This window comes from Alteromonas sp. ISO5, assembly GCF_058105165.1.
On sequence record NZ_CM176572.1, the window covers coordinates 115343 to 230685 of the forward strand.

Here is a 115343-nt window from a genome sequence, read left to right on the forward strand (position 1 = left end):
CCACCGACGTTGCCGCCCGCGGCATTGATGTGCCTAATGTCAGCCATGTGATTAATTTTGACATGCCTCGCAAAGCCGATGTTTACGTACACCGAATAGGTCGTACCGGACGCGCAGGAGCCAAAGGCACCGCCATTTCGTTAATCGAAGCTCATGATTTTGAGATGGTCGGCCGGGTTTCGCGCTATATGGATGAGCCGTTTAAAGCCCGTTATGTTGAAGGCTTGCGGCCTAAACACAAAGCGCCGGAAAATAAAGCTAAGAAGAAGAAATCCAAACCGTCCAAATCCAGCAAGAAAAAGAGATAACGATTATGTCACTGCCTGCCAAAGTAGTTCTGGCCACCGGTAACGCCGGAAAAGTAAAAGAATTCGCCAGCTTATTCGCGCCGCTGAATATTGAAGTACTACCACAAAGTGAGTTTAACGTAAGCAGTGTGCCTGAAACCGGTACCACTTTCGTTGAGAATGCCATTATTAAAGCCCGTCATGCAGCGCAGGAAACCGGCTTACCCGCTATCGCGGATGACTCGGGGCTGGTAGTAAACGCCTTGCAGGGCGCGCCGGGCATATATTCGGCCCGCTATGCCGGCGAGGATGCCTCCGACAGTGAGAACATTGACCGATTACTGAAAGAGTTAGGTGAGAGTAACTCAAACCGGGCTGCTCACTTTCAATGTGTACTAGTGATGATGCGCCACGCTGGCGATCCTGTTCCTTTTATTAGTGAAGGCCAGTGGCACGGCAGTATCACCCGCCATCCTCATGGGGAAGGCGGTTTTGGCTACGATCCGGTGTTTTACGTGGAAGAGTTTAAATGCACTGCGGCAGAACTTGAAAAATCCCAAAAAAACGCCGTCAGTCATCGCGGCCAGGCCATGCAACAACTGCTGGCACGTATTAAAGGCCTGTAATGCATCATCCTCCTTTGGGTTTATACATCCACATCCCGTGGTGTGTGCAAAAATGCCCCTACTGTGATTTTAATTCCCATGCCTTGAAAAGCGGCTTACCGGAGCAGGAATATATTGCCCATTTACTGGCCGATTTAGAGCAGGATGCTCGTTTCACTGGTGAGCGACCAGTGGAAACCATTTTCATCGGGGGCGGTACGCCAAGTCTGTTTAGCCCCGACAGCATAGGCCGTCTGCTGACAGAGGCGAAAAAACGCGTCCCCTTCGCAAAAGACATCGAGATAACTCTGGAAGCGAACCCTGGAACCATTGAAGTAGCTCGGTTTGCAGGTTATGTCGCAGCGGGGGTAAACCGTTTTTCTATTGGCATTCAAAGCTTTCAGGCCCGCCATTTAACCGCGCTGGGGCGCATTCATGACCCGGCGCAGGCTTTGTTTGCTATTGCACAAGCCGAACAAAGTGGCGTTAAAAGCTTTAACGTTGATTTAATGCATGGCTTGCCAGATCAAACACTGCAGAATGCACTCGACGATCTGGCCCAGGCAATCACCCAACAGCCCAAGCATTTATCCTGGTATCAGCTCACCATTGAACCCAACACCCCTTTTTACTCCAGACCACCAGAATTACCTGACGATGATATCCTGTGGGATATACAGGCTGACGGTCATAAATTGCTGGTAGCTTCTGGCTATGAGCAATATGAAATCTCCGGCTACAGTAAACCCGGCTATCAATGCCGGCATAACCTCAATTACTGGCGATTTGGAGACTATATTGGCATTGGATGTGGTGCCCATGGCAAACTCACTGACATTGACAACCGCACTGTTACGCGCACGGTTAAAGTAAAGCACCCTCGTGGCTATATGACGCTTAACCGACCTTATCTGGATCATCAAGACCAGGTAACCGAGGATGATCTGGCCTTTGAGTTTTTTATGAATCGCTTTCGGCTGGTGGAGCCCTGTCCCAAAGCCGATTTTGAGGCACTTACCGGTACATCTCTCTCCACAGAGCAGCGTCAAGCGCTAGAGCGAGCCGTTGACAGTGGTTTGCTCATTAATGCAGCGCAGCACTGGCAGGTAACGCCACTTGGCAGGCGCTACCTCAACACATTATTAAGCGCCTTTGTGTAATCAGGCCGCCACAAAACAGCCTTAATGCGTTAAAAAAATAGCCGAATCGAAAATTTACTCTACTATTATTAATAAAAATATCCAATTCCGTTGCTGAACAGGGACGCCAGCAAAATCAGCCTGTAGCCGGAGTAAGTATGTCCATTCAGCGTAAATTCCTTATCGCTATCACAGCGGTAATTGCAGCTTTTGCAGTGGTTATCGCGATTATTACTTCTTTTTCAGCCTCATCTGAAGCTGAGCAGAAAATTAATCAACAAAAAGACCAATTGTCGGCCCGCCTGACAAATATTCTGACCGTCACAGACTCACTGATGCACGAGCGCGTAGTCAGCAGCATGAAGCTATTAAAGGAACGCGGAGGCGAAATTGGTATTCCCTCCCAGGGTGGCCAGGTAATGGTTAAGCAAACTGCGGCAACCCAGCTTTTTATTGGCGACGAAGCTCAAGCCAATAATTTCGCGTTGGTTGACGATCTTACCAGCGTAATGGGTGGCACGGCTACGCTATTTAGTAAAACCGGCGATGACTTTATCCGGGTCAGCACTAATGTCATCAAAGACGGTGAGCGGGCTATTGGTACCAAGCTGGCCCCGCAGGGTAAGGCAATGGCGCAAATCAAACAACGCAACGCCTATTATGGCGCCGTCGATATCCTTGGCAGTCCTTACCTCACCGCATATGAGCCCATGTTTAACGCGGCCCAGCAAGTTATCGGCATTTGGTATGTGGGCTATTCTGCCGACCTCAAAGTTCTCGAGGAAGCTATTAATAAAAGTAAATTGCTTGAAGAAGGATTTGTCGCGCTCAAGGATAGCAAGGGCAACCTGCGCATGCATTCATCCCACGTCAATGAAGCGACGGTGAATAACGCATTGACTAACGCCGATGACAACTGGGATATCAGCATTGTCCCCTTCGATAAATGGGGTTATGAAGTTATTCTGGCGGCGTCCAGTGACGAAAAGTCATCTCTGGTTGCCGGAGCAGTATTTTCGGTGTTACTGAAAATCATTGTTGGTAGCGTCGCCATTTTGGCGACGATATTCTTTTTAATCAATTATTTGGTGGGTAAGCCTCTGGACAAATTTATCGGCGTTGTGAACGACCTGGCGTCTGGTGAGGGCGACTTAACGTTCCGCTTTAATGCCAACTCCAGCGACGAATTCGGCCAGATGGCCAAAGGATTTAATAAACTGCTATCACAATTGCAATCCACACTGAAAAACGTGAATCAGGCCACTGACACCATGCTTTCCCAGTCCCGGCAACTTAATGACACTGCGGCGAAGTCCAGCTCGACGGTAACAGAACTAACCAGTGAAACCAGTGCCATCGGCGATGCACTATCATCGTTGCAGGAAAATGCTACGGCCGTATCAACTAACATTACTCATTCCAATGAAGCCGCCGGCGCTGCCGACAGAGACACTCGTGACAGCGTCAGTGTGCTATCCGCAACCATTAGAGACATTGAGGCCCAGGCACAGAATATCGACACCTCGGTTCAGGTTATCAATGAACTGGCTGCTGCCAGTGAACAAATCAGTGGTGTGATGGATGTTATCCGTAATATCGCCGAGCAAACAAATTTACTGGCACTCAATGCGGCGATTGAGGCCGCCCGTGCAGGAGAGCAAGGCCGCGGATTCGCCGTGGTCGCAGACGAAGTCCGCTCACTGGCCAGTCGCACCCAGTCATCTACAGAAGAAATTCGCGTGATGATTGAGCGCTTACAACAGGGAAGCCGTGAGGCGGCAGATAAAATGCAGCAGAACAAGGACAATGCGTTTGCTACCGTACAAGTAACACAAAACGCTGGCGAGTCGCTGGAGAAATCGCTCCATGCCGTGGCAACCATTACCACATTAAATCAGGAAGCGGCGTCCATGGCATCCCGTCAGGCCAGCATTACTGAAGATGTCGCCAAACGTTTAGGCAGTATTCAGAATGTTGGCAATCAGAATAGCGATTATGCCCGCCAGGTCGCGCAGAACTGCTCACAGTTGGTCGACGAAATCAGCAGTATGCAGCAACAGCTCAAGCGCTACCGGTTTTAATCTGCCGTTTTCGCCTGTTGCGCTATCAATGCATCGATAATTTCCCGGTTTGCCGCCGGGAAGTCATCATAGCTAAGCTTATCCAGAGCCTGCCATTTTCCGGGTTGTCCCTCAGCTCCGGTTGGCTCGCCGTGAAAAGCGGTTACTGTGAATACATGTAAACGCACACACTTGTCACCGTAATCGTGCTCAATCAGTAGCAGAGGCTGACAATGGGTGATGTGGATGGCCACTTCTTCCGCTAGCTCCCGGCTTAATGCGGTTTCTGGTGATTCGCCGTCTTCCACTTTGCCGCCGGGAAATTCCCATTTACCGCCCTGATGTTTATCACTGGCGCGTAAACATACATAGGTTTGGTTATCGCGCAGAATAACCCCAACGGCTACATCGATGTATTTCATGATTGGTTACCTGTTTTGCTCATAAAAAAGGCCGGTAACCTGTTCATCACAGATAACCAGCCTTTTCAATCTCGGTGCTAACGGCTTACTTTAACTTACCGTGACACTGTTTGTATTTTTTGCCAGAGCCACAAGGACATGGGTCATTACGCCCGACTTTAGGCCCCTGACGCATAGCCGCCTGTGGACCACTCACGTCTTCCGAGGGCTCTCCATCGGCTTCTGCATGCTGGAAATTCTTCGGCACGTCATCAGCCTGACGGCGTTGCTCTTCCACTTTTTCAACGTCAGATTCAGCTCGCACCTGGACCCGGCTTAAAATCGTAATGACTTCGAGTTTCAGGCCTTCCAGCATAGCAGAGAATAACTCAAACGCTTCACGCTTGTATTCCTGCTTAGGATTCTTCTGCGCGTAACCACGCAAGTGGATCCCCTGACGTAAATGGTCCATCGCGGCCAAGTGTTCTTTCCAGTTACTGTCGAGGTTTTGCAGCATCACCGCTTTTTCAAACTGACGCAGTACCTGTTCGCCCACCATCTCTTCTTTGGCTTTGTAAGCGGCATTCAATTCATTAAGAATTTTCTCACGCAGTTTTTCTTCATACAGTTTGTCGTCCGCATCCAGCCATTGCTGGATTGGCGCTTCCAGCGCGAAATCGGCTTTCAGGCGCTGTTCAAGTCCGTTAACGTCCCACATCTCCTCGAGCGACTGCGGCGGGATATATTCATCCACAACACCACTGATAACGTCTTCACGAATCGCCTGCACGGTTTCACTGATGTCTGACTCATCAAGCAGTTCATTACGCTGTTCGTAAATCACCTTACGCTGATCGTTGGCAACATCATCGTATTCCAGCAACTGCTTACGAATATCAAAGTTGCGGCCTTCAACCTTACGCTGGGCATTTTCAATTGCTCGGGTAACCCATGGGTGTTCAATCGCCTCGCCTTTCTCCATGCCCAGACGTTTCATCATACTGGCCATTTTCTCTGAAGCGAAAATACGCATCAGGGCATCATCCAGTGACAGATAAAAACGCGATGAACCAGGATCACCCTGACGACCTGCACGACCGCGCAACTGGTTATCGATACGACGGGACTCATGACGTTCGGTACCGATAATATGTAAACCACCGGCAGCCAGTACGGTCTCGTGGTCTTTTTCCCACTGTTCTTTAATCTTCTGGATTTGCGCTTCGGTTGGGTTTTCCAACTTGTCGACTTCCGCCTGCCAGTTACCACCTAAAACAATATCTGTCCCCCGACCGGCCATGTTAGTAGCGATGGTTACGGCGCCGGGACGACCAGCCTGAGCCACAATATCGGCTTCCTGGGCGTGGAACTTCGCATTCAGTACTTTATGCGGGATCTTTTCTTTCTTAAGAATACGTGACAGCAACTCAGAGTTTTCAATAGAGACCGTACCAACCAGCGTAGGCTGACCACGCTTCACACAGCGGCGAATATCTTCTACGATGGCATCGTATTTTTCCTGGGCAGTCAAATAAATCAAATCCGCCTTGTCATCACGCACCATGTCGCGGTTAGTGGGGATAACCACCGTTTCGAGGTTGTAAATATGATTAAATTCGAAGGCTTCGGTATCGGCCGTCCCTGTCATACCCGACAGTTTTTCGTATAAACGGAAATAGTTCTGGAAAGTGATCGACGCCAATGTCTGGTTTTCATTTTGAATCTTCACGCCTTCTTTGGCTTCAACCGCCTGGTGTAAACCTTCAGACCAACGTCTGCCTTCCATTGTACGGCCGGTATGCTCATCAACAATAACAATGTTATCGTCCTTAACGATGTAGTCGACATCTTTGGTAAACAGCTTATGGGCACGCAATGCGGCATTAACGTGATGCAGCAAAGAGATATTACCCGCATCAAATAGCGACTCTTCTTCGTTAAGCAGACCTTCACGTTTCATGATCTCTTCAACGTGGATTTGGCCATGCTCCGTCAGGTGGATTTGCTTGGCTTTTTCATCAATGGTGAAGTCACCATCGCCATGCTTGCCTTCTTCGTCTTCTTTATCCTGTCTGGCCAGCTCAGGAATAATCTGATTGATGCGTAAGTACAACTCCGAACTGTCTTCGGCGGCACCGGAGATAATGAGCGGCGTACGGGCTTCATCAATCAGGATGGAGTCCACTTCATCGATTACCGCATAATACAGTTCACGCTGTACCCGATCCTGGGGACTGAACGCCATGTTATCGCGCAGGTAATCGAAGCCGAATTCATTGTTGGTGCCATAGGTAATATCGGCCTGATAAGCTTCTCGTTTCTGTTCCGGTGCTAGTCCTGGCACGTTACAGCCCACGGTTAAGCCCAGATACTCAAATAAACTACGGCTCCAGTTGGCATCACGTTTGGCCAGGTAATCGTTCACGGTAATGACATGTACACCACGGCCGGTCAGCGCATTTAAGTAAGTGGGTAAGGTAGAGGTCAGGGTTTTACCTTCACCGGTACGCATTTCAGCAATTTTCCCAGAGTGAAGCACCTGTCCACCGAGCATCTGTACGTCGAAGTGGCGCATGCCATACACACGTTTACTCGCTTCGCGAACGGTTGCAAATGCTTCGATAAGAATATCATCGAGACTCGCACCCTCTTTCAGGCGTTGTTGAAACTCCGCCGTCTTCTGCTCCAGCGCAGCATCATCAAGGGCTTCGTATTCTGCTTCCAGCGCATTAATGGCATTGACGTGCTTTTGTAATTTTTTTAATAGTCGATCATTACGACTGCCAAATACTTTCCTGAGCATGCTTGCAAACATTGTGTTGGTATTTCCACTTCTGTGATTTATTAAAAACAAATTCATCTGCCCGGCAGATTAATCTGTCGCGTTACAATAGATTGATTGGCGTGTAATAGAGGCTTACGCTACTTTTTGTAAACGTAAGGAAGTGGATCGACTTTTTGACCTGCTTTAATGACTTCGTAATGTACATGAGCGCCGGTAGAACGTCCGGTACTCCCCATTAACGCGATAACCTGGCCTTTTGTCACCAAATCACCCTTGTTCACCAGCAGAGTCTGGTTGTGACCATAGCGTGTTACTAATCCATCGCCGTGTTCAATTTCCACGAGATGACCGTAACCATACCGATCGCCTGACCAGGTCACTATGCCTGCTGCAGTGGCAACAACATCGTCACCTACTTCACCGGCAAAGTCTAATCCGTTGTGCATGGCCGGTTGTCCGGTAAACGGATCCGTTCGCATGCCATAGTAGGATGATAACCATCCTGTCTCTATCGGGCGTCCCGACAAACTAATCTGTTCATCTATATGGTGCCCGGTAACCAATCTTTCAAGTGCGGCCAGTTGTTGCTGCTTATGCTTCAACTGACTGTTTAAATCTTCTATCGGCGATAATAGCCGCTGTTCTTCGTCTTCTAACTGACTGCTTATGGTGGCTGATGCCAGGCCGAAATCGCCTACCGACTGCTCATCCACGCCGATCGCTTTAGCCAACACCTGCGTTTTCGCATCGATTTTATCCAACGAATTTTGCATTGCCATCAGTTGTGCCGCCAATGCCTTAACCTGCTCGTTGGTCGCGGCAGCAAGCGAATCTACCTGCTGCTGTTCGGCTTCAAGAATATTCTGGGCAACTTTAACGCGGGCAAGGTTTTCAAAGGAAGAGTCAGTAGAACGGCTGGATACAAGCACAAACAGTGACGATAACACTGTAAGGCTCACGATCGAGCGCACACTGATGCTGCGCCTGATGCGTTTATGCTTACCAATAAATGTCACTGTTAGTTTCATTATACGTCTTTTTTGTCGTTGTACGATGAGCCAGCGGTACAACACCAGCCAGCTGAATTCTTATGGTTCGCTATTCTAGCGACATTCGCCCCTATTAAACAACAAAAAAGCCGCCACGAGGGCGGCTTTTTCAGCATAAAGTATTAGACTAGGGCAGGTTGCGCATAGCGAATGGGCGCTTCGTCCTGTGACTCGTAAGTGATGTATTCCCAACAATCACGCTGGGCAAGTACGGCGTTCAACAACTTATTGTTGAGACCGTGGCCGGTTTTATACGCGGCTAACTCACCGATAATGCTGTGACCACCTAAATACAGGTCGCCGATAGCGTCGAGGATTTTATGCTTCAGAAATTCATCATCATAACGCAGACCCTCCGGGTTCAGTACCCGGTAATCATCCAGCGCAACGGCATTTTCCATACTGCCGCCTAACGCCAGATTGTTTGCATTCATGTATTCCAGGTCACGCATAAAACCGAAGGTGCGGGCACGACTCACTTCATTAACATAGGAGCATGAATCAAAGTCCATTACCATGTGCTGACGAGTCTGACTAATAACCGGGTGCTCAAAGTCAATTTGGAAATCAACCCGGAAACCATCATACGGACGTAGTTCTGCCCATTTGTCACCGTCTTCTACGCGTACTGGCTTAGTAATGCGAATAAACCGCTTCGGCGCGTTTAATTCTTCAATGCCAGCTGATTGTAGCAGAAACACAAACGGGCTCGCGCTGCCATCCATAATCGGCAATTCATTGCTGTTAACTTCAACAATGATGTTATCAATACCCAGTCCGGCTAATGCTGACGCTAAGTGTTCAACAGTATGAATGCTCACACCGTCGTCATTATTCAGACAGGTACACAACATGGTATTCCCTACCGCGTTAGCGCGGGAGTGAATGTCCACATGCGGTTCAAGGTCAATACGCCGAAACACGATTCCCGTGTTCGCAGGCGCAGGCCGGAGAGTCATCGTGACCTTGTCCCCTTTGTGCAAACCTATGCCAGTTTCCTGGACTGCATGTTTAATTGTACGTTGTCTAATCATGGCTTTAAAAAACACCTAACATAAAGCGGCCAAACATTATAGTTAGCCTTCACTCACTTGTCAAAAGAATAGGTCATTTTATGAACAACCCAGACCTTTTGACCAAGTACCCTGTAAATTTTTGTTTACCCTTCTAGTCCGCCTGCTTACGCAGAAAAGCCGGAATATCCAGGTACTCAAGGTCATTACCAGGTTGCGCATTTTCATCTGCTTTAAGCGCCTGGTTACCTTCAGTGCCACCTACCGCACGGGATTCACCGCTGGACTGGAACTCACGAGCTGATGCACTAAGACGCGAACCTTCAGAGCTCACCAGCGAGATATCAGGCTTACGTTCGGCACCAATCCCGGTTGCCACCACGGTGACCCGTAATTCATCGGTCATTTCCATGTCGATTACGGTACCTACTACTACAGTAGCGTTCTCGGATGCAAAAGCTTTAACCGCATTACCCACTGTTTCGAACTCGTCGATAGCGAAATCAGGGCCGGCAGTGATATTCACCAGAATACCGCGCGCTCCGGATAGATCGATATCTTCCAGTAACGGGCTGGCAATCGCTGCTTCAGCCGCTTCTTCAGCGCGATCCGGACCAGAGGCTGCACCGCTGCCCATCATGGCTTTACCCATTTCAGACATTACAGTACGCACGTCGGCAAAATCCACGTTGATCAGACCTGGGCGGGTAATCAGTTCAGCAATGCCCTGCACAGCACCACGCAATACATCATTTGCGGCACTAAACGCTTGTAACAGCGGCGTACCCGGGCCCATGACTTTCAGCAGTTTCTCATTAGGAATGGTGATCAGCGAGTCAACATTGCGCGCCAGTTCATCAGTACCCTGGTTAGCAAAATCAGTCCGCTTCTTCCCTTCAAATGGAAACGGCTTAGTGACTACAGCAACCGTCAGGATGCCCATCTCGCGGGCAATTTTGGCCACTTCCGGCGCTGCACCGGTACCGGTACCACCACCCATACCTGCGGTGATAAATACCATATCTGCGCCATCCAGCGCCTGGCGGATGGTTTCACGATCTTCCTGGGCGGCTTCACGACCCTTATTCGGATCGGCACCTGCCCCCAGACCTTTGGTCACATTTGAGCCAATCTGCAAAGTTACATCTGCTGATGAGCTACGTAACACCTGTGCATCGGTGTTTACTGCAATAAATTCTACGCCTTCAATGCTTTGAGACACCATGTGCTCAACCGCATTGCCACCGCCGCCACCGACACCGATGACTTTGATTACGGCTTCTTCACCGTGGCTATCCATTAATTCAAACATACTTACTCTCCGGTTTTGTACGTCTTTATAACACTTGAGTTTACCTGCATAGCGAGCATTCCATGACTCCAGCGAGTAAACCTAAGCGCCCCCTAAAATTTAAAATTCACCTTTAAACCAGCTTTGCACGCGTTTAAACAAACCATCTGCCACACGTTGCTTGCTCGTTTTTTTATTATCTGCTTGCATTTTTCCATAGTGGAGTAAGCCCACCGCCGTTGCGAAGCTGGCATCGTCAGTATATTCAGACAACCCCACCATATTCAGCGGACTCCCCACCCGCACCGGCATTTGGAAAATTTCTTCAGCGATTTCGACAGCACCTTCCATCTTCGCGGTACCGCCGGTTAACACCAGGCCCGCGGCGATCTGCTCTTCAAAACCACTGCTTTTAATTTCTTTATGTATCAGTTCAAACAACTCCTGATACCGAGGTTCTATGACCTCTGCAAGAGTATGACGAGACATAACCCGGGCCGGACGCCCGCCAACGCTGGGCACCTCGATACTCTCTTCCATGCTAACCATGTCTTTTAGCGCGCAGGCATAGTTAACTTTTATCTCTTCAGCATTGCTGATTGGCGTTCTGAAGATTTTTGCAATATCACTGGTAATCTGATTACCGGCTAATGGTACTACCGCAGTGTAACGTATTGCACCATCGGTATAGATAACAATATCCATTGTGCCCGCGCCAATATCGACGACGCAAACACCCAGCTCACGTTCATCATCGGTAAGCACGGCGTAACTTGACGCCAGTGCCGAGAAAATAATCTGATCAGCCTGCAGCTCACAGCGCTCAATACATTTCACCAAATTTTTCGCCATATCGTCTGCACAGGTTATAATATGAGCTTCGGCTTCCATTCTTACGCCAGACATACCAATCGGGTTTTTAATCCCTTCCTGCACATCAATAGTGAATTCCTGTGGCAACACATGTAACAACCGACGCTCGGCCGCGATAGGCACTGAGCGCGCCGCATGGACCACGTTATCCACATCTTCCTGGGTCACTTCCTGATTATTAATCGGCACCATGCCACTCTCGTTCTGGCATTTCACATGCCGTCCGGAAATCGACATAAACACAGAAGAGACCTGACAGTCCGCCATCAGTTCCATTTCGTTGACCGCACTTTGAACCGACTTTACGACCAGGTTCAAATCGTTCACGCCACCCTTGTCCATACCTCGGGCGGGATGGGTTCCGACACCTACGATACTGATTTGCTCATCGTCGAGTAATTCGCCAAGGACCGCTTTCACACGGCTGGTGCCGATATCCAGTCCTACAATCAAATTACGTTCTGCCGGTTTAGACATATGTCGCTTATCTCTTATTAACTTTTAGTCTGATTAGTATCAGTTTCATTTTGCCAGCCAACGGCCAGCCCTGTGTCGTAGCGTAAATCAACGTAACTGACACCCTTAGGTTGTTCGCTCAGTAACGGATAAACATCCACAAATCGTTGTAAGCGGTCAATAAATTCCTGTCTGCCAAGATTTATCTCAATCCCGTTTACTAACTGTACCTGCCATGCAAAACGTTCTGATAATGACAACTCTTCAATCTCCAGTTGCCGACTCCGCAATAACTTTTGCATGGCATTAAAGCCTTCTAACGCCGTTTTCTCACTGCCACCGGGACCAAACAATCGCGGTAAACCCAAATTTTTGCCCTCGGCATTAAAACTCTCACCGTAAGGGTTAAGCATTAAATCTTCGTTCCATCTGGCAACCGGTGTTTGCTCCACCAGGTAAACCTTAAGCCGGTTCGGCCACTGTTTTCGCACCGATGCCCGGTAAACCCATGCCTGGTCCTCCAGCAACTGATGGATGTCATTAACATCCAATGCAAAAAAGCTGCCAGGTTGAGACTGACGAATCAGTCGTTCCAGCCTCAGTACGTCCAGTTGTTCAAACTGACCGGAAAAATCAATCACCTGTACCGGTGCCTGTTGCTCGTCCTGCATCCAGTTGTAAGTATGAATACCGCCAATTATCAACATCACAACCAACACCGCTAAAAAAGCAATGCCGCCCCAGGGCGCCTGGCGTTGTTCTGCTGACATTCTCGAATTACTCCATACTGGTTGCCAGGATAGCCAGTACCAAATCAGTAAAGCTAATCCCGGCGGCAGCCGCCGCCTTTGGCACCAGACTCTTCTCTGTCATGCCAGGCACAGTGTTGGCCTCAAGCAAATAAAACTCACCAGATTGTCTGTCCTGCATCACATCCACCCGCCCCCAGCCAGTGGCCGAAAGCGCTTCAAATGCTGATGCACACAGCGTTGCCAAGTGTTGCTCGTCTTCATCAGACAAACCACTCGGGCAAAAATATTCAGTAGTATTATCCTGATACTTGGCCGAATAATCGTAAAATATATGCGGGGTTGACATGCGGATCGAAGGTAAAGCCTGACCTTGCACAACGGCAACGGTATATTCAGGTCCTTCAATATACTGCTCCAACAAGACTGTATTATCGTATTTGAATGCGTCTTGTGTGGCAGTCGCGAGTTGTTTAGCGCTAGTCACTTTGGCCATCCCGATGCTCGAACCTTCCCGAGCCGGTTTAACCATGACTTTCCCCCCTAACCTATTCATTATAGCGCCGCATGATCCAGCTTCAAAGCGACTTTTCACAGCAATTTCATATTTCGCTGTAGGAATATTGAGACACTGCCAGATTTGTTTGCTGTGGATCTTGTCCATGGCCAATGCAGAGCCCAGCACACTGCTACCGGTATAGGGTATTTTTAGCTGTTGTAACGCACCTTGCATACTGCCATCCTCGCCCCCGCGACCGTGCAGCATAATCAGTACCCTGTTAATCTTTTCATCAATTAATTCAGTCAGTTGCCTTTCAGCTGTATCAAAACCAATGGCATCAACACCCGCGGCTTTCAAGGCTTTCAGTACCGCCTCACCGGAGCGCAGTGACACTTCACGTTCAGCGGAGTCGCCGCCGTACATTACAGCCACCCGTCCAAAGGCGTCCGGCGTATAAGTTTTTAAGACCATTATTGCCCCTCCTGCTGCATAGCTTGCGGGTTTAGCTGCATGGCCGCCAGCTTCCTGGCTAACTGGCCTACGTTGCCGGCTCCCTGAGTCATCACTATATCGCCGTCCTGTAACTGATTTGCCAGAATCGACGGTAATTCCCGGTGCTCACTGACATAAACCGGTTCTAACTGACCGCGGGCGCGAATTGATCGCGCCAGCGAGCGGCTATCCGCACCGTCGATAGGTTGCTCGCTGGCCGCGTAAACATCCAGCAATAACAAACAATCCACCTGGGATAGCACTTCGACGAAGTCTTCATACAGGTCGCGGGTACGGGTATAACGATGCGGCTGGTAAACCATCACCAGCCGTTGCTCCGGCCAGTTGTTGCGGGCAGCTTCGATCGTTGCTGCAACTTCAGTAGGATGATGACCGTAGTCATCTACCAGGGTCACATCACCGACACTGGTGTCAAACTTGCCGAGCACCTCAAAGCGGCGACCAATGCCACCGAAACCGGCCAGTGCTGAACGGACAGACTCATCGTCAATGCCCTCTTCTGAGGCGACGGTAATAGCGGCCAGCGCATTGAGCACATTATGCTTACCGGTTTGATTGAGTTTTACTGCCAGCGGCTTTCGGTCTGGCCGGTGCACGGTAAAATGTGCCGAGCCAAAACTGTAGCGAATATCCGTGGCATACACATCGTTGTCGTCTGCCAGGCCATAGGTAATAACGCTACGACCAATTTGTGGCAGTAATGACCGGACCACCTCGTCATCACCGCATACAACCGCCTGCCCGTAAAACGGTAAATTATGTAAAAATTCAATGTAGGTGTCGGTCATTTTACTGAAGTCACCGCCATAGGTTTCCATATGATCGGCCTCGATATTAGTGACCACACTCATCATCGGCTGCAAATGCAGGAAGGAGGCATCACTCTCGTCGGCCTCAGCAATCAGGTACCGGCTGCTGCCGAGTCGCGCGTTAGTGCCAGCACTATTTAACAAGCCACCAATAACAAAGGTGGGGTCGCGTTTCGCTTCGGCAAAGATGGTCGCAATCAGGCTGGTCGTCGTCGTTTTACCATGGGTGCCCGCGACCGCGATACCGTGCCGAAACCGCATTAACTCCGCCAGCATTTCGGCGCGGCGAATAATCGGAATACGTTGTTCCCTGGCATATTGTATTTCAGGGTTGGCCTCGTTAATGGCACTGGATACCACCACGACATTGGCATCCACCACATTTTCAGCGCGATGGCCTATGGCAATCTCTGCGCCCAGTGCGCTCAGGCGCTCTGTCATCGCACCGGCCTGAATATCAGAACCGGCAATATCATAGCCTTCATTCAACAGCACTTCGGCTATGCCGCCCATGCCGGCACCGCCGATACCGACAAAAAATATGCGTGTAATTTTTCGCATCTGTGGGCTTTGAAAAGGCGTTTCCAATACCATTTACCGCTATCTCTCTCTCATTAAAGCTTCACAGGCATCTGCCACCTGTTGAGCTGCATTATAAGGTGCAAACTGCTTTGCATTGGCCGCCATCCTGACACAGTCTTCAGGATTTTCCAGCCAGTGGCGCAGGATCACCGGTAATTCCTGACTAAGTGCCGATTGTGCGACCACTTTGGCGGCATTCTGGTCGGCCAGATAGCGCGCATTCAGCGTCTGATGGTCGTCCACCGCGTGTGGCAACGGCACAAAAATGGCGGGCTTACCAGCACCTGCGATCTCCGCTACGGTGAGTGCGCCGGCGCGGCACACGACAAAGTCTGCCCACTCATAGGCTGCTGCCATATCAGTAATAAATTCAGTTACCGTAACCGGTTTGTCACCATAAGCACTGCGCACTGTTTGTTCATTGCCTTTACCGCACTGATGGCGAATCTCCAGTTCCACAAAAGCCTGACAAATAACCGGTAATTGTTCGTTTAGCGGTCGCGCACCCAGGCTGCCACCCACAACCAGCATTCGCATAGGTTGTGATGTTTCACGCTTCGGTTGCACAGCAAGGATCGCATCACGCACCGGATTACCCACCGTCTGACATTTTCCCTGTGCACTGGCAAAATGTGGCGCAGCTGCAGCAAACCCGAGCATTATTTTGCTGGCAATACGCGCAAGTAACTTGTTGGTCATTCCGGGGACAGCGTTTTGCTCATGAATAATCACCGGGATCCCAAGACTTTTAGCCGCGATCCCACCGGGACCGCTGGCGTATCCGCCCATTCCGATAACCACATCCGGTTTTAACTGCCGCAGGAGTTTACGGGCATTAAACAATGATTTAATCAGCGCCAGCAGACCTGACAGTCGGGCAGTAATACCTTTCCCTCTCAATCCTTTCACCGGAATGAAATGAATGGGAAAACCATGCGCAGGAACCACCTCAGCTTCCATTCTTTCTGCCGTACCCAGCCAGTCTATATACCAGCCTCGTCGCACCAGTTCATTAGCCACTGCTATCCCCGGGAACACGTGTCCGCCGGTCCCGCCAGCCATTATCAGACACCGCTTATTCATCATCCGGCTCCCCGGCTAAATCCTGACTGGCATTTTCCAGTGGTTGTTGCGCCGCTTTCACTTTTGCTTTGCCTTCCCGCTTGCGCCCTTTATCAAGTGCCTGTACTCCAGCCACGCGCAGCTCAAAATCAATGCGCAACAGCACGGCAACCGTCACTGCCATAATGATTAAACTTGAACCACCGTAACTAACCAGTGGCAGTGTTAAGCCTTTAGTAGGCAGAATACCGGCACTGGCGCCGATGTTTACCGCGGTCTGGAAACTAAACCAGATACCAATGGCATAGGCGAGAAACCCTTCAAAGGCCCGTTCATTTGCCAATGCCTGATTGCCAATCTGTAAAGCGCGGATAACCAGCCAGAGCATTAACAGCAGCACCACCATTACTCCGGTGAAGCCCAGTTCTTCGGCCAGGATCGCCATCACGAAATCGGTGTGCGCTTCGGGCAGAAATTCGAGTTTCTGTAAACTGTTACCTAGTCCCTGTCCAAACCAGTTACCCCGCCCATAAGCCATTAATGACTGCGTAAGCTGATAACCACTGCCAAATGGGTCGGCCCAGGGATCCCAGAAAGAGGTCACTCGCGCCAATCGGTATTCAGAGTCCACGATCAGCGCCACCACCGCTAAGACGCCGGCAAACAGCAGAGCGAAAAATTGCCAGAGTTTGGCACCGGCTAAAAACAGCAACCCCATTGTAGTGGCCAGCATGACTACGACGGTGCCCAGGTCGGGCTGCGCCAGCAGCAATAAAGCCAGAATGAAAAATACCACCAGGGGCTTAATAAACCCTTTGAGGTTTTCGGTTACTTCGTCGTAACGCCGGACCATATAGCCCGCCAGGTAACAGAAGAAAAACAGTTTCGCCGGCTCCGCCGCCTGAACCGTGACAGGTCCGACTACCAGCCAGCGGGTGGAGCCGTTAACGTTACGGCCAATTAACAGTACAGCAATCAGCAGACCAATAGCCGCCAGCAACATATACGGGTTTGTTACACGCCAGAATTGCATGGGTAACTGCACCGTGATCATTGCGGCAATAATGGCCCCAATAAGGTAAATCCCGTGACGAATGGAAAAGTAAAACGGGTTATCATGAAGGCGGTCAGCAACCGGCATGGAAGCAGAGGTCACAATGACCAGACCAATCGCCATAAGCGCAAAGGATACCAACACGATGCCGCCGTCAAATGCCGGTGCAGTAGTGTTGGGTTTATCGTGTCTCGCGGCGAAAAGACCGGCTAACTGGGATGTCACTGCATTCATGCTGATAACTCCCGTACTGCCTGATGAAACACCTCAGCCCGGTGCTGATAGTTGTTAAACATATCCAGGCTGGCACAAGCCGGTGACAGCAGTACCGTGTCGCCCGGCTTTGCCAGTGCGAACGCCTGTCTAACGGCCTGTTCAAGACTTTCAACATAATAACCATGCGCGGCAATCCGGCTCAGTACATGGCCGTCCTTACCCAGCGCAATCACCACATCTACATGCTCGCTGAGCGAATTGGCTAATTCGGTTAAATCTGCGCCTTTTGCGTCTCCACCGGCGATAAGGATCAGATTGCCATCCAGACTGTCGGCTAGTCCTCGCAGGGCCGCTTCGGTGGCGCCAATGTTGGTGGCTTTTGAATCGTCAATAAAACTGACGCCCGCGACTTCAGCAACCTTTGAACACCGATGCGCGGCGTTTTTAAAGGACTTAACCGCCTGCGCCGCGGCCGCCATATCCTCGGTGAAGACACTGACCAGCGCCAGTGCTGACTGAATATTCAGTGCATTATGCAATCCCACCAGTGCGGTATCGGCGAGCGCCAGCAAAGGTTTGCCGTTGTAGGTAATTATTTGCTGCGCGGCCTCCCAGCCGAAGTCCTCCACAGCCACGCTTAGTCCGGTAGCCACTTTCGACGCCACAGACGTGACTGGCATGGTATGACTGTCATCGCGATTAACCACAGCCACCTGGCAATGGTCAAAAATGCGCTGCTTGGCTTCGCTGTAAGCTGCCAGGGTGTGATGACGGTCGAGATGATCGGCAGAAATATTGAGTATAGTACCGGCGGCAAGGGGTAAACTGCGGGTAGTCTCCAGTTGGAAGCTGGATAGTTCCAGCACCGAAATATCCGCGGGTTGTTGCAGGGAGTCCAGGGCGGGCAAACCGACATTGCCAACCGCAACGGCATTAAAGCCCAGTTGCTGCAATATATGGGTGGTTAGCAGGGTCACCGTCGTTTTGCCATTGGAGCCGGTAATTCCGATCACCGGCTGTCTGACTGCCTGCGCAAATAATTCAATATCACCAATTACACTTACGCCAGCCTGTCTGGCCCGGGCAACTTCCGGTATATCCGTCGCTACGCCCGGGCTTAACACCAGATGCGTTACGCCATACCAGTAATCTCGTGGCAGTTCGCCACAGGTGATCTCTGCCGCGACCTGAGCAGCCAGTTCATCACTCACTGACAGGTCAGCGCGGGTATCCCACACTTTAAAAGCCACCGACTGATGTTGCAGATGGCGCGCACAGGAAAGTCCGGTCTGTCCCAGACCGGCAATCACATACTGTGGTAAGCGCTGTGTTTCAGTCATAATCTATCGTAGCTTCAACGTTGCCAAACCAATCAACACCAGAATCAGTGAGATGATCCAAAATCTTACAATCACCCGCGGCTCTGGCCAGCCTTTTAATTCATAATGGTGATGAATAGGTGCCATGCGGAAAATACGCTGGCCTCTGAGTTTATAAGAACCGACCTGCATGATGACCGAAACGGTTTCCATCACGAACACACCGCCCATAATAATCAACACGATTTCCTGACGTACCAGCACAGCCAGCACGCCCAGCGTGCCCCCCAGAGCCAGGGAACCTACGTCCCCCATAAACACCATGGCCGGGTAAGTGTTGAACCACAAAAATCCGAGTCCTGCGCCAACAATGGCAGTGCACACGATCACCAACTCACTGGTTAACGGGATATGTGGGATATTCAGGTAGCCGGAAAAATTCGCATTACCGGTGACATAAGCAAAAATCGCAAACGCACCAGCCACTAAAATGGTCGGTACAATGGCCAGACCATCCAGCCCATCGGTGAGGTTAACGGCATTGCTGGTGCCCACCAGCGCAAAATAAACAATGGCAATATAAAGAATCCCCAGCTGTGGCAGCACCTCTTTAAAAAAAGGTACCAACAATGCGGTTTCTTCCATGGTTTGCGCCGAGGAATACAGATAAAACGCCACACACAGAGCGAGTACCGATTGCCAAAAATACTTCCAGCGAGCAATCAGGCCTTTTGAGTCCTTGCGTACCACTTTGCGGTAATCATCGACAAACCCGATAATGCCAAAGGTGACCACTACAAATAAGGTCACCAGCACATAGGTGTTAGTTAAATCGGCCCATAACAGCACGCTGATAACAATAGCAGCGAGAATGAGTAATCCGCCCATGGTTGGCGTACCTGACTTGGATAAGTGTGACTCCGGACCATCGGTGCGCACCGTCTGGCCAATCTGCATTCGCTGCAACCAGCGGATCATCTTCGGACCAATAATGATGGCAATCAACAGTGCCGTCAGCGTGCTCAGGATTGCTCTGAGGGTGAGATACGAGAAGACGTTAAAGCCTGATTCAAATTGTGTCAGCCAGTCGGCGAGCCATATTAACATGCTATATTCTCCCGCCGACGACTAAGCTTTCCCAGCGGCGATTTCTCCAACGCCGCTATGATATTTTCCATCTTTGCACTGCGGGAGCCTTTTACCAGAATGGTTAAGTCTCTTTGCTCATGACCTAAATCTTGTTCCAGCGCCTCAATCAGAGCAGTTTGTTCGCTGAAGTGGTATCCATTATCGCCAAAGGCTGTTGAAGCACTCTGACTCAGCACTCCGTAGGTATACAGACAGTCGATGAATTTCTCTTTGGCATATTCTCCGACCTGTTCATGGTAGTAACGGGCTTTTTCGCCCAGTTCCGCCATGTCACCGAGTACCAGTACCCGACGGCCGGAGAAGCTAGCCAGGGTGTCGATAGCCGCTTTGACTGATCCCACGTTAGCGTTGTAGGTGTCGTCCAGAATGCGCACCTGTTCGGTTAGCGGCACCACTTTTAACCGCCCGCCAACAGCCTGCATGTCTTGCAAACCATACTTAACATCTTCCAGCGAAGCACCGACCGCCATGGTCAGCGCCGCAGCAACCAGTGCATTGCCGACATTGTGCATGCCGGGCACAGCCAGGCGAATATCAGTATTGCCCTGCACCGAGTGCATCTCAAATTCCGCGCAGCCATTCAAATCAATGGTGATGTCAGTCGCATAAAAGTCGGCCTGCGCATTATGATTATCCGGCGAGAAGGTTTGCACAGGCTGATACTTGAGTTTGCCTAACCAGAATTCAGCAAACTGACTATCCTGGTTAACAATAGCCAGGCCTTTTTCGCCCAGCCCCTTAAAAATTTCGCTTTTAGCCCGGGCCACCCCGAGCAAGCTGCCAAACCCTTCGAGATGGGCCGCTGCTGCATTCACGATGGTCGCCACATCCGGTTTCACCAGATCAGTGGTGTAGGCAATCTCACCGAGATGGTTAGCGCCCATTTCCACCACCGCGTACTCATGTTCCGGAGTCAGACGCAGTAAGGTGAGTGGCACACCGATTTCGTTGTTAAAATTGCCTGCAGTGGCCAATACGTTACCCCGACGCGATAATATCGCAGCGCACATTTCCTTGACGGTGGTTTTTCCGCTGCTGCCGGTAATACCAATGGTTTTTGGTTTTACTTCTGCTTTGACTGCCGCGCCAAGCTGACCCAGCGCTAGTTTGGTATCGTCAACGTAAATCACCGGCAATCCGGTCGTGACCGGCTGGCTGGCAATAACGGCCACTGCACCGGCTTTTTCGGCGGCCTCAACAAATTGGTGACCGTCGAAATTCTCGCCTTTAAGAGCCAGATATACTGCGCCCTGCGTCAGGGTTCGGGTATCAGTGCTCACGGCAGATACAGTGCAGTCTTCGCCAACAAGACGACCTTTTATTTGCGCTGCTATCCACATCAAAGACCTGGTAATCATTTGCTGCACTCCTGCTGCAAACGGGTAATGGCTTCCCGTTCGTTATAGTTTATTTTTTGTTCGCCAATTATTTGATAACTCTCGTGCCCTTTGCCCGCAGCCAGAATAAGGTCATTGCGACCGGCATTAGTCAGACAATAACGAATAGCCTGTTCACGGTCCGGGATATCCTGCACATTCTCAGGGTGATTAAGGCCGGCGCGAATATCGTCGGCAATCGCCGAAGGTGATTCTGAGCGACTGTTATCGGTAGTGATCACCAGTTCATCTGCACCTTGTTCGGCAGCTTGTGCCATTAACGGCCGTTTGCCTTTGTCACGGTCACCACCGCAGCCAAACACACACCAGAGCTTTCCATCGGTATGCAGACGCAGAGCTTTGAGTGCCTGACTCAACGCATCCGGGGTGTGGGCATAATCCACCACCACATTGGCATGGTCAGGAAACTCAAATACTTCCAGGCGACCGGCGACTGCCTGTACCTGCTCGATGGTTTTCACCACATTATCAAAACGCTCGCCCTGGCACAGTAAAGCCGCCGTTGCGCTCATCAGGTTGGCAATATTAAAGTGCCCCAGTAAATCGGTTTGTACCACGGTTGTCCCCCAGGATGTTGCGAGCCTGAACTGGCATCCATTGGGATGGTATTGCACATTTGTGGCAAAACAATAGCGACCTTCTGGCATAGTTCGGGCAGGTTCTGGCAACACCGCGGTCCAGACTTTCTGAATAGATTTATTCGCCTTATTCGCCCATGCCAGACTGGCTTCGTCGTTGTAATTGAGCACCACAGAATGCAATCCGGGCAAATCAAGCAGCCCCAGCTTTGCTTCAGCGTAAGCCCCCATGGTACCGTGATAATCAAGGTGATCCCGGGTCAGGTTAGTGAATACGGCAATGTCAGTATTCACTTGCTTAAGACGATTTTGCACCAACGCATGAGATGACGCTTCATAGGCCACCTGATGCACTTCCTGCTGCACAAACTCAGCCAATAAATACTGCATTGAAATTGCGTCAGGCGTGGTATTGCCGTTGGCCGGTGGCTTTAAATCGGCATCGTCGCGGTAAATCCCGCTGCCAAGGGTTCCGATTGACGCGGCACGGTGACCCAACAAATGTTTCATTTGGGTAATCAGTTGCACCACCGACGTTTTGCCGTTAGTCCCGGTAACTGCAATCGTCGCCAGTTTATTTGCCGGGTAGTCGTAAAATGCCGCAGCCAGTGAAGAAAGCAGGTCAGAAAGGCCCCACACCTTAACAATAACCGTATGTTCCCGCATCATTACCTGACCATGTTCGCCAGCTTCATCGGCTTCAGCCAAAATCGCGCGGGCCCCCAAACTGATAGCCTGGGGAATAAAATCTCGGCCATCACGACTATGTCCGTTTACGGCAACAAAAGCCAGCTTAGGCGTAACCTCGCGACTATCCAATGTCAGTCCATGGACCCGAATATCCGGTGCATTGATACCAAATTTAATGAGCAATGCATGCAAACTTTGCATAAAAGCATTAACCACCATTGGTCGACCTCTCTACTACCTGCGTGGCACTTACCTGACGATCATCCGGCGCAATGTTGAGAAGTTGCAATGCACCACCCATAATTTCAGAAAAGACCGGTGCCGCGGTATCACCGGCGTGATAGAGGTCGCCACCAGGTTCATTAATCAGCACGACTGTGACAAGTTGGGGATCGTTCAGTGGCGCAATGCCGGCAAAAATATTGACATATTCTTCACCATAACCACCCGCCACGGCTTTGCGACTGGTACCGGTTTTGCCCGCGACCCGATAGCCGGGGATACGAGCTTTAGTTCCTGAACCATCTTCCTGGGTAACCGTTTCCATCATGGCCATAATAGCTTTGGCATTCTGCTCACTGATCACTCGTTCTGTACTCGGCTTGTAGGCCTGATTATCGGTGTTTTTAACAATGTTGAGCGGGCGCTTGATCCCCCCCGACGCAATCGTTGAATACATTCTGGCTAACTGCGCGGTGGTTACCGAAATGCCGTAACCAAAGGATAAAGTGGCTAACTCAAATTCAGACCAGCGACTGCGTTCATGAAAAATGCCGCTACTCTCACCCGGCATATTAATACCGGTGTCTGACATCAGCCCCATATTGTAATAGGTGTCGAGCAAGAAAGGTTTTGGTACTGACAAGGCCAGTTTCGAGGTACCCATATTACTGGAATGCTGAATAATCTCGGCCAACGTAAGCTTACCGTAGTTACGGAAATCCTTAACCAGACTGCCGCCAAGGCGCATCCAGCCAGGGGAGGTATCCACAATATCTCCCACTTTTACTACGCCAAACTCCAATGCGCTAAGTACTGCCAGGGGTTTTAATGAACTGCCGGGTTCAAAGGCATCCGTAATCACCCGGTTACGCATTCGTCGGGGGGATATATCGCTGCGATCATTAGGGTTAAATGACGGCGCATTCACCATGGCCAGAATGTCACCACTGTGAACATCAATAACAATGGCTGATGCAGAACTGGCCTGGTAATACAACATGGCCTCTTTAATTTCCCGATAGGCCAGGGCCTGAATTCGCTGGTCAATAGTCAGCGTCAGGTTACCTGCTGCCTCGCCATCTTTGGTTTCAAGCACCTCCACCTGACGGCCCTTGGCATCACGGCGTATCTTGCGAGTGCCAGGCGAACCGGTCAGCCAGTCATCGTATAAACGCTCCAGCCCTTCGATGCCTTTGTCGTCAACGTTGGTAATCCCAATTAACTGCGCCGCAACCTCGCCTGTAGGATAGTAACGGCGTGACTCCTTGCGTAAATAAACACCGGGGATCTCCAGTTTCTCAACATAATCCGCCATCGCTGGCGAGACCTGTCGCTGTAAATACACAAAGCGGCGTTTCGGATTGTCTACTTTGCCCACCAGCTCATCAACGTCCTGCCCCAGCACCTCGGCAAGAGCCAGCCAGCGACGGGTTTGATTAAGACCATTTTGCTCATGAATAATTTTCGGATCGGCCCAGATAGCCCTGACCGGTACACTTACGGCCAATTCTACGCCATTGCGATCAGTGATAAGCCCCCGGTATGTCGGGGTATTGCGGGTTCTTAGCGTCCGACTGTCACCTTGTTCGATCAGTGCATCCGGGGCGATAACCTGAATAAAGGCTGTCCGTAGCGCCAGGATCAGAAACACCAGCACAATAATACCCACTACGAGTAAAAAGCGCCATTGCATGGGGCCTGGACGGGTATTGATTTTTGCCCCGCCAGCCCTGGTTTTGGTATTTTTTAACGTGATAGACGTCATTTGATCCGCACCACCACCTCGTCATCTACATCGGGGCGATGCATGTCGAGTTCCTTTTGGACCATAGCTTCGATTCGGTTGTGCTCGGTTAATGCACGCTGTTCCAGCACCAGATTACGCCATTCCACGTCGAGCTGATCTTTCTCGCGCATCAGCTCTTCCAGGGCAATATTTTGCTGGCGGTTGTGGTGTGTGCTAAGGATAACCGCCAGGGCGCTGACGATAACCGCTATAAACAACAAAACCCGCAACTTGTGGCGGGTCAATTCGGTAACCAGGATGAGGAGGAAATTAAAGTTGGTCGTCGAACCGGTCATCGTTTTTCCGCCACCCTGAGTACCGCGCTTCGGGATCGCACGTTATGTTTGAGTTCTTCGTCGCCGGGCTTAATGGCCCGGCCAATCAGGATGAGTACCTTATCGGCGTCTATTTCTGCCTGGGTTACCGGTAAGCCGGGCGGGAACGATTTGCCTTTACTTTGTTCCTTCATAAAGCGTTTAACCAGGCGATCTTCCAGCGAGTGAAAAGAGATGATAGCCATACGACCACCGGATCGTAAAACGCTGGTGGCGGCTTTAAGACCTACTCGGAGTTGTTCCAGCTCCGCATTGATATAAATTCGAATGCCCTGAAAAGTGCGGGTAGCCGGATGCTTGAACTTGTCTTTGACCGGTACGGCCTGGTCGATAATCGTGACTAACTCACTGGTTCGGGAAAGCGGCTGTTCTTTGCGATAATTAACAATGGCATGAGCGATACGTTTACCAAACTTTTCTTCACCGAACTCTTTGATGACCTGGGTAATATCCTGCTCGTCGGCACTGTTAAGCCACTCAGCAGCGCTCAGGCCCCGCGACGTATCCATGCGCATATCCAACGGACCGTCACGTAGAAAGCTGAAGCCACGCTCAGCATCATCTAACTGCGGCGAGGAAACGCCTAAATCCATCAATACGCCATCAATTTGCTGAGTCAGACCCATTTGTTCAATCACGTCAGCCATGTCGCCAAACGCCGAATGCACAATTTCGAAGCGACTGTCTTCGGCAAACCGAGCCGCTGCTTCAATAGCCTGAGGATCGCGGTCGAACGCAATCAGCCTGCCGTCTGGACCCAGTTGTTTCAGTATTTCTCCCGAATGCCCCCCCCGGCCAAAGGTCGCATCGATATAGATGCCGTCAGGCTTGATGGCCAGACCGTCCAAGCATTCCTGCAAGAGTACAGAAGTATGCGAAAACGCTACGGTCATAGTGAGAAGTCCTGTAAACGCTCAGTGAGCTCAAAGTTACCAGAACGCTCAACTTCCATATCTTCTTCGATACGTTTAGCCCAGATTTCTGAATTCCAGATTTCGAATTTATTTAATTGCCCAACCAGCAGAATTTCTTTGTCTAATTTGGCATGATTACGCAGGGGTACAGGAATGAGTACACGACCACTCTTATCCATTTCACAGTCGATGGCATAACCGAGTAACAGGCGAATCTTGCGTCTTTCCTGCTCGATGTTGCTGGAAAACTTACTCAGCTTGAGTTCGATTTCTTCCCATTCGGGAAGCGGGTAAAGCAGCAAACAGCTTTGTTGTGTGTCAATGGTGCAGATCAGTTGTCCGGCACAATCATCCAGAAGGGGCTGCCGATGCTTTGTCGGAATAGCCAGTCTCCCTTTAGAATCCAGATTGATTGCGTTAGCGCCGCGGAACATTCCCCTAGCCTTTTGTGTATTGATCTTATTATTCGTGTTTTATGAGATCTGATCTGCAAAACGTTGATTATATGATCCACTATTTGCCACTTTTACCCACTTTTGACAGTTTAGGTATCATTCCTCCCCACTGTCAAGCAAAAACGCGCCATACAGGATGAGTAACGAAATGGGGAAAAAAGCCGTATTTACGGGCTTTGCGTTGAAGTGGCTGATTAGAAAGAAGGAAAAAGGGGGAAAAGTGGGAAAACCTGCTCTTCTTAGAAGCAAAGCTAAGGTGAAGTGGGTAATTAATTCTAAAAAGATCTGAGATCCTCGTGATAAAAATATTTATCGTGGATGGTAATCCTGCATATTCAGCGTATTTTTGATCGCCGGGATCTTATCTTCACTGTGATGATTAACATACAGCAATGTGGTATTGCCTTCCCGTGCCAGTAAATCGAGCATGGCCAGCACCTTGGTGCGATTGATCTCATCCAGACCATTGCAAGGCTCATCAAGAATCAACAGGCTAGGATGTTTCACCATCGCCCGCACGATCAGCAATAAACGCTGATCGCCAAAAGATAATGACTGAAACGGCGATTTTGCTTCTTGCTCCAGGCCAACCGCAACCAGCCACTCCCGGCACAGTAACCGCTGCCGATCGGTGGGGGTTTTGTACAGGCCAATACTGTCGTAAAAGCCGGAACACACTACATCTGCAACCGAGCAGTTAACACGATACTGCAAGTGCAAACTGTTAGAAATAATGCCGAGGTGCTGTTTTATGTCCCAGATGCTCTCGCCACTACCGCGCTGATAGCCAAACACGTTTAAATCATTGCTATAACACAGTGGATTGTCACCGGTGATCAACGTCAGCAAACAGGTTTTGCCCGAGCCGTTGGGGCCAGATACCTGCCAGTGCTCACCCGGCTCGATAGTCCAGTTAAGATGTTCAAAGACTACGTTATCACCCCAGGCGACCCGGCCACTGTTAAGCCTGACCAGTGGCGCATCCGGGTCGCTTAACACCGGCGCATGGCAATCGCTGTCGCGTCCGGGCAGTGTTTCGACATTTTGTTGCATGTGCATAATTTGCCTGAGGGGCCGCAACGCGGTGTCATCAAGCGTGTCACCATCAATTTGCCAGGCGATGCGACCATTTTGTAAGAACAACAGGCGCCGCGCCCAGACAGGAATTTCACTTACCCGGTTCACCACCATAATCAGGGTACAGCGGGTGCGCAGCTTATCAAGGTATTGGGTGAACCTGCCCACCGTTTCAACATCTAGGCCATCAAACGGCTCATCCAGTACCAACCAGTCAGGCTCCCGCAGCAGCTCTCTGGTTAATAACACTTTACGCGTCTCACCGGTAGACAGGGCCAGAAAATCGCGCTCCAGCAGATGACAGATACCCAGTAGCCCGGCCAACTCTGTCATGGCTTCCGTGACGCCTTGCCCGGCAGTCTGATCCCGCAGGATAATCTCTTTTGCCGTGCTCGCTACCGGCACCACATCGAGAATATCAGCGTCGTCTTTACGGCGCTCAGCTTCTATAACAGCCTGCTGTTGCCCCACACTCACCCATCCGCAGCGGCCGCTTAATTGCCGCTCGCCACTAAGCTCTTTCCCCTCTCCGGCAAGCAATGCAGCCAGAACCGATTTACCGCTGCCATTCAAACCACTAATAATGGTGTGTTGCCGCTCTGCAATAGTCAGTGTCGGACCTTCAACGGTCAGAGTTGCCGATAATTTTACGCTGGGATTAACTAAAGTGAGTGACATGAAAAACGTTCCACAGGATGGTTCAGGTTTATTGGATATCAATAAAAAGGGTGGGCTCTCGCCCACCCTTTTTGTTTTCTTTGCCGTGCAGTAAATTACTGCTGTGGCGCCGCCTCAGCCTGCTCTGCTGGTGCGGGTTCCATTTGCATGGCTTTGATTGGACTTTCAGCATTGGTAGAAAGCTCAATCAGGCGGTTAAGCTGACCTAGAGACAGCATCATGGCGTACAGAGCACCCATGAAACCGGCTCTGTGCAGTTCTACCACTTGCTCGTCTGCCAGCTCGACCAGTTTCTTCTCATCGATGGTCAGGATACCACCAACGTTTCGGCCCTGGCCGTTGCTGTACTGAACGCGCAGTTGCATTGGGTTTAACAGGTCCAGCTCTACCACTTTAGAGACGAACTGCTGAGTGAGCATTTCGCTGTTGGCCAGGTCGCCAAGTAGTTGCTGACGGTTGTTCAGAAAATCTGATGGGTTACCATCTTCTTTGAACAACGGCTGACCTTCTTCTTTGATCAGGTCACTGTTTTCATCGATATAAACGCCCAGCTTGTCGCCATCAGGACGCACGTCGAACGGATAGCGTATGATGTTCATCGGGATATGCGGTGCATTCCACTTGCCGTCCTGTAAAAACAGGTTTTGGCCTGGTTCGATGCCCAGCATTGCCACTACGTGATGTTTGTTAGTTTTTGGATCCTGGATAAACACCAGTGGCATAGCGCCGGCTAATTGTGCAAATTCACGAATTGATGCCGCGGCCAGGTGGGTATTTTTCGCGTATGGAAAAGCAGGATCTACCGCTACTTTCAGATCTTTATGTTTATTTTTATCCAGCGGTACGAAGTTCATTGCCATAAGTACTATCTCGATTCAATTGTAATGTGTGGTCTGGTATCCGTATCAGACACCAACACCTGTTATTTTTTAGTTAATAAGGGTCTGACGACATTATTCAAGGGGGCGCATACCAACAAGTTGGTATTTTATTTACGATACCCGCTATGGCGCCGGTCTGATGGATGTATCCCCACAGGTAGTCCATCCTGTGCCGGTCACACTTCCCGCCACCTGTTGTGTCTCTGATGCCAGACAATCGCCGGGCAGTATGGCGTATTTCAACTTGCGCGTCCAGCCACCCAACAGTCAGTCCGATAAGAGGGTACCCCAACAAGATGAATAAAATATTAAAGCAAACAAACACCTTCCAGAATAAACCACCAGGTGAGTAAATTGAAAAATCATGGTAGGTTTATAAAAAAACACTTACTCACGTTAATACTTACAGGGATTTACATCATGAAGCACGCTTTCTTGCTGGGCACTGTTTCGGCACTCGCACTATTAACAGGCTGCCAGTCGACATCTGCACCCAGTCAGCCGCCCAAAGGCTTGTCTACAGCGCAGGACATTGCCCAACGTTATATTATTGTGGATGGTCACATTGATGTGCCGTACCGTGTTCACAACAAATGGGTAGATGTCACTAAAGCCACCGAAGGCGGTGACTTTGACTACCCACGTGCAGTGAGCGGTGGCCTGAACGCCCCTTTCATGTCGATATACGTGCCCGCCAGCCTCGATGACTCAGATGAATCTACGCAGCTTGCTCACATGCTCATCGACAACGTCGAGGCCATCACAGCCCGCGCCCCGGATAAGTTCGCCATTGCCATGAGTCCGCGGGACGTACGTGAGCAATTTGCCAAAGGATTAATTTCCCTGCCCATGGGGATGGAAAATGGCTCGCCAATCCAGGGAGACCTGAAAAACCTCGAAATTTTCCATCAGCGCGGCATTCGCTATATTACGCTGGCGCACTCAAGAGCTAACCATATCAGCGACTCATCCTACGACATACGCCGCAAGTGGAATGGTCTGAGCCCCTTCGGTAAAGAACTGGTAACCGAAATGAACAACATTGGCGTGATGGTGGATATTTCCCATGTCTCCGATGATGCCTTTTATCAGGCTATCGAAATCAGTAAAGCGCCGGTGATTGCCTCGCACTCTTCATTACGTACCTTTACGCCGGGCTTTGAACGTAATATGACCGACGACATGCTGGTAAAGCTGGGCGAAAATGGCGGTGTGGTAATGATTAACTTTGGCTCTGGCTTTGTGACCAAAGAAGCCCGTATGTGGAGTGATAACCGCACCAAACAACGCAATGCCTTAATCAAAGAGTTTGGCGCTGATAGCGAACAGGTAGCGAATTTTGCTGATAATTACAGCAAGGAAAATCCTTATCCCTACTCCACATTAGCCGACGTACTCGACCACATTGATCACGTAGTAGGCCTTATTGGCATTGACCATGTGGGCATTGGCTCTGACTACGATGGCGTTGGCGACTCGCTGCCAATTGGACTCAAGGACGTTTCGTCTTACCCGTCACTGGTGCAGGGACTACTTGACCGGGGTTACTCAGAAACCGACATTGCCAAATTGCTGGGCGAGAACCTGCTGCGGGTATGGACGGAAGTAGAAACCTACGCCGCCGCGCATTAGCCCGGCACATTACACTAATTCACCGGGCTAAATCAGCAGCAAATGGGTTTACCCGGTGAAAGCAAAATCAGTGTTTCCCTGTCTGTTATGAATATCGTATACTCACGTTAGTACAGTGACCGGATTATTCAGTGCAACGGCTATTTTGTTACTTTCTGCTAAGCATGCTGATTATTCTGCCGACATCAGGTCAGGCGGACAGTCTGCGTATGGCGGAAACACAGGTAGCGCATACCATGCAGACAGAAAACACAGACTGTATGATGCATCAATCTGGCAAAGACATGATTCATACTGCACACGCTGAACAGGCCGACGCCTCTTCAGTTGCGGATTGCTGCCAGAGCGAGCACGAGCATAATTGCGCTCAGCAAACTACCCCCTGCGCTAAGAATGGCTGCCAGTGCGAGCATGCCAGTTCCCACTTAGTCAGTTATTTGGCCGGCATGTCAGCCCCCCTTATGGTCAAAACCGCTGCAAGCCAAATTGTTGGTCAGCCTGTAGTGGCGTTTTCCGGATTCCCCACCTCGTTGTTTCGCCCTCCAATAAGCCTGAGTTAACCATACCTCTCATTAGTCCAGTGCCTGAGGCATTGTGACCGGGTGTCTGTACCCGCTTTTTAAAGGTTAACCATTGAGGCAAGTATGAAACTTCCTTCTTTATATGTCGTGTCAGCAGGTATTTTACTGAATTGCTGGCAGTTTTTAGCTACAGCACAGCACGTCCAACAGCCACAGTTACCACAGTTACTGTCGCAAGCGTTAAGTGAAGATTATGCCCTGGCCCGAAGCCGACAGAGCGAACACGCTCTGGCAACTCAGAGCAATGCGGTACAATCTATGCCCGACCCTCGGGTGTCAGTGGGTATGCTCAATGTCCCCACCGACGGATTCGCTCTTAACGAACAGGCCATGACCCAACTTAAGGTGGGGGTCAGCCAAATGTTACCCCGCGGAGACTCTATAGCCCTGCAACGCAGCGCGCTGGCAGCCAAAGCAGCTGAGCACCCGGCCAGACGAGCTTTGCGCAAAGCTGAAGTCACCCGGGCTATCACACTGGCGTGGATTGATATTATTCTTCTGCACAACAGTAAGACGCTGGTTAGCAAGCAGCTACAACTGCTGGATCAACTGACCACCGCCATTAAAAATAACTACGCCAGCTCTTCAGGTGCCAGTCAGTATGACGTGCTCGGTATGGAATTGCTGCATACTGCACTGGAAGACCGTCTGGAATCGTTGACCTCTGCGCAGCAAGCTGCCATTGCCGGTTTATCTAACTGGCTGACCCCAATGCAGCAGGCCACGTTAACCGACATCACTCCGAATCAGGCCGATCAACGTTGGTTAACCAGTCTTCTCGAACAATCACTTCTGCCTGGCGACACTTCGGCACTACTGGAACGTTTACAGCAACACCCGCGGGTTATCAGTCGCAATGCCTGGATTGATGTGCAGAAGATAAAACAGCAGCAGGTGGCAACCAGTTTCGAACCGCAGTGGGAGTTTAATGCCAGCTATGCGTATCGCCAGGAGGCATCGAACAACACTTCCCGGGCTGACTTTGTGTCGGTGGGAATGAGTGTTGATGTACCGCTATTCTCCCGCAAGGTGAAACAAGCCGCTCTGGCTGCTACCGTGGCCGAAACAGAAAGCCTGGAAACCGAAAAACGTCTGGTTATCCAGCAACAGTTCAGTGAGGTTAATCAGCTCTATGCCCGTTACCCCTCTCTGCATTCTCGCATTAACCGTTATGAACAAACGTTATTGCCGCTGCGTCAACAACATTACGAAGCTGCACTTAACGCTTACACCACCGCCAGTGGCAACTTTTCCGATGTGATGCAAAGCCACCTGGCGCTGATTGATGACCAGCTGAAATTACTAAACCTGCAAGGTGACATGGCTGCGCTGATGACCCGGCTCGACTATTTTCTTAACCCCACCTCACCGCTTTACGGAAGTTCACTATGAACCGTTTTATTGTGCCTGTTATTGCCCTGATAGTCGGGGTAGGTATTGGTTATACATTGTTAGCCGCCCCCCCCCCACATGGTGAGGGTAATGCCACCGCCGCTAATGAAAAGGAAGTTCTTTACTGGGTCGCACCAATGGACAGCAGTTACCGCCGGGATAAGCCGGGCAAATCGCCCATGGGCATGGATTTGGTGCCCGTCTATTCCGGAGAAGAAAGTACTCCACCGGGAACGGTGAGTATTTCACCGCAGATTGTTCAGAGCCTGGGAGTAACCACAGCCATAGCCCGAACCCGCTCGTTGTCAGAAGCCGTGGCGGCCTCCGGTGTTGTGGAAGTTGCCGAAGACAGGATTATCCACGTTCACCCCAGAGTGAGTGGCTGGGTGGAACAACTCACTGTCAACACTGACGGTCAGCCGGTGAAGCAAGGTGATACTTTATATACCCTTTACTCGCCAGAATTGGTCAATGCCCAGGAGGAATACCTGCTGGCCCGCAATCGTAATAATCAGTCACTGATCAACGCAGCCCGAGACAGGCTCACTGCCCTGCAATTGCCGGCTAAGGTTATTCAAAACCTGGATAGAACAGGACAAGTGCAACAACGAATCGCCTTTGAGGTTCCGCAGGACGGCTATGTCACTAACCTCAATATTCGCCCCGGTTTTTATGTCACGCCGGGCGTTACCATGCTGGCCATAGCCAGCCTTGAGGACGTCTGGATTACGACCAGCATTCCCCAGCGCTACGCCAATAGCCTCACTGAAAACCAGTTGCTAAGCGTAACGCTGGCAGCCTTGCCGGGAGAAACATTTACCGCCACTGTCGACTTTATCTACCCTGAGCTCGACAGCAAAACCCGCACCCTCAGAGTCCGACTGAGACTGGATAACCCTGACGGCCGCTTGAAACCCAATATGTATGCCACCGTATCATTCGATACAGCAGGGGAAGAAAGCCTGAGTATACCGCGCTCTGCGCTGATAAGAACGGCCGCCAACGATCGTGTGGTGCTGGCACTGGGCAACGGTGAATTCCGTTCAACGGCGGTGGCGCTTGGTCGCATCACTGCAGACTATGCCGAAATCACCACAGGCCTTAAAGAAGGGGATGAAGTGGTAATGAACGGCTTATTCCTGATTGATTCAGAAAGTGCCGTAGATGCCGACCTGTCGAGGATATCAGGCCAGGACGATAACGAGAGTAATGATACCCAGTGGGTAACGTTAACTATCGAGGCTATTGATAGCGAGGCGCGAACACTGACCGCCAGCCATGCTCCTGTGGAGGCCTGGGACTGGCCCGGGATGACTATGGATTTTGCCATCAGCAACGAAGTCAGCCTGGCTGACCTCAGTAGCGATATTCGCCTTGATGCCGAACTGAATCGTGATAGCGATGGCATGGTAGAAATTATTGCGATTGATACCAACAGCATTGCGTCGAGTGTTCCTTCAGCCACGGTTGATGGCACCATTAACAATATCAATGAACAACACCAAACCATGAATATCTCCCGTGCCGCCATTGAAAAGTGGGGACGCGGCCCTGCAACCATGGATTTTACCCTCAGCAGCCATATTGACCCGGCTGACTGGCAACCAGAGCAAGCTATCCGTTTTACTTTTGAAATTAGAGACGGCGAGTTTGTTATCACTCATATTGAACCCGCCATGGCCATGTCTCACGACATGGACCATGCCGGTCACTAGCAGGAACCAGTCATGATAGCAGTGATTATTAACTGGTCGCTTAACAATCGCGTCCTGGTATTGCTTGCGGCACTGATGCTCACGGCGGCAGGCATCTGGTCGATAAAACAAACCCCCGTAGACGCTATTCCGGATTTATCCGATGTCCAGGTGATTATTCAGACTAACTACCCTGGGCAAGCCCCCTCAGTGGTAGAGCAGCAGGTTACTTACCCGCTGACGTCAGCCATGCTGTCGGTACCGGGTGCGCATACTGTTCGTGGGTTTTCGTTTTTTGGCGACTCCTATGTGTACATTTTGTTTGATGATGACACCGACATGTACTGGGCCCGCTCCCGGGTGCTGGAATACCTTTCTCAGGTAGCCCCGACTCTGCCAGCGTCAGCGAAACCAAGGCTCGGCCCCGATGCCACCGGCGTGGGCTGGGTGTATATGTACGCGCTGAGCGATCCGAGTGGCCACCACGATATCGATGAACTCACCAGTTTGCAGGACTGGTATCTTAAATTTGCCCTGCAATCGGTACCTGGAGTGTCGGAAGTCGCCACCGTTGGTGGCATGAAAAAGCAATATCAAATTGTTGCCGACCCCAACAAACTGGACGCCTATAACCTGACGATGGGCCAATTAGAACAGGCGGTCAGTCAAAACAATCAGGAAGTGGGCGCGTCAGTTATTGAGATGGCCGAAGCGGAATACATGGTCACGGTCAGTGGCTATATTGAGACCCTACGAGATATTCACCAGATTACCCTGAGAGTCTCTGATTCAGGCACCCCCATCACCCTTGCTGATGTGGCCGACATCAGAGAAGGACCGGCTCCACGACGGGGCGTCGCTGAACTCAATGGCGAAGGCGAAACGGTAGGGGGAATTATTGTGATGCGCTATAACGAAAACGCGCAGCAAACCATCGATGGAGTTAAAACTAAACTACGCGAACTGCAGGCTGGCCTGCCTGAGGGGGTGACGATTACTACGGTCTATGATCGTTCTAATCTTATCGCCAGCGCCATTGATAATCTGTGGGATAAGCTACTGGAAGAACTCTTCATTGTGGCGCTTATCTGCGGGCTGTTTTTACTTCACTTGCGCAGCGCGTTGGTCGCTCTGGTGACACTGCCACTGGGCATACTCGGCGCTTTTTTACTAATGCACTGGCAGGGTATTAATGCCAATATTATGTCCCTGGGCGGCATTGCTATCGCCATCGGCGCGATGACCGACGGCGCGATAGTCATGATAGAGAATTTTCACAAGCATCTGGAAAAAGCCCCGCCCGACGCTGACCGCTGGGAGTTGGTCAGTAAAGCCGCAACCGAAGTCGGCCCTGCGCTGTTTTTCAGTTTGCTGATCATCACGGTAAGCTTTTTGCCGGTATTTATTCTCGAAGCCCAGGAAGGCCGGATGTTTGCGCCGCTGGCTTACACCAAGACCTTTGCCATGGCCGCGGCTGCGGGTCTGGCCATCACATTAATCCCGGTGCTTATGGGATATCTGATCCGCGGTAAGATTGCGGCGGAAGATCGTAACCCGGTTAACCGTATTGCTCAGGCGGCTTACAAACCTGCCCTGAGACTGGTGCTGCGCTTTCCTAAAATCACCTTACTGTTGGCCTTGCTGATCACACTCGCCGCTTACTACCCCCTGTCGAAACTGGGCAGTGAATTTATGCCACCTCTGGACGAGGGAGACCTGATGTATATGCCGACCACTTACGCCGGCGTATCCATTGCAGAGGCCCGGGAGATTCTGCAACAAACCGACAAACTAATCCGCACAGTACCTGAAGTAAAAACCGTGTTTGGTAAAGTGGGCCGGGCTGAAACCGCAACCGACCCGGCCCCGTTGACCATGATTGAAACCTTCATTCAGCTCAAACCCAAGTCACAGTGGCGTGAGGGGCTCACCAGTAGGGACTTACGTGATGAACTCAATAATACTGTTGCATATCCCGGACTGACCAACGCCTGGGTTATGCCCATTCAAACCCGTATCGATATGCTGGCCACCGGCATTAAAACGCCACTGGGGATTAAAATATCGGGTCCGGATGTAAAGCAAATTGAGGCCATTGGTGCCAACATCGAAAAACTACTTGGTGATCTGGATGGTACTGAGTCGGTGTATGCCGAGCGCGTCGCAGGTGCCCGTTATATTCATATTGATATCGACCGACTGGCGATTAGCCGTTATGGGTTGTCGGTGGCTCAGGTGCAGCAACTTATCAGTACAGCCGTTGGCGGTAAAACCATTACTTCAACAATCGAAGATATCGCCCGATACACGGTGAATCTGCGTTATCCTCAACACTACCGGGACAGCCCGGAAGCATTGGCGGACTTACCGTTCGTGGCCCCCGGCGGAGAAAGAATTACTCTGGGTGATATCACCGATATCCGCATTGCTGAGGGCCCTCCGGCCTTAAAAAGTGAAAACGCGCGGTTAACCGGTTATACCTTTATCGATGTTACTGGTATCGACATTGAAAGCTATGTTAATCAGGCAAAGCGCGAACTGGATGAAAAATTAAATCTCCCCGCCGGTTACACACTGCAATGGGCCGGACAGTATGAATACCTTGAACGGGCGATGCAGAAACTAACGTTTGTAGTGCCCATGACACTGGCAGTGATAGTGATCTTACTGTTTATGAGTTTTCGCCGTTTGAGCGATGTGGTACTGATACTCGGTACCCTGCCAATGGCCCTTATCGGTGGAGTATGGTTACTCTACGCACTCGACTACCATCTTTCTGTGGCGGTTGGCGTTGGCTTTATTGCACTGGCCGGTGTGGCCGTTGAAATTGGCGTTATTATGGTGATCTATCTGAATAGCACTTGTGCGCAAGTGCTGCCGTCAGAGAATGAAGAGGTGATCACCAGTCTGCGCAAAGCCGTTGAACAAGGCGCTCTTAAACGCGTGCGTCCGGTGCTGATGACAGTATTAACGGTAATGATTGGTTTATTGCCGGTTATTAGTGGCACCGGCACCGGTTCGGAGGTCATGAGTCGGATCGCCGCCCCTATGGTGGGCGGCATGGCCAGTGCGCTGGTGCTGTCTTTACTGGTGGTGCCGGCGGGATTTTTCCTGATCAAGCGGACTAATCTCCGCTAGCCCGGTTATTGCACACGACTCAATGTATACTAAGCCCTGCCATTACGGCAGGGCAAACTCAACAAATCCGCGTAACGCTCTGGCCATGGGGAAAAACTGCGGGTTTACCTGAGGGATCGCACAGGTTTCGCTTAAATCGGCACGACTTTTATCAAAATCCATTTTTTCCAGCAGCAGACGGTTAACCACCAGATCGGCATGACATAACTGGTATTGCTCATCGATAACATAAAAGGTGTTATCCGCATCCACATACGTCAACAGGTTTTGTACGCCTTCAATAGGCGTGGTCTGATCGGCCTGGGAATGGGCAACAAAAACCGGTACCTCTATCCGAGCTCCCTCCTCAAGACGTTCGCGGATATTGCGAATAAGTTCCATTAATTCAAGACCGGCAAAGCTTGCCACCTTAGGATACTTTTGGGGATTTGGTCCGCCAGTCTGATAATCGCCATCGAGTAACTTAGCCAGGGTCTTTATACCCCATAACTTCGACAGTGATTCCACGTTGCTATTCAGCGCCAACGCACCGGAAAACAACAGAATTCCCTGCACGTTTTGCGGGTTAGACAGGTAGTAATCCACCGACAGCGCGCCGCCAGTAGAAAAACCGCCTAACACCACTTTATCGGTGGATTGCAGGGCAAGATCCACTACGTCTGCCAGATGTGCCTGCCAACGCTCAGCCAGTTGCTCATCTTCCATAGCGGCATCAGCGTCTTTCAGACCATGTCCAGGCAACAGCGGCGCGATAACGGTATAACCGGAGTGATAGAGTTCATCGGCAATGGCTGAGACGAAAAAGGGGGAGTCACTGAGCCCGTGGGTGAGTACAACAATCGGGCTGTCTGCTTGCTGAAACAAAATAAATGGTGCATTACCATCGCCTCTCAGCGCCGGTGAACACACTGCATAACGATTAGCGGATGAACTCAGACACTTTTGCGTACTACCGAGTTCCTGTTCGTAAAGCGCGGTAAATGACTGATTCAGTGCAAACTGAGATTGCCCTGTCGCCAGCGCAGAAAAACACAATGTAGTGGCCAGACAGACCAGATGTAACAACGACTTCACTGGTTGACTCCATTAAAAGAAGCAAAGGCGCCTACTATGGCGGCCTTGCCTGTGAATTGCAATCATGAGCAGGAAAACAATAGCGGGTTAACGCTCACTCAGTCGTAACATCAAAATAGCCGCACGTTTCGCCTGCGCAGGTAATGCACTGACCAACGCAGTTTCATTTACCGTATGACCACCTGAGCCACTCATACCCAGACCGTCCAGGGCCATTTCTACATATTCAGAGGTGAAAGAGACATCGGCGGCGCCAGCATTGAGTGGATTAACCGCTGCCACGCTGCCCTGACCAAGATCCTGACTGACTTTGCTGTAAATACTCAGCAGTTCATGATTGCCCGGTTTTGGCGATAAGGGCGGGTAGCCCTCACCAAACTCTATGACGGCACTGGTTTCAGGCAGGCTCTGTTTCACAATCGCCTGCATTTTGTGCTGAACCCGGACTAACTGCTCTTGGGACACCGCACGGATATCGCCAGTCACAATGGCATGTTCAGCGACCACATTGTTTTTGCCAAATGTGCTGCCTCTGTTGGTAAGTTTATCGTGAGAAACTTCTGTACCACCCATTATTCTTCCTGGGTTGAATGTAAGTAACTGTTCACTTCGCAGTTTATCGTAAAAACTGGTTAAGATACGCGAGGCTTCATAAATCGCCCCGGCTCCCACAGTGGGTTTAAATACCTGTGAGGAATGCGCCGGCGTGCCTTTCACCGTTAACACCCAGTCAACCGAGCCCCGCCGCGAGACATTGGCGGTAGCCGGATTACCGTCACCATTCTCAAAGCCCAGTGAAATATCGGCCCATTTGGCGCCGTCGATTAAGGCTTTCTTAGACAGGGCTAACGGGCGGCCACTGAGCTCCTCATCGCCGGTCATGACCACCATAATATTCATCGACGACAACTTGCCGGCGGCATGGAGTGCCCGCAGTGCTTCCAGCATTATAATATTGCCGCCTTTCATATCGGCAACGCCAGGCCCCTTAATATGTTTGTCGTCCACCCGGATAAAAGTCTGGAACGGACTGGTAGGTTCAAACACGGTATCAAGGTGGCCAATCAGCAGCATTTTGGGCCCTTTGCCTCCTTCAAGCCTGGCTACCAGGTGCCCGGCCCGGTTAAAGGGCTTGCCATCTTCAAACCAAACATCAAAGCCCAGTGACTCGAACTCTGGCATGAGTTGCTCGGCCACTTTTCTCACCCCGCTAAAGTTCATGGTACCGCTATTTATGTTGACACTCTTCTCCAGCAGGCTCATAGCCGCTCCTTTACGACCGTCAATAAAATCAGCCATCTGCTGCTCGTCGCCGGATAGCGCCGCGGTAGTTGTCAGTGAGAACAGCAGACTGGTAGCGCAGGTAAGTGTTGTCAGAAAAGAAGGTTTCAATGTGTTTGCCTCTATATTGAAGTGTTTTTCTACTATGGCAAAAACGATTGATGATAACGAGAGGAATAACGATAAAAGGCCATTAAAAACAGATTGCAGGTAACCCTTTAATACGTCCTTTGACTTCAGGACCAGAATCGCCATACTGAGACTATTAAAAAACAAAGTCCACGCCTGTTAAGGATTACTCATGTCAAAGAAAGTGTATTGTAGCGCCCAGTTTTTACCCAAACCTGGCAAAGAAAAAGCCTTGTTCAAAGTGCTCCAGAACCTGGAGCCCAATACCCTGAGAGAAGATGGCTGTATCCAGTATATCGTTACCCGCCATATCACCAGCCCATTCGCTGAAGGCAATAGCTTTCCCATTGCGTTTAATGAGATCTGGGCCAATATGGCCAGTTTTGAAGCACACTGTCAGCGTCAGGAAATCACTGATTTCTTTGCCACCTATTGCCAGGCTGAAGATGGATTGGCTGAAGACTGGAACGTGAGTATTTATACCGATGAACCAGAAGACTTCGACGCCCCTCAGCTGTAACCCAATCCGCAAGTAAAAAATCCACCTTCTAAAGAAGGTGGCTCTGCGTTAACCCTCTATAAGGGGGCCCTATTTAAATCGAAGAAAGAACAATACTTGCGCCCTTCTTCAGTGTTGTCATCGTCTCTGGCATACATAACAAACTAAAAGAATCATCACCGATGAGGATTCAGTCGATGCGGCACAGGGACGTGCCGTCATTGACGGTCTAATTTGTTCTGCCAGGGACGATAACGCTTTTCACTGAGAAGGGCTGCGGGGAGTCCAACAATCTATAAACATCTTTCTTTGCTAACTTATAGCTATACGGGCAAAGCCCGATAACCACTTACTGAAGTAGGTGGTTTAGGACCGAAAACAAAAACACTCGCCAATTGACGAGTGTTTATCAGATTAATTCGGCGCTATTCGGCGAAATACGCTTCCAGATCATCGCTACCGCCAATATGCTTACCACCAATAAACACCTGTGGCACAGTGTCTCGACCGCTAATCGCTTTTAATGTAGTCAGCGTAGCGCCCTGCCCCATCACGATTTCTTCGTATTTAAAGCCTTTGTGCTGCAACAACGCTTTCGCTTTAGCGCAGTATGGACAACCGGGTTTAGTAATAATCGAAACCGGTTCAAGCTTCACCGCATTCGGCGCAATATACTCAAGCATGGTGTCTGCATCTGAAACTTCAAACGGGTCACCAGGCTTGTTCGGTTCAATAAACATTTTTTCCACTACGCCGTCTTTTACCAGCATCGAGTAGCGCCAGCTGCGCTTACCAAAGCCTAAATCGGCCTTATCCACCAACATACCCATGCCTTCGGTAAATTCACCGTTACCATCAGGCACCAGAGATACATTTTCTGATTCCTGATCCGCTGCCCAGGCATTCATTACAAAGGTGTCATTAACGGAAATACACACGATCTCATCTACGCCGTGATCTTTGAATGTGTCGGCCAGCTCGTTATAACGTGGCAGGTGAGTCGACGAACAGGTTGGCGTAAAAGCGCCTGGCAGAGAGAATACCACAACCGTTTTACCGGCGAAGATATCGTCGGTAGTACGATTAATCCACTGCTCACCTTCACGGATGGCAAAGGTTACATCAGGTACTTTTTTCCCTTCATAAGAGGGTTTATCAATGGGGTGTGTCATCACATTCTCCTTAACATTTTAGATCAGTATAACCCTAACCTCACAGAGCACCAGCGGTAAATACCAATCAATATAATCACTATTAACGATTAAAAATAAAGAATACAACAGTAAAAGAAAATCAAAAAAGGTAAGGGTATAAACTTCAATCCCTTAATATAGATTTCAATGCCCCTGACGAATGGATGCTGAGCCCCCGATACTCTATTATTTGTTCAGAAATTAACGGGTGCTACACAAGCATTCCCGCAGTACATGAAAAAGGCAAAACACATCGAAAGATGAGTGACGCAAAACCTCCGGTCTACGTCAACAGATAGGATAGCGGGGTTACCGAACACTGCGCAGTGGCGTCGGCTCGCTTCCCCCGGGCAAGCCTGCAACGCTGACAGTCAGTTCACTTTTTTATTACGTAATTGTGATTACTTAATGAGGATTGAACAATGATGATTTTAGTGGGTGGTGAAAAAGGTGGTAGCGGCAAAAGCTGTCTTGCACAAAACATCGCTGTATATTTACGTTGTGAGAAAAAAGCCAATGTGCTGATGGTGGATTGCGATCCACAGCGAACCACGTCTGACTGGGCACAGGAGCGAAGCAGCAACGAAGAACTACCTTCCATCAACTGTATCCAGCTTTACGGCAAGATCCGTAATGAACTGTTAAGCCTTAAAGAACGCTACGACTATGTGGTCATCGACTGTGGCGGTCAGGATAACCTGGCACTACGATCGTCTATGGCGGTTGCCGACCATATCTTAATCCCACTGCGTCCTAAGCGCCGCGACCTGAAAACAGTGCCTCACATGGAAGACATATTATCGACCTGTAAGATGGTGAACCCGCGCATGAATGCCGCTTTTGTCATCACTCAGTGCCCTTCCTTACCATCGCTGGCATCAAGGATTCTGGAAGCGAAAGAAGTCTGTCGCTCCTTTGAAGTACCGGTATTAAATTCTGTCACCTTTAGCCGCAACATGTATGACGACTCTGAGGAGTCCGGTCGTTCGGTGCTTGAAAGTGAAGCCGATGGTAAAGCTGCCGTGGAAATCCGCAGTATCATTGAAGAGTTACTGGCCCGACGTAAAGGGGAACAACATGAGTCTGATAAACCTGTCTCGCTCTACGCCGCAAGCTAGTCGTACCGCAACGAAAAATGTCAGTGCTGAGGAATTTATTCAGGATGCACTGCACTATGCCAATGGTGTCGTTATGCCTGTTACCGCTGTTTCAGAGCGGCAGGTTAACAGCTCCCATGCCGAGCCAATGCGCAGAGCCACCTTTACCCTGACGCAGGAATGTATAGAGCAGCTGCAGCAACTATCAGACCAAAGTGGGATAGCAAAATCAAAACTGATCAGGCTCTGGATCCAGCGCTACGCCAGTCTCAGTTTTGATTAAGCGTAATAAAACTGGCTTGCGCTATTGATTATTTATTAAACGAACCTCAAAATAACCACATAATAAAAGCGTAAACTTAAATATAAATACGACATGATAGCGCAGTAATGGAGTCGCGCGTCTTACGTCACAGGGCGGTGTAGAAAGTAATGAAGTTAAACCGTGTTGGCCTGTTATTGTCTTTGCTGTGCTGCTCTGTACCCAGCTTAGCGCATTCAGTGCGCCACATATCAATGGATGGACTCTCGTTTTATGCAAGCGGTTTTAACGTCAGTAAGCTGATTAATCAGGGCAACATCTACGAAGCCGAACGCCAAATCCGCGAACAGTTGGAACAGTCCAAGTCAGATCAGAATCAACGGGCCTTTGCAACGGGCGCTCGTGCTATGGGTCACATATCACTGATCAAAAATAACTATCCGCTTGCCCTCAGGCAGTTTCAAAGTGCCCTGGATTTTTTTAAAGCCGCCAGAGAACCTCTTGGCATGGCCGATTTGTATACGGATATCGGCAGAACTTACCGGATGATGGGGCTTTATCAATCCGCTCTGGGTTATTTTAATCTCGCCAAGGACATTTATCATCAACAGGGTCGTTACGATGGCATTGCCTTGCAGCAACTGGAAGTCGGTATTTCCCTGCGTCAGTTAGGTCAGTTTGAGAGCGCCTTGAGCCAGCTAGAGCGAGCATTGCCGCTGTTGCGACAGGAAAACAACAGCCAGGCAACTGCGTCCACGCTGATGCAGATAGCCAGGGTGTACAGTGAAATTGATAAAAACGATGAAGCCATGCTGTATCTGCAGGATGCCGCTGTCCTGATTGATACCCTGCAAATAAAAACCCTGCAAGCCGAACTCGATTATCACCTTGGCCAGGTCAATATTCAAATGGGACATTATGATAATGCCCGGCGCCACCTGGAGCAGAGCAAAGCGCAATTCAGCCAGTTAGAAGCACAATGCGATGTGGCCAGGATTGATTCCAGTCTGGGTAGTATACTGCTGATACAGGGGCAGCCAGAAGCTGGCATCCGACTGCTTGAGTCAAAACTTCAGCAGGCAACCGAATATAACTGCACAACTCTGCTGACCGAGCTGCATTTAACCCTGGCGCAAGCTTACCTCGGCAAAGATCAAGAGGCATTAACTGACCACATTAAACTTGGTATGCAACAAGCAATCGAAAGGGGCGAACTACTCACTCAGGCCCGTTTTGAAGCAGTGAAAATGCACATGCACGAACAAAACGGAGATTACTCCGCGGCGCTTAATGCCCTTAAAAGCCAACAACAGCTGGAAAAGCAAAGTCTAGAACAACGTCGCTCGCTGGCACTGTTGTACCTGCAAGCGCAGCTGGATGTTGAGCGTCAGGCACAGTCGCTGGAACTACTGAACAAAAATCAGGCTATTCAGTTGGCTCAGGCTGAACAACAGGAGCTGGAAGTGCGGATGCTCTATGCGTCGTTGTTTGCCGTCACCTTACTGGTGTTTTTAATCTGGAGTCGGTTTAACCACAGTCAGCGTTCGCGCTTTTTAAAGCGTGAAGTTCGCCGGCGCACGCAGGAACTGGAATCGAAAAATGCGGAGCTAGAAGACGCTTACATTGCGCTGGAGCGGGCCAGTCTGATGGATCCGCTAACCGGTCTGTACAATCGTCAGTACCTTAATAACCAGTTACCACAAGAAATCAATCGCGCGCAGCAGGCGTATCTGTTATCCCCTGAGAACAGGCTTACAAACAGTCCCTCGGACATGCTTTGTTTTCTGCTCGATATTGATAATTTTAAACACATTAATGACACCTACGGTCACATGGCGGGCGACCGCATTTTAACCGATTTAGCGAAAGTGATGCGTTCGGTATTCAGACCCTCAGACATGCTGATACGATGGGGTGGCGAGGAATTTCTGACTGTGTGCCGCAATACCAATCGACTTGAAGCCGTTGCCCTGGCCGACAGGCTGCGCCAGGGGATTGACGACCATGATTTCCAGGTTAGCCAACAGCATAGTCTTCACATATCCTGCTCGATTGGCTTTTGTGTACTGCCCCTGTACCCCAGCGAACCCGCGCGGCTCGACTGGGATAGCTACTTTGGTTTGCTCGATGAATGCCTGTATGCGGCAAAACGGTCCGGAAAAGACTGCTGGATAGGCTTAACCGGCGAGAAATCAGATGCTTCTGATGGGCCAAGGTCGCGGTTGGAAGAAAAATTTGATTTACCACCCACCCGGGTCCAAACCTCTCTCAACCACTTATCTGCCATTAGGTGGCCTGAACAGAACAGTTAATCAGCGCCGAGTTTCATCCGGCGCAATAGCCATTAAACGCCGGTTTTCAAATCTTCCAGATGGTACTTATCGATTAGTGAATATAATGTAGGTCGGGTTACGCCCAGTAACTCCGCCGTTTTAGACATATTCTTGTCAGCTCGCTGATAGGCTTTACGGATGGCTTTACTCTCTGCTTGTTCCCGCACCTCGCGCAAGTTAAGGATTTCGCTTTTAAAGTCATCCGAAGGCTCCAGCAGGCCAAGATCGTCGGCCTGAATAACCGTACCTTCAGCCATGATGACGGCAGATTTAAGTTTGTTTTGCAGTTCGCGAATGTTGCCCGGCCAGCGGTGGGCCAGCATGGCTCTTATAGCACCATCACTGAAGCTCTTGGCTTTGGCATTAAACTCTTCGCGGTACTGATTAAGGAAGGTACGCGCCAGTAACACGATATCCTGTTCACGCTCCCGCAGTGGCGGAATATTAATCGGGATTTCACCAATACGATAGAATAAGTCCTCACGGAAGGTTTCTTCACCCACCATCGTCTGAATATCTCTGTGGGTGGCACAAATCACCCGAATATCCACCGGAATTTCGCTTCTGCCACCAACCCGTTCGATCACCCGCTCCTGCAGGAACCGCAACATTTTAGCCTGCAAACCAATGGGCATATCGCCAATTTCATCGAGAAACAGCGTGCCACCCTGCGCCGTTTCAATTTTACCTACGGTGGTTTTATTAGCGCCGGTGAAGGCCCCTTTTTCATAACCAAATAACTCACTTTCAAGCAGGTTTTCAGGGATTGACGCACAGTTGATAGCGACAAAAGGCTGATCCTTACGCGGACTGTGTTCATGGATGGTGCGGGCAAACACTTCCTTACCTGTACCACTTTCACCCAATAGTAAGGTGCTAATGTCGGTACCGGCAATTTTCTCGGCCTTGCGCATCACCGTCTGGATAGCATCACTGTTACCAATTATCCGCCCCATGGCTGGCCTTGTCTTAGCCAGAATACGGTTTTCATTTTCCAGCTTGGCCAGATTCAATGCGCGATTGATCAGCAACTTGATTGTGTCGGAATCGATGGGTTTCTGATAAAAGTCGTAAGCACCAAAATCGATCGCTTTAAGTGCATTGTCCTTATCATTGTTGCCGGTTACCACTATGACTTTGGTATTGGGGGCCAGAGCCAGTATCTCTTCCAGGGTTTTCAGGCCTTCTGATGCGTTGGCTGGATCGGGGGGTAATCCTAGATCCAGAGTGACCACTTTAGGCTCAAACCGACGTAACTGTGCAATTGCAGAAGAGCGATCGTCGGCAAAAACCACGTTAAAGTCGGTTAAACTCCATTTTAACTGCTTTTGAATACCTAAATCGTCATCAACTACCAGGATGGTGTCACTCATACTCTGTTTCCATTTTTATTCTGCTCGATACAGGCAATGTTACTGAATGGGAAAACCCAGGGTAAAACAGGTGCCTACGCTTGGCTGACTTTGTACCTGTAAATATCCGCCTATTGATTCCATATAGGTTTTTGCATCATATGCCCCGATCCCCATCCCTGCATTACCTTTAGTGGTATCGAAGGGTTTGAACAGGCGATGCTTGATAAATTCTTCATCCATCCCCGTGCCATTGTCTTCAATAAACACGAGTTGGTGCTGTCGCTCAGCGTCCAGTACTAGCATGACTTCAATTTCACCGTCATCGGCACAGGCCTGTTGAGCATTGCTCATAAGATGATACATCACATTGGCAAACTTATCCTGATCTACCACCACGTCGGTTTCTTCTTTTATCACTACCTGCGGCAGCGGTAATAATGACTGACAACGCTTGTCGATCACCTGCTTAATTAACAACGACAAGGTGTGCGTGGCGTCTGCGCCTCGTTCTTCCACCTGTTTCTCAGTAAGCTGGCGCAGCATCCTGTCCATACGTGCTTTGGTATGATGCAGGGTTTCGAAGGTATCTTCAATAAATTCAGGGTTACCTTTGTGCTGTTCAGCATTACACAGGATTAAGTCTATCTGTGCCAGCACATTCTTAAGATCATGCAAAACAAAGGCTGCCATGCGATTAAACGCCGCAAATTGTGCATTCTCTGCCAATGATTGTGCCGCTTCATGCAGATAAATGAAATTCGCAATTTGGTTAGTTACTGCATTTAAATAGTCCCGCACTTCCCAGTTCAGTGACACTTTCGGCCTATCCACCGCGCACAGTAATGCCAGCCCCCACATTTTACCTTCGCGAATAAACGGAATAACCAGTTGCAAACGGGTAGTCTCGACCACTTCGTTAGACAGGATGAGGCCCTCATAAACATAGGGCTTGGTGCGATATTCAGCGAGATCGACTAACCAGCCGGTTTTTTCGCAATAATCCCATAAGGGTTTAAGCGTACCCTCCACTTCGGATAGCGGCATAAAGTAATGGCTGCTCACCACATGAAAGCCCGGCCCCTGCTTCTTGATCAGTGCGCCGCTGTCGTAATTGATCGCGCCCATCACGCCTTCCAGCGCCACCTGATACACACTGGGCAAAGACTGATCGTTTTGCGACAATACATTGGTCAGTTTGACCCACTCTTCACGATAATCGAACTGGTTAGCAAAAAAGTGCTTGGTAATAAATACTTTAATGCGGGTGCGAAAGGTATTCGATAAAAACAGCGTAGCCAGCATTACCAGCGACAGCGCAATCAGAATGATTTGCACAGTAGAGCCCCAGCTCCAACCCAGGTAACTGATAATATAGCCCATGGCTGCCATGATAAAGAGATACACACCGGCCACCAGTAGCAATGAGCTGTGCAGCACGACATCCCGGGAGATAAAGATGTTTACGCCCCAGTGCTTTATGCGCCGTGTAGCAATCACCAGGAACGGTAACATCAACAGGTAAATATAACCGCGGGCGGCGATAAACCCCGGTTCCACATTGGCAATCATGGTGGAGTTTGCATAAAAGACAAATTCAAACAGATTGGTCGCCCCCAAATACAACGCCAGCGGCTTGTACGCCCACTGATCCTGCCCAACCTGACGATAAAGCACTTCCAGCAGAATAAGCACTTCCAGCGCGATCAGGGTTTGCATCAGGAAGTGCCAGGTGATATCGACCTGAATAAACCAGGGGCTTAATAACGCAATGGCCGGTACCAGCAAGGCAAACAAGGTGGCCGGTTGACGCAACACCTGCCAGATATTGGCAAAATCCTTTTTCAGACAACTGGCAATAAACAGCAGCCAAATGCCCTGCTTAATCGTGTCAGCCTGCAGCAGATGAAAAACACTTAACGGGCCGCTTAACAGCGACACAAAACTCAGGGACCAAAGCAGCGTAACCAGCGTAGCAAGGCTAAGCATATATTTCGCCAGCCCCGGCTTACGCACAGTAAACAGCAGTAACAACAATACCAGGTAACCAATACTATTCAGGCCGTAGCCAATATCTGCAATCATTTGTTGTCCTACTGTTACACCGGGGCAGTTGTGGTGGGCCGCAGTATTTTATCGATACTGCCAAAGAGGAAAAGTTTAACCCCCTCTATTTATTGGTTATTTTCTATCACAATCTGCCTGTAGCTTCCAGCTACCTTTTGCGGACAACCAGACTGCCGATGGAATAGCCCGCGCCGAAGGAACAAATAACACCAACGTCCTGACTGGCAAGATCCTGATGATGCAGGGCGAAAGCGATAATCGAGCCTGCTGAAGCGGTATTGGCATACTCATCCAGTACAATAGGGGCTTCCTCACTGCTGGCATTCCGGCCCAGCAGCTTTTTGCAAATCAGCGTATTCATATTGATGTTGGCCTGATGTAACCACCAGCGATTAACAGTGTCCGGTGTTAGCTCATGCTGGCTAAGGTGGCTGGCAATGTGTTCAGCCGCCATGGGACAGACTTCTTTGAAGACCCGGCGGCCAGCCTGATGAAAGAGCTTGTCCGGACCGAAAGGATCGACATCATTGGCCCGGCTCATATAGCCAAAATTCGAGCGGATATTATTGGAATAAACCGTTTTAGCTTTGGTGCTGAGGATATCAAAGGCAGTGTCGGTATTAACCGTTTCGGCAGTTTCCAGAATGGTAGCCGTGGCCACATCACCAAAAATGAAATGGCTGTCGCGGTCGGTATAGTTAACCTGAGGTGAGACCAACTCCGGATTAATCACCATTACACATTTAGCATTGCCGGACGTAATCATTTCCCATGCCCGGTGCATGCCAAAGGTAGCCGCTGAACAGGCCACCAACATGTCAAAACCAAACCCGTCAATGCCCAACTCGTTTTGCACTTCAATGGCAATTGCCGGGTAGGAACGCTGTGTATAAGCACAGGCAACAATCACGGCATCAATCTCAGCAGCCGTTTTATTGGCATCGGCCATAGCCAGTTTGGCCGCCTCAATGGCGATCTCTGCCTGGTTAGACAACTCGCCTTCCCCCCGTTCCGGGATCACCGGGCGCATCCGCTCAATGTCCAGCGCGCCGTCCTTGCGATAGATATAGCGGCTTTTAATACCGGAAGCTTTTTCAATAAACTCGGCACTGGAAAACGGTTTAGCGGTTAGCTCTCCGGCTTCAATCCGGGCCTGATGTTGCTGATTGTAGGCCTCAGCCCAGGCGTTATAGCTTTCGACCAATTCCTGATTAGTAATTTTATAGGGTGGGGTCCACAGGCCCACACCACTTAATACGACATTTGCGTTCATGTTATCGGTTCTCTTTAGCAAATGGCCTGTCAGCCCCGGCAACGGGCAATCAAACAGGTCCAATGAGTTTTGCTAAGCTTACCCCTTTGTCACACAAATGTCATCGACCAGCGCTTTATTGACCCGATACCTTACAGGCGGGAACCGGCGCCTATACGAACGAATTCATCAATCAATTTGGCTGACATCTTCTCCAGGCTCACCACATGATCAGCCGCACCTAACTCAATAGCGGCCTTCGGCATGCCAAATACCACACAGGAGTCTTTGTCCTGACAAAAGGTCGATGCGCCGGTCTGTTTCAGTTTAAGCATGCCTGCAGCACCGTCTTTGCCCATGCCGGTTAACAAGGTTGCCACCACATTGCTGCCGGCGGCGCTGACCAGCGACTCAAATAGTTTATCTACTGACGGTTTGTGACCGGTTACCCGCATTCCGTCATCGAGACGGATCCGGTAATCGGCCCCACTACGCTCAACTATCATATGCTTATCACCAGGGGCCAGATAAGCACAACCAGGCAATAGACGCTCGCCGCCTTTGGCTTCGCGAACCTGCATAGCACTGGCTGCGTCCAGTCGTCTGGCAAAAGTGGACGTATAGCCAGGTGGCATATGCTGGGTGATCACTGTAGCCGGCGCATTCCCCGGCAAACCGCTTAAAACATGTTTAATCGCCTCTGTACCACCGGTAGACGCACCGATAGCGAGTATTTTTTCAGTGCCTGAAAACTGCACTCTGGCTGCCGACGTCATCGCCTGTTGACGCGGTCTGCGTACATGAGCCCGGGCTACGGTCTGAATTTTATCAACGATCATATCACTATAATCTTTAATGCCCTGAGCAACGCCCAGTTTAGGTTTAGGTATAAAATCGATAGCCCCCAGCTCCAGCGAGCGTAAGGTCGCCTCTGCCCCTTCCTGGGTTAGGGTAGAAATCATCAACACTGGCGTTGGCCGCGCCTGCATCAGGACTTCAAGAAAACGCAGGCCATTTACCTGGGGCATTTCGATATCCAGAGTGATGACATCCGGAGCATGCTCCAATACCATTTTCTTGGCCACATAGGCGTCTGGCGCAGCCCCAACCAGTTGCAAACCTGGAGTTGAATCGATGATTTGCGCTAACAACTGGCGAATTAACGCCGAATCATCTACGACTAACACTTTTATTGTCATAACTACCTCTGCTGAACTATCCCACAACCTGACGGGACAGACTGGAACGATGCACTTTTTCCCGTTCAAGGATGGTTGTGTTGTTTAACCGGCGAATCCGTCGCATCTGGACTACCCCGGTTCTGGGTAAAAAATACACCTTCCTGGCATAATCCTGATACAAATCCCGCGATACAATTGGGATATGATGTAACGCCATGTACTGCTCAATAAACCGCGCGTTTTGTGTGCCTACATCGCAACTTTGAAACCCCTCAATGACTTTTCCGCCGCCAAATACCTTAGCTTCAAAATTAGCCGGATTAGCGCCCATGCTTTGCATAGTTTCCAACAATGTTTGCATGGCATACTGGCCATAGCGGGTAAAGGTTTTTGCGGTTTGTTGGTCGGCTCTGATCACCGCTGGTAACATAAAATGATTCATTCCTCCAATACCGCTCACCCTGTCCCGGACACAGGCCGCGACACAGGAACCCAGAGTGGTCACGATCATCGTTTCTCCGCTTGTAACATAGTACTGACCGGGTAAAAGCTTCACCGCAGCGCGCTGAAAGTAGGGATCAAAATAAGGTTCCGGCTGATCGATAAACCCTTCCGTATCACTGGCCATTGGTGGCTTTCACTGGCTGATACAGCGTTTTACCGATAGGCCTTACCAAATGGGTCTGATGGTTAAAGTTTTCCGAATGACCAGCAACATAAAGACCGCCCGGTTTCAGTAACCTCACCATGCGGCTGAGCACTTTAAGTTGCGTTTCCTTATTAAAATAGATCATCACATTACGGCAAAAAATAATGTCGATCTCATGGTTAAATCCCCAGTCTGCCTGCTGCAGGTTGATTTGTCTGAATTCCACCATGTCGCGTAACTCTTTCACTACGCGTACCTTGTCAGACTGATTACCCCGCCCCCGCTGAAAAAACGCCTTACACCGATGCGGCGGTATTTGTTCGATATTACGCATCGGATAGATGCCTTTTCGCGCTGTAGCCAGTACATTGCTATCGATATCCGAGGCGATGATTTTTACCGGCGTTGTAAACGAACCAAACGCTTCAGCAACTACCATAGCGATAGAGTATGGCTCTTCACCTGTGCTACTGGCCGCGCACCAGATAGTGGTGGTATGCGGATGGTGCTGCAGGTAATTCGCCAGCGCGTCGAAATGATGGGGTTCGCGGAAAAACGCGGTCAGATTCGTGGTTAGTGCGTTAACAAATTGTTCCTGTTCGGTTTTACAGCTATCCACATAATCCAGGTACTCAGCAAAACTGGATAACCCCAACGCGCGAATCCGTCTGGCCAGCCTGCTATATACCAGGCCGTCCTTACCCTCAGTCAGCCTGATGCCCGCTTTTTGCATCAGGCTGGCGCGGACTTTATCGAAGTCCGCGCGCTGGAACGCAAACTCACGTTCATGCTGTAAGGCTGCGGCGCCCATCTTAGAACGACTCCCACTCATCATCTGCCGATACCGCAGGCTTTAACATTGCTGGCGCAGCCATTCTATGCCCATTCATAGCACTACCATTGAGCTTTGCAGCAACCGGCGGTACATTCAGCGCCCTGGCTGGAGTTGGTGCTGCAATGCCCACTGGCGTTACAGATGAGGTATCCAGTTTAAAGGTCGATACGCGGTCAGATAACTGGCTGGCCTGTTGGCGTAAACTATCGGCAGCCGCCGCGGCCTCTTCGACCAGAGCCGCATTTTGCTGGGTCATTTCATCCATCTGCACCACCGCTTTACTGACTTCGTCGATGCCCGAGGCCTGCTGTACTGACGCTGCAGCAATTTCAGACATAATGTCGTTAACCCGTTTAATGGAGTTCACCACTTCGTTCATAGTATCGCCGGAGCGGTTAACCAGATCGTTGCCGGTAGAAATCTTACTGACTGAGTCAGAAATTAACTCTTTAATATCCTTCGCCGCCTCAGCAGAACGCTGTGCCAGCGTTCGCACTTCGCTGGCCACCACCGCAAAACCACGACCCTGCTCGCCGGCACGGGCAGCCTCCACCGCAGCGTTAAGTGCCAGAATATTGGTCTGGAAGGCAATACCGTCAATGACACCGATAATGTCAGAAATCTCCTGAGCCGACTCATTAATTGACGACATAGTGCTGACAACCTGACGAATCATGTCACCGCCCTGCGCAGCCACTTCACACGCCTGTGCTGCGAGACCATTGGCTTGTTCGGCATTTTCGGCATTCAGTTTGACCGTGCCATTCAGCTCTTCCATGCTTGAAGAGGTTTCTTCCAGACTTGAAGCCTGCTGTTCCGTGCGGGATGACAGGTCTGCGTTTCCGGAGGCGATTTCTGATGACGCGGTATTAATGGTCTCTACCGCGGTATTAATTTCGCCGATGGTAGAGCGCATAGTAAAGATAAACTGATTAATTGCTTCGCCGAGCACCTGGAAGTCACCTTCAAATTCGTGCTCAATGCTGCAGGTTAAATCACCAGCCGCCAACTGCGTCATCACGTTTTTTATGTCCATAATGGTAGTGCGCATGTCTTTAATAAACTGGTCGGTCGCAATTCCCAGCTCTTTAAAATCGCCTTCAAATTCCTGTTCGATGCTGCAGTTTAAATCACCTTTCGACAACGAGTGCATGATGTGTTTGATTTCATTCACAGCTTTAGTGCGGGCCGTTATATCGGTAGCGAACTTGACCACGCGGAAGGGCTTGCCGTTTTGATCCAAAATCGGGTTATAAGTGGCCTGAATAAAGATTTCACGACCACCTTTGGCAATGCGCTTAAACTCACCGGAGGCGTAGATCCCCTTATTTAACTTGTCCCAGAACGCGGCATATTCGGCACTGTTTTTATAATCTTTTTCAACAAACAAACTGTGGTGCTTGCCTTTGATTTCATCCAGACTGTACCCCAGTGCATTACAGAAGTTCTCATTCGCATTGAGGATAACGCCGTCCAGATCAAACTCGATTACCGCCTGCGATTTACCAATCGCGTCCAGTTGCCCCTCAAAGTAGGCATTTTTCTGTTTTTCAGCGGTGATATTGGTGGCGTACTTCACCACTTTAAACACCTTACCGTTCATATCAAAAATGGGGTTATAAGAGGCCTGGATCCAGATTTCTTCATCGTTTTTACCGATACGTTTAAATTCACCCGAGGCAAACTTACCGTTTTTCAGGTCATTCCAGAACGACTTGTAAGCAGAGCTGTTTTGCTCTTTGGTTGCAACAAACATTCGGTGATGCTGGCCTTTGATTTCTTCCAGCGTGTAGCCAACGGTATTCAGGAAGTTCTCATTGGCAGATAGAATGGTGCCATCCGGGGTAAATTCGATGATGGCCTGAGATTTACCTATGGCTTCCAGCTGGCCGGAAAAATCGACGTTGCGCTGTTTCTCCTCAGTAATATCGGTTGCATATTTAACCACCTTAACCGGCTTGCCGGTTAAGTCCATAATCGGGTTGTAGCTGGCCTGGATCCAAATTTCTTTGCCCTCTTTACCGAAGCGCTGATATTCACCAGCAAAAAACTGCCCGGCTTTTAATTTCTGCCAGAAGCTGGCGTATTCCGGGCTGGCAGCATGGCCACTGCTAACAAATTTACTGTGATGCTGACCTTTGATTTCTTCAAGGCTGTAACCAACAGTGGCCAGAAAATTCTCGTTAGCCGTTAAAATGGTGCCGTCCAGAGCAAATTCGATAACCGCCTGGGATTTACTGATAGCGGCAAGTTGACTGCTGAAATTCGCATTACGCACTTTCTCGGCAGTAATATCCGTCGCAAATTTGATAACTTTGACCACTTTACCGTCCTGATCAAGCACCGGGTTATAGCTGGCCTGAATCCAAATGGTGTTGCCGTGTTTGTCGAAGCGGCAGTATTCACCACTGTGAAACTCGCCGCTGCGCAGGGTTTGCCAGAATGCTTTGTAGTCACCACTGCGTGCATAAGTCGGGTCGACGAACATGCTGTGATGCTGCCCTTTGATTTCTTCCAGGCGATAGCCCACTGCGCTCAGGAATAAATCATTGGCATGTTCAATAGTGCCGTCTGTTTTGAACTCGATCACTGCCTGTGAACGCTCCATGGCAGCGATCTTCCCAAAAGCTAGTTGGTGTTCCTGCTCGTCAAACCACTCCAGTACGTAGCTTTCGATCTTACCGTGCAGTCCTGGTACAGCGGTCACATTAATTTCCAGCGCACACTCACCAATAGTAATGGTTTGTTTCTGACCAGCGTCAAGCAAACGGTTGCTTAAATCTGATTTGATCACGCTGCAATGCTGCCCGGTAAGCATTTCAGTCTGCCACTGGCCGCCATTTGCCTGCAGTTCAGTCTGACGTAATCTGAACAGATTGCGCAACGCCGGGTTGGTATAAGTGATAATACCGTCGTGATTAAGTACCATCAGACAAGATGAGCTGGCATCCAGCGCGTTGTTCTGAACCAATGCTTGTTGCTGTGCTTTTTTCAGGGCTTCCTGATTGAAAATATTTAATACACCCATGATTTACTCCACCATTTTAACTTGCTGCGTGCAGGCGTTACCTGTGCCCTCACGCAAAATTCAGTAATTTAAAACTTTGCCTGGACTAGCTATATTCAGCCGGCCAGGGACATACTCTGACTGTTGTCCACCAGGGCCAGTGCATCACTGGTGATCAGCTTTTCGATGTTGACCAGAATAACCATGGTGTCATCCACCTCAGACAACCCGTGTAAATACTGGCTGTCAAACGCCACGCCAAACTCAGGGGGCGGTAAAATTTGCTCGTCGGTGAGTCGCACCACGTCAGACACACCATCCACCACAATCCCGACAATTCGATCGTGAACATGCAGCATGATCACAATGGTAAATTCGTTATAAATGGCTTCACCCACGTTGAACTTGAGGCGTAAATCCACAATCGGCACGATATCGCCGCGCAGATTCAACACGCCTTTAATAAAAGCCGGTGCATTAGCGATTTTCGTCGCTGCTTCATAGCCCCGTATTTCTTTAACCGTCGTGATATCCAGGGCATAGTGCTCCTTGCCCAGTACAAAACTCAGAAATTCCTTTTCATTGGATGCCACGGGTGATTGCTGTAAGGTTGAATCGCTCATGCACACACCTCATGTTTAATGTTTAACTGGCAGGACTGGGCCATGGAGTCGACGTCAATAATCAACGCCACTTTGCCATCGCCCATAATGGTTGCGCCGGCTACGCCAGCAACCTTTTTGTAATGTTTTTCGAGACTTTTAATCACAACCTGTTGTTGCCCCATGAGCGCATCAACCTGCACGCCGAAGCGGTTTTTACCGCTTTCAAGCAACACAATGATGCTCTCAGTGGGTTCTGCTATGGCATCATCGACCTGCATCATTTGGTGCAGCGGCACCAGAGGCCAGTATTCATCACGGATCCACAACACGTTATCGTTGCCAATGGTCTGAATTTGTTCCGGTTTGGGTTGGAAAGACTCAATAATATTAAGCAGTGGCATAACGAAGATTTGCTCGCCAACGGTAACGCACATGCCATCCACGATTGCCAGAGTAAGCGGCAGGTGAATATTGAATGTTGAACCTTTACCCAGGGTTGACTCAATTTCAATGCGCCCGCCGATAGATTCGATATTACGGCGCACCACATCCATCCCCACGCCACGACCCGACACGTCGGTCACTTCTGCTGCAGTGGAAAAACCGGGCTGGAAAATGAGTTGCCAGACTTCGCTGTCATGCATATCCAGCGACACCGGCAGGCCATTTTGTAAAGCCTTATCCATAATGCGCTCACGATTTAAGCCCGCGCCATCATCACTAATGCTGATAATAATACTGCTGCCTTTTTGCTGCGCACTAAGGATAACAGTGCCAGACTCTGGCTTCCCCGCACCGGCGCGAGTTTGCGGAGACTCAATACCATGGTCGATGCTGTTGCGCACCAGGTGCGTAAGTGGGTCGACCAACTTCTCAATCAGACTTTTATCGATTTCCGTAGCACCGCCTTCGATGACCAGTTTCACCTGTTTACCCAGTTTTTGTGATAAATCACGGACCACGCGCGGGAACCGGTTGAACGTCATATTGACCGGCAACATGCGCATCGACATTACGGATTCCTGAATTTCCCGGGTATTACGCTGTAACTCGTCGATGGCGGCTTGCAGCATTTCGCCGGATTGACCGTCAATATCGCGACCAATCATGGATAACATTGACTGCGTGATCACTAATTCGCCGACGAGATTAACCATGCCGTCGATTTTGGCCGTATCAACACGGATAGAGCCGGACTCTTTAGCTGAGTTGCTATTGTTTTTGGCCGCGGGCTTTTTCGCCGCAGTTTGAATAGGTGTTACATTCGCCACAGACGGTTTGGGTGGCTCAGGTAGCTCTTCAAAGAAACCAAAGGCTTCTTCGCTTTGCGTTTCGTTGTTAACTTCAGGTGTTGGGATGTCATCAAAAAAACCAAAGCCATCCTCTTCCTCGTTAGTTGTCTGTGACGTAGCCGGTGTAGCACGTTGCGAGTCAGCACCAAAAGCAAGATCGCCAAATAAATCATCAGTATCTGCCGATGTCTCAACACTTTCGCTGGAGCTGTCCACTTCTGGCAGGTCATCAAAGAATCCGAAACCGTCATCTGTCTCAATGGTATCCTGGCGCGGATTGGAGCCTGCCTTCGGTGCCCCGTCAAGGATACTAAGGGTAGTCTCCAGTTGCGCAATGCCGGCTGCAATCTCAGCCTCCGGAAGCGGTTGTTGCTCACGATAAGCCGTCAACGTGGCTTTGAGAATATCCACGGTTTCCAGGAACAGATCGACAATGGCCGTATCCAACTCTATGATTTGATTACGTGCCTTATCCAGCAAGGTTTCCATAATGTGGGTAAGACCGGTTAACCGGTCAAAGCCAAAAATTCCACTACCGCCTTTGATTGAGTGGGCCGCTCTGAAAATACTGTTGAGTTCTTCAATGTCCGGTGCATCCACGTCAATGGTCATCAGCAAGTCTTCCATTGCCTGCAGGTGCTCTTCACTCTCATCAAAGAACACGCCATGAAACTGTTCGACATCTATAGACATACTTACCTCTGCTTCCGTCTGGCTGAATTAACCCAAAACTCGTTTGAGGACGTTAAGTAATACATCCGGTGAAAATGGCTTTACCATCCAGCCGGTGGCACCAGCCGCTTTGCCCTTTTGTTTCATTTCGTCACTGGATTCAGTGGTCAGTACAACGATGGGCGTTTTACTGAACTGTGTTTTACCGCGCAGTGCCTTGATTAAAGACAAGCCATCCATACGCGGCATATTCTGATCGGTCAGTACAAAGTCAAACTGGCCGCGGCTGCATTTATCCAGTGCATCCTGACCGTCTTCTGCCAGTGTCACGTTAAAGTGCGCTGCCCGTAATGTAGCCTCCACCATCTGACGAATAGAGACTGAATCATCAACAACCAGAATATTTTTGCTCATGGGATATCCTCTGCGTGATATGACTTAGTTAAAATAATTCCACGTCGCCGGCATCCATCGATGATGCCGAAACGGGGTTGTGGTCGAGCTGGCCTTTGGCAACCAACTGCCCCTGGTAATCTTCAATTTGTGCCTCAATGTGCGCCATATCGTGGGTCTCCAGTTGATCTTTGACCATCGACAGGATGCCGCCGGTGTGTATCAGGTTTTGCCCGTTAATATCGCCAAACTGCATGCCACGAATGGCATTACCGATAGTGGCGGTAAACTGGCCATTCAGGCTTTCAAGCTGTTCAGTAACGGACATGTCTTTGCGGGCTTTTTCAGCAATATTCAGCAACTGTTCCTTAATGTGATCTTTCTTACTGATAACGTTACTCACATCCATCTCTGCAACGAAGCGGGCTTCTTTTTCGAGTTTCACGATCAATTCGCCAATCATGTTCATTTGCTGGGTAATCACACCGCTGAACTCGGTAGAGCGGGTTGACAGCTTGCGTACCTCATCAGCCACCACGGCAAACCCTCTTCCGGCTTCGCCTGCTCTGGCTGCTTCAATGGCAGCATTCAGCGCAAGCAGGTTGGTTTGTGAGGAAATGGCGTCTATATCGCTCAGCGCTTTTTGTACGGTTGGCATGGCTTCACAAATATTGTCGACTTCTGTCATCAGAGACTGGGTTGAGTGAGTGATCTGCTCGCTGGTGCCAATAAAAGACATCAAAGTCTGGTCGGTCTCCTCAACAAATTGCTGTAACTGAACCGCATACACCTGGTCGCTATTGGCGTCGGATTTAAGCAGTGCGTAAGTCAGTTGATTTTGTTCTTCCACTAAAGAGCGCAGGGAGGCGAAGGCAGAGGAAAGGGTTTCAACAGCATCATCCTGAGTTGACTTAACCCGATTTATGTTCACTTCGCATTCGCTCAACAACTCACACAGCGAGCTGTTGATCCGCTGCATGCGTTCAGGTACCTGCGAGGGTGGCTCTTTAGGATTGCGTTCGACCGCAAGCGCTACCTCCGTTTCTTTCAGTAACTGTTGATCGCGCGCGGTTCTGGCCACTGAAGCCATAACAGCTATCGATAAAACAGTCAGAGACAGCGCGACCTGTTGCGTATATGCAGCACACCAGGAAACCAAAAGTACAATAAGTAATAACCAAAACCAGCTTCCCCTGAAGCTGACTGGATGCTTTAACGAACTGACTAACTCTGTCATATCTACCTCTTATCCCTTTGCCAGTCGCTAAAAGCACTGAGCAAAGCGGCTTAAATATTCAGCCTATACACTGTTTAATTCGCATACGTTACAACAACCACTAATAAATCTTTTGTGCATTTTATTTAAAATGCGAATTAAGTGACATTTGCGACAATAAGAATAGTAGTGCCACCTTCATCGCTTGGCAAGGTTAATTTTTAAGCAGACCGGCAAAGAAGTCATCGGCGAACAGATAAACCTCTTTAAATCAGGGCATTGGAAATTAGGAGGGAAAGTGAGATTAGACTAAAGAACAATCTGACAGGGCTGATTTACGCAACGTTTAACAATGACTGCTGTGACAAAAAAGCCCGGCAGTGCCGGGCTTCGTTATATAGGTATGCGGTTATTTTTGGGTGATCGAATACACCGCAACCGTCCCACTTACCTCGTTACCCACGATCAGTGCCGGTGCGCCGGTTGGGCTTTCATCAGCTGTAACAAACAACAGGCTTTCCGGCGCTAGATCACCAATTGCATCGCCCACCTCCAGGCCTTCGGTAACGTCACGATTATTGATGTATTCAACAAAGAACGCGTCGTAAGGGTTGGTAATATCGTAAACAAAAATACCGCCCATACGTTCCAGTCCGATGAATGCGTAGGTACGCTCACCCACCTCACCTACTGTCAGTGCTTCAGGTTCCGGCCCTTTATTCTCAGAGCGTGAATCCCCTTCGTTTTCGTCATCACCATTGTTAAAGGCGCTACCATATAACGACGCCGTAATGCGCTCAAAGTCATCCCCCGAATCGAACACGACCAGACCATTTTGATCCCAGATAGTGAATGAGCGGGCACCGTAGCTGTAGGCTGCATCGTACAGGCCATTGCCATCGGCATCGCCTAAGGCGTTAGTCACCCGCAGATCATCGGCTGCACCGTTCATCTGCAACGCTTCCAGTGCCGAGCCTGGCTCCGCGTCGAGTTTTTTTAGTTTGACTTCTTCGGTAAACGCCAGACATTCCATATCGTCCCAATCCTGACCACCTGCTGCAGTACAATCGGTTTCGCTCATATCCTCTGAAATAAAGTATTCACGCGCATCACCTTCGTTGGCAGTTAACAGAAAGTCCGCCCCTTTCCAGCTAAACATGGCGATAGTATCCGGCATGTAAACACCGTACAGGCCCTCGTACTGACCAAAGCCAACCTCACCGTCTTCCTGCACGTCAATATTCAGTTCACTCCAGTCTTTAAAGCCCAGACCAACCACGTTCATTTCCAGCGTGTTCAGGTCGATAACCGCCACACCATTATTTTCCTGCAACGTAACGTAAGCCATATCATTGTTAGCCGTAATATATTCAGGCTCTACATCCTGGGCAACCGAGGTGCTGATGGTTACGCCATTAATAGTGCGCCCTTCAGGGTTGGGGAAATGCATTCCCATGGCCACCAACTCCGCTTTCTGTGCGTTGTAAGCGGAAAAATCCAGTAACGTTGCGCTGTCTGCGGGTACACCTTCAACCACTTCAATCACAGCAACCGAACCTTCCGGGTCGATAGTGTAATCACCGCTCGGTTCTCCTTCATTCGCCACCAGCACTTTACTGCCATCAGGCGTAAAGGTCACCATATCAGGCAGGTTACCAACCTCAACCGCTTTCAATAAGGTCGGCGCTACAGAAGATACGCCGGAGTAAAATAAGACATAACCATTATCAGCTTTGGCATCGGCAGGCACGGCTACGGCCAGTAAATCGCCGGATAATGCAATGCTGGTCAATCCATCCAGCGCAACGCCATCCACATCGGATGGTAAAGTTACTTCTGACCCCACAGTCAGGTTTAAGTCGGTGATCGGACTGTCAAGGGCGACGTCAGATAAGTCGCTGATATCGACCAGGGCAACCGTATTTGAATCACTGTTGGTTACATAGACTGTGCCGGTTGCAGTATCATACTGAACGATTTCCGCCGCGCCTTCGGCTTCCAGGGACGCTCGTCCGATGACTGCCAGTTCAATGCCCTGATTTGCATCCTGTCCATTCGCGCCCACCGGACCTGCTTCTCCCTGAGGTCCCTGTGCACCATCTGCACCGTCATCGCCATCCAGACTACAACCGGCTAACAGACTCGCTACAGTTAGCGCAAGTAAACTCGTTTTGAACATTGACGCTTTCATTGCATTTCCTTTCTTATAGTTAATTGAAGTATGCTTAGCAAAGACACTCACTGAACGTAACTTGACTATTTCAGCGTGTTAATCCTGCTTAAACGTCCAAGCGTAGGAAAGCCGAGTGACAGTTTCATGTCCTTTGAGTGACAAAAATATTAAATCCCGTGTCGTAACACGGCTGGCAGATTGAAAAAGGAATAAAATTGATGAAGTTATCAGCTTATATACTGGCAATGGCAATGACTGCCAGTACCCTAGTGGGATGTGCAACCTCTCCCACCGGTCGTAACCAGTTATTATTATTTGGCAATGATCAGCTCAATGCCATGGGCGCTCAGGCCTTTGATAGTATGAAAAGCGAAACCCCGGTCTCCAAACAACCCGCTCAGAATCAATATGTTCAGTGTGTTGCCGATACTTTATTACCTTACGTACCGGCAGGAGTTTACTCAGGCGACTGGGAAGTCGTGGTGTTTAACGACGAGCAGGTAAACGCCTTCGCGCTGCCCGGCGGTAAAATTGGCGTCTATACCGGCTTGTTAAAGGTAGCGACGAATCAGCATCAGCTTGCCGCTGTAATCGGCCATGAAATCGGCCACGTTATAGCTCAGCATGGTAACGAACGGATGTCGCAGACTACCTTAATTCAAACCGGTTCACAGGTCGCCAATCAGGTTCTGGCGGCCAATCAGGTGCCTTACAACGCAGAAATTATGGGTGCACTCGGACTGGGTTTACAGTTGGGTGTCCAACTGCCGTTTAGCCGCACTCACGAGTCAGAAGCCGATCTGATTGGTTTACAGCTTATGGCAAAAGCCGGGTTCGATCCCCGTCAGTCTGTTGACTTGTGGCGTAATATGGAAGCGGCCAGTGGCGGCGACCGTCCAATGGAATTGCTTTCAACTCACCCGGCACCAGACAGCCGGATTAAAAATCTACAGGCCAATATGGATGCGGCTATGGCCGACTATCAGGCCAGCCCCAAAAAAGCCAGCTGTAAGCCGTAGTTCAGGCACAAAAAACGGCTCATATTGAGCCGTTTTTTATACTTTTACCGGATTTATTCAGCGCTTTCTTTCTGCTCTGTGTTATCCGCTTCTTTGAAAAAATGCACATCCATTTGAGGGAACGGTATGGAAATACCTTCCTCGTCGAATCGTAGTTTTACATTTTCAGTAAACGCCCATAACACGGCAAAGTAATCTTCCTTCTTGACCCATGGACGAACGGTAAAGTTGACACTGGAATCACCCAGTGAGGATACCGCCACTACCGGGGCTGGTTCTTCCAGAATCCGCTCGTCTTCCCTCACCATTTGCTCTAACACGTTCTTAGCTTTTAACAGATCGTCGCCATAGCCAATACCAAACGTCATATCGACACGACGGGTAGTCATGGCTGAATAATTAATAATATTGTCGCCATAGATTTTACCATTTGGCACGATAATCTCTTTGTTGTCCGGCGTGTTCATTGAGCTGGTAAAAATGCCAATTTTCTTTACCGTACCAGCAACGCCAGCGGCTTCAACGTAGTCACCTGCACGAAACGGCTTAAAGACAAGCAACATCACACCGGCGGCAAAGTTTTTCAGCGAGTCCTGAAGTGACAAACCAATCGCCAGACCGGCCGCACCCAGAATAGCAACTAACGACGTTGTATCTACACCTAATTCATCCAACGACGCCACTATTACAAACAACATTAGTATTGCGTTAAGAATCGACTTCAAAAAATCGACCAACATATCGTCGTATTTAGATTTCGACATTAACTTGCCGAACATAGAAATAATGACACCAACGACCATCCGACCGATGATGAAAATAATAAGTGCCATTGCAATGTTAATACCCCACGGAATGGCGTAAGTATTAATATACATTTCGATGTCTTCTTGAGTGAACATACTAAAATTCCTTAATTGTTTAGCTAACAGTAAGTTATCAGTGTTACTATGAACCGCGCAACAGAATTACTTTTTTTTTACGCTATAATTTCACTAAGTTGTCACACCTCTGGCGTATTATTTACACAGGCTTTACTGCTTAATTTGCTAATCATTTGATTGCATTTAAGTTTTTAAGAAAGGCCACCTCAGCCCTTTTTTTTACTGGATCTGAGGACCGTAAACGACTATATTTTTAGCGCAAATTTTCCATCATAGTGGAACAACGAAGGCGCCTGAAAAGGTATTTAGGGTCATTCAGAAGTATTTGTCGGCATGCTTATACACCGTGTCTGTTCTGGCATAGTGATGTAACTGCTGATACCCAGTAGAAATTTTTTAAGGAATAGAAAATGTTACTACTTAGTTGTCTATTTATAGTTGTGTTATTTATTCTTGGTTACGCGCTTAAGGGCGACAAGGGAAAACACACTGTACATGCCCGCCGTAATAAATCAATGACGGTCAATCAGGCACAATCCATAAATACGTTCGCCCCAAAATAACAGTCTGCATCGCTACGATGGTGTTGACTGTTGCGGCGATGTTTTATTGTATTCCTAACAGAATGAAAGCTAAACTATCCGCCGTTTCACTTTGGTAAGACAGTTTTATGCGTATCCCTCGTTTATTTCATCCCGACACCATTACTGTAGACAGTGAACTAACGTTAACTGCCGATGTAGCGCATCACGTAGCAAACGTTCTGCGTCTGAAAAATGGTCATCCGGTAGTATTATTTAACGGTGACGGTAATGAATATCCGGCAACGGTCATACTGGCTCAGCGACGCCAGGTTGTCATCGAGGTAGATTCCCGGCTCACCATCGACCCCCAGTCACCATTACCCCTGCACTTAGGTCAGGGTGTATCAAAGGGCGATCGCATGGATTTAGTCCTGCAAAAGGCCACCGAACTGGGTGCAACAACCATTACACCGTTAATTACTGAACGCTGTCCGGTGAAACTGGATGAGTCCCGCTGGCAGAAAAAAATACTGCAGTGGCAAAAAATTATTCAGGGCGCCTGTGAACAGTGCGGCCGCAATACCTTGCCGGAACTAAAGCCGGTCACCGCACTGAAAGGCTGGTTGGCCGACTCCACCTCACAAACCCGCCTGGTATTATCACCAGGCAGTCAACAGCGCCTGTCTCAGCTCACCTCAAACCATGCCGGCTACCGTTTATTGATTGGTCCTGAAGGCGGACTTTCCGATACCGAAGTTCATCAGTCGCAGGAGGCCGGTTTTACTGCCTGCTCCCTTGGCCCCAGAATTTTACGCACAGAAACTGCCGCTATCACCGGTCTGTCTGTATTACAGGCAACGTTTGGCGACTTATAATCGTTAATCCTGCGCCTGTAAGGTGTAATTAAATACGACCAGTAACCGCACATTGACTTGAATTAAGCGGTTATTACCTCCATTTTTGTCTCATATGACTAAAGAGAGTGTGCTATGACCTATACTGTTGGCGTGGTAATGGACCCCATTGCCAAAATAAAACCAGAAAAAGACACCAGTTTCGCAATGATGTTAGAAGCTCAGCATCGCGGGGCGACATTAATTTACCTGGAACTTAAAGATTTATATATCGACAATGGCGTGCCTAAAGCCATTGGTTACCCCGTGACAGTGAGGGATCAGGCACACGATTTTTATACGCTTGGCGAAGAACAACAGTATCTGCTTGGTGACCTCGATGTTATCCTGATGCGTAAGGATCCACCCTTCGACAGTGAGTTTTTGTATGCTACGCATATTCTTGATCTGGCAGAGCGGGCGGGAGCACTGGTCGTCAATAAGCCTCAGAGCCTGCGGGATTTTAACGAAAAGTTGTTTACGGCCTATTTCCCTGAGTTGATCCCCGATACACTGGTCACCCGCAATGCAGCTCTGGTCCGCCAGTTCCATGCCAAACACAAAGATGTTATCTGCAAACCACTTGACGGCATGGGCGGTGCATCAATTTTCCGAATTAAAGAAGACGGCACCAACCTGGGCGTGATTATTGAAACCCTTACCAACAATGGCAAGAGTCAAATGATGGTGCAGGCCTATCTGCCGGCCATTAAAGAGGGTGACAAGCGAGTGCTGATAGTGAATGGCAAAGTCATGCCTTATTGTCTGGCGCGTTTACCTTCGGCGGGAGAAACCCGTGGAAATCTCGCTGCCGGCGGCACAGGACGGCCTCAGCCAATCAGTGACAGCGATCGGGCATTGGCAGAAACCATTGCGCCGGTACTGGTAGAGCGTGGGTTAATGTTTGTCGGACTCGATGTTATTGGCGATCGCATCACAGAAATCAACGTTACCAGCCCAACCTGCGTTAGAGAAATCGAGCGCTCGTACGATATAAATATAACGGGCGAGTTATTTGACGCCATTGAAGCTAAACTTAACTAAACCGATCGTATTGTGGAAACCAGCCCAACGAGGTACTGAACATGACTGAACTGAAAAATCTGGCAAATCACTTCCTGATTGCCATGCCGTCAATGGAAGACCCGTTTTTTTCCCGTAGCCTGACCTATATTTGTGAACACAACGAGGAAGGCGCTATGGGTCTGGTGGTTAACCAACCTACCAATATGACGCTCAAAGAACTATTGGAACAGGCCGACAAAGACGCCGAAGTGGATGATGAGAAAGGTCAGCAAATCGTGCTGGCCGGGGGGCCGGTGAGCCAGGAACGCGGCTTTATTTTGCACAGCCCTCAACCCGGCTGGAGCTCAAGCCTGAACCTCACCTCGGAAATTATGGTCACCACCTCGAAGGACATACTCAGTGCGCTGGGCAATCATCGTGGGCCCGACCAGGCAATCATTACACTGGGTTATGCGGGCTGGAGCGCGGGTCAGCTGGAACGGGAAATTAAGGAAAACTCATGGCTGACTATCGAAGCCGATCCCAAAATCCTGTTCGATACGCCTATCCACCAGCGCTGGCAACTTGCCGTCAGCAGCCTTGGTATTGATGTCTGGCAAATTGCGCCTGAGGTGGGTCATGCCTGAGGCCGGACAACGCACCGTCCTGGCGTTTGATTTTGGCACCAAAAGCATTGGCGTAGCCATTGGTCAGGAAGTCACCGGCACCGCCGCTCCCTTAGAAGCCCTCAAAGCCCGGGATGGCATTCCCGACTGGGATAAGATTCAAAAAATCTATGATGAATGGCAACCGCATATAGTGGTTGTAGGTCTGCCGTTGAATATGGATGGTACTTCACAGACCATGACCGAGCGGTCACAGAAATTTGCTAATCGATTGCACGGCCGTTTTAACACCCCGGTTGAAACCTATGATGAACGACTGAGCACAGCCGATGCCAGAGCACAGCTCTTTGAGCTAGGCGGCTATAAAAAACTCAGCAAAGGTAAAGTCGACAGCGTCTCGGCCTGTCTGATTTTTACCAGCTGGTTTGAAAACCTCTGGGATTAAGCCCCCGCCAAAATAATTAATTCACCTGATCAATTAGCACTATAAAAATCATACTAAATAGTTATAGCCATCACCAGACGGTTCGCTCACACTGACGAAAATTCCAACGGTAAGGGAATGGTTATGTCCAGGTTTATTGAGCAAATCGAAAAGCTTCTACTGATCCTCATCATGCTGGCAACACTGGTAGCGGTGAGTGCAGAAATTATGCACATGGTTGAGTATCGCACCGTGGAACTATCTGACCTGCTGCTATTATTCATCTACGCAGAAGTCATGGGCATGCTGGCCGCTTACTATAACAGCAACCGGATTCCGGTTACCCTGCCACTGATTATCGCCATGACAGCACTCAGCCGAATGATTATTCTACAGAGCAAGGAGCTGGATAAAATCGTGCTGATATATGAATCAGGCAGTATTTTATTGCTCAGCATTGCCGCTCTGATCATGAGTATCAAAGATAAATACAGTTTGGATAAGCTTAAAAACCGTATAATCCGTCAACCCGACTAGTGCTCATCAAACAAGGTTTTATTGCGGATGTACTTGCGCATGTAGTGGTAAGTGATCGGACGTAACAACCAACTGTGCAACGACTTTAAAAAGCGTTCATGAGTAGGGGTATTCTCGTAAATCTGATCATCGTGCAGCCACAGCATTTTCCCCACATGCCAGAAATAATAGGGAAACGGCGGCATAAAGGTCACCATATCCAGATCGCAACAAATACGATAAGTTTTATGATGCAGTAAATAATGTTTATTCCAGGCCCGCGTGGCCACTGCCGGTTGGCCGAAGGTCACCACCCGTTTCACCGCTTTCTTATTCTGCCGCTCAAAGTAATCGGCCATCAACACCGCTACCGCCCCGCCGGAAGAGTGTCCGGTAAACGTAAAGCGTTTGCCCTGCAGGCGCAGTGGCTCCAATACCTTAACCAGTAACTCTCGCAGGGGTAAAGCTTCGTTAATGGTTTTGGTGCTGGAAAACATGGGTTGATTGAGCAGCCGCTTGAACCCCCAGTGAACATAAAAATTACGGTCGACCTGTCTAATCTTAGCCGGTACAAACACCATGTTAGCCAGCCAGTCTCTGAGTCCAAGCGATCCTCTGAATACCACGATGGCCTCTTTTTTATTATCCATCCACAGAATGCGCACGCTCATGCGACCATATTTATCCACTAACTGGCGTTCATGAAAGGGCTCCAACACTTTTTGGTAATTTTCTTCGGCATCAGGATAAGCAAGCTGACAAAGAATGGCGTATCGCTCGTATTGATAACGCTTGAGTTTTTTCATGGATTAGTCGACAGACGGCAAACGTTGTTTTGATGGCATTAATATACGGGAAAGCGCTGCAATAAGTACACTCAGTTTGCGTTTAAACTAGCATTTGGGGGACTGGCAATTCCAGCACAAATTGAATTCGGCGTCCTGGGGTTCATGACAGGTATTGCACACCCAGGCTTCGGCGTTGTTATCCTCTTTGAGAGACGATAATACCCGCTCGGCGAACACCAGATCGTCGGCATTAATTAACCAGAGTTCCGGTTCAAGATCCTGAGCTGGCAGTTCGCCCATGGCACCACTGATAAACTGATTGCGCACCACACAAGGGATCCCTTGTGTGGTCAGTGCATCGAAATACTGCTGAATGACAAACCGCGTCACCCCTGATTTAAACCTGATCAAAGCTTAATCCATATCAATAGACACGCCGGATAACGACCCCAGACCGTCGCTCTGTGGATTATTTGAATCCAGCTTCACCATCAGGCGTAAATCGTTCGGTGAATCGGCATGATGCAATGCTTGTTCAAGATTGATTCGTCCCGTTTTATACAAGTCAAACAGGGCCATATCAAAGGTCTGCATACCCAGCTCCTTGCCTTTTTCCATGGCCTCTTTGAGGCTGCCAATTTCATTGCGCTGGATTAAATCCCGAATTAATGGGGAATTAAGCAAGATTTCAATGGCTGCGACCCTGCCCTTACCATCCACGGTGGGGACCAGTTGCTGGGCCACAATGGCGCGGATATTCAGGCTGAGGTCGAAGCGCAGTTTGTCGTGTTGATCCTTGGGCGCTAAATGCATGATCCGCTCAATGGCCTGGTTAGCATTATTAGCGTGTAACGTAGCCACACATAAGTGACCGGTATCGGCAAACGACATGGCATATTCCATGGTTTCCATAGACCGAATCTCACCAATCAGGATTACGTCCGGCGCCTGCCGCAGTGAGCTTTTCAGGGCATCATCAAAAGACTGCGTATCAATGCCCACCTCACGCTGCGTGACCACGCAATTTTTGTGTTCATGCACGAACTCGATGGGATCTTCGATGGTCAGAATATGGCCGTGGGAATTGGTATTGCGATAACCTATTAACGCAGCCAGTGACGTAGACTTACCGGTACCAGTTCCACCCACAAACAACACCAGCCCCCGTTTGGACATGATAATGTCTTTCAGTACCGGTGGCAGACCGAGATCCTCGGCATTGGGAATTTGGGTGACAATCCGCCGAATGACCATACCCGCCTGATCCCGTTGCCAGAACGCACTGCAGCGGAAGCGACCAATGCCCTCACGTGCGATGGCAAAGTTACATTCTTTGGTGGTATGAAACTCATCGCGCTGTTTATCACTCATGGCCTCATGCACCAAATCCAGCGCGGCCTGGTCGGTCAACGACGTTTCCATCAGAGGTGTCAGCTTGCCATTAATCTTGGCGCTTACGGCAAAACCGGATGTCACGAACAAATCGGAGGCATCGCGGTCAACCATGTTCTGCAAAAGTTGATCGAGCATAGGCTAACTCCTTAAAACCCCGGACGTTGTTTATCAACCATCTTGGCCATGGCATCCTGTTGCGTAATCACACCGGTAGCCACCAGACGTTGTAAGCACTGATCCATGGTCTGCATGCCATGGGACTGACCGGTTTGGATTACCGAGTACATTTGCGGCACTTTATCTTCACGAATAAGGTTACGGATTGCCGGTATGCCCACCATGATTTCATGGGCCGCAACCCGGCCACCGCCAATTTTCTTCAACAGGGTTTGCGAAATAACGGCACGCAGCGATTCCGACAACATAGAACGTACCATGGCTTTTTCTTCCGCCGGGAACACATCGATTATACGGTCAATGGTTTTGGGGGCGGAGTTAGTATGCAGGGTACCAAATACCAGATGCCCGGTTTCCGCCGCCGAAATCGCCAGACGAATGGTTTCCAAATCCCGCAATTCACCGACTAAGATAACGTCCGGATCCTCACGCAATGCCGATCGCAGGGCATTTGAAAAGCTATGCGTATCGCGATGCACTTCCCGCTGGTTGAGTACGCTTAACTTATTGTCGTGTACAAATTCGATGGGGTCTTCGATGGTCAGTATGTGCTCGCGCTTATGCGAGTTAATATGATCAATCATGGCGGCCAGGGTGGTACTCTTACCCGAGCCGGTCGCGCCGGTGACCAGTACGATCCCCGTGGGCTGATTGATAATCTCCTTAAAAATGGCAGGCGCACCTAAATCGTCCAGTGTCAGTACTTTACTGGGGATAGTACGTAAAACAGCGGCCGCACCGCGATTTTGTACAAACGCATTCACCCGGAACCGGGAGAGATCTTTTACCTCAAAAGAAAAATCGGTTTCCAGATTTTCTTCGTATTCCTTACGTTGTTTATCGTTCATTATTTCATAAATCAGCGCATGCACTTGTTTATGATCGAGCGGGTCAACGTTTAACCGACGCATTTCGCCATCCACCCTGATAATCGGAGGAAGGCCTGCGGACAAGTGAAGGTCTGATGCGTTATTCTTAACACTAAATGCTAAAAGTTCGGTAATATCCACAGCCTGACTTCTCCATAACCTGTAGGTGAGTTGTATTAATGCAAACAATAGCAGATCGACTGATAAACGCACGTCACGAAATCGATAACGCCATAGCGTCTGCTAACCGTAATCCCCATTCTGTCCGATTACTGGCGGTTAGCAAGACCAAACCGGTATCAGATATCGAGCTAGCGTATGAAGCGGGACAACGATCGTTTGGCGAGAACTACATTCAGGAGGGGGTCGATAAAATTCAGACCCTTAAGCACCTGTCAGACATTGAATGGCACATGATTGGCCCCATACAATCAAATAAGACTAAAATTGTGGCTGAACATTTTGACTGGGTGCAGACTATTGATCGTTTGAAAATTGCCAGACGACTCAATGACCAACGCCCCGCGGATATGCCACCATTAAACGTGTGTATTCAGCTCAATATAGAGCAGGAAGCCACTAAGTCCGGCATTATTCCGGACGAACTGCCAGCACTGGTGCAAGAAATACTAAACCTGCCACGGTTATCCTTACGGGGATTAATGGCAATACCGGCAGCCGAAGTAACACCACAAGCTCAGCATCAAACACTCGCTGTCTTGCAATCGTTGTATAATGATTTGGCTCAGCAGGTCGACACTGTTGATACTCTTTCAGTAGGGATGAGCGGTGATATGTGCGAAGCTATCGCCCATGGTTCGACCATGGTACGAATTGGCACTGCTATTTTTGGTGCCCGACAACAGCAAAATTAAAGGAGACTCATGCAACATCGTAAACTTGCATTTATTGGCGCGGGCAATATGACCCGTAGTATTGTTGCCGGACTGGTCGCGTCTGGTTATCCCAAAGAGGCTATCATTGCCAGTAACCGCTCGCGGCCAAAGCTCGATGCCATAGAGGAAGAACTGGGGATTAATGTTACCCAGTCCAACGACGACGCCTGCCAGTTTGCCGATGCCATTGTGTTATCCGTAAAACCGCAAATGATGGCAGATGTCTGCGCCGCCATGCAGCAAAACACCGACTTTACCGGCAAGCTTTTTGTCTCCATTGCAGCAGGTCTGCCGGTGTCCCGGTTACAGGAAATGCTCGGTGGTGAGTATCCGGTAGTGCGGGTAATGCCCAACACGCCAAGCTTACTCGGGAAAGGAATGTCGGGGCTGTATGCCGACGACAGTGTGCAACAAACAGACCGCGATTACGTTGCAGACGTAATGGGCGCGGTAGGCAAAACCCTGTGGGTGGAAAAAGAAGACGATATTAACGGCGTCATCGCAGCTGCCGGCAGTAGTCCGGCCTATTTTTTCTTATTCTTACAAGCCATGCAGGAAGAATGTATGGCACAAGGGTTTTCGCAGGCCGATGCCCGCGTATTGGTGCAGCAGGCCATGTTAGGCGCAGCTGAAATGGTTTGCGCAAACCCACAGCTTGAACTGAGCGAGTTGCGAGCTCAGGTCACATCGAAGGGAGGCACAACCGCTGCTGCATGTAATTCGTTAATCGACAGCGATTTACCAGGCATCGTGGCCAAAGCAATGCAGGCCGCTGTGGCACGTGCTGAAGAAATGGCTACTTTATTTTAGATAGGAACAAGCAATGAGCGCTTCGGTTTTTCTGATCACCACTTTATTCAACCTTTATTTAATGGTGGTGTTATTGCGGCTTTGGTTACAAATGGCCAGGGCTGACTTTTACAATCCGTTTAGTCAGTTTGTGGTTAAGGCCACCCATCCGATTGTTGGTCCGATGCGACGGATTATTCCGTCCATTGGTACCTTTGATGTCGCCACCCTGGTATTGGCAATTATTGTCGCGATGGCAAAATACCTGGTGCTCAATTTGTTGTTTGGCGGCAGTATTAACCCTGTGGGTCTGGTGGTTATTGCGTTGCTGGATGTGGTTAAAGAGTTTCTCACACTGGTGTTCTGGGTGCTTATTTTACGTGCTGTGCTAAGCTGGGTATCTCAGGGCCGTAACCCCATCGAGTATGTGATGCAACAACTCACCGAGCCATTTCTGGCACCGATCCGGCGCGTGATCCCGCCCATTGGCGGGCTCGACTTATCCGTGCTAATCGCGATTATTGCGTTACAGGCCTTGCAACTGGTGTTGCGTGATTTCTTACCTTACTACTAAGCAGAGGTGCATTATGGGTCGACTCAGCAGTTTTTACAGGCTTTCTAATCTGTTTTTTGCACTCCTGATACTGCCGTTAGCATTTACTGCCAGCGCCGAACAAAAAGAGCAACTGGGGGACTGGGACGTTCATTACATCGTAGTCAACTCTACCTTTTTCAGTCCGGAAATAGCCCGTCAGTATGGTGTAGTACGCAGTAAGTATAATGCGCTGGTTAACATTTCGGTACTTAACAGTGACACGCAGCAGGCACAAACCGTGGGTATGCAGGGCACCGCTACCAATTTACTGGGGACCGAGAAAAAACTGTCGTTTAAAAAGGTTCAGGAAGGCGACGCCATTTATTATCTGGCAGTGTTTAATTTTCGCAATGAGGAAACTTATCGTTTCAACATCCAGATACGCCGGGGTAACACGGTAGAAACGCTGAAGTTTCAACAAAAGATGTACGTCGACTAACCCAGCGAACGCCACACCGGGAGCAGAATAGACTGCTCCCGGTTTTACCTAAACGTGGCCTGACTGTCATCACAACCAGCAACGGAGATTTCAGGGTGGCACGCATAGCCAGGCAAAAACTATCGGCTACAGCAAAACAAGTGCATAAAGGGTTTATGTATGGCCTGATATCACTTTTTACCATAAACCCCATCCCGCGCCCTTTATCACTGGTTGCACTGTGTTCCTTTTGTATGGCTCTGCCGCTTATGCTCGGCATACTGAGTGGCCAACTGGACATCGGTCTGACTGCCTGTATTGGCGCGTTGCTTGGCTTATACAGCCCGTCTTTTACCCCGGGTCAGCGGGGCAGTACATTACTGAAAATGATCGTACCTTTCACCGCTGCTTATACCATCGGTCTTGCCAGCGAACAGCATTTGCCGACATCAGCTTTGTCGCTGGGACTGGTGGCGATGCTAGCTATTTACCTCGCCCTGTATAAAAAGATGCGCCCGCCGGCCGGGTTCTTTTTTATTATGGTGTGCTGCCTGAGCAAAACACATCATGTGGCAGCAGAGCAAATACCTGCTATCGCTGGTGCCTTTTTTGCCGGTAGCCTGATGGTTACCATTGCCGTCGGTCTTCACGATCTCATAATGGTTAAAGACAAACCAAAAAAAGTAACCGGCCCAACGGAATCGTTCTGGCAGCCTGCTGCTTTTGTAAAGGCGATGGTCGTGGGGATCACCGTGGGCGCAAGTTATTATCTGGCCAGTCTGGGCGGTATTGATAATCCCTACTGGGTGCCTATTACCGTGGCCGCCATACTGCAGGGTCAGCGCATGACTGATTTTTGGCAACGTTCCCTGCACCGGGCCACCGGCACGGCCCTGGGAATGGCACTTGCTACCGGGATCTTTGCCCTGTCCCCACCTCCCCTGGTGCTGGTTGTTTTATTGTTTGTACTGGCGTTTACCATTGAAATGCTGATCACCAAGAACTACGCCCTGGCGTGTATGTTCATTACGCCATTAACCGTCATCCTCGCCCATACCGCGCCTCTTGGTTACAGCGCCCAGACACTGATTATTACCCGCATGACCGACGTGTTAATTGGCGTGGGGTTTGCTCTGCTAGCCGGGGTATTGCTAAAACTACTACCGGTAGAAAACCGCTGAGCGACAGCTTTAAGACTATCAAACTGCTTGTTTTAAGTGCCCCATCGATTACACTTTTGCTGCAAGAATAATCCGGTAAATCAATAATAACGATGGAACCCACATTGAAAAAGTTAACGCAATCCCTGATCACAGGCGTTGGTTTACTTGCTCTGTTTGGCTGTGCGCCCAGCGGGCAAAGCAGCACTGAGCCTGCACCAACCTTATCCCTCGAACGCATATACACTAATAAAGAATTCAAAAGTGAACGGGCGCCCTATTTTCGCTGGCTGGACGACGGCACTGGTTATACTGTGCTGGAAGCGCGCAGTAAAGACGAGCAGCAAACTGATGATGACAGCCATGGCGTCACCGGCAATGACATCGTGTTTTATCAGCCGGATGGCAGCGGCCGTAAGGTGCTGGTTACAGTAGAGCAGCTCACCCCACAAGGCACTGATGACGCCCTGAGTATTGAAGACTACCAGTGGTCAGAAGACGGCAAGTGGGCACTAATCTTTACTAACGGGCAAAAGGTTTGGCGGCACCGAACTCGCGGTGACTACTGGGTGCTGAACCTGGAGTCAGACTCACTTTACCAACTGGGTGGTGAAACGCCCAAAGAAACGAGCCTGATGTTCGCTAAGTTCAGTCCGGACAGCCAGAAAGTGGCCTACGTGCAGGATAACAACATCTACGTTGAAACCCTGGGAAGTCCAACCGTCACCGCACTCACTACCGATGGCAGCGAGACCATTATCAACGGTCATTTCGACTGGGTATATGAAGAAGAGTTCTCGATTACTGATGGTTTTCGCTGGAGTCCGGACAGTAAAGCGATTGCCTACTGGCAGCTCGATCAATCCGGTGTTGAATACTTCACCATGATCAACAATACCGACTCCCTCTACCCCACCCTGACCCGTTTCCCGTACCCCAAGGCTGGTGAGCAAAACTCAGCGGTAAAGGTCGGAGTCGTCTCACTCGCTGATCAACACACCCACTGGGCACCACTAACTGGCGATAATCGCGACCGCTACGTGCCACGCATTAGTTGGGCAGGCACTGGCGAGGAAGTGCTAATTCAGGATGTTAATCGTCCACAAAATACCAATGTACTGCGGTTGTTTAACTGGCAGGAAAATACCCTGAAAACCATCTATACCGATCAGGATGATGCCTTCCTTGAGTGGTATTATGCGGCTGAATGGCAAGAAGATGGCAGTCATTTTGTGTTCCACAGTGAGTGTGACGGCTGGCGGCATCTGTATCGTATTTCCCGGGATGGCAAGTCAATTATCGATCTGACCCCCGGTGAATATGATATCGTGGATTTGATCACGATTAATGAAGCCACTAACAGTATTTACTTCACCGCTTCACCGGATGCACCAGAACAGCGCTTTTTGTTTAAAGGTTCATTGGATGGCACTACCCCGGTTGAACAGCTGACACCGGCAAAATTTACCGGCAATAACCGCTATTACATGTCAAAAGATGCCAGCTATGCCATGCATACCCACAGCAGGTTTAATCAACCAGCCAGTAGCCAGATCATCAAAACAGCGGGTCATGAGCCTATCACCCAACTGACCACCAATGAGGAACTAAAAGCGCAATTGGCCAAAGAATCCCTGCCACAACACAAGTTTTTCCGTGTTGAAGCCAGAGATGGTGTACCGTTGGACGGCTGGATTATGTTCCCGCCAGATATGGACCCTGAAAAGAAGTATCCGATTATTTTTTACGTTTATGGCGAACCCTGGGGATCTACCGTGCAGGATAGCTGGGGTGGTAGCGGCTATTTGTGGAATAGTATGATGGCGCAGAAGGGCTTTATCATGGTATCGGTAGATAATCGCGGCACCCGCGCCCCGAAAGGCCGGGACTGGCGCAAATCGATTTACAAGAAAATAGGCAGTATCACGGTGCGCGATCAGGCCGATGCCCTGGACGCCATGGCGGTCCGTTGGCCGCAAATAGACACCAGCCGGGTTGGTGTATGGGGCCATTCCGGTGGCGGTAGCTCAACCCTTAACCTGTTGTTCAGACACCCAGACAAATTCCATGTTGGGGTAGCCCAGGCACCAGTGGCTGATATCCGCTATTACGATACCATCTACCAGGAACGCTACGCCGGTAATCCTAAAAACGATCCGGGCAGTTACACGCAGACATCACCAATCACCTTTGCCAAAGACTTACAGGGCGAGCTGCTACTGGTGCATGGTACCGGCGATGATAACGTTCACTATCAGGGCACGGAGGCATTAATTAACGAGCTGGTGAAACACAATAAACAGTTTGAGTTTATGTCCTACCCCAACCGCAGCCACCGCATCAGTGAAGGCGACGGTACCACGTTGCACCTGCAAACCATGAAAACCAACTTCTTCCTTGAGCACCTGCAACCTTAAGCAGCGCTCAGCACAGCAAACATAAAAAACGCAGCATGGCATCACGCCTGCTGCGTTTTCTTAGCTTAACGCATGCGCTACTGCTCTTCGCGTAAAAACACCAGCTCCGACGTTGTACTTTGCTCTTCACTATAATAATAACCGGCCGTATCAAAGGCTTTCAGACCGTCTACATCCTTAACCTGATGTTGGATAATATAGCGGGCCATCAGTCCCCGCGCCTTTTTGGCGAAGAAGCTGATAATTTTGTACTGACCGTTTTTCTTGTCTTTAAACACGGGCGTGATGATCATGCCGTCAAGGGCTGATTTCTTAACCGACTTAAAGTATTCATTAGACGCCAGGTTAATCAGCACATTGTCGCCTTGTGCCACCAGCGCCTTATTGAGCACTTTGGTAATTCTGTTATCCCAGTATTCGTACAAATTTTTACCCCGGGAGTTTTCGAGCTTAGTGCCCATTTCCAGCCGGTAAGCTTGCATCAGGTCCAGCGGACGTAACACGCCATATAACCCGGACAGGATGCGCAGATGCTGTTGCGCATAAGAAATTTCATCGGCGGTTAAACTTTGCGCATCAAGGCCGGTATATACATCACCGTTAAACGCAAACAGAGCCTGACGCGCATTATCGTCGGTAAAAGGTACGCTGAACTCGGCAAAACGGTTGGCATTCAGTGTCGCCAGTTTATCGCTGATCTTCATCAGCGAACCAAGTTGTGCAGGACTTAAGTCCTTGCACTCTTCGGCGAGCAACGATGCATCATCCAAAAGCTCAGGCTGGGTATAGTCGCTAACCGGAACAGAGGACTCATAATCTAAATTTTTGGCTGGGGATACAACAACTAACATGCTTTCTCCTATTTCGTTACCGAGAAGTATACCACTGTTATTTACGTCAATCAGGCGCTAAAAACCGATTAGCAGGTTCAATAAAATAGGTCAGAACAAACCACACCAGCGGTTTTTCCCGCGTCGGTGCTTATGAAAACTGTACAGCGCTTTATTTTAAAGCGATAGCGCACCGTCAGCGGTTAACCTCAACCAAAGATTGTTATACACTGAGTAAAACACGTCATAACAATTCAAGACGGCACCCTACAGCAAAAATTAACCGGCCCGTTCCATCTATGCTGATGGCACGGCCACCACTTATTCAGGATAAAACAGACTATGAGTAACCAGCTTGAATCGCTCCGTAAATTAACCACTGTCGTAGCCGATACCGGCGACATCGATGCCATTAAAAAGTATCAGCCAGTGGATGCAACCACCAACCCGTCACTACTGCTTAAAGCCGCCAGTCTGCCACAGTATGCTGCGCTTATTGATGAAGCTGTCAGTTGGGCAGCCAGTCAGTCTGATAATCCAGAGCAACAGCTGACCGATGCATCAGACAAACTCGCAGTCGCCATTGGTAAAGAAATTTCAGGCAGCATTCCTGGCCGTATTTCTACCGAAGTGGATGCCCGTTTATCTTTTGATACCGAGGCCACCATTGCCAAAGCGAAACGCCTGGTACAGCTGTATGCGGATGCCGGCATCGACAAGTCTAAGATCCTGATTAAGATTGCCTCAACCTGGGAAGGTATCAAAGCGGCAGAAGTGCTGGAAAAAGAAGGCATTAACTGTAACCTCACCTTGCTGTTCAGCTTTGCTCAGGCCCGTGCCTGTGCCGAAGCCGGTGCTTTTCTTATCTCTCCTTTTGTCGGACGTATCCTGGACTGGTACAAAAAAGCCACCGGTAAAGACAGCTACGCGGCCAATGAAGACCCGGGGGTTGTGTCAGTAACCAGCATTTACAACTACTACAAAGCCAATGGTTATAACACTATCGTGATGGGTGCCAGCTTCCGTAACATCGGCGAAATCCTTGAACTGGCAGGTTGTGACCGTTTGACCATCAGCCCGCAATTACTCGAGGAACTGGCCAATGCGCCAGGTGAAGTGGCTGCCAGATTAACCGATAACGGCGCTACTGAACAGCCGGGAGCAGCCCTTACCGAAGCCGAGTTCCGTTGGGATATGAACGAAGATGCCATGGCGACAGAGAAGCTGGCGGAAGGTATTCGCAACTTCGCAGCCGACCAGGAAAAACTGGAAACAATGTTAAAAAACAAGCTGGATAATTTATAATACAATATCAATATTGTATTGGAATTATCGACCATCTTAACTGATTAGTTTTTGTAGGAAATACGTATGACAACGCTCACGGAATCAGCCCAGTGGCAAACGCTTGAATCACTGGCCCAGCTGGTTAAGAAAGAACATATGCGTAACTGGTTTGCCAGTGACGAAAACCGCGCGGCCGACATGAATGCAGAAGCCTGCGGCATATATATCGACTTTTCAAAAAACCGGGTGACCAAAGATGTATTAAAAGCTCTGTTTAACCTGGCTGATGAGCGAGGTGTCGCCCAGCATCGCGATGCGATGTTCAACGGTGATATCATTAACAATACTGAAGGCCGTGCGGTATTGCATACTGCGCTACGCAACTTTTCAGGTCGTCCGGTGATGGTCGACGGCGAAGATGTCATGCCGGAAGTGCTTGCTACGCTGGAGAAAATTGAGGCATTCACGCACAGTATCCACAGCGGTGAGCACAAAGGCTATACCGGTAAAGCCATTAAACACATTGTAGCCATTGGCATCGGCGGCTCCTTCTTAGGGCCTAAGATCATGACTGAGGCCCTTAAACCCTATCAGCAGGATGCGGTAAAAGTGCATTTTGTGGCTAACGTTGACGGCTGCCACATCACCGACGTACTCGCAGACATGAACCATGAAGACACCCTTATCGTGATGTCTTCAAAGTCCTTCTCGACCCAAGAAACCCTGCAAAATACGCTAACTGCAAAAGACTGGTTTCTGAAACAGGGTGGTAAACAGGAAGATATCGCGAAGCACTTTGTCGCAGTGTCCTCAAATGTTGAAGCCGCTACCGAGTTCGGTATCGCCGAAGAAAATATCTTCCCGATGTGGGATTGGGTAGGCGGTCGTTACTCCCTGTGGTCAGCCATTGGTCTGCCAATTTCCTTATGTCTTGGGTTTGCCAATTTTAAAGGTTTACTGGAAGGTGCTTTTGCCATGGATAAGCACTTTAGATCAGCTCCCAATGAGCAAAACCTGCCGGTTATCCTGGCGGTGCTGGGTATTTGGTACCGTAATTTCTTTGGCGCGCAGTCGCACGTCATGCTGCCTTACTACCATTACCTGCGTGGCTTACCAGCATACGTTCAGCAGCTCGATATGGAAAGTAACGGCAAAATGGTGACTCAGGATGGCGATGCAATCGGTTACGAAACCGGGCCGATTATCTGGGGTAGCGAAGGCACAAACGGTCAGCACAGTTTTCATCAGCTAATTCACCAGGGCCATGGTGTGATCCCGGCAGACTTTCTGTTGCCATTAACGGTGCCGAATCAGGATGACACCCATCACGCTATGCTGGCGTCTAACTGCTTTGGCCAGGCTCAGGCACTGATGCAGGGTAAATCCTTCGAGGACTGTTATGCGGATCTGGCCGACAAAGAGCTGGATGAAGCAGAGCGTAAACGTCTGGCCCAGCATAAAACCATGCCGGGCAATAAACCCAGCAACACCATTTTATTTGAAAAGCTCGATCCGTTTACACTTGGCGCGCTGGTTGCAATGTATGAACATAAGGTGTTCGTACAAGGTGTTATCTGGCAGCTTAATTCCTTTGACCAATGGGGCGTAGAATTAGGTAAAGTTCTTGGTAATCAAGTGTTAGCGGGGATTCAGGGGAATACAGATGAAGAGACTTTTGACAGCTCAACCCAGGATCTGATTAACCGATTTAAGCAAGCCAATGCACCAAAATAAACATTACTGGTTATAATCTGAGCCATTAATGTGCAAAACAGAGGGAACCGCTCACGGGGTCCCTCTGTTCATAAGAACACCACGGATTGTCATCGCAGTGTCATAAATTGTTAATTAAAAGTAAACAAAACTATTTTAATCTAACCATAGCTGTGGTACAAAAATTGTCAGGGGTCAATAAAGACACACTGACAGTGTAGTTAGCGGTAATAACAAGGAGATCTCCGTGGATACTTCAGATCTATTTGCAATGCTTAACCTAGACGAAACTTCAACCAAAACCAAAAGTAAAAAACGAAAGTGGAGAGAAATCGAAGCAATCAAAGACCGGTATCAACTCGAAAAGGAACTCGCCGATATCGACATGAGTTTTGACCTGGCTTTAGAAGACAGCGCTCGCTAAGAACACACAACGACCACATCATCGATGTGGTCGTTTGCGTTTAGGGTGTCTGGTGTTGAAATCAGGCCAAAAATGCGCTTATTAACTCGCGGTTTATATCTGCCAGTTGATGGCTGACTTATTCTGGCGACTCAAAAGCTGGTTAGTCTGGCTGAAGTGTTTACAGCCCAAAAATCCCCGGTGTGCAGACAACGGTGAAGGGTGAGGTGCACTCAGCACGTAATGCCTGCTGGTATCGATATGCATGCCTTTTTTCTGTGCATGGCTGCCCCACAGTAAAAAGACCACACCTTGTTGATGGCGGTTAACGGCATCAATAACGGCGTCGGTAAACGTTTCCCAGCCCCATTTAGCATGGCTGTGCGCCTTACCCTGTTCGACTGTTAATACGGTATTTAACAGCAATATCCCCTGTTCTGCCCAACTGGTGAGTGTGCCGTGGTCTGGAATAACAAACCCATCGACGTCCGCAGCGAGCTCTTTGTAGATATTCACCAGCGATGGCGGTGTTTTAACGCCAGGTAACACCGAAAAACACAACCCATGAGCCTGGTTAGGGCCATGGTAAGGATCCTGACCAAGGATAACCACTTTCACGCTTTCCAGCGGTGTGTATTTGAGCGCATTAAACACGTCCTGCCGAGGCGGATAAATCACTTTACCCGCCTCACGCTCAGACTCAACACGGGCCATCAGCCGGGTAAAGTACGCAGCTTCTTTTTGTGGCCCCAGAGCCTCCTGCCAGGTGGTCATTACTTGTCTTTGAGTAACGCAATCATATGCGCTTTTAAAGCTTCATAATCGGCCGGCAGTTCCGCTTCCAGGCTATCCTGATTAGCACAGTCGGCCAGCGGCTTAGGCAGGCTCAGCGGTGTACCTAAAACGTTTTCTACCGTTTCACGAAATTTAGCCGGATGCGCAGTGCCCAGGAACACGCCAACTTCATCGTCATTCAGATCATGGCTTACCGCGCGATAGGCAATGGCCGCATGCGGCTCTGAGGTATAGCCTTCTTTCAGCAACTGGCGCATTGCCAATTGAGTGTACTCCTCATCTACCGACTCACCGCGTAATATTGCTTTGTCCACATAACCGCGCTCTATCAGCGCTTCAATGCGTGGCCAGTTATTAGGCTGACTCACGTCCATCGCATTGGACATGGTTGCCACGGTGGCATTAGGCGCCCATTCACCGGTTTTGAGGTAGCGTGGCACCGTATCATTCAGGTTAGTAGCAGCAATAAAGCGCTTTATTGGTAATCCCATAACCTTAGCAATCATACCGGCAGTCAGGTTGCCAAAATTTCCGCTTGGTACTGAGAATACAGCTTTATCACGCTTATCCTCTGGCAGTTGCGCAACGGCTTCGAAGTAATAACAAACCTGAGCTAACAGGCGGCTGATATTGATGGAGTTGGCAGAGTTAAGGTGCAGGCCTTCGCGCACATCAACATCGTCAAAAGCGTTTTTCACCATGGCCTGACAGGCATCAAAGTCACTCTCGATGGCAACAGTATGAATATTACCGCCCAGCGTGGTAAACAGCTTTTGTTGCAGCGGGCTAATCTTACCTTTTGGAAACAGAATCACCACGTTGATGTTATCCAGCCCATGGAAAGCATGAGCTACCGCAGCGCCGGTATCACCAGATGTTGCGGTCAGGATAGTAATGGGGGCACCGTCACTGATCCGAGCCAGACACTGCGCCATAAACCGGCCACCAAAGTCTTTAAAGGCCAGTGTGGGACCGTGGAACAACTCCAGACAGTAGGTTTTATCATTTACCTGTTCAACCTTGGCCGGAAAGGTAAACGCATCCTTAACGATCTCGGCAACGGTGTCTTCACCCAATTCATCACCAATAAAAGCCGATAGGATTTTAGTTGAACGCTCAACAAAAGGCATTGCCAGCAATTCATCAATGTTATCAAAGCTCGGGATTTCAGTAGGGAAAAATAGCCCCTGATTACGTCCCAGGCCCTGCTTTACTGCCTGCGCAAATGACACCTGTTCACTTGCGTCTTTTAAATTTACCAATTGCACTTTGTTATACCTTACTCTTGTTCCTGCTGTGATCCGGCGCCTTTCGCGGGGATACGGCATACATGGCTAAAGCCATCTTCATTTTGAATATAGTTCTCGGTCAGCCAATTGGCTATATCATTGGCCTGGCGATAGTCATCGCACACCGCAAACACGGTTGGACCCGAACCTGAAATCCCAAATGCCAGCGCACCGTTGGCCATGCTGTAATTCCGGGCTTCATCGAACACCGGTAGCAGCGACTTACGGTAGGGCTCAGCAATGACATCCTGCATCACGCTGGCAGCCATGGCATAGTCATCGTTATACAGGGCATGCACGAAGATACCCAACTGACGACCAAAGGTAAGTGTATCTTTAAGCGGTACCGCATTGGGCAGGATATTCCGCGCTGCTGAAGTCGATACGCTGATACCCGAATAGCACACCACCCAATACCAGCTCTTTACTACTGGCAGCGATACGGTGACGTTATCTTCCTGGCCGGTCATCAACGTCATACCGCCCAGATAACAAGGCGCAACATTATCGTAGTGGATACTGCCACTGATTTGACCTTCCAGTTCACCCATCATTTTTAACAGGGTATTCTGGTCGAAGGGACGCTCAAAGTGTTCGTTCAGACCATGGAACGCGGCCACAATAGAACTGGCGCTGGAGCCCAGACCGCTGCCGATGGGCAGCGATTTCAACAAGGTAATATGTACCGGCGTAGCGGTCAGATTTTTGGCCTGCATGGCTTTCACAAAAAAGTGATAGCAGTCGGTAACGATATTCTCATCGGCATTTGACGGCAGTTTATGCGCAAAGACACCGGCAACGTTGAGTCCGTACTCGTCGGCATCACTGATAATGACTTCATCACCCAGCAAGCGTCCATCCAATGGCTGTAAGGCCGCGCCCAGTACATCAAACCCGAGGCTGATATTGCCAATTGATGCGGGTGCGTAAGCTCTGGTTGTTTTCATTTTTACTAATCTCTAAAACCGGTTAATGCGCGTTTTGTTTCCATGGCATGGTACGAAGAATATCGGCAAACACGCCAGCAGCGGTTACCGTAGCACCGGCACCGTAGCCGCGGATAACATATGGAATCGGCGTATAATAATCACTGTGAATTGCCAACGCATTTTCACCATCTTTTACTGCCGCCAGCGGGTGTGAGCCTGGTACTGCCTGAATGGTGACTTTGCATTTGTCACCTTCAATTGAACCAATGTAGCGTAATACTTTACCTTCCGCGGCGGCACTTTCAACCCGTTTAGCAAAGTCAGCATCGAGCTGTGGTAATTGTTCCATGAAGCTGGCTACATCGCAGTCTTCTGCAAAGCCCGCAGGCAGGACAGATTCTATATCAATGTCACTGAGTTCCAGTTCCAAATCGGCTTCACGCGCCATGATTAACAGTTTACGCGCTACGTCCATACCGCTTAAGTCGTCTCGCGGGTCGGGCTCAGTAAAACCGTTTTCTTTGGCAATGGCCGTTGCCTGGGATAAGGTTAAGCCTTCTTCCAGCTTACCGAATACGTAGGATAAACTGCCTGACAAAATACCTTCAAAGCGGTGCAGTACGTCACCGGCAATAAACAGTTTCTGCAGGTTATCAATCACCGGCAAACCAGCACCCACTGTAGTTTCATAAAGATACTGGCGATTAGTTTGTAAAGCGGTTTTGCGCAGTTTTTTGTAATACGACAGGCTGTCAGTATTGGCCTTTTTATTCGGTGTTACCACGTGGAAGCCATTCTCCATCATGTCAACATACTGACTGGCAATGGCAGCATTACTGGTACAATCCACAATCACCGGATTCACCAGCGCATTGTTATTTACAAAGTCATGTAAACGCTCTACCGAAAACGCGTCGGTGGCGTTATTTAACTGTACGTTCCAGTCGCCGTTAACATCCACACCCTGACTACTAAGCAGTAGCTTACGGCTATTGGCAATGCCGTATACACGAAGCTGAATATTACGAGCCAGCAAGGTCGGTTGCTGTTTAGCAATCTGTCCCAGTAGCTCGGCGCCTACAACACCACAGCCCACCAGGAATACGTCGATGGTATGCAAGTCCGAGAAGAAGTTCTGGTGAATAACCTTGACTGCTTTTTTAGCTCGTTTGGCTTCGATGACCGTTGAAATAGAGCGCTCAGAAGATCCCTGGGCAATAGCGATATTGTTCACCCGCGCCTGGGACAGTGCATTAAAGAAGCGTGCCGCCAACCCTTTAGTATGACGCATACCATCACCCACCAGGGTCACGATGGCTAATTCATGACGCACTTCAATGGGGTCAAGCAACTGGTTTTGCAGTTCCAGGGCAAAGGCATCTTCGAGCAGGTTCTGTGCGCGTTGTGCATCTTTACTGGAGATACAGAAGCTGATGGAATACTCAGAGCTTGACTGGGTGATAAGACTAATTGAGATATGCGCATTAGACATCACCTCAAACACCCGGCTTGCCATGCCAACCATACCTTTCATACCAGGACCGGCGACATTAAACATGGAGACATTATCGAGCTGAGAAATCCCTTTTACGCTGGTCCATGTAGTGCTCGCTTCATTACTGATAAGCGTACCCGGCGCGCTGGGGTTTAAGGTATTCTTGATTAAACAGGGGATGTGATGCTGAGCAATAGGACCAATGGTCTTCGGGTGCAGTACCTTGGCACCAAAGTAAGACAACTCCATGGCTTCCTGATAAGTCAGCTTATCAAGTAATACCGCGCCCTCAACCTGATTCGGATCGGCATTGTAAACGCCATCCACATCGGTCCAGATTTCGCAACATTCGGCATCAATACAAGCGGCCAGTACAGCGGCGGAATAATCAGAGCCATTCCGACCCAGGGTCACTTTTTCGCCTTCTTCATTGGCAGCGACAAAGCCGGGCATAATAATCAACTGGCTGCCATCGGTGATCACTTCACTGAAGTTTGCTTTACTTAGTGCGACATCAGCAATACTGTCGAGGTAATCGCCTTCGGCTAACACGTATTCAACCGGATCGAGAATTTGGTTGTTGATCCCTTTGGCCGATAAGATACCGCTAAACAGATTAACGCTGATGTATTCACCCAGGCTCATGATGCTCGCGGTCACGGCATCCGGAGAGCGACCTAATAACGCGATGCCTTGCAATTGCTTTTTCAGACCGGCTAAGTGCGTACTAATAAAATCATTGATGGTGGCGACATCGAAGTCGGCAACCTCTTCACTGAGCTGAGCAGCAATACCCCGCACTTTATCATTTAACTGGCCAAACAGAACTTCGTAATCTTCTCCTGCCGCAGCTTGCTCGCAGAGCGCACCAAGTGCGTTAGTGACGCCTTTCGGGGCCGACAATACTACCGCAGCGCCATTTGCCTGGTGGATCGTCATGCTAATCTCGGTCACTCGCAAATAACGTTGCGCATCGGCCAGAGATGAACCACCAAACTTTAAGACTTTCATTGAATGCTCCTTGACTGCATCGTGTTTTGGGCATCGCCCATTTTCTTTACCGCAAAAAAAAACCCGCTCTTGTGAGGGCGGGCTTTCGATGTCTGTTTGCTTACGCGCACTAGCCAGCGACCGCCCTCGATGAGGTGGTAATAATCATGCCGGTGGTGCTCATAATCGTCTTCATGTGGTCAATTTGCCGTATAGACGTCTATATGTCAACAGCCATCTGCACAATTTTAGACCGTTATTTCGATCATTTCGATTGTTGCGGGACATTACTCCCTCCCGGGGAACGCCTTACTTCATATGCTTAATCGAAAATCAATCGCACTGTATCCGAACTATATTTTCACTGTCGTTGGTAATTTCGCAGCAGGCCACATGCTCGTGCCTGGCGCTTCTATCTAACCTTGCGCAAGTCTTTTGCTTTTTTTTGATTTTTTTTGCGGGGCGCATTTTAGCACAACTACCAGATACTTTAACCTGCAATTTACTCGTGTTTAGCTATACTTTATAACAATAGTTTGTCGATACAAACTCAGTGGGGTAACCGAGCAGGTAAAAGTGTGGACTGCATGTTTAGCCACCCAATACCAAAACGCTTTCCTGCGGGTGTGGCGTAATGATCCAATGGCGCTTAGCGAGGTACTCAGGACCATCAGCCTAACTATCAAAAGCTGAATATCCTGCTTTCTCAAACATTCACCATCTTCAAGTAATATCAGCCTTGTTTGTCCTGTTTAAATGATTGAAGTACGAATTAAGTTACCGGTGAAATAACGGCTCAACAGAAAAGCCGGTCGTGAGGGTTGTTGATACGCTTTATACACTATGATTCTTCAACGACCATTTGAAACGCGCCTTGACCAAGAAAAACCGGTAATTGACCTGTCCACCGACTTGCTTACCGGTATCCTGGCCTGTCAATGAACATCCTGAATCAGATGCTTCAGGCGCCTGCTACTTACGCAATATATCAGCCTGATTTGATTACAGTCCACGTATATTCAATGGCTTACCAATCCCGGAGCACCTTTGAGCTTGGCGAAGCTGACTAGCATCGCCAACCCAGACAAACCGGCAAACAACAAAAGTACATTGGCTAGCCCAGCCAGGTTGCTTTGCAGCGCGGCAACAATTATTGGTGCCATAAACTGGCCTAGAAAGAAGGAGCCGGTCCACAACCCCGTCCCGCGTCCGCGTACGTTCTCAGGTAATTCTTTGAGTATCCAGGTCAGCATGGTTGGTAATAGCAAACCAAAACCCAGACAGGCAATGACCAGTGCACCGCTGCTTACCAACAAGTTATTTGACCAGGCTGCGCCACCATAGCCGATGGTTGACAGGGTAAAACCAATACTGATCAGCGCTGGTCCCGATGCCCCCTTTAAGGTTCTGAATATGACCGCGCCGAGTGCCATCCCAATATTGGCCGCCGCACCTATTCCTCCGATCATGGCTGGCGAGACCTCGCTGGTTAGACCAAGGATTTCACCGAGTTTGACAATAACGGTATAGAACAGCACACCGACAAATAAACTGGTGCCTAGCATGGGCAAAATACTGATCCAAGGAATACGCTGCAGTGGATGCACTTGCGGCTGCGTTTGTCGCTTTGGCTCAAACAGAACCAGCCACACCATAACGCCAATTGGCAGGGCCAGCAAATATAGCAAAAACGGGCCACGGGAGCCCAGTAGCTCACCCAAAATGCCACCAATGGCGATCAGAACAATGGCACTGATACTCACGCTGGCCATTTGAATCGCTACCCAGCGCTGGCGCGCTTTGCCTTCGTAATAATCACCAAGCAGTGCGGTGGCCACGGTCATGATAGCCGCTTCCGATACTCCCAGTATCACCCGCGCCGCGATAAAATGGTGTAAGTCGGTCAGAAAATAGGGCAGTAAGCCGATCACGGCATAAATCAATAAGGCAACCAATAACACGGGTTTTCTGCCAAACTTGTCAGAAACCCACCCCGCCAGCGGAGAAAACACCGCAACGCAAAGCGCTGGTACGGTGATAGCAATGGGCACAAGAAACTGTGCGCCTGCGACACTGGCAAATTCCTCCAGCAACAGAGGCAACACCGGCACCAAAGAGATGATCGCCATCACTGGCATAACAGCAGCTAAAATTAACAATATGCCGTGTTTAGTGGTGGCAATCTGACTGCTTTGACTTGAGTGTAGCCCTTCACTTTGTTGTATAGTCATACTATTTCCTGTGGTCGTTTGGCAGACCTGTATTATTCAATTTGTCGAGCGTTTGAGCACACAAGTGCAGGCGCTGCATGACTTGCGGGAAACCGGAAAGGAGGATTCCCCTTGGTCTTCAGAATGACTGAAGGTATTTTGACGTTGCAGTTCGCTAGTCTCGCACCTGATCAGCAACTTCGGGCTTAGGTTGTGAAGCTCTGAAAAATTCCAGCTTATCCGCTGCCGGCCAGGGCGCCTGCCGTGCAGTGTCGCCAAGTTCAAGCAACACCGGCTGGGATGGGTCATACGATGGCCACTTAAATGTTTGCGTAGTGGGCGTGCCAGTACGAGCAAAAGCAACTAATGAATTTATCATTGCATTGCTCAGGTCCCGGTCTGTTTCGCGCCAGTTGCGCATGATGCGATAGCGATTAAAACTTTCTAGGGTGCCAAGCCAGAACGGGACTTCGGATGTATGATAGGCGCCAGCACTGGCCGGGTCCAGATTAGTAATTACCACGTCATCAGGATAAGAATGAGAACGCGAAAACATATAGCTGTAGACAGGTGCGTTGCCATACTTAGTCTGCATGCGCGCCCAGACATCCATTGCGGAGACCATTGTATTATCGCGGTCCGCCGCTCGCGCCTGGCTGATTGCCTCACGATCACTTGACGCCGGATACATGGCTAAAAACGCTGGCGCCCGTTCACCAAAAAGTTCCTCAGCGCGCTGTTGGTATTGGGCTACACTATTAATGCGGCCCAGGCCACCAAACGACTCATCATGAGTGAACCCCACAATCAAGGGCACATCATTCTGGGCCGAACGACTAAAAATGTGACTAATGTTGTCTGGCAGAACATAGCCGTCAACAATAGGTCCAACGGGAGGCGAACTTGGTTTTCTCGGTACAACCAAGCGATCGGCGGGCATCGCTCGCAATTCTGCCAGGTTGTTGGCATTCCATATTTGTTGCAGTCTGACCCCATCTTTTTCGGCCACCGCTAAGGTCCGCAAACTAAACGGTCCGCTTGATGAGAGAAGAGCGCCACTCATTCCAACCGCGCGATGAAACAGACCTTCAGTTAACGGGCTTGACTGCAAAGCCAGTACCGACATAGAGCCGGCTGACTGCCCCATAATAGTCACATTATCTGGATCCCCGCCGAACCGGGCGATATTGTCATGAACCCACTGTAGCGCCGCAATTTGATCGAGAAAGCCAAAATTGCCCGAACTGTTGTGAACTGACTCATCGGTTAGCTCAGGATGAGCGAGATAACCCAAAGGCCCGACCCGGTAATTAAGATTAACAAAGACCGCCCCGTGTTGGGCAACCTGCTCACCACCATACAACGGCATGCTGCCTGAGCCGATAAAAAACCCACCACCGTGAATAAATACAATGACGGGGGCTTTTTTCACACCAGTTTTAGCCCACACATTTAAATACAGGCAATCTTCGCTGGTGACTTCCGGACCGGAATATTGATTGGTCATAATGCCCCGTTGAGGCTGCATGCATTGCGGCCCGAAATCATCAGCATGATAAACACCGTTCCAAGTCTCTACAGGCTGAGGGGCGCGCCAACGCAACTCCCTGACTGGGGGCGCCGCGTACGGAATCCCAAAAAACGCCTGAACATCCGGCTGAACCATCGTCCCTTGAATTTCCCCACTTTTAATTTGAACAACCTTAGTTGGATTGAAGCCTTGCTGTTTCGCCGTCGCTGAAAATGCTATCAAAAAAAACAGAAGCACATGCATGGTGCAACGTAACTGGCGTTTGAAAATCATCAGAACTCCCTCAATAGTTTACGGTAACTTAACTGGGCGGCCTGGCGATAGCACCAGGTATGACGCCTGCCTTAGTGGTGTGACTTCGATAGCAGACAAGTGAATGTCGAAATATTCATAGGTAAAATCTCAGGTCAAATGACACGAGCATGACTACTCGCTCTCTGGCTGGTTGATAAAACGTGACACCGTTCTGATCACACCGCGTACTTCGGCCAGACCTTTTAAACGCCCGATGGCGGAATAGCCAGGATTGGATTGACGATTGATGTCATCAAGCATCTGATGGCCGTGATCGGGTCGAATAAATATGTCATTGGCCTGTCCTGCATTGACCCGCTCTCGACGCCTTTCTTCGCGAAGTAATTGTTCAATAACCCCGATCATGTCCACATCGCCGTCTAAATGACTGGCCTCCTGGAAGGAACGCTGTTCATTTTGCTCTAGTGTCACACTGCGTAAATGCGAGAAGTGAATACGAGCGCCAAACTGCCTGGCCATTTCAACTATGTTATTGTCAGGGCGACTACTGTAAGTCCCCACACACAGGGTGATACCGTTGGCTTCACTGGGGATCTCGTTAAACAATATGTCCAGATCATCAGCGGTACAAATTATGCGTGGTAAGCCGAACATTGAACGCGGCGGATCGTCCGGATGAATGGCTAGTTTCATCCCCACCTGCTCGGCTATGGGAACGACTTTAGCTAAGAAGCGGAACAGGTTGTGTCTAAGGCTGCTGTCATCCATATCCTGGTACTGCGCAAGCATTGCCTTAAACGAGTCAAGGTTGTAGCTGTCAGTCATTTTGCCAGGTAAACCGGCAATAATATTTGCCGTCAGGGTGTGTATTTCCTGCTCGCTCATCGACTCAAACTGTTGCCTGGCAGCTTGTATTTCAGCGTCAGAATAATCCGCTTTTGCGTTATCGCGTTGCAAAATAAATAAGTCAAATGCCGCAAACTTTTGCTGATCGAACCGCAGGGTATACGCCCCTGACGGTAACCGGTATTTCAGGTCAGTGCGGGTCCAGTCAATGACCGGCATGAAGTTGTAGCAGATCACTTTAATGCCGTGTTTAGCCAGGTTTTCCATCGTCGCAATCCAGGCGTCAATGTATTGATCGCAGCCAGGTAAATTGAGTTTGATCGACTCATGTACCGGAATGCTTTCTACCACCGTCCAGGCTAAGGGGGTCTCATTGGGAGCGCATGCCTCTATCCTATTTTTATGGGCGACAATGGCTTCTTCACTCCACACCTCTCCGGCCGGAATATCATGCAAGGCACTGACAATATCGGTAGCACCCGTTTGACGAATATCGTTTAAGCTGACTGGATCATTAGGTCCAAACCAGCGCCAGGATTCTTTCATATTCATTGCCTCACTTTCCTTTGGGTTCGTTGACCCTAATCAACGGGTGACGAACACCAGACGGTGCCGTCGCAATAGGATTTATCTTTGGATACGTGATTGCTTAGAAGGAATAGCTAAAGTTGACGCCCATATAGCGCATTGCGCCGCGCGTCCATTGCTTACCTAATGCCGTTAGGCCGCCAAGACGAGCTGAATAGTCTGTGTAGCCGAGAGAATAGCTTTGATCAAACAGGTTATTCACAAAAAACGTCAACTTGTAACTGTGGTTTTGAGACTCAACAATACCAAAACTAATATTCGCAATGCCGTAAGCTGATTGGTCTGACAACGGGTTACCATAGAGATCGTAGTTCACATCATCCTGCCATTGATAGTTGGCTTGCGCGAAATAGTTAAACGAACGACCACTGGCGGCTTCTTCCCAGTAAGCGCCTAAACTGTATTTAAGATCCGGAGAGTTATTTAAGTCCTTGCCATTTAGATTCTGTATATCCACACCACCGAGGCCAGCGCCGATCATACAACCCTCTTCAGCTGTCTGGCCGCTATAACATTGTGCCCCTTCAAAAGACTCAATCGTGGCATCAATGTAAGCAATCGAGGCATTCAAGTTTAAACTTTCAGTGGCCTGATACGCCAAATCAACTTCCAGCCCCTGGGTGCGCAATTTACCCACGTTATTCAATGCAAACGTAGGGGCCCCCATTTCATCGAGCACCGCACCTTGTGCCTGGTAGTCATCAAACTCTGTTCTAAAAGCGACGAACTCATAGGATAGGTGTCTGTTTTCAGTTCTGCCTTTTATACCGAGCTCAAACGATACAGAGGTTTCCTCGCCAACAGGATTATCTGCATTGTACTGACTAAAGCCCGATGCAATATCGTAAGCCTGCCCTTTGTAACCTGTACTCACACTACCAAACACCATATCGCCGCTTTCCAGATAATGACGCAGGGCTAGTTTTCCAGTAACGGCATTTTGCGAGTCGTTGCCAGACGACGTCACCGCAACCGGATCGGTAAAGCTACCACTGCCATAATAATCAATAAATTCGGCAGAGATTTTTTCGCGATTTAGACGAAGACCCATATCCAGAAAAGTTTTATCCGACAAAGTCAGGGTACTTTGGCCAAACAGGGCGATACTCTCAGTGGTTGCTTTGGCATCCCATTTTGAAATCAAAAAGCGCAGTGGGTAGCGATCAAAGCCACGGGTAGTTTCGGCATCCGAATAAAACAAGCCGAGCATGTATTCAAAGTTCGTGTTATTGGTCGAGGTCAGACGAAACTCCTGCGAAATGGCATCAGAATGCTCATCAGAAAATTGCACTATATTCGGACCACCTATACCCAGTGGATCAAGAAATGGGCTTGGGGAAATGGGTACATCGGTTAAATCTACGTCGGCAACACCATCAAGGTCATAGCTTTGATAACTGGTAATCGAGTTTAAGGCATGGTTTGGCAGGTCATAGTCAAACTTCAGCACGACCATTTCCTGTTCCGCTTCAAAACTGTTAGGTGAATCAAAGCGAACATTAAGATTGTCTTCACCAGGCGTGACACCTTCACCCGCAACAGAAGGGTCGGCATCTACCCAGGTAACACCGGTACTGGATTCCCTATACGATTTGTCAATAATCAATGTCGATTTAAGGTTATCAGACGGTAACCAAAGCAGTTTACCTCGAACTCCCCAGGCTTTTTCACCATTGAGATCTTCACCATTGTAAAGATTGTTAATAAATCCATCACGATCGGTGTAATAGCTGGATATCCGGTAACCCAGGGTGTCACTGAGGGGCCCAGTTAACGACAGACTGACTCGCTTCTCGTCATCATCGGTAGCGCGAAGACTCACTCTGCCAGAAAATTCATCACCGGGTGCCTTCGTAATGATGCTCACCACACCCGCAGACGCATTTTTACCAAACAAAGTGCCTTGTGGACCACGCAACACTTCAATACGTTCAATATCTTCCAGGGTATTAAAAGCCTGGGCTGTTCTGATTAAGTTAACATCATCAACCACTACCGATACGCTGGGTTCAGCACCGATACTAAAGGCTGAAGTTCCCACGCCGCGCATATTGATAACATTGCCATTCGGGCTGGTGCCTTGTGACATTGTTAGCGAAGGTGACACACGCGTCACATCGGTAAATTCTTGCACATCCAAATTTTCAATCTGACCAGCACCAAGCACTGATAGCGACATAGGGATATCCATTTTGGATTGCACGCGCTTTTGTGCGGTCACTTCAATGACCTCCAGTTCAAATGCGTCTTCAACGGCCTGTGCAATTGCCGACGTGTTGAAAAGCGTGCTAGCTGCAACGAGTGTACAGGGCAATAATTTTTGTTTTAATTTATGACTCATGTGACTTCCTCAAGTGTGAACCAGATGCATGGTATGATTGAGCCATTGACAGCAACGATAAATTTTCACATTTCTGCCTGGTGGCCTTACCAATATTGTGAAAACTATGTAACAAAAAAGTGAATATTAAAAAGTTATTATCGTGATGGTAAGTATTGTGATATCTGATTGTTGCCATATAGCCGCTGAATATCGTAGCTAACGCGACTTTTTTGAGGTGTTTTTCGTCACATGTGTATAACAGAGACACATTATAATTGGTCATACAATATAGATTGATTGTAGTCAGAGATTCGTGGGGGGAGAGCCATTTTGCTCGGGCAGCGAGAAGATGATAACGCCGTACCAACAGAACATGGCGTGGCTCAAAGCAAAAAGGATGATATCAGGCTAACGGCGGCGATGCGTTATCAGTACTAGCGGTAAATTGACGGAAAGAGAAAACGGCTCAGTGTCTACTGGCCGCTATATTTAAGCTCAATACTCCCTTTGCGCGATTGTATCAACCATTGGCCTTCAACTCGCACCAGCATATCGGTAAAACTGCCGATCATTAGCTGGTTGTCAGCCATAACTGGCATTGCCTCACTGGCCGCGCCGGTCACCAGCCATACCCGGCTACTGGCTATCACTTGGTTTGCCGTCATGATCTCAAACACTGTATTAGCGATGATATGACAACTGGTACGCGGTGGTCGATTGCAAAAGGAATCATAAATGGCTGCGCGTCCGGTGATACCGTGGTCAGCATCGCTGGGCCGATACAACACGGCATCCTCGGTATAACAGTCGGCCAGTGCCTCCCACTGCCCATTATCCAATAGCATCGTCACACGATGGAGCAACTGCTGACATTCCTGTTGAATACAGGCTTTTTCCTGTCGGTCCATTTACCCTACTCCCGTTGACCTAGCCAATCACGCATGGCTTTCGCAATTTGCTGTGGTGCCTCGACTGTCGACATATGGCCAACACCGTCAAGTATCACTAACTTGCTCCCGGGAATTTGCTCGTGAATTGCCTGATGCTGGACAACCGGACTCCATTTATCTTCACTGCCGGTCATCAACAGCGTGGGCACCCGAACCTGACTTACCACTTTTTCGGCATCAGGGCGTGTTAGTAAAGCCTGTATTTGCCCGTTAAAATCGGCTGCACTGTGGCGCAATACCATTTGCTTAAGTTGTGCTACAAGCTGGTCGTTTTGCTTTGCCGTATCGCTTAACATCGGTGGCAACCAGGTATCAGCGACGGCGGCCATGCCCGCTTCACGTGACAAATCCAGCAGTTTTTGACGACCGGGAACTTCCTTTTCAGAGCGGGGGTGTATACCGGTATTCAGGGCTGCCAAGCGTATAATCCGCTCGGGGGCCTGGCGCATTATTTCAAATGCTACGCGCCCCCCCATAGAATGCCCGGCCAGGGCAAAATGTACAGGGCTATTGGCAAGCACATGGGTTGCCATTTCACTAATACTGTTAAAGCCTGCAAAACTAAAAATAGTTACATCGGCAATATCCTCAAGTAAACCGCCAACGTCCTGCCACATAAAGCGGTCACAGAGTAAACCGCAAAGCAGTACTAACGGGGTTTTATTGCTTGGCTGATCCATCCCTATATACCTATTTGTTATTTATTTTCATAAACAAGGTGACCAAGTGCCGTATTGGAAACTGGCACATGATAGTGGCGGTGGATTTCTTCAACTTTCTCGTTAAGCGCACCGCGCATCACCAACCACATTATCATTTCACAACCTTCTGTGCCGCTTTCGCGAATGTATTCAGACTGCGGTATGTTAGCCAGTTCAGAATAATCATCCTTAAGCTTATCCATAAAATCGCGATCCCATTGCGGGTTAATCAATCCTGCTCGCTCACCTAACAATTGATGGCTTAAGCCGCCGGTACCCCAAATTTGTACATTCAGGTTACCGTCGAAAGACTCAACGGCCTGACGTATTGCACGGCCTAAATTCAGGCAGCGCCGCCCACTGGGACCGGGATACAACACGACATTGACGGCCAGTGGGATCACCTTGCATGGCCAGTTCTCTGGCTGTCCAAACATTAATGACAAGGGCACAGTCAGGCCATGATCAACTTCCATTTCATTGACGATGGTGATATCAAAATCCTGCTGAATAACTGACTGAGCAATGTGCCAGGCTAAATCGGGCGAGCCCTGCACTACAGGCACCGGACGGGCTCCAAATCCCTCGTCAGCCGGCTGAAATTCACTGCCGCAGCCTATTGCGAAGGTCGGAATGATCTTCATATCAAAAGCAGTGGCGTGATCGTTATACACCAGAATGACCACATCAGGCTTTTCTTCGGCTATCCATTTTCGAGTAAAGTCATAGCCGCTAAACACGGGGCGCCACTCTTCAGTGTCGGTTTGATTGGTGTCAATCACTCGACCCAGTAAAGGGACATGGGAGGTAGCAACACCTGCACTAATTCGGGCCATTATTTTTTCTCCCGGCTGTAGCGGTTGCCTTCAATAGTTCGGCCTCCACTTTTCATCATCTGCATATATTCTTCGCTATTCATATCGGTCATCGTCGCAACAGCCGCAGCAACACTAAGTCCATCAGTAGCACTGATTTTCACCAGATAGTAAATATTGCCACCAAGTGCGATCATTTTCGTGTAATCACGCTCCATAACCGCTTGACGTTGATCGGATGTCATTGGCCAGTTAGCCAGATAGCCGGCTTCGTCAGCCTTAAACGCCTGGCGGTTTTCGGCTTTCATCAAGGACATACAAAACTGATTCAAATGGTAGCCTTTACGCGCCTGTTTGCTATCAAACACCGTGGTACCAGGTATGTCCTGATAAGATTGTTCGCTTGTCATAAGGTTCTCATTGGGATGAAACGCTACTTTCGCAGCCTGCACCGGTGCAGTATTAATACTGGTAAACACACGGCCAGACTGCTTCCTTAATCAACGGGTTACACTGCTTTGTGTTGGGCAGATAGTGACCCCCATTGTCATTTAGATTGCTTCCATCAACCGGGTCAGTGAGGTACGCATAATATCGGCATGTTCACCTTTATTACCGCCTTCTACTTCGATTTCACCTAAGCGGCCAGAGTTCTCCACGACCATTCGGCAACGTTCCCAACGACGCTGTTGGTAGTTTTCCAGTGCCGCAGCAAGTTCACTGTTTTGGGCCAACTCTTCAACCAGTACGATGGCATCTTCAATGCCAATACAGGCGCCGGAGGCAAGGTGCGGGGTCGTGGCATGAACCGTATCGCCAATCATGACAATTCGGCCTTTGTGCCAAGGTTGTGGTACCAGTAAAGAATCCAGCGGGCGCAAAGAAACCAGTGACTCTTGAGTAATTTGCTCAGCCAGAAATTGCACCATCGGGGCACTAAAGTTCTCTAACAGCAACTGCTTTAATATAGCCGGCTCTTGCTCTGGACTAAAACGCTGACGAGTTTCACTGTTAACGGTTAAAAACAGGTAAACTTCGTCCTGAGACATGGGGTTAATGCCCGCTTTAAGGTGTGGGCCAACCCACATCATGGTGCAGTTGCAGTCCTGAGGTTTGGGCAACACTGCACGCCAAACGCCTTGCCCCGTATAGGAAGGTAGCGGCGCATCTGGCATCAGCAACTTTCGGGTTTTCGATTGAACGCCATCAGCTGCAATCACCAAATCAAAATGGTCTGTACTGCCATCAGAAAAGGTTACCTCTACGCCGCTGTCATCCTGCTCAAGTGTCTGGTAGGTTTGGCCAAGACGAATCTTAGTGCCGCTTTCAACCACTTTGTCGGCCATAATTTTAGCCAGTACCGGGCGCATGATCGCCCCTGCCCCTGGAATATCCTGACCGGCAAAGCGCGGGTTAGGGATGGAAGCAATCGGATGACCGGAAGCAGCCATGACCTCAAGCTTGTCACTACCGCTACCGTATGCAAGAAACTCATCTAATATCCCTAAGGTATTAAACGCCCGCAATGTGGCGCCATGTAAACTGATACCGGCGCCTTCAGCTTGCCATTCAGGGTTAATTTCCAATAAATGGGTTTCGATATTTTGCTTACTCAACTGAATCGCCGCTGACATACCGGAAAAACCGCCACCGATAATTAACACCTTATTCACTGATGTGTCCATATACGTATTCCTCAACCTGCTTAATCGTTACAATTTCGCCCAAACCTGCCCGGTATCCGAGACGTCTACATGGATACCTGTCAGTGACTGTCCCTTACAGGGCCCTGAAATACAAAGGCCGGTAGCAATCTCAAACCGTGCACCGTGTGAGGCGCAGACAACATGCTCGCCCGATCTATCCAGATAACCATCTTTGCGCCATGGAAGGGTGGTATCCCCATAATGCGGACACAAATCCCTGTAGGCATGAAGTGTCTCCCCCTGGCGCACCACGAAGACGCTATCACGTCCTTGTCGCAAGGGGTCAAAGCCTTTAGCTGTACCTTGTGGGAGGTCATCGAGATGACACAACAACACCATAACAGCCTTCCTTATTTATTGTGGTGGACCGCCGGGCGCCCATTTCTCCTGAAATCTGAACAAGAAGGCCTGCGAGTTGTCAGCGCCGGGTTGCATTTCACGCGCGGTCCATTCTGCATCATGCAAATCCATATCCGCGTCGTATTCAATGTGGCAGTCAAATGGACTCTTGAAATACCAGAACCAGTTAGACCCCATCAGGTGACGACCGGGTCCCCAAAAACTCTGATAGCCTTTGTTAACCATATTGGTACCCGCCTGAACGACCTCAGTCGGACCTGCCATATGAAACGTAAAGTGCTCAACACCTTGCATATGTGGCGGCGTTTGAATAAAGAACAACGTGTGGTGATCATTGGTGCCAGCCGGGCGCATAAACGGTCCAACATGGCTAAAACGGTCAGTCGTCACGAAGCCCAGACGTTGGCTATAGAATGCCTCTAATTTGGCAAAGTCTGGCACGAAATACACCACGTGAGATAACGATCTGGGTTTGGGTGATGCGTCCTTTTCAACACCTAGCGCATTAATGCCACGTAAGGACGATGCCCCCGGTGCGTTAATCTGCTCAGCGGGCATTGACAACGGTTTACGAATGGTAATTTGAAAGCCCAGAACAAATCCTGCATCGTCCTGAACTTCTAACGCGCCGTTGTCCAGTACCCTAACCGTTCTGTCTTTACCAAGCTCGGCGGCAATGGCATCCAGCGTCGCCTGATCAGCGACGCCATAGATAGTTTTGCGCAACATACTGCCTGACGCCAAAGGCTCAGGTAGTGAAGGATCGCCTCTGTGGGCGACCACTATCGAAGTGCCGTCAAGCGCGGTGAACTGACCATCGCCGACTGACTCCAGCCCATAATCCCGTAAGTATTGCTCACAGGCGTCAACGTCATCCACGCCAAACACCAGTGTATCAGGTCCAATTATATTCATGTTCAATAGCCTGTTAGTCTTTTTTCGCTACGGTGCGTCCACCAAGTCGCTTGGCTACCCAGTCAGCTATATAATGGCTGGTATTGATGCTGTTATCGAAACTGGCGTGCTGCACCCCCCCTTCGCGCTCAGTAAAGATTTTGAGCTCTCGGTCTGGACAGTTAACCAATTGCTCGTAGGTGCGATGCGCCCATTTCAATGGTATCTGACTGTCTTTTACACCATGGGTAACCAAAAACGGCACTTTGATTTTTTCTACCACACCATCAAGGTGAACGTTTTCTGCGATGCGCATGAAGTCATCAATGTCTTTGGCTCCCCACACCCAGCAAACATGATTCCAGTAATGAGGCACAGGCAATTCACCTTCTCGTTCCAGGCGTCGTTTTTGTACGTCGCGCCAGTCATGGTTTGCCCCCCAGGACACACCGCAGGCAAATCGAGGCTCAAATGCGACCGCACGCGGACTGTAATAACCGCCAAGAGACACTCCTTGCATACCGATACGTTTACTGTCGATGTCATCACGGGTTTCAAGGTAATCCACGACCCGACTTGCCCAGTGCTCACTGTCATAACGTGCCGTAAAACCTTGCAGACGCAACGCCTCACCGGTGCCTGGCTGATCGAGCATTAACGAGGCGATACCTCGCTTGGCGAGAGCTTCAGGCTGGCCTACCCGGTAAATCATTTCTTTGGTGGAATCCAAACCATTAACCTGAACAAGCACTGGCTGCGGACCTTCTACCCCTTCGGCAGGATAATACAAGGCAGCGAGATGCTTTCCTTCATAAGGAATTTCAACGCGCTGACACCGTTCACCTTTAAGCTCTATCCCTTTAAGGAACAACTCAAGTGAGCGCTTGTATAACTCCATGCGCCCCTCCGTACCGTGGCCCTGAAGGCGCTCACAGGTCGTTAAGTAAGTAGAGGCACGAGAGTACTTTTCGCCAGCTGACAGCAGGTTACCCGCAGCTTCATCTTCTTCGGCAAGACCACATAATTTATCTGCCATTTGTTGCCAGGTATCTCTGAATGCTTGGGTTCCTGCGGCATCAGGGGCTTTTGCAGCCTCAGCTAATGGCCCGCACATTTCCTGAATTTCGCCCATCCGGGCACCCATTTCAATGGCCAGATTGACTGACAGATCCCACACATAGTTAGTTGGAAAAAATCTAAACATAATGACACCTTTTATTGTGTTACAACTCCAGCGACTAACGCTGAGCGAATGTGTTACGCTTCAAGAATGGCCACTGCACGGACAAAACCTGCAGAGGCGTGTTTAATTTTGTAAGGGAAACAAGCGACCAGGAATCCGTGATCGGGCAGGCTTTCCAGATTAGAGAGCTTTTCCATTTGGCCATAGCCGATGTCACGACCGGCTTTGTGTCCTTCCCAGACGATCGATGCATCACCACTTTCGGCAAATCGTTTTCTGGTATATGAAAAGGGCGCATCCCAACTCCACGCATCGGTACCGACCACCCGTACGCCTCTCTCTGTTAAGTACAATGTGCCTTCGCGGCCAATACCAACGCCTGCGTCGAGATACTCAGGCTGCCCATAAACAGAGCCAGCACGGGTATTCACCAATACAATGTCTAAGGGCTGCAGTGAGTAATCGATTCGGGCAAGTTCCGCTTCAATTTCAGCGGCACTGACCACATGGCCGTCAGGTAAGTGACGAAAGTCCAGTTTGACTCCGGGTTTTAAGCACCACTCCAGTGGCAACTCGTCAATCCCAAACGCGGGACGTCCTCCCATTGCTTCGTCAGTGGTAGAAGCGTAGTGCCAGGGCGCATCCATATGCGTACCACTGTGCGTGGTGATCTTCATAAACTCACCGGCTGGGGCTTCACCGCCGTGCATGTCAGATTTTTTCAAACCCGGAAACATGGAGGCCATAAGCGGCCAGCCGACGTGGTGATCACGGTATTCAATCTCTGGCAGCATCTCCGGGGGATCGGTATAGGGGTTATTCTCCAGCGTGACGGATAAGTCGATCATCTTGCAACTGCTGAGTTTCATAAAAATAAGCCTTTGAATGCGGTTAATTTTCACCGGCTCGCAGCGCTGGTGACTGGGTAATGGTCTGGTCAATTGCACCAAATGGCGCAGTACCATCAGGTAAGGAGGCATGAATGCGGATTCGGTCGCCAAACTTCATGTAGTCCGTACGAATTTCACCAAATTCAATTTGATCAATTGCCCGACGTTCAGAAATACAGGCTGAGCCAGCACTACGATCGTGATTAGATACCGTGCCGGATCCCAAAATAGTGCCAGCGCTAAGGCGGCGAGTGAGGGCAGCATGTGCGATAAGTTGATGAAACCCAAAATGCATGGCACTGCCGTGAGGGTGACCAAACCACTCGTCATTCCAGTGCACGTGCAATGGCAAGTGAACACGGCCATTGTGCCAATACTCACCCAGTTCATCCGGCGTAATAGCAACAGCAGAAAAACTGCTCGAAGGCTTAGCCTGCACAAAGCCAAAGCCGGTATTCATCTCCCGTACAGCCATTGCGCGTAAGCTTACGTCATTAACTAACATTAGCAGGCGTACATGCTCGAGTGCTTTCTCGGCTGGCGTACCCATCGGTACTTCATCAACAATGGCTGCGAACTCCCCTTCAAAATCAATGCAATGGGTTTCACTGGGCAGGGCGACATCATCGCAAGGGCCAAGAAAGTCATCACCTGCGCCCTGATAAATGAGTGGTATGGTATCTGCACCATCAATCGGATCCAGATGAAATGCCTGTTGCATCAGTTCACCGTGGCTAAGGAATAGTGAGCCATCAAGCCATTGCCAACTGCGCGGTAAAGGGGCCATTGCCCGGGCAGGAGAAAAATCCAGCGTGTCGGTCAGCAAACCGTTATTCAGTGCCTGGTAGAGCTCAATAAACTGGTCATTAAGCTTATCCCAGTTTTCCAACGCGTCTTGCAAGGTCGCAGCCAGATGTTCAACCTTCACGGCTTTGCGCAGATCCCGGGAGACCAATAACAGACTGCCATCCGGTGTCCCGTTTTTCAGGCTTGCAAATTTCATTGTTATTTTCCGTGCCATATCATTTACATTTCTGCTACATTAACGCCTGTTGACCTATAAGAATAATCACTTATTACAATGCCATGTAGTTGCAAACGTGATAGGTAAGCAACCGTTTTCAAGCCAGGTTTACCTGTGCGGATTAACCCTGATGCAGACAGCGGCGAAATTGAAAAATGATGCTTAGGTTAGAAAACATCGTGAAACACAATAGTTAGATAAAACCGAGAGAGACGCACATGCGCTTAGAACATTTGGATCTTAACTTACTGGTTGCACTCGATGTGTTACTGGAAGAATGCAATATAACCCGAAGTGCTGAGCGTCTTAATATGACGCAATCTGCAACCAGTGGTATCCTGAAACGTTTACGTCTCTACTTTGACGACGAATTACTGGTGCAAGTGGGACGCAATATGCTCCCTACTCCATGCGCCCTGGAATTGCAGGAACCCGTACGTGATGTAATGCTGAAGATTCGCTCCAGCATTGTAAATCGACAAACCTTCGACCCCTCGGTGAGTAAACGGCATATTCGGATTATTAGTGCCGATTTCGCCATCACAGTATTGCTCAGCAAAGTCATCCATGATTTACAGGAACAAGCGCCCGGGATCAGCTTTGAAATTCTGAACCCCTATCAACAAGCAGAAAACCTGTTGGCCCGTGGTGAAGTGGATTTCTTACTATTGCCCGAACGCTATACCTCAAAAGATCATCCCTCGGAGTTGCTGTTTGTCGAAGAGCATGTCTGTGTTGTATGGAAAGATAACGCCCAGGTCGGGGACACCATCAGTTTTGAACAATACATCAACATGGGGCATGTATCGGTAGGTTTTGGTAGCAAGCGCGAACTGAGTATCGAAGACTGGTTCATGAAACAATATGATGTTCAGCGCCGCATTGAAGTCATTAGTTGTGATTTTAATACCTTACCGCAACTGGTCGTTGGTACCAATCGTATAGCCACAATGCACAAGCGCCTGGCAGAATACTATGCCCAGTATCTGCCGCTTAAGGTCATCCCTACCCCAGTGAAATTACCGGTCATGCGCGAACATTTGCAGTGGCACAGAGTGATGGAAAACGATCCTTTACACCGCTGGGTCAGGGATAAAATCCAGTCTGCTGCGGCGGCACTCAATTAGTCACTAATGCCATCAGTCTGCGGCGTTGACTTAGTTCGCGACATGTTCGCAGACTTAACAAATTGATTTACCATGCGGAACAAGAAAGTGCAGTGATTTTTTGTCCGGCTTTTTCTTTTTCGTGCATCCTCTACTCATTCGCCTCGATAGAGGGCTTTACAACCACCGACCTCTGCAGGCTGAGCTTGTCAGAAGTGAGCGGTACCTCCTCCCTTCACGAAAAACGTGAGGCTCGCTTAGGCCCGCCCAGTCAGACAAGTCAACAGTTCTATCAGCTATAGCTATATTCACCAAGCGAAGTATCACGATTAGCGCTACTTAGTATTTTTAAAGTCGATTACTTCAATACGTCACAACCCTGTAAGGTTAAAAATATGTTGCTAAAACATTACCTGAATGTATCAGCCAACACTAAGAAGAACAAAATTTATCGCATTTTCAGATAAGCAGGTATGCAACAGGGAAATACATCGTCGTTAATGAACTAGCTATTTAATAGGTGAGTGATGAAAGAAAAATCGTTAATAATACCGCTATTAGGAGCCTCTGTTTTCTCTACAATAGCAATAGCGCAGACTACGGGAACTACCGAAGATAACTCGGGAATAGAGCAAATTACGGTTACTGCACAACGTTCATCGGAAAATATTCAGTCGGTAGCGGTGCCTATTGATGCCGCCACCGCCAAAGATATGTCACGTTTGGGAATAACCAACGCCAGCGGCCTGAATAAAATATCACCGGCACTGACCGTTGCTTCTGGTGGCGGTTCGAGCGCGATATTTTTTGTGCGCGGTGTAGGCAATTTTGCAGTTAACGCTTATACCGACTCAGCCCTGGCATTTAACGTTGATGGCGTATTTATTGGTCGACCCACGGCCACAACAGCGACATTTCTGGATATTGAACGCGTTGAAGTGCTAAAAGGGCCACAAGGCACTCTGTATGGTCGCAATGCCACGGCTGGCGCGATTAATGTTCTTCCGGCTAAACCCGAATTGGGCGATACCTTCGGCAAGATAATGGTGGGGATGGGAAATTTTGGCACAAAAGAAGCGTCGGCGGCGATCAATTTACCGATAAGCAGTGACTGGGCAGCCAGACTGGCAGTGGGAAAGTTAAAAAACGACGGTTACAACGATGATGGTACCGCTTCCACCGATGACACCGCATTGCGCGCTCAGCTTTACGGCGAACTTAGCAGTAAGGTAAATTTGCGTCTGTCATTTGACTACTCAACCACCAAAGGTACAGGTATTACTCCCACCTTTTCAGGTAACTATAGCTTGCCTCTGAACGGGCCATCCGACAACCCTAATAATGTGCCTGGTTATAATTTCTTACCGGCCCCGGCGAATGTTTCAGCTCCCCATACCGGCGCCTTTACACCCGCTGCGATAGAGTATTTCACCTCACTGGATACCTCACCAGCCTTTACCAAAATGACCCCACTTAAAAAACCTTTTATTGACAATGAATATATGGGTATGTCAGCAGAACTGAATGTGGATCTGGGATTCGGGGAACTGGTGGTGATCCCAGCGTATCGCGAGAATACCATTGATGTGTTGTTTAACAACCCAGGGTTTCAGGCCGGTATCAATCAGGAAAATCATCAGCAAACCAGCCTGGAAGCACGCTTGTCAACCCGGACCGGGCCGGTGGACTGGATTTTAGGCGCTTTCTATTTTGACGAAGCGGTGGACGGTATTGCGGTGTTTAATCAATATACCTTGCAATCCACTCAAAAAATTGATGACTCAAGTACCGAATCAAGTGCAGTGTTTGCTCGCGCCAAATACAACCTTAGTGATGATTTACGCTTAGTCGGTGCCCTACGTTACACCGATGACAAAAAGTCATTTGATGGTCGTGCTGATGTATTCTTAAGCCAGTGTATCCGCGATCTGCCGGTGTATCCTGGAGGCCCTGAAATCCCTGATTGTCAGGGTAGTCCGGTTATACCGGTAGGTACCTCAGTGGCTGACACCTTAGCGAAAATCAACCCAGCAGATTTGCCTGTCGGCGCACCCGGCATTGGCACCGGCCCGGTACCATATGGTCAGTTACCGTTATTTCCAGGCGCACCGGCTACGGCAACCGCTAACCTGCTGTTTATTAACCCTACCGTTGTCGACAAGGTTCAAGCCAATAGCGAGTTTACCTACCGGGTAGCGCTCGAATATGACATCGCCAAAGGGAATTTGCTTTACACCAGTTATGAAACCGGCTATCGCTCCGGCGGCTTCAGTCCTACTACCGGGCGTGAAGAGTTTGCCCCTGAATACATCAAAGCCTTTACCATTGGATCAAAAAATCGATTTTTAAACGATCATTTACAGGTCAATGCTGAAGCCTTCGTCTGGAACTACGAAGATCAGCAAGCCAGCCATTTTGGCTTAGATGGCAACGGTAACTCAGCCTTCTTTACCGAAAACATTGGTCAGTCGAAAATCCAGGGAGCGGAAGTTGATGTCTTGTTTAAAGCGACCGATATGACAATACTGAAAGCCAATGTGCAATTACTGGATAACACCATCGAGCAATTCAGCTATCTACAAGGCACACCCGATGAGGCCGTTCAAGTAGTAACCGGTTGTAATACCTCTGTAGTGTCTGTCACCGATAGCGTGCCGGTTTATAATGTAGATTGCTCAGGACAAGAGGGTCGAAACTCTCCCAAACTGACCTTAAACCTCGGTATAGAACAGGATTTTGAGTTCGCCAATGGCTATTCTGCGGTATTCACCCTGGATGGCAGATATCGTGACGAACGCTGGGTAGGCTTTGACTTTACGCCGGTGCAACGGGCTGAAGCGGTAACCACTTTAGATACCGCATTGCGGGTTTATTCACCAGACACTATGTGGTCCGTAATGGCCTATGTCCGAAACCTGACCGATGAAAACATCAAGTCGACCACACAGATCTTTGGCAGTGGCAGCAATCTGGTCAGTACCATCTATGAAACGCCCCGCACCTTTGGTCTGAATATTTACTACGACTTTTAAAGTGAAAATACTATGAAGTTATTAAACCAACTGTCACTGCTAATAATCAGTCTTGTCTATATCGTATCAGCGGGTGCACAAAGTGCACCTGCGAATAATGAATGGATAACTCTCGGCACCATGGCGGGGCCTATGCCCCACCCTCATCATTCGCAACCAGCCAATGCCTTGTTGGTGAATGGCAAAACCTATCTGGTTGATACCGGAGATGGTACAGCTGGCCAGCTTACCAAAGCCGGTTTGAATATTAAAAATATTGAAGCGGTATTTTTGAGTCATTTGCACTTTGATCACACCGGCGGTCTGCCAGCCATTCTCAGTTTGCGCTGGCAAACTGAAACTCAAAGTATCCTGACGATTTACGGCCCGCCAGGTACTAAACAAACGGTTGAAGGGATCTTCGAGTTCATGCGTTTCGGTGCGCTCGGTCACTATGGAGTCCCTGGCCAGGTTCCGGCTGCACCTGAAAGCCATGTTGAAGTAGTCGAAATAACGGATGGTTCGAGCCTGGATTTTGATGGCTTTAATATGACTGCGCGGCGAAATACACATTACAGCTGGCCCGCAGGCAGTAAGGAATATGAAAAGTTTCAGGCGTTGTCGTATAAGTTTACGTTACCGGATTATACGGTAGTTTACACAGGGGATACGGGGCCAAGTGAAGCGGTGGACAAGCTGTCACAGGGAGCCGATTTGTTGATTAGTGAAATGATGGATGTGGGTCACACGGTTAATCTGGTAAAAAGGATGAGTCCGAATATGCCACCCAAGGCGTTAAAGCATATGCAGCAGCATTTATCCACCCACCATTTAACGCCAGATCAGGTCGGTCAACTCGCTACCAGCGCCAAGGTTAAAAAACTGGTGATTACCCATATGTCACCAGGCTTGGTTACGCCCGGGGAATTTGCCAGATACCGCGCAGAAGTGGCTGAGTTTTATCGGGGAGCAATTACCATTGCCAACGATTTGGACCGCTTCAGGTTAAGCAAGTAACCCAGTAACCGATTCGAGACTCAACCCACAGTATAATGCTGAATAAAACCCTGCACCCTCGATAACTAATGCACCATGAGTGCATTAGTTCGACCATTAAAATTCAGTCAGGCTACTACTCACCTCGCGAACTCAGTAAAATTCACAGTAACGTACAGACCAACCAACAGCTACATCTATCGTTTAACGCTCCGTTAAAGCAAACGTTTGCGACTCGTTGTTCTGTCTGGGGTAGTAGCCGCCTGCAAAAACAAACGGTTCAACCTGCAAACGAAAAGTAACCCGTTAACTACCGAACAACACCATTACGATCGCAAAAATAAACCCGACCCCGGCAATTTTGAGGCCGTTTTTAAAAGGCAATGCCCGCGGGATAAACATCAGGAATGCCGAAACCACGAAAAACAACAGCGCAACCCCAAAAGCAATGTTCATGAAAAACAGCGGGCTGTTAGTCGTCGCTTTATGCAACTTCACCATTTTATTCAGTGGAAAGGGGTAATCTTTACCCTTTACACGGGCTTCACCGGTTTGTTTATTATATTCGCCCTGGGCAAATACTATTTTACCGTCAGTTTCCTGTTCAACCTTAAAACCGCGCATACGCAGTTGTTCACCAAGTCCCTTACCGTTTAATCCGGCTTCTAACTGGCGATGGGAGGTGTGTTCAAACTTTAGAAAATCGGTAGACCGGAAAATCAATAACACGCCGCTGAGCGCGTAAACTGCCATGATGCCGGCAAGAAAAAAACCAATCCAACGGTGATATTGTCTGAAGGAATTATGAAATTTGGGCGACGCCATGAGGTCCTCTTTTAAACGCTTAATGGGGCAGAATAACTACCAGGGATTAATAACCAGGCGCCATTCTGCCGAAAATCGATAGTGGAATACAGCGAATTAACCTTTCTTAACGCTGAGCAGCCCAACCACTGACAAGACGTTACTCGCACAACCAGTTAATGGCTTCCCGGGTTTCGGTAAAATAATTAATCTCGCCGCTGATAAACCAACTGCCTATGCGGGCCATCAGTGCTTGCCAGTCGGAATTTCCTACGATAGCAATTTTGCTGAACTCACTGCCATGGCGCAGTCCTATTTTAAAATCATCCCAGGCGGCCCGTAGTTCCCAGCCATTAAATTCGGTCGCATCAAACAGCATTTTAACCTGTGGTGATTCAATGGTCTCCAACGCCCCCTCCAGCAAAGGCGTAAATGCCTTGTAATCCTCGTGAGTTAACTTACCTGCGGCCTTCATCGACACATACAGGGTGTTTTCAAACCGTTCAATACCAATAGCAACACCATGCGTAACCTGCGCAGTCATAACGCCTCCTTATACTTTAGTTTCAGATTCAGTTTACGTCATGGTACTACTATTCACGCTGATGTATATCAACATAACGCAGCAGGACGTACCGAATCAGGGCCTGCTTGTGCTATGTTCTGTTCATTGAGTTCAACCGGATACCAACAGTGTCAGATAAAGCGCAAGCCAAGAAAATGGCCTATCAGATTATGACCAGCTTCGACAAAAACTATCGCTGGTTCAGTCGTGTCACCCGTGGCGCGCAGGAGCGTTTTGAAAAAGGACAGTGGCGGCAAGCCCTGGCGGCCTCTAAAGAGCGTATCTCGCTTTACGAACAGAGTCTGGCGACAGCAGTCGCTGAATTATACGACTTTATCATGGACCACCGCAAAGATCGGCAGTTCTGGGAGTTGCTTAAAAAAGCTTTTGCTGAACTCATTGAAAACCACCCGCAGTACGAATTAGCAGAAACCTTTTATAACTCAGTCATTGGTAAGGTGTTCCGGCATAGATCCATCGACAACACTATTATGTTTGTGACCTCCAGCCGCTGCTTTCTGGCGGGCCAGGACAGACATAAAGTGATCCACAGTTTCGATACCACCACCACGGTAATGGAAATGTACGAGTCCATTTTTGCCTGTTACCGGTTCAATATTGGCTTCGAGGATCGTGCCCGGGATATGCAGCAACTGGATGATGCCCTACGCCAGCGTCTGAGCAAAGAAGAACTAGCCAGCGTTACCGCGGTTGAAATGCTAAAACCGGTGTTTTACCGGGGGAAAGCCGCTTACCTGGTGGGCCGGATTTGCATGCCTGAGCGCACAGTGCCTTTCGTTATTGCTCTGCACACTAATGAAGATCGCCTGATATACGTGGATGCCTTGCTCACCGAAAGGCAGGATTTAAGCGTGATCTTCGGCTTCGCCCGCAGTTACTTTATGGCTGACACACAGTTTCCCAGCGAATTGGTGGCGTTTCTGCATGAACTGCTGCCCAACAAAAAACAGTTCGAACTGTTTATTGCCCTGGGCCATTACAAACATGGCAAAACCGCGTTTTATCGTAACTTTCTGGAACACATGGGTAACTCAGATGATCAGTTTGAAATTGCGCCCGGTATTCGTGGCCTGGTAATGATGGTATTTCACCTGCCGTCCTATGGCGTGGTGTTTAAAGTGATAAAGGATGAATTTGCCGAAAGTAAAAAGATTACCCGAGAGCACGTTATTGACCGCTACAAGCTGGTGAAAATGTCGGATCGGGTCGGTCGCATGGCCGACACCCACGAATACGTGAACTTCCGCTTTCCCCTCCGCCGGATATGTCCTGCTTTACTCGAAGAGTTACAGGAAACCTGCGCATCCAGTGTAGAAATAACCGACGATGAACTGATTATTAAGCACCTGTATATCGAAAAAAAGCTCACGCCATTAAACCTGTACCTGCAGCAGGAAACGGACCCAGAGAAACTGCATAACGCTATAGATGAGTTGGGCACCTGCATTAAACAAATTGCCATGGCGAACATCTTTCCCGGCGATATGCTGCATAAAAACTTTGGCATAACCAAGCATGGCCGCGTGATCTTTTACGACTATGATGAAATTTGCTGGATGGATGAACGCAACTTCCGTTCGATACCAAAATCAGACGACCCCTACGCGTTAGATACGCTGTCAGTGGCCCCCAATGATGTGTTTCCCGAGCAGTTTGAGCATTTTATTGTCGGCAAACGCCCTTTTAAGGAAATGCTAAAAACCCTCCATGGTGATTTAATGACACCCGAATACTGGCGCGAGGCTCAACAATACGTATCACAGGGCACTATTCACAACTTTACGCCCTATCCAAAGTCCCGGAGTTTCAGGCGACAAGGCCAGCACTTTACCTGATGAAGGGCGAAACTTAAGTAAAGCAGTTTCCTATAAAATTCTTTTCCCTAAGCTGTTGGTTGGTAAAACATTACTAATTAGCAATCATCCCCCTTTGCCATGGCGACTTTAAATACCACTCCGTTAACCACAGCAGAGTAGTCGAAGTAACCTTTAGTCTAATTTTATGAAGAAAAAGACGGTCCTCACTCGATTAATTGCAGACTTGGACTACTTTATAACTAGTTGCCACAAATCGAGCTGTTGTTGAGAAAGAGCATGAAAAAATATTATCGTCTCGCACTAAGTATCAATCTTCTTTGCATAGTTATTGTCTTACTTTTCGCTATTTCAAACGTTAATCTGTTGATCCTGGTTGTTGTCTTGGCAGCAGGGCTAGCCAGCTTAATTAAGTTGGAAAAAGCAATAAAAGATAACGTTAACTTTTACGAGCAAATCCTTGACGCGATTCCCAATCCATTGTCAGTGACAGACATGAATATGAAGTGGACATTTGTCAATAAAGCGGCTACCGACCCTTTGGGTGTTAAACGCGAAAATGTACTTGGGCAGCACTGTTCAAATTGGGGAGCAAACATCTGTAATACCGAAGACTGTGGCATAACCTGTTTGAGAAAAGGCAAACCAGTCACAGCTTTCAATCAATGGGGGAAAGATTTTCGGGTAGATACTTGTTATATCCGAGGACTCGATGGCCAAAAAATAGGTCACGTAGAATATGTGCAGGAAATTACTGAAAAGGTTGCCCTAAAAGCCGTGTACAGAGATGTTGATGCGATCAGTGAGAATCTCACAACAGGTGCAAACGAACTTAAAGTTGCCAGTCTCGCTCTTACAGAAGGGTCGACTCAGCAAGCCGCCTCAATTACTCAAATAGGCAGTTCGCTAAACGAAATACTCACTCAGGCGAATGAAAATGCCGAACGTGCATCCAATGCCAGTGCAGTATCATTTGAAGCCAGGCAAGCTGCTACTAAGGCCTCTGATGAGATAAGAGAGCTCGAACAGGCCATGGAAGAAATTAATCGCTCCAGCGTTGCAATTAGCGACATTATAAACGTCATTAATGATATCGCTTCCCAGACAAACTTACTCGCGCTTAATGCGTCAATTGAGGCTGCTCGTGCAGGAGAAATGGGCCGCGGATTTGCTGTCGTTGCAGACGAAGTACGTCAACTTGCAGAACGCAGTACAAAAGCCGCTAGCGAGTCAGCGCAGTATATTCAATCATCGGTAGACAATATCGAAAAAGGAAATGCAATAACACAGGAATGTGTCGCTGCATTAAGCAAAATTGTTAATCACGTTGAGAGTATCTCCAGCAATATAGAAGAAATCGACAATGCTTCGCAAGGTCAGGCTGCGGGGTTGAGTCAGGTAAATCAAGGCATGTCGGAAATCGACCAGGTGATCCACTCTACCGCAGCATCTGCAGAAGAAACATCTTTGTCTTCTGCGGAGCTGAGTGAGCTTTCGCTGAAGCTTCAGGAGCAGCTTGCAAATATGCGAAAGATTGATGGATTAATTGATAAGGTTGACCCCAAGGACGCAGACCTGATTGAGATAAAGAATGTGTCTTAGTATTTAACTGCTCGCTCATTCGATTTTTATTGAAGTAGCCTGACTGTTTTATTACTGGTTATAAGGACTGGTTGGTAATTGGAGCGCTGAGGTCGCCGGTATTACAGGTATACCGCCTGATGGTTTTCGGATAATAGCGGCACACACCTGCACAGCGCCGCCTTTCCAGCTCTCATTGTGTCCGGATGGGTGATAATAACAAACGCTTGCTGTTCGTTTTGGACTGAAACGGTATTGGCCAGTGCTGTAGTGCAGCGACAGCTCTCAATTACTCCTGTCCAGTTGTGTCCACCAGGACCGGTGAGCAAAACGCTTGCAGGCATAGCATCGTTTATACCGCTTTTTACTTAGCATAATACTATGTTGCTGCGGGCGGTTTGTAGCCGTTTAACTGACCAATCGCCCCTCAACAACACCGCTGTTATTAACCGTGCGTTACAATAATGTGGCGAACATCGCAATACTTATAACCAGCCCGGCGACAAACATGATGCTGCGTAATTTGTCGATGTCGTACCAATAGCAAACCAGGTACACAATCCGGCAAATCACAAAGGCCACAGCCAGGTATACGTGAGTAGTACCAATAGTGGATAATGCCAATACCGCGAGTGCCGCCGGCGCGAAATAGGTGATAGCCTCAAAACAATTATAATGCGCTGCATTGGCCCTTGCACCAAACCCTTTTAAGGCCTGCTGCTGAGCGCGAGGGTCGTGATTATCGTAGCCACCAGCGCGATGCATCGCAATAGCCAATGGTACTTTTGCCAGAAATGGCATGACACATACCAGTATCAGACAGAGTAAAAATATCGTCATATCAGTATCTCTCTTTGAAGTTTTAAAGGTTATTGGCGTTGCATAAAGATGGTAACTTCTGCCATTACCAGACCAAACTTTTTCACATAAGAGCGGTTCATCAGGGTGCCGTCACCCATGGCCCAAAACCAATCGTCGAACGCAACCTGATAAGTCGTATCGTCGACCGGTAAGTCCATTTCGTATTGAAAATTAAAAGCATTACCGTAAGAGGTACCCTTTGCCACACCCAGAATGTCGCCGGCACGGCCTTCATAAACACCGCTGCCGGTTGGCGTTATCCGCCAAGTGCGCTGCACTGGTCCCTCGCCCACTTCGTAATCAAAGGACTCGTCCAGCACCAGGGTGTCACCATCCATACTCCCTTTAATGTCCACGGTGAAGCGTTGCACCACATCACCAGAACGGTTCTGTACGATGCCCCAGGCCTTCACTTCACCATCAAAAAATTGCTCCAGCGACAACGGGGGCGTTGTTTGCTGATACTTGCTGCCATCGATGGAAAGACTGCAACCGGTTAATGCAAAAACCAACAACCCTAAAACTAATATACGATACATGTCTATTCCTCTAACTGCAGTAATTTTGCTCTGAATTCAGGCTCGGTGGTTTGTGGTCCGAGCCAGATATTAAAAAACCATTCGCCGAAAGCCGGTTCCGCTACCTCGCCCACCAGCTCGGTATTATGAAAAAAGCGGGTTACACCGGCTCGGGTTTTGATACCGGTGATGGTGTCCTGCTCTTTCACATCCGGGAAAATCTGCTGCATCATGCTCTGCCAACGCTCTATACGGGATTTGTCCGACAAACCTTGCTCGCGCATCTCTTTAATAGAACGCTCGGCAATGTCCGCACCATCAAAGTCGCGCAGATAAGTCAGCGCTAGGGCAAAAGAGGCCTGTGGCTGCCATTTTCCCTGCGGGGCAAACAAGCGGGCGTCATATACGTCCCAGAATAAATACGAGTAGCGGGCTTCGCCAACTTTGGCTGCACCGGGTACCGCCGAACTGACTAATTCAGGCACGCCGCTGTTGGCCTGCGCGGTATAACTCAACATTAAAAAAGTCAGGGCGCAAAGCTGTTGCAGATAATTTGTCATAAACACTCCGAACAATCTGATGCTTCTTATACCCCGGCAGGCTCTTTCATGATCACATTGACAAAATACCGGTGATTGATCTTTTCAATGACTGGGATTACCCTGCGCTTTTGGTTACTGACAGCAATACCCATCATGACCCCAGAGCACCTGCAAAAGCAGTTAGGACTCAGCCTGC

The 115343-nt window shown here is 49.2% G+C and carries 99 protein-coding genes and 1 riboswitch (2 of these 100 running past the window's edge); of the genes, 34 read left to right on the forward strand and 65 right to left on the reverse strand.

The features are described 5' to 3' along the window. From srmB to AC2T0J_RS00530, 4 genes are all read left to right on the forward strand, one after another. A protein-coding gene (gene srmB / locus AC2T0J_RS00515; protein ID WP_489808257.1) for an ATP-dependent RNA helicase SrmB crosses the window boundary here: on the forward strand, positions 1 to 308 show its 3' end. It extends 898 nt beyond the left edge of the window; the window shows 308 of its 1206 coding nt (coding positions 899-1206); its start codon lies off the left edge, out of view; its stop codon occupies positions 306 to 308. 5 nt (positions 309 to 313) lie between these two features. Beyond that, positions 314 to 913: an XTP/dITP diphosphatase gene (locus AC2T0J_RS00520; protein ID WP_489808258.1), complete on the forward strand. Its 600-nt coding sequence runs from the start codon at positions 314 to 316 to the stop codon at positions 911 to 913. Continuing rightward, positions 913 to 2052 carry a radical SAM family heme chaperone HemW gene (hemW, locus tag AC2T0J_RS00525; RefSeq protein ID WP_489808259.1) on the forward strand — a complete coding sequence of 380 codons (1140 nt, stop codon included), beginning with the start codon at positions 913 to 915 and terminating at the stop codon, positions 2050 to 2052. The genes AC2T0J_RS00520 and hemW overlap by 1 nt, the downstream gene beginning before the upstream one ends. 137 nt (positions 2053 to 2189) lie before the next feature. Continuing rightward, positions 2190 to 4112 carry a methyl-accepting chemotaxis protein gene (locus AC2T0J_RS00530; RefSeq protein WP_489808260.1) on the forward strand — a complete coding sequence of 641 codons (1923 nt, stop codon included), beginning with the start codon at positions 2190 to 2192 and terminating at the stop codon, positions 4110 to 4112. Here AC2T0J_RS00530 and mutT read toward each other — a convergent pair. From mutT to AC2T0J_RS00635, 21 genes are all read right to left on the reverse strand, one after another. Next, positions 4109 to 4513, reverse strand: a complete 405-nt coding sequence (mutT, locus tag AC2T0J_RS00535) for an 8-oxo-dGTP diphosphatase MutT (RefSeq protein WP_489808261.1) — start codon at positions 4511 to 4513, stop codon at positions 4109 to 4111. The two genes, AC2T0J_RS00530 and mutT, sit on opposite strands and share 4 nt — an antisense overlap. 85 nt (positions 4514 to 4598) lie before the next feature. Further along, complete coding sequence (gene secA, locus AC2T0J_RS00540) at positions 4599 to 7307, reverse strand: preprotein translocase subunit SecA (protein ID WP_489808262.1); 2709 nt, start codon at positions 7305 to 7307, stop codon at positions 4599 to 4601. Positions 7308 to 7414: 107 nt separating this feature from the next. Beyond that, on the reverse strand, positions 7415 to 8305 hold the full coding sequence (locus tag AC2T0J_RS00545; protein ID WP_489808263.1) for a M23 family metallopeptidase: 891 nt from the start codon (positions 8303 to 8305) through the stop codon (positions 7415 to 7417). 143 nt (positions 8306 to 8448) lie between these two features. Continuing rightward, complete coding sequence (gene lpxC / locus AC2T0J_RS00550) at positions 8449 to 9360, reverse strand: UDP-3-O-acyl-N-acetylglucosamine deacetylase (RefSeq protein ID WP_296046546.1); 912 nt, start codon at positions 9358 to 9360, stop codon at positions 8449 to 8451. 133 nt (positions 9361 to 9493) lie between these two features. Next, on the reverse strand, positions 9494 to 10651 hold the full coding sequence (gene ftsZ, locus AC2T0J_RS00555) for a cell division protein FtsZ (protein ID WP_489808264.1): 1158 nt from the start codon (positions 10649 to 10651) through the stop codon (positions 9494 to 9496). 99 nt (positions 10652 to 10750) lie between these two features. Next, a complete protein-coding gene (ftsA, locus tag AC2T0J_RS00560; protein WP_489808265.1) occupies positions 10751 to 11980 on the reverse strand; it encodes a cell division protein FtsA in 1230 nt (409 codons plus the stop codon). Positions 11981 to 11997: 17 nt separating this feature from the next. Then, the gene (locus AC2T0J_RS00565) at positions 11998 to 12729 is read right to left on the reverse strand and encodes a cell division protein FtsQ/DivIB (protein ID WP_489808266.1); all 732 of its coding nucleotides are present in this window, start codon (positions 12727 to 12729) and stop codon (positions 11998 to 12000) included. 7 nt (positions 12730 to 12736) lie between these two features. Further along, on the reverse strand, positions 12737 to 13681 hold the full coding sequence (locus AC2T0J_RS00570; protein WP_489808267.1) for a D-alanine--D-alanine ligase: 945 nt from the start codon (positions 13679 to 13681) through the stop codon (positions 12737 to 12739). Next, positions 13681 to 15126, reverse strand: coding sequence for a UDP-N-acetylmuramate--L-alanine ligase (gene murC / locus AC2T0J_RS00575; protein WP_489808268.1), 1446 nt, complete (start codon positions 15124 to 15126; stop codon positions 13681 to 13683). The genes AC2T0J_RS00570 and murC overlap by 1 nt, the downstream gene beginning before the upstream one ends. 6 nt (positions 15127 to 15132) lie before the next feature. After that, positions 15133 to 16197: an undecaprenyldiphospho-muramoylpentapeptide beta-N-acetylglucosaminyltransferase gene (gene murG, locus AC2T0J_RS00580; protein WP_489810405.1), complete on the reverse strand. Its 1065-nt coding sequence runs from the start codon at positions 16195 to 16197 to the stop codon at positions 15133 to 15135. Then, complete coding sequence (ftsW, locus tag AC2T0J_RS00585; RefSeq protein WP_489808269.1) at positions 16190 to 17464, reverse strand: cell division protein FtsW; 1275 nt, start codon at positions 17462 to 17464, stop codon at positions 16190 to 16192. The genes murG and ftsW overlap by 8 nt, the downstream gene beginning before the upstream one ends. Continuing rightward, the gene (gene murD, locus AC2T0J_RS00590) at positions 17461 to 18786 is read right to left on the reverse strand and encodes a UDP-N-acetylmuramoyl-L-alanine--D-glutamate ligase (protein ID WP_489808270.1); all 1326 of its coding nucleotides are present in this window, start codon (positions 18784 to 18786) and stop codon (positions 17461 to 17463) included. Before murD ends, ftsW begins: the two co-directional genes overlap by 4 nt. A 3-nt stretch (positions 18787 to 18789) precedes the next feature. Continuing rightward, positions 18790 to 19872, reverse strand: a complete 1083-nt coding sequence (gene mraY / locus AC2T0J_RS00595; protein WP_489808271.1) for a phospho-N-acetylmuramoyl-pentapeptide-transferase — start codon at positions 19870 to 19872, stop codon at positions 18790 to 18792. After that, positions 19866 to 21272: a UDP-N-acetylmuramoyl-tripeptide--D-alanyl-D-alanine ligase gene (gene murF, locus AC2T0J_RS00600; protein ID WP_489808272.1), complete on the reverse strand. Its 1407-nt coding sequence runs from the start codon at positions 21270 to 21272 to the stop codon at positions 19866 to 19868. The genes mraY and murF overlap by 7 nt, the downstream gene beginning before the upstream one ends. Beyond that, entirely contained in the window at positions 21269 to 22798 is a 1530-nt protein-coding gene (locus AC2T0J_RS00605) for a UDP-N-acetylmuramoyl-L-alanyl-D-glutamate--2,6-diaminopimelate ligase (protein ID WP_489808273.1), read from the reverse strand. Before AC2T0J_RS00605 ends, murF begins: the two co-directional genes overlap by 4 nt. Continuing rightward, positions 22788 to 24566: a peptidoglycan D,D-transpeptidase FtsI family protein gene (locus tag AC2T0J_RS00610; protein WP_489808274.1), complete on the reverse strand. Its 1779-nt coding sequence runs from the start codon at positions 24564 to 24566 to the stop codon at positions 22788 to 22790. The genes AC2T0J_RS00605 and AC2T0J_RS00610 overlap by 11 nt, the downstream gene beginning before the upstream one ends. Beyond that, positions 24563 to 24883 (reverse strand): cell division protein FtsL, encoded by a 321-nt coding sequence (ftsL, locus tag AC2T0J_RS00615; RefSeq protein WP_489808275.1) that lies wholly within the window; start codon positions 24881 to 24883, stop codon positions 24563 to 24565. The genes AC2T0J_RS00610 and ftsL overlap by 4 nt, the downstream gene beginning before the upstream one ends. Next, the gene (gene rsmH / locus AC2T0J_RS00620) at positions 24880 to 25815 is read right to left on the reverse strand and encodes a 16S rRNA (cytosine(1402)-N(4))-methyltransferase RsmH (RefSeq protein ID WP_489808276.1); all 936 of its coding nucleotides are present in this window, start codon (positions 25813 to 25815) and stop codon (positions 24880 to 24882) included. The genes ftsL and rsmH overlap by 4 nt, the downstream gene beginning before the upstream one ends. Beyond that, positions 25812 to 26270 carry a division/cell wall cluster transcriptional repressor MraZ gene (mraZ, locus tag AC2T0J_RS00625; RefSeq protein ID WP_105934320.1) on the reverse strand — a complete coding sequence of 153 codons (459 nt, stop codon included), beginning with the start codon at positions 26268 to 26270 and terminating at the stop codon, positions 25812 to 25814. The genes rsmH and mraZ overlap by 4 nt, the downstream gene beginning before the upstream one ends. Positions 26271 to 26600: 330 nt before the next feature. Further along, the gene (gene modF, locus AC2T0J_RS00630; RefSeq protein WP_489808277.1) at positions 26601 to 28046 is read right to left on the reverse strand and encodes a molybdate ABC transporter ATP-binding protein ModF; all 1446 of its coding nucleotides are present in this window, start codon (positions 28044 to 28046) and stop codon (positions 26601 to 26603) included. A 95-nt stretch (positions 28047 to 28141) separates the two neighbouring features. Continuing rightward, positions 28142 to 28906: a SapC family protein gene (locus tag AC2T0J_RS00635; protein ID WP_489808278.1), complete on the reverse strand. Its 765-nt coding sequence runs from the start codon at positions 28904 to 28906 to the stop codon at positions 28142 to 28144. A 441-nt stretch (positions 28907 to 29347) separates the two neighbouring features. Between AC2T0J_RS00635 and AC2T0J_RS00640 the strand changes: the two genes are divergently transcribed. The 5 genes from AC2T0J_RS00640 to AC2T0J_RS00660 all read left to right on the forward strand — a co-directional run bounded on the left by AC2T0J_RS00640 (position 29348) and on the right by AC2T0J_RS00660 (position 37364). Beyond that, entirely contained in the window at positions 29348 to 30559 is a 1212-nt protein-coding gene (locus tag AC2T0J_RS00640; protein WP_489808279.1) for a dipeptidase, read from the forward strand. 131 nt (positions 30560 to 30690) lie between these two features. Next, a complete protein-coding gene (locus AC2T0J_RS00645; RefSeq protein ID WP_489808280.1) occupies positions 30691 to 31119 on the forward strand; it encodes a hypothetical protein in 429 nt (142 codons plus the stop codon). An 84-nt stretch (positions 31120 to 31203) separates the two neighbouring features. Continuing rightward, on the forward strand, positions 31204 to 32532 hold the full coding sequence (locus AC2T0J_RS00650) for a TolC family protein (protein ID WP_489808281.1): 1329 nt from the start codon (positions 31204 to 31206) through the stop codon (positions 32530 to 32532). Further along, positions 32529 to 34247: an efflux RND transporter periplasmic adaptor subunit gene (locus AC2T0J_RS00655; RefSeq protein ID WP_489808282.1), complete on the forward strand. Its 1719-nt coding sequence runs from the start codon at positions 32529 to 32531 to the stop codon at positions 34245 to 34247. The genes AC2T0J_RS00650 and AC2T0J_RS00655 overlap by 4 nt, the downstream gene beginning before the upstream one ends. A gap of 12 nt (positions 34248 to 34259) precedes the next feature. Further along, entirely contained in the window at positions 34260 to 37364 is a 3105-nt protein-coding gene (locus tag AC2T0J_RS00660; protein WP_489808283.1) for an efflux RND transporter permease subunit, read from the forward strand. Between the two features lie 42 nt (positions 37365 to 37406). Here AC2T0J_RS00660 and AC2T0J_RS00665 read toward each other — a convergent pair whose 3' ends face one another. Both AC2T0J_RS00665 and AC2T0J_RS00670 read right to left on the reverse strand, forming a co-directional pair. After that, positions 37407 to 38438, reverse strand: a complete 1032-nt coding sequence (locus AC2T0J_RS00665) for an alpha/beta hydrolase (protein WP_489808284.1) — start codon at positions 38436 to 38438, stop codon at positions 37407 to 37409. A gap of 87 nt (positions 38439 to 38525) precedes the next feature. Continuing rightward, on the reverse strand, positions 38526 to 39830 hold the full coding sequence (locus tag AC2T0J_RS00670; protein ID WP_489808285.1) for a M20/M25/M40 family metallo-hydrolase: 1305 nt from the start codon (positions 39828 to 39830) through the stop codon (positions 38526 to 38528). Positions 39831 to 40020: 190 nt separating this feature from the next. Between AC2T0J_RS00670 and AC2T0J_RS00675 the strand changes: the two genes are divergently transcribed. Continuing rightward, on the forward strand, positions 40021 to 40368 hold the full coding sequence (locus AC2T0J_RS00675) for a putative quinol monooxygenase (RefSeq protein WP_489808286.1): 348 nt from the start codon (positions 40021 to 40023) through the stop codon (positions 40366 to 40368). A 404-nt stretch (positions 40369 to 40772) separates the two neighbouring features. Here the strand turns inward: AC2T0J_RS00675 and AC2T0J_RS00680 are convergent, their stop codons facing one another. After that, positions 40773 to 41519, reverse strand: a complete 747-nt coding sequence (locus AC2T0J_RS00680) for a glutathione peroxidase (protein WP_489808287.1) — start codon at positions 41517 to 41519, stop codon at positions 40773 to 40775. A 253-nt stretch (positions 41520 to 41772) separates the two neighbouring features. Beyond that, a riboswitch (cyclic di-GMP riboswitch) is annotated at positions 41773 to 41857 on the forward strand. A 105-nt stretch (positions 41858 to 41962) separates the two neighbouring features. Here AC2T0J_RS00680 and AC2T0J_RS00685 point away from each other — a divergent pair. The 3 genes from AC2T0J_RS00685 (at position 41963) to AC2T0J_RS00695 (ending at position 45211) form a co-directional block, all read left to right on the forward strand. After that, entirely contained in the window at positions 41963 to 42658 is a 696-nt protein-coding gene (locus tag AC2T0J_RS00685; RefSeq protein ID WP_489808288.1) for an AAA family ATPase, read from the forward strand. Continuing rightward, complete coding sequence (locus tag AC2T0J_RS00690) at positions 42618 to 42920, forward strand: replication protein RepA (RefSeq protein WP_489808289.1); 303 nt, start codon at positions 42618 to 42620, stop codon at positions 42918 to 42920. Before AC2T0J_RS00685 ends, AC2T0J_RS00690 begins: the two co-directional genes overlap by 41 nt. A gap of 149 nt (positions 42921 to 43069) precedes the next feature. After that, positions 43070 to 45211, forward strand: a complete 2142-nt coding sequence (locus AC2T0J_RS00695; RefSeq protein ID WP_489808290.1) for a tetratricopeptide repeat-containing diguanylate cyclase — start codon at positions 43070 to 43072, stop codon at positions 45209 to 45211. A gap of 32 nt (positions 45212 to 45243) precedes the next feature. Here AC2T0J_RS00695 and prsR read toward each other — a convergent pair whose 3' ends face one another. The 12 genes from prsR to AC2T0J_RS00755 form a co-directional block, all read right to left on the reverse strand. Then, positions 45244 to 46605 carry a PEP-CTERM-box response regulator transcription factor gene (gene prsR / locus AC2T0J_RS00700; protein WP_489808291.1) on the reverse strand — a complete coding sequence of 454 codons (1362 nt, stop codon included), beginning with the start codon at positions 46603 to 46605 and terminating at the stop codon, positions 45244 to 45246. A 39-nt stretch (positions 46606 to 46644) separates the two neighbouring features. Further along, positions 46645 to 48669, reverse strand: coding sequence for an XrtA/PEP-CTERM system histidine kinase PrsK (prsK, locus tag AC2T0J_RS00705; protein ID WP_489808292.1), 2025 nt, complete (start codon positions 48667 to 48669; stop codon positions 46645 to 46647). 130 nt (positions 48670 to 48799) lie between these two features. Next, positions 48800 to 49924 (reverse strand): beta-ketoacyl-ACP synthase III, encoded by a 1125-nt coding sequence (locus tag AC2T0J_RS00710; protein WP_489808293.1) that lies wholly within the window; start codon positions 49922 to 49924, stop codon positions 48800 to 48802. A gap of 131 nt (positions 49925 to 50055) precedes the next feature. Then, the gene (locus AC2T0J_RS00715) at positions 50056 to 51102 is read right to left on the reverse strand and encodes a protein-glutamate methylesterase/protein-glutamine glutaminase (RefSeq protein ID WP_489808294.1); all 1047 of its coding nucleotides are present in this window, start codon (positions 51100 to 51102) and stop codon (positions 50056 to 50058) included. Between the two features lie 16 nt (positions 51103 to 51118). Next, positions 51119 to 51712: a chemoreceptor glutamine deamidase CheD gene (gene cheD / locus AC2T0J_RS00720; protein ID WP_489808295.1), complete on the reverse strand. Its 594-nt coding sequence runs from the start codon at positions 51710 to 51712 to the stop codon at positions 51119 to 51121. Continuing rightward, positions 51702 to 52544, reverse strand: coding sequence for a CheR family methyltransferase (locus AC2T0J_RS00725; RefSeq protein WP_489808296.1), 843 nt, complete (start codon positions 52542 to 52544; stop codon positions 51702 to 51704). Before AC2T0J_RS00725 ends, cheD begins: the two co-directional genes overlap by 11 nt. Before the next feature lies 1 nt (position 52545). Then, positions 52546 to 55596: a methyl-accepting chemotaxis protein gene (locus AC2T0J_RS00730; protein WP_489808297.1), complete on the reverse strand. Its 3051-nt coding sequence runs from the start codon at positions 55594 to 55596 to the stop codon at positions 52546 to 52548. A gap of 95 nt (positions 55597 to 55691) precedes the next feature. Continuing rightward, positions 55692 to 56198, reverse strand: coding sequence for a chemotaxis protein CheW (locus AC2T0J_RS00735; protein ID WP_489808298.1), 507 nt, complete (start codon positions 56196 to 56198; stop codon positions 55692 to 55694). Then, positions 56195 to 58165: a chemotaxis protein CheA gene (locus AC2T0J_RS00740; protein WP_489808299.1), complete on the reverse strand. Its 1971-nt coding sequence runs from the start codon at positions 58163 to 58165 to the stop codon at positions 56195 to 56197. The genes AC2T0J_RS00735 and AC2T0J_RS00740 overlap by 4 nt, the downstream gene beginning before the upstream one ends. A 27-nt stretch (positions 58166 to 58192) precedes the next feature. Further along, positions 58193 to 58558: a response regulator gene (locus AC2T0J_RS00745; protein ID WP_489808300.1), complete on the reverse strand. Its 366-nt coding sequence runs from the start codon at positions 58556 to 58558 to the stop codon at positions 58193 to 58195. A 28-nt stretch (positions 58559 to 58586) separates the two neighbouring features. Beyond that, positions 58587 to 59774, reverse strand: coding sequence for a methyl-accepting chemotaxis protein (locus tag AC2T0J_RS00750; RefSeq protein ID WP_489808301.1), 1188 nt, complete (start codon positions 59772 to 59774; stop codon positions 58587 to 58589). Positions 59775 to 60162: 388 nt separating this feature from the next. After that, the gene (locus AC2T0J_RS00755; RefSeq protein ID WP_489808302.1) at positions 60163 to 61944 is read right to left on the reverse strand and encodes a choice-of-anchor I family protein; all 1782 of its coding nucleotides are present in this window, start codon (positions 61942 to 61944) and stop codon (positions 60163 to 60165) included. Between the two features lie 200 nt (positions 61945 to 62144). On the opposite strand from AC2T0J_RS00755, the gene AC2T0J_RS00760 reads away from it, so the two are divergent. Beyond that, entirely contained in the window at positions 62145 to 62945 is an 801-nt protein-coding gene (locus AC2T0J_RS00760) for a M48 family metallopeptidase (RefSeq protein WP_489808303.1), read from the forward strand. Between the two features lie 53 nt (positions 62946 to 62998). Here AC2T0J_RS00760 and AC2T0J_RS00765 read toward each other — a convergent pair whose 3' ends face one another. After that, positions 62999 to 63847: a mechanosensitive ion channel family protein gene (locus AC2T0J_RS00765; protein WP_489808304.1), complete on the reverse strand. Its 849-nt coding sequence runs from the start codon at positions 63845 to 63847 to the stop codon at positions 62999 to 63001. Positions 63848 to 64499: 652 nt separating this feature from the next. On the opposite strand from AC2T0J_RS00765, the gene AC2T0J_RS00770 reads away from it, so the two are divergent. The 5 genes from AC2T0J_RS00770 to AC2T0J_RS00790 all read left to right on the forward strand — a co-directional run bounded on the left by AC2T0J_RS00770 (position 64500) and on the right by AC2T0J_RS00790 (position 67838). After that, the gene (locus tag AC2T0J_RS00770; RefSeq protein WP_489808305.1) at positions 64500 to 65228 is read left to right on the forward strand and encodes a 16S rRNA (uracil(1498)-N(3))-methyltransferase; all 729 of its coding nucleotides are present in this window, start codon (positions 64500 to 64502) and stop codon (positions 65226 to 65228) included. A 114-nt stretch (positions 65229 to 65342) separates the two neighbouring features. Beyond that, positions 65343 to 66290, forward strand: a complete 948-nt coding sequence (gene gshB, locus AC2T0J_RS00775; RefSeq protein ID WP_489808306.1) for a glutathione synthase — start codon at positions 65343 to 65345, stop codon at positions 66288 to 66290. Positions 66291 to 66331: 41 nt separating this feature from the next. Then, a complete protein-coding gene (locus tag AC2T0J_RS00780) occupies positions 66332 to 66898 on the forward strand; it encodes a YqgE/AlgH family protein (RefSeq protein WP_489808307.1) in 567 nt (188 codons plus the stop codon). Beyond that, positions 66891 to 67322 (forward strand): Holliday junction resolvase RuvX, encoded by a 432-nt coding sequence (gene ruvX / locus AC2T0J_RS00785; protein ID WP_489808308.1) that lies wholly within the window; start codon positions 66891 to 66893, stop codon positions 67320 to 67322. The genes AC2T0J_RS00780 and ruvX overlap by 8 nt, the downstream gene beginning before the upstream one ends. A 123-nt stretch (positions 67323 to 67445) precedes the next feature. Further along, positions 67446 to 67838, forward strand: coding sequence for a phosphate-starvation-inducible PsiE family protein (locus AC2T0J_RS00790; RefSeq protein WP_489808309.1), 393 nt, complete (start codon positions 67446 to 67448; stop codon positions 67836 to 67838). On the opposite strand, the gene AC2T0J_RS00795 is transcribed toward AC2T0J_RS00790, so the two are convergent. The 4 genes from AC2T0J_RS00795 to AC2T0J_RS00810 form a co-directional block, all read right to left on the reverse strand. Beyond that, on the reverse strand, positions 67835 to 68623 hold the full coding sequence (locus AC2T0J_RS00795; protein WP_489808310.1) for a lipase family protein: 789 nt from the start codon (positions 68621 to 68623) through the stop codon (positions 67835 to 67837). The two genes, AC2T0J_RS00790 and AC2T0J_RS00795, sit on opposite strands and share 4 nt — an antisense overlap. 87 nt (positions 68624 to 68710) lie before the next feature. Continuing rightward, positions 68711 to 68995: a putative signal transducing protein gene (locus AC2T0J_RS00800; RefSeq protein ID WP_489808311.1), complete on the reverse strand. Its 285-nt coding sequence runs from the start codon at positions 68993 to 68995 to the stop codon at positions 68711 to 68713. A 24-nt stretch (positions 68996 to 69019) separates the two neighbouring features. Next, positions 69020 to 70135, reverse strand: coding sequence for a PilT/PilU family type 4a pilus ATPase (locus AC2T0J_RS00805; RefSeq protein WP_489808312.1), 1116 nt, complete (start codon positions 70133 to 70135; stop codon positions 69020 to 69022). Between the two features lie 11 nt (positions 70136 to 70146). Further along, the gene (locus AC2T0J_RS00810) at positions 70147 to 71187 is read right to left on the reverse strand and encodes a type IV pilus twitching motility protein PilT (RefSeq protein WP_489808313.1); all 1041 of its coding nucleotides are present in this window, start codon (positions 71185 to 71187) and stop codon (positions 70147 to 70149) included. Positions 71188 to 71225: 38 nt separating this feature from the next. Here AC2T0J_RS00810 and AC2T0J_RS00815 point away from each other — a divergent pair, with 38 nt between their 5' ends. From AC2T0J_RS00815 to AC2T0J_RS00840, 6 genes are all read left to right on the forward strand, one after another. Further along, positions 71226 to 71921 (forward strand): YggS family pyridoxal phosphate-dependent enzyme, encoded by a 696-nt coding sequence (locus tag AC2T0J_RS00815; protein ID WP_489808314.1) that lies wholly within the window; start codon positions 71226 to 71228, stop codon positions 71919 to 71921. Between the two features lie 9 nt (positions 71922 to 71930). Then, a complete protein-coding gene (gene proC, locus AC2T0J_RS00820; protein ID WP_489808315.1) occupies positions 71931 to 72752 on the forward strand; it encodes a pyrroline-5-carboxylate reductase in 822 nt (273 codons plus the stop codon). Positions 72753 to 72765: 13 nt separating this feature from the next. Continuing rightward, the gene (locus AC2T0J_RS00825) at positions 72766 to 73305 is read left to right on the forward strand and encodes a YggT family protein (RefSeq protein WP_489808316.1); all 540 of its coding nucleotides are present in this window, start codon (positions 72766 to 72768) and stop codon (positions 73303 to 73305) included. A gap of 13 nt (positions 73306 to 73318) precedes the next feature. After that, positions 73319 to 73765, forward strand: a complete 447-nt coding sequence (locus AC2T0J_RS00830; protein ID WP_489808317.1) for a DUF4426 domain-containing protein — start codon at positions 73319 to 73321, stop codon at positions 73763 to 73765. Positions 73766 to 73860: 95 nt separating this feature from the next. Next, positions 73861 to 74925 (forward strand): FUSC family protein, encoded by a 1065-nt coding sequence (locus tag AC2T0J_RS00835; RefSeq protein ID WP_489808318.1) that lies wholly within the window; start codon positions 73861 to 73863, stop codon positions 74923 to 74925. 92 nt (positions 74926 to 75017) lie between these two features. Beyond that, positions 75018 to 77321, forward strand: coding sequence for a S9 family peptidase (locus AC2T0J_RS00840; protein ID WP_489808319.1), 2304 nt, complete (start codon positions 75018 to 75020; stop codon positions 77319 to 77321). Between the two features lie 77 nt (positions 77322 to 77398). On the opposite strand, the gene yaaA is transcribed toward AC2T0J_RS00840, so the two are convergent. After that, a complete protein-coding gene (yaaA, locus tag AC2T0J_RS00845) occupies positions 77399 to 78172 on the reverse strand; it encodes a peroxide stress protein YaaA (RefSeq protein ID WP_489808320.1) in 774 nt (257 codons plus the stop codon). A 321-nt stretch (positions 78173 to 78493) separates the two neighbouring features. Between yaaA and tal the strand changes: the two genes are divergently transcribed. The 3 genes from tal to AC2T0J_RS00860 all read left to right on the forward strand — a co-directional run bounded on the left by tal (position 78494) and on the right by AC2T0J_RS00860 (position 81575). After that, positions 78494 to 79456 carry a transaldolase gene (gene tal / locus AC2T0J_RS00850; protein ID WP_489808321.1) on the forward strand — a complete coding sequence of 321 codons (963 nt, stop codon included), beginning with the start codon at positions 78494 to 78496 and terminating at the stop codon, positions 79454 to 79456. A 66-nt stretch (positions 79457 to 79522) separates the two neighbouring features. Further along, positions 79523 to 81172 carry a glucose-6-phosphate isomerase gene (pgi, locus tag AC2T0J_RS00855; protein WP_489808322.1) on the forward strand — a complete coding sequence of 550 codons (1650 nt, stop codon included), beginning with the start codon at positions 79523 to 79525 and terminating at the stop codon, positions 81170 to 81172. 226 nt (positions 81173 to 81398) lie between these two features. Then, positions 81399 to 81575, forward strand: coding sequence for a DUF3545 family protein (locus AC2T0J_RS00860; RefSeq protein ID WP_296044060.1), 177 nt, complete (start codon positions 81399 to 81401; stop codon positions 81573 to 81575). Between the two features lie 93 nt (positions 81576 to 81668). On the opposite strand, the gene ung is transcribed toward AC2T0J_RS00860, so the two are convergent. From ung to AC2T0J_RS00950, 18 genes are all read right to left on the reverse strand, one after another. Next, entirely contained in the window at positions 81669 to 82328 is a 660-nt protein-coding gene (ung, locus tag AC2T0J_RS00865) for a uracil-DNA glycosylase (RefSeq protein ID WP_489808323.1), read from the reverse strand. Beyond that, a complete protein-coding gene (gene thrC / locus AC2T0J_RS00870) occupies positions 82328 to 83617 on the reverse strand; it encodes a threonine synthase (protein WP_489808324.1) in 1290 nt (429 codons plus the stop codon). Before thrC ends, ung begins: the two co-directional genes overlap by 1 nt. An 11-nt stretch (positions 83618 to 83628) precedes the next feature. Further along, positions 83629 to 84585, reverse strand: coding sequence for a homoserine kinase (gene thrB / locus AC2T0J_RS00875; RefSeq protein ID WP_489808325.1), 957 nt, complete (start codon positions 84583 to 84585; stop codon positions 83629 to 83631). A 22-nt stretch (positions 84586 to 84607) separates the two neighbouring features. Beyond that, on the reverse strand, positions 84608 to 87073 hold the full coding sequence (thrA, locus tag AC2T0J_RS00880; protein WP_489808326.1) for a bifunctional aspartate kinase/homoserine dehydrogenase I: 2466 nt from the start codon (positions 87071 to 87073) through the stop codon (positions 84608 to 84610). Between the two features lie 998 nt (positions 87074 to 88071). Further along, positions 88072 to 89283: an MFS transporter gene (locus AC2T0J_RS00885; protein ID WP_489808327.1), complete on the reverse strand. Its 1212-nt coding sequence runs from the start codon at positions 89281 to 89283 to the stop codon at positions 88072 to 88074. Between the two features lie 154 nt (positions 89284 to 89437). After that, on the reverse strand, positions 89438 to 91066 hold the full coding sequence (locus AC2T0J_RS00890; protein ID WP_489808328.1) for a carboxylesterase/lipase family protein: 1629 nt from the start codon (positions 91064 to 91066) through the stop codon (positions 89438 to 89440). A gap of 153 nt (positions 91067 to 91219) precedes the next feature. After that, a complete protein-coding gene (gene uxuA / locus AC2T0J_RS00895; protein ID WP_489810406.1) occupies positions 91220 to 92440 on the reverse strand; it encodes a mannonate dehydratase in 1221 nt (406 codons plus the stop codon). A 103-nt stretch (positions 92441 to 92543) separates the two neighbouring features. Further along, entirely contained in the window at positions 92544 to 94823 is a 2280-nt protein-coding gene (locus AC2T0J_RS00900) for a TonB-dependent receptor (RefSeq protein WP_489808329.1), read from the reverse strand. 455 nt (positions 94824 to 95278) lie between these two features. After that, positions 95279 to 95713: a nuclear transport factor 2 family protein gene (locus AC2T0J_RS00905; RefSeq protein WP_489808330.1), complete on the reverse strand. Its 435-nt coding sequence runs from the start codon at positions 95711 to 95713 to the stop codon at positions 95279 to 95281. Between the two features lie 5 nt (positions 95714 to 95718). Continuing rightward, positions 95719 to 96435 (reverse strand): alpha/beta fold hydrolase, encoded by a 717-nt coding sequence (locus AC2T0J_RS00910; RefSeq protein WP_489808331.1) that lies wholly within the window; start codon positions 96433 to 96435, stop codon positions 95719 to 95721. Between the two features lie 17 nt (positions 96436 to 96452). Beyond that, positions 96453 to 97292, reverse strand: a complete 840-nt coding sequence (locus AC2T0J_RS00915; RefSeq protein WP_489808332.1) for a class III extradiol dioxygenase subunit beta — start codon at positions 97290 to 97292, stop codon at positions 96453 to 96455. Beyond that, entirely contained in the window at positions 97292 to 97681 is a 390-nt protein-coding gene (ligA, locus tag AC2T0J_RS00920) for a protocatechuate 4,5-dioxygenase subunit alpha (RefSeq protein ID WP_489808333.1), read from the reverse strand. The genes AC2T0J_RS00915 and ligA overlap by 1 nt, the downstream gene beginning before the upstream one ends. Before the next feature lie 141 nt (positions 97682 to 97822). Then, positions 97823 to 98956 (reverse strand): FAD-dependent oxidoreductase, encoded by a 1134-nt coding sequence (locus AC2T0J_RS00925; protein ID WP_489808334.1) that lies wholly within the window; start codon positions 98954 to 98956, stop codon positions 97823 to 97825. Between the two features lie 27 nt (positions 98957 to 98983). After that, on the reverse strand, positions 98984 to 99316 hold the full coding sequence (locus AC2T0J_RS00930) for a Rieske (2Fe-2S) protein (protein ID WP_489808335.1): 333 nt from the start codon (positions 99314 to 99316) through the stop codon (positions 98984 to 98986). 15 nt (positions 99317 to 99331) lie between these two features. Continuing rightward, entirely contained in the window at positions 99332 to 100252 is a 921-nt protein-coding gene (locus AC2T0J_RS00935) for a VOC family protein (protein ID WP_489808336.1), read from the reverse strand. A 13-nt stretch (positions 100253 to 100265) separates the two neighbouring features. Further along, a complete protein-coding gene (locus AC2T0J_RS00940; RefSeq protein ID WP_489808337.1) occupies positions 100266 to 101435 on the reverse strand; it encodes an alpha/beta hydrolase family protein in 1170 nt (389 codons plus the stop codon). Between the two features lie 53 nt (positions 101436 to 101488). Then, a complete protein-coding gene (locus tag AC2T0J_RS00945; RefSeq protein ID WP_489808338.1) occupies positions 101489 to 102283 on the reverse strand; it encodes a cyclase family protein in 795 nt (264 codons plus the stop codon). A 22-nt stretch (positions 102284 to 102305) separates the two neighbouring features. Then, complete coding sequence (locus AC2T0J_RS00950; protein ID WP_489808339.1) at positions 102306 to 103307, reverse strand: fumarylacetoacetate hydrolase family protein; 1002 nt, start codon at positions 103305 to 103307, stop codon at positions 102306 to 102308. A 239-nt stretch (positions 103308 to 103546) separates the two neighbouring features. On the opposite strand from AC2T0J_RS00950, the gene AC2T0J_RS00955 reads away from it, so the two are divergent. From AC2T0J_RS00955 to AC2T0J_RS00965, 3 genes are all read left to right on the forward strand, one after another. Next, on the forward strand, positions 103547 to 104455 hold the full coding sequence (locus tag AC2T0J_RS00955; protein ID WP_489808340.1) for a LysR family transcriptional regulator: 909 nt from the start codon (positions 103547 to 103549) through the stop codon (positions 104453 to 104455). 506 nt (positions 104456 to 104961) lie between these two features. Continuing rightward, a complete protein-coding gene (locus tag AC2T0J_RS00960) occupies positions 104962 to 107466 on the forward strand; it encodes a TonB-dependent receptor (RefSeq protein ID WP_489808341.1) in 2505 nt (834 codons plus the stop codon). A 12-nt stretch (positions 107467 to 107478) separates the two neighbouring features. Beyond that, positions 107479 to 108462: an MBL fold metallo-hydrolase gene (locus AC2T0J_RS00965; protein WP_489808342.1), complete on the forward strand. Its 984-nt coding sequence runs from the start codon at positions 107479 to 107481 to the stop codon at positions 108460 to 108462. 285 nt (positions 108463 to 108747) lie between these two features. Here AC2T0J_RS00965 and AC2T0J_RS00970 read toward each other — a convergent pair whose 3' ends face one another. Together AC2T0J_RS00970 and AC2T0J_RS00975 are read right to left on the reverse strand one after the other, a co-directional pair. Continuing rightward, positions 108748 to 109266 (reverse strand): hypothetical protein, encoded by a 519-nt coding sequence (locus AC2T0J_RS00970; protein ID WP_489808343.1) that lies wholly within the window; start codon positions 109264 to 109266, stop codon positions 108748 to 108750. Between the two features lie 139 nt (positions 109267 to 109405). Further along, positions 109406 to 109789, reverse strand: a complete 384-nt coding sequence (locus AC2T0J_RS00975; RefSeq protein WP_489808344.1) for a SpoIIAA family protein — start codon at positions 109787 to 109789, stop codon at positions 109406 to 109408. Positions 109790 to 109965: 176 nt separating this feature from the next. Between AC2T0J_RS00975 and aceK the strand changes: the two genes are divergently transcribed. Continuing rightward, positions 109966 to 111666 (forward strand): bifunctional isocitrate dehydrogenase kinase/phosphatase, encoded by a 1701-nt coding sequence (gene aceK, locus AC2T0J_RS00980; protein ID WP_489810407.1) that lies wholly within the window; start codon positions 109966 to 109968, stop codon positions 111664 to 111666. 258 nt (positions 111667 to 111924) lie between these two features. After that, positions 111925 to 113247, forward strand: coding sequence for a methyl-accepting chemotaxis protein (locus tag AC2T0J_RS00985; protein WP_489808345.1), 1323 nt, complete (start codon positions 111925 to 111927; stop codon positions 113245 to 113247). A gap of 435 nt (positions 113248 to 113682) precedes the next feature. On the opposite strand, the gene AC2T0J_RS00990 is transcribed toward AC2T0J_RS00985, so the two are convergent. The 3 genes from AC2T0J_RS00990 to AC2T0J_RS01000 are packed head-to-tail and all read right to left on the reverse strand — an operon-like array spanning position 113683 to position 115165. After that, positions 113683 to 114066: an MAPEG family protein gene (locus AC2T0J_RS00990; protein WP_489808346.1), complete on the reverse strand. Its 384-nt coding sequence runs from the start codon at positions 114064 to 114066 to the stop codon at positions 113683 to 113685. Positions 114067 to 114095: 29 nt separating this feature from the next. Further along, positions 114096 to 114626 carry a DUF3833 domain-containing protein gene (locus AC2T0J_RS00995; protein ID WP_489808347.1) on the reverse strand — a complete coding sequence of 177 codons (531 nt, stop codon included), beginning with the start codon at positions 114624 to 114626 and terminating at the stop codon, positions 114096 to 114098. 2 nt (positions 114627 to 114628) lie between these two features. Then, positions 114629 to 115165, reverse strand: a complete 537-nt coding sequence (locus AC2T0J_RS01000) for a chalcone isomerase family protein (protein ID WP_489808348.1) — start codon at positions 115163 to 115165, stop codon at positions 114629 to 114631. Between the two features lie 135 nt (positions 115166 to 115300). Between AC2T0J_RS01000 and AC2T0J_RS01005 the strand changes: the two genes are divergently transcribed. Next, on the forward strand, positions 115301 to 115343 hold the 5' end (the start) of the coding sequence (locus AC2T0J_RS01005; RefSeq protein WP_489810408.1) for a 1-aminocyclopropane-1-carboxylate deaminase/D-cysteine desulfhydrase. 875 nt of this gene lie beyond the right edge of the window; 43 of the gene's 918 nt are visible here — the first part of the coding sequence; it begins with the start codon at positions 115301 to 115303; its stop codon lies off the right edge, out of view.

Coding starts and splice junctions, on each gene's coding strand:
- AC2T0J_RS00520 (WP_489808258.1), top strand. CDS start 314: ATGTCACTGCCTGCCAAAGTAGTTCTGGCCACCGGTAACGCCGGAAAA.
- hemW (WP_489808259.1), top strand. CDS start 913: ATGCATCATCCTCCTTTGGGTTTATACATCCACATCCCGTGGTGTGTG.
- AC2T0J_RS00530 (WP_489808260.1), top strand. CDS start 2,190: ATGTCCATTCAGCGTAAATTCCTTATCGCTATCACAGCGGTAATTGCA.
- mutT (WP_489808261.1), bottom strand. CDS start 4,513: ATGAAATACATCGATGTAGCCGTTGGGGTTATTCTGCGCGATAACCAA.
- secA (WP_489808262.1), bottom strand. CDS start 7,307: ATGTTTGCAAGCATGCTCAGGAAAGTATTTGGCAGTCGTAATGATCGA.
- AC2T0J_RS00545 (WP_489808263.1), bottom strand. CDS start 8,305: ATGAAACTAACAGTGACATTTATTGGTAAGCATAAACGCATCAGGCGC.
- lpxC (WP_296046546.1), bottom strand. CDS start 9,360: ATGATTAGACAACGTACAATTAAACATGCAGTCCAGGAAACTGGCATA.
- ftsZ (WP_489808264.1), bottom strand. CDS start 10,651: ATGTTTGAATTAATGGATAGCCACGGTGAAGAAGCCGTAATCAAAGTC.
- ftsA (WP_489808265.1), bottom strand. CDS start 11,980: ATGTCTAAACCGGCAGAACGTAATTTGATTGTAGGACTGGATATCGGC.
- AC2T0J_RS00565 (WP_489808266.1), bottom strand. CDS start 12,729: ATGTCAGCAGAACAACGCCAGGCGCCCTGGGGCGGCATTGCTTTTTTA.
- AC2T0J_RS00570 (WP_489808267.1), bottom strand. CDS start 13,681: ATGGTCTTAAAAACTTATACGCCGGACGCCTTTGGACGGGTGGCTGTA.
- murC (WP_489808268.1), bottom strand. CDS start 15,126: ATGGTATTGGAAACGCCTTTTCAAAGCCCACAGATGCGAAAAATTACA.
- murG (WP_489810405.1), bottom strand. CDS start 16,197: ATGAATAAGCGGTGTCTGATAATGGCTGGCGGGACCGGCGGACACGTG.
- ftsW (WP_489808269.1), bottom strand. CDS start 17,464: ATGAATGCAGTGACATCCCAGTTAGCCGGTCTTTTCGCCGCGAGACAC.
- murD (WP_489808270.1), bottom strand. CDS start 18,786: ATGACTGAAACACAGCGCTTACCACAGTATGTGATTGCCGGTCTGGGA.
- mraY (WP_489808271.1), bottom strand. CDS start 19,872: ATGTTAATATGGCTCGCCGACTGGCTGACACAATTTGAATCAGGCTTT.
- murF (WP_489808272.1), bottom strand. CDS start 21,272: ATGATTACCAGGTCTTTGATGTGGATAGCAGCGCAAATAAAAGGTCGT.
- AC2T0J_RS00605 (WP_489808273.1), bottom strand. CDS start 22,798: ATGGTGGTTAATGCTTTTATGCAAAGTTTGCATGCATTGCTCATTAAA.
- AC2T0J_RS00610 (WP_489808274.1), bottom strand. CDS start 24,566: ATGACGTCTATCACGTTAAAAAATACCAAAACCAGGGCTGGCGGGGCA.
- ftsL (WP_489808275.1), bottom strand. CDS start 24,883: ATGACCGGTTCGACGACCAACTTTAATTTCCTCCTCATCCTGGTTACC.
- rsmH (WP_489808276.1), bottom strand. CDS start 25,815: ATGACCGTAGCGTTTTCGCATACTTCTGTACTCTTGCAGGAATGCTTG.
- mraZ (WP_105934320.1), bottom strand. CDS start 26,270: ATGTTCCGCGGCGCTAACGCAATCAATCTGGATTCTAAAGGGAGACTG.
- modF (WP_489808277.1), bottom strand. CDS start 28,046: ATGTCACTCACTTTAGTTAATCCCAGCGTAAAATTATCGGCAACTCTG.
- AC2T0J_RS00635 (WP_489808278.1), bottom strand. CDS start 28,906: ATGGCAATGAACTTCGTACCGCTGGATAAAAATAAACATAAAGATCTG.
- AC2T0J_RS00640 (WP_489808279.1), top strand. CDS start 29,348: ATGAAGCACGCTTTCTTGCTGGGCACTGTTTCGGCACTCGCACTATTA.
- AC2T0J_RS00650 (WP_489808281.1), top strand. CDS start 31,204: ATGAAACTTCCTTCTTTATATGTCGTGTCAGCAGGTATTTTACTGAAT.
- AC2T0J_RS00655 (WP_489808282.1), top strand. CDS start 32,529: ATGAACCGTTTTATTGTGCCTGTTATTGCCCTGATAGTCGGGGTAGGT.
- AC2T0J_RS00660 (WP_489808283.1), top strand. CDS start 34,260: ATGATAGCAGTGATTATTAACTGGTCGCTTAACAATCGCGTCCTGGTA.
- AC2T0J_RS00675 (WP_489808286.1), top strand. CDS start 40,021: ATGTCAAAGAAAGTGTATTGTAGCGCCCAGTTTTTACCCAAACCTGGC.
- AC2T0J_RS00680 (WP_489808287.1), bottom strand. CDS start 41,519: ATGACACACCCCATTGATAAACCCTCTTATGAAGGGAAAAAAGTACCT.
- AC2T0J_RS00685 (WP_489808288.1), top strand. CDS start 41,963: ATGATGATTTTAGTGGGTGGTGAAAAAGGTGGTAGCGGCAAAAGCTGT.
- AC2T0J_RS00690 (WP_489808289.1), top strand. CDS start 42,618: ATGAGTCTGATAAACCTGTCTCGCTCTACGCCGCAAGCTAGTCGTACC.
- AC2T0J_RS00695 (WP_489808290.1), top strand. CDS start 43,070: ATGAAGTTAAACCGTGTTGGCCTGTTATTGTCTTTGCTGTGCTGCTCT.
- prsR (WP_489808291.1), bottom strand. CDS start 46,605: ATGAGTGACACCATCCTGGTAGTTGATGACGATTTAGGTATTCAAAAG.
- prsK (WP_489808292.1), bottom strand. CDS start 48,669: ATGATTGCAGATATTGGCTACGGCCTGAATAGTATTGGTTACCTGGTA.
- AC2T0J_RS00710 (WP_489808293.1), bottom strand. CDS start 49,924: ATGAACGCAAATGTCGTATTAAGTGGTGTGGGCCTGTGGACCCCACCC.
- AC2T0J_RS00715 (WP_489808294.1), bottom strand. CDS start 51,102: ATGACAATAAAAGTGTTAGTCGTAGATGATTCGGCGTTAATTCGCCAG.
- cheD (WP_489808295.1), bottom strand. CDS start 51,712: ATGGCCAGTGATACGGAAGGGTTTATCGATCAGCCGGAACCTTATTTT.
- AC2T0J_RS00725 (WP_489808296.1), bottom strand. CDS start 52,544: ATGGGCGCCGCAGCCTTACAGCATGAACGTGAGTTTGCGTTCCAGCGC.
- AC2T0J_RS00730 (WP_489808297.1), bottom strand. CDS start 55,596: ATGGGTGTATTAAATATTTTCAATCAGGAAGCCCTGAAAAAAGCACAG.
- AC2T0J_RS00735 (WP_489808298.1), bottom strand. CDS start 56,198: ATGAGCGATTCAACCTTACAGCAATCACCCGTGGCATCCAATGAAAAG.
- AC2T0J_RS00740 (WP_489808299.1), bottom strand. CDS start 58,165: ATGTCTATAGATGTCGAACAGTTTCATGGCGTGTTCTTTGATGAGAGT.
- AC2T0J_RS00745 (WP_489808300.1), bottom strand. CDS start 58,558: ATGAGCAAAAATATTCTGGTTGTTGATGATTCAGTCTCTATTCGTCAG.
- AC2T0J_RS00750 (WP_489808301.1), bottom strand. CDS start 59,774: ATGACAGAGTTAGTCAGTTCGTTAAAGCATCCAGTCAGCTTCAGGGGA.
- AC2T0J_RS00755 (WP_489808302.1), bottom strand. CDS start 61,944: ATGAAAGCGTCAATGTTCAAAACGAGTTTACTTGCGCTAACTGTAGCG.
- AC2T0J_RS00760 (WP_489808303.1), top strand. CDS start 62,145: ATGAAGTTATCAGCTTATATACTGGCAATGGCAATGACTGCCAGTACC.
- AC2T0J_RS00765 (WP_489808304.1), bottom strand. CDS start 63,847: ATGTTCACTCAAGAAGACATCGAAATGTATATTAATACTTACGCCATT.
- AC2T0J_RS00770 (WP_489808305.1), top strand. CDS start 64,500: ATGCGTATCCCTCGTTTATTTCATCCCGACACCATTACTGTAGACAGT.
- gshB (WP_489808306.1), top strand. CDS start 65,343: ATGACCTATACTGTTGGCGTGGTAATGGACCCCATTGCCAAAATAAAA.
- AC2T0J_RS00780 (WP_489808307.1), top strand. CDS start 66,332: ATGACTGAACTGAAAAATCTGGCAAATCACTTCCTGATTGCCATGCCG.
- ruvX (WP_489808308.1), top strand. CDS start 66,891: ATGCCTGAGGCCGGACAACGCACCGTCCTGGCGTTTGATTTTGGCACC.
- AC2T0J_RS00790 (WP_489808309.1), top strand. CDS start 67,446: ATGTCCAGGTTTATTGAGCAAATCGAAAAGCTTCTACTGATCCTCATC.
- AC2T0J_RS00795 (WP_489808310.1), bottom strand. CDS start 68,623: ATGAAAAAACTCAAGCGTTATCAATACGAGCGATACGCCATTCTTTGT.
- AC2T0J_RS00805 (WP_489808312.1), bottom strand. CDS start 70,135: ATGCTCGATCAACTTTTGCAGAACATGGTTGACCGCGATGCCTCCGAT.
- AC2T0J_RS00815 (WP_489808314.1), top strand. CDS start 71,226: ATGCAAACAATAGCAGATCGACTGATAAACGCACGTCACGAAATCGAT.
- proC (WP_489808315.1), top strand. CDS start 71,931: ATGCAACATCGTAAACTTGCATTTATTGGCGCGGGCAATATGACCCGT.
- AC2T0J_RS00825 (WP_489808316.1), top strand. CDS start 72,766: ATGAGCGCTTCGGTTTTTCTGATCACCACTTTATTCAACCTTTATTTA.
- AC2T0J_RS00830 (WP_489808317.1), top strand. CDS start 73,319: ATGGGTCGACTCAGCAGTTTTTACAGGCTTTCTAATCTGTTTTTTGCA.
- AC2T0J_RS00840 (WP_489808319.1), top strand. CDS start 75,018: ATGGAACCCACATTGAAAAAGTTAACGCAATCCCTGATCACAGGCGTT.
- yaaA (WP_489808320.1), bottom strand. CDS start 78,172: ATGTTAGTTGTTGTATCCCCAGCCAAAAATTTAGATTATGAGTCCTCT.
- tal (WP_489808321.1), top strand. CDS start 78,494: ATGAGTAACCAGCTTGAATCGCTCCGTAAATTAACCACTGTCGTAGCC.
- pgi (WP_489808322.1), top strand. CDS start 79,523: ATGACAACGCTCACGGAATCAGCCCAGTGGCAAACGCTTGAATCACTG.
- ung (WP_489808323.1), bottom strand. CDS start 82,328: ATGACCACCTGGCAGGAGGCTCTGGGGCCACAAAAAGAAGCTGCGTAC.
- thrB (WP_489808325.1), bottom strand. CDS start 84,585: ATGAAAACAACCAGAGCTTACGCACCCGCATCAATTGGCAATATCAGC.
- thrA (WP_489808326.1), bottom strand. CDS start 87,073: ATGAAAGTCTTAAAGTTTGGTGGTTCATCTCTGGCCGATGCGCAACGT.
- AC2T0J_RS00885 (WP_489808327.1), bottom strand. CDS start 89,283: ATGACTATACAACAAAGTGAAGGGCTACACTCAAGTCAAAGCAGTCAG.
- AC2T0J_RS00890 (WP_489808328.1), bottom strand. CDS start 91,066: ATGATTTTCAAACGCCAGTTACGTTGCACCATGCATGTGCTTCTGTTT.
- uxuA (WP_489810406.1), bottom strand. CDS start 92,440: ATGAAAGAATCCTGGCGCTGGTTTGGACCTAATGATCCAGTCAGCTTA.
- AC2T0J_RS00900 (WP_489808329.1), bottom strand. CDS start 94,823: ATGAGTCATAAATTAAAACAAAAATTATTGCCCTGTACACTCGTTGCA.
- AC2T0J_RS00905 (WP_489808330.1), bottom strand. CDS start 95,713: ATGGACCGACAGGAAAAAGCCTGTATTCAACAGGAATGTCAGCAGTTG.
- AC2T0J_RS00910 (WP_489808331.1), bottom strand. CDS start 96,435: ATGGATCAGCCAAGCAATAAAACCCCGTTAGTACTGCTTTGCGGTTTA.
- AC2T0J_RS00915 (WP_489808332.1), bottom strand. CDS start 97,292: ATGGCCCGAATTAGTGCAGGTGTTGCTACCTCCCATGTCCCTTTACTG.
- ligA (WP_489808333.1), bottom strand. CDS start 97,681: ATGACAAGCGAACAATCTTATCAGGACATACCTGGTACCACGGTGTTT.
- AC2T0J_RS00925 (WP_489808334.1), bottom strand. CDS start 98,956: ATGGACACATCAGTGAATAAGGTGTTAATTATCGGTGGCGGTTTTTCC.
- AC2T0J_RS00930 (WP_489808335.1), bottom strand. CDS start 99,316: ATGGTGTTGTTGTGTCATCTCGATGACCTCCCACAAGGTACAGCTAAA.
- AC2T0J_RS00935 (WP_489808336.1), bottom strand. CDS start 100,252: ATGAATATAATTGGACCTGATACACTGGTGTTTGGCGTGGATGACGTT.
- AC2T0J_RS00940 (WP_489808337.1), bottom strand. CDS start 101,435: ATGTTTAGATTTTTTCCAACTAACTATGTGTGGGATCTGTCAGTCAAT.
- AC2T0J_RS00945 (WP_489808338.1), bottom strand. CDS start 102,283: ATGAAACTCAGCAGTTGCAAGATGATCGACTTATCCGTCACGCTGGAG.
- AC2T0J_RS00950 (WP_489808339.1), bottom strand. CDS start 103,307: ATGAAATTTGCAAGCCTGAAAAACGGGACACCGGATGGCAGTCTGTTA.
- AC2T0J_RS00955 (WP_489808340.1), top strand. CDS start 103,547: ATGCGCTTAGAACATTTGGATCTTAACTTACTGGTTGCACTCGATGTG.
- AC2T0J_RS00960 (WP_489808341.1), top strand. CDS start 104,962: ATGAAAGAAAAATCGTTAATAATACCGCTATTAGGAGCCTCTGTTTTC.
- AC2T0J_RS00965 (WP_489808342.1), top strand. CDS start 107,479: ATGAAGTTATTAAACCAACTGTCACTGCTAATAATCAGTCTTGTCTAT.
- AC2T0J_RS00970 (WP_489808343.1), bottom strand. CDS start 109,266: ATGGCGTCGCCCAAATTTCATAATTCCTTCAGACAATATCACCGTTGG.
- AC2T0J_RS00975 (WP_489808344.1), bottom strand. CDS start 109,789: ATGACTGCGCAGGTTACGCATGGTGTTGCTATTGGTATTGAACGGTTT.
- aceK (WP_489810407.1), top strand. CDS start 109,966: ATGGCCTATCAGATTATGACCAGCTTCGACAAAAACTATCGCTGGTTC.
- AC2T0J_RS00985 (WP_489808345.1), top strand. CDS start 111,925: ATGAAAAAATATTATCGTCTCGCACTAAGTATCAATCTTCTTTGCATA.
- AC2T0J_RS00990 (WP_489808346.1), bottom strand. CDS start 114,066: ATGACGATATTTTTACTCTGTCTGATACTGGTATGTGTCATGCCATTT.
- AC2T0J_RS00995 (WP_489808347.1), bottom strand. CDS start 114,626: ATGTATCGTATATTAGTTTTAGGGTTGTTGGTTTTTGCATTAACCGGT.
- AC2T0J_RS01000 (WP_489808348.1), bottom strand. CDS start 115,165: ATGACAAATTATCTGCAACAGCTTTGCGCCCTGACTTTTTTAATGTTG.